We start from the raw sequence: 115,343 nt of genomic DNA on the forward strand, positions 1-115,343 counted from the left end.
AAAAACCAGAAATGTTTTAGCCTATATAGGAAATTCGCCTACAACTAAATCACATCAAAAAGATGTTGATATTATAGACAAACCCAGAAGTACTGGTAGCGTCCTAAAACCTATTTTATATAGCGCTTTGTTAGATGATGGGATGATTTTACCTAATACCATAGTGCCAGATATTCCTACACAATATGGCAATTATGAGCCACAAAATTATAATAAGACTTACGATGGTGCTGTTTCGGCAAAACAAGCTTTGGCAAGATCTTTAAATGTACCAAGTGTACGTTTATTAAAAAGTTACGGACTTGAGCGGTTTCATAGTGTTTTAAAACAAATACCTCTAACCAATGTAACATTTGATGCGCAACATTACGGGTTATCGCTTATTCTTGGCGGTGCGGAAAGTAATTTGTGGGATTTGTGTAAAACCTATGCGGCTTTTGCGGGCGCGGTTAATCATTATACCCAAACGTCTTCTGAATATTTTTCAAATGAATTTACGGAGCCTAATCTCTTTGCGAATTATAAAGTTGATTTTGGTAAAAAACAAAGAGAAAAACCGTTGTTTAATGCAGCGTCTATGTACTTAACTTTTGAAAGTTTAAAAGAGGTCAACCGTCCACAAGAAGACGAAAACTGGTCGTTTTATGACGATTCCAAGCAAATTGCTTGGAAAACAGGCACGAGTTATGGTTTTAAAGATGCTTGGGCAATAGGCACTACTAAAGATTATGTGGTTGGCGTTTGGGCGGGAAATGCAGATGGTGAAGGTAGACCAGGTTTGGTTGGAGTAGAAGCTGCAGCACCTTTACTTTTTAGTGTGTTCGATAAACTCCCAAAAAGTGAATGGTTTACGGCGCCATTAGACGATATGGTTGAGGTAGAAGTGTGTGCAAAAAGTGGATCTCGTGCAAGTGTGAATTGCGAAGATGTGATACAGGAATTAATTCCGCAAAGTGGTCTAAAAACGGAAGCTTGTAAGTATCATTATCAAATTCATTTAGATAAAAATTTACAGTATCGTGTTAATTTAAATTGTGAAGATAATAGCCAAATGGTACAACGTTCTTGGTTTCAATTACCACCATTAATGGCCTATTATTATAAGGCTAAAAACCCGTTTTATGCGGATATGCCTCCTTTTCGAGAAGACTGCGTATCTAAAAATGAACAATTATTTCAATTTATTTACCCTAAACCCAATGCCATTATTTATTTACCAAAGGATTTAGATGAAACGGTAAACGATGTTATTTTTAAAATAGCCCATAATAAGCCCGAAGAGACTTTATATTGGTATCTAAAAAGCAAGTATTTGGGAGAGACTAAAACCATACATGAAAAAGCCTTACAACCCGAAATAGGAGATTATTTTTTAACGGTTGTGGACGAAGCTGGAAATGAAATTTCAACCAAGTTTACCATTAGTAAATAATTTATTTCCAGGTCTTATAAGGATGCTTGCTTAGTTGAGAGTTATAATATTTTACAAGACCTGTAACCTCTTCGCCAAGCCAGTCAGGTTTTAAAAATGCTTCATCTTCATCTTGCAATTCTATCTCTGCAATTATCAACCCTTCATTTTCACCATAAAACTCATCAATTTCGTAGGTGTGTTTGTCTTGCTTTACTTCATACCTGGTTTTGCCAATAACACCTTCTTCACATAAAGCTATAAGTTGTTCTGCTTCAGCTAAAGGAATCTCTTTTTCCCATTCAAAACGAGTTGTTCCGCTTTGGTTAGATTTACCTTTTATAGTTAAAAAACCTTGTTCGCCTTTAATACGAACTCTAACTGTACGCTCTGGATGTGTATTTAAAAACCCTTGTGTAATACGGGTTTTAGAAAAAGCTTCAGTTTTAAAATTGAAGTTTTTTACTAAAAATTTACGCTCTATTTCTTGCATCTAAATTAAAGTGTTTAAGGGCTTTATCATGACTGTTTCTAAAAAATAATACGCCTATAATTGCACCAATGGTGGCAAAAAGCATGTCCGACTGTGTGTCCCAAACATAACCTTGCGTGCCTAAAAAAGCGTCGCCTCCTTCCGCAGTTAAAACCGACACCAACCATTCTATAAACTCATAACTTACGCTTATTGCCATAACAATACAAACGGCTATAAAAGACAGCCATTTTTTGCCATTAACCACATTTTTTCTAATAAACATTTCTCTCACTATGAAAAATGGAACAAAACCCTGTGCAAAATGACCCAATTTATCATAATTATTTCGCGACTGATTAAAAGTGTTTTGTATCCAGTCGAATAAAGGCACTTCGGCATAGGTATAATGTCCGCCAATAATTAAAATAACGCAGTGTATAAAAACAAGACTATACACAAAATTGGTAAATCTAAAATTCTTAAAAGTTACTATTAAAACCATAATGCCAAGAATAGCAGGTAAGACTTCTAAAAACCACGTAAACTGTTCTTTGGGCTTTATGCCAGACCAGACCAATAATGCTAATAAAATTACCAGATAGCCATATAAAAGTTTCATGTGCACAATTTATTTTGTGTTAAATTTACAAGATGCCAAACGATTTACCAATAAGAAAAATTATTCATGTGGATATGGATGCGTTTTACGCGTCTGTAGAGCAAATGGATTTTCCAGAGCTTAAAGGAAAACCATTGGCAGTTGGCGGTAGCGAAACCAGAGGAGTTGTAAGTGCAGCAAGTTACGAAGCTAGAAAATTTGGTGTAAAAAGTGCTATGAGTGGCGTTTTGGCTAAAAAATTATGTCCGGAACTTCTATTTGTGCGTACTCGGTTTGACAGGTATAAGGAAATTTCGGCTAAAATTCGTAAAATTTTTAATGAATATACCGATTTGGTCGAGCCACTATCTTTAGACGAGGCCTATTTAGATGTGACCGAAAATAAAAAAGGAAATCCCAGCGCATCGCTTATTGCAGAAGAAATTAGATCTCGTATTTATAAAGAAGTTGGATTAACGGCATCGGCAGGCATAAGCATCAATAAATTTATAGCTAAAGTGGCTAGCGACTATAATAAGCCTAACGGACAAAAAACCGTTAACCCAGAAGATGTTTTAGACTTTCTGGAAGCGTTAGACATTCGTAAATTTTACGGTATAGGCAAGGTCACTGCAGAGAAAATGTACCAAAAAGGCATTTATACAGGTTTAGACTTAAAAAGCAAATCTTTAGAGTATTTACAGCAGCATTTCGGCAAATCTGGCAGCTATTACTACCATGTGGTTAGAGGTATTCATAACAGCGAAGTAAAACCAAACAGAATTAGAAAAAGTCTGGCAGCAGAGCGGACGTTTAACGAGAATTTATCTTCCGAGATTTTTATGATGGAACGCTTAGAGCACATTGCCGAAGAAGTTTCCAGACGCCTTAAAAAAAGTAAAGTGGCAGGAAAAACAGTGACCTTAAAAATAAAGTATAGTGATTTTACACTCCAAACCAGAAGTAAAACCTTGCCCTATTTTGTAAATGATGCTGCCATAATTTTAGAAACCGCAAAAGAACTCTTGTATCAGGAAAAAATGACCAATTCCGTGAGGCTTTTAGGTATTTCTTTAAGCAATTTAAATACCGAAAAGAAAACGAAAACCAAAGTTGAAAAACCCATAGACGTACAGCTGGAGTTTAAATTTTAGTGAATTGATTTATGCGTTTCCTTTCAGGTCGTGCTTTTCGCTAAATCTTTTTTGCGAAGTAGTCCCAAATTTATTTGGGGATCTTTTAAACATTAAGTTTTAAGTTTATATAAAAAGTTGTTTTATAAACTTTCGCAAAAAAGGATACCGCTACAATCACTAACGCGGTGGTTTTACCTCAAGCAGTTTTTAAAAATGAGAAGTATTTTTATAGTTTAAAGAAAACTTATTTGCCTACTTTATTTATATTTAACCAAACAATAATATCAAACTTGGCATATCTTAAATTATTTGTGGGATATTGGTAATAAATGTTTTGATATAATAAGTTGTGCAACATTTGAAAAAAACTTCGAGAATTTAATTAATGGCAGGATTACAATTTATTTTTTACATACTTCCGATTTCAATAATCCTGTTTATAGTATGGATTATAACAAAGAAAAAGATTTTTGGAATTGCTTTAATCGGAATGTGGTGCGTTCTGTTAATAATGTGTATTTTATCTGTTATTCTTCAGCCATTTTACACAAAAAAGGTTCTTGACAAATCAGATTATTACGGTGAATATGTGATTGACCGAAATTACTTTTCTGGAAAACAAGCGGATTGGCAATACAATAACTTTCGATTTGAAATAAAAGAAAATGACTCGTTGTATTTTTACGTGACGGACGGAAAAGAAATTAACGAAACTTATAAAGGAACGATATCAACCATTTCGCCTTATGAATCTGCGAGAATTATGATTGAAATGGGAAAACCTACTCATCATATACTAGAAACTAATCCAACAATATATCGAGAAATTTGGAGCTTTTTTATGGTGTTTAATTCACCAAAATTTCATAATATGTACTTTCGAAAAGGCAAATGGGAAGAAATCGAATGAAAAAAAGAGCGCGAAAAAACGCACCACAAAAAAGTATAAAAAAATTGCTAGTTTTAGGCTTAACCTAAGTATGTTGCTCATTTTGCCAACTTCAGATTTTCCTGCTGAAAATCCTCGCTGACAATATCACAATTTTTCTAATACCAAACCGTTAGCAACAATATGATAAACAAAATCGATGAACAATAAAAATTTAATAATAATAGTAATAATTGCATTTGTAATTATTGTTGCAATGCTTTTTTTAAATCAAAAAACCGAAAACTATTCAAATGATGTTAAAGCGTTTAAAGAAACGGATTTAATTAAAATGACTAATAATAAAATAGTTATTGTTAAAAATCTCAAACAAGAATATCTTGAAAAAGCAATTGAACAATTTATTGATTTCAGCAAAGGAGAAAATACTATTAAACCTAAAATAACAATTTTTAATGATAAACTTGTTATAACATTTCCATATGACATCGAATTTGACACTCTTTGTTATTTTATAAATTATTTGGAATACGCACATGATTTAAGTTTGAAACCTGATTATAAACCTGAAGTTTATGGATGGTACAAAACCAAAAAAGGAGATGAATGGATGACTAAAGAAATCGTTAATAAAGAGGTTTTAATATTCATTCCTGAAACTGACGATGAATATGACAATGTATATGTTACGACAGAAGATAATTTAGGATTTAAAATGGGATTTGCTCTTGGGTATGAACATGAAAAATTAGCTAAACCTGTAATTCCATACATGAAAAGACCGATAAATAAGTCCGATTTAGAAAATTATAAATCTATTGATTATTAAAATAAATATTTTTGAACATTTTATTATAATTTGTTACAAGTTTAAGCTTATTTACTAAAATCCTCGCGGATTTTCTATTAGGTTTTTATTTGCTAAATTAAGTGCTTAAACCACGCAACATACCATATACAAAACCGTTGTGCAACATTTGAGATGACTGATAATTGGATTAAATATTTGGAACAAAAACTGAATCAGTTCAATCCAACCGATGTTGAAAATCGAGAAACTGAATATAAATTCTCACGAACTTATTATTTCCAAACATCTTATTTGAAAGTAGAGTTTTTGGACTCGACTACAATAAATAAAGTAGAACTCGGCACATACAAAAACGGATTATTCAGCGACTATATAATCTTGTTTACCAATAGTGCGCCTAACTGTACTAAAGTTGAACAAAGACTGTTTGTGATTGACGATAACGAAAACTATATTCTGACTTATGACAAAGCTAACGTAGAAAATTTGAACGGATTTTTGGACAATTTATTTACTAAAGGATGGAGAGAAGAAGCATTTAGTTATAAAGGGTTTGACTACCTTGTAATAGTGAAAGTTGACAACGCTACTCATAGAATTGAATTAAAATCAGGTGCTGAACAAGATATTCCAATGCCAATGGATAAATTGGCTAGAAAAATGGCTGTAATCTGGAATAATCTCAAAATAAACTCTGCCAATAGAAAGATTAGAAAATTAGAGATTAAACCTCTAATTAAAAACGTTGTTCAACAATGCGATATAAGTAATACAAAGTCACTAAAAATGGATTAATAGTTTAAATCTCAAATATTTATAATTATCCTTTTTAAATATAAAAAACCCCATAACAAAACTAAATTTTGTTATGGGGTTTGTTTTTGCGTTAGTGGTAGTAGCGGCATCCTTTTTTGCGGAATTTTATAAAACAACTTTTATATAAACTTAAAACTAAGTTTTAAAAGATCCCAAAATAAATTTGGGACTGCTTCGCAGAAAAGATATAGCGGATGACACGACCTGAAAGGTAACGCCCAAATTAGCTTTTAAATTTCGCTAACTCTTAAGGTGTTTACCATACCTTTTTCTTGTATTGGCATTGCGGCTAAACTTACTAGCATATCTCCTTTTTTAAGGTATCCCATTTCTTGAGCCATTTTGTTCACATCTTCTATCGTTTCGTCTGTACTTACAAATTTATCGTAAAAGAATGCTTTAACGCCCCAAAGTAAACTTAACTGGGTTAAGATACGTTTGTTAGAAGTAAATACTAATATATGAGATTTTGGTCTCCATGCTGATATCTGGAATGCGGTATAACCAGAATTGGTTAAGGTTGAAATCCCAGCAGCATCAATTTCGTTTGCCATATGCGCTGCATGATAACATATAGATTTAGTAATGTAACGCTTTGTACGTATGTGTGGTGGATTTTGTGGTACACTAATTAGAGTAGAGTCTTCTACACTTCTAATTATGTTTGCCATTTGTCTTATAACTTGCACTGGATATTTACCAACACTGGTTTCTCCAGAAAGCATTACAGCATCTGCACCATCCATTACAGAATTGGCAACGTCATTAACCTCGGCACGAGTTGGCGTTAAACTTGTAATCATGGTTTCCATCATTTGCGTGGCAATAATTACAGGTATTCTAGCTTTTTTAGCTTTTAATACCAGTTGCTTTTGTGCTAATGGCACTTCTTCAGCCGGAATTTCTACTCCAAGATCGCCTCGCGCTACCATTAAACCATCGCAATAGGCAACAATTTTATCGATATTGGTTAAAGCTTCTGGCTTTTCAATTTTAGCGATAATGGGAATTTTATGGTCGCTATGTTTTTTAATTAATTCTTGTAACTCTATTAAATCTTCAGCATGACGTACAAAAGACAATGCCATCCAGTCTACACCTAATTTACAAGCAAAAATAGCATCTTCAATATCTTTCTCTGTTAATGCAGGTTGAGAAATATTGGTATTTGGTAGGTTAACCCCTTTTTTAGATTTTAAGGGTCCGCCTTGTATAACTCTGGCAGTAACTTCGTCTTTTTTGTTAGAAGATTCTACCTCAAAAATTAACTTTCCATCATCTAAAAGAATACGTTCGCCCGGCTTAGCATCTTGTGGAAATTGTTTATAGGTCATATAAACACGTTCCTTTGTGCCTTCAAAGCGCTTACCTGTAGCAAAAATTATCTTATCACCTTCATTAACAATTACTTCGCTTTTCATCACACCTACACGAAGTTTTGGACCTTGTAAATCTCCTAAAATGGAAACGTTATAACCAAATTCTTCATTTAGCTCACGTATCATTTTTACGCGCTCTTCCACATCTTTATAATCGGCATGAGAGAAGTTAATTCTAAATACGTTTGCGCCTTCATCGCACATAGCTTTTAGAACTTTCTTATCGCTTGTTGCTGGTCCTAAGGTTGCAACTATTTTGGTTTTTTTCTGTTTTAACATTAATCGAATATTAAATTATTTTTTGACTTTAAAGTGGTTACATCTACAGTGTAGGCTGTAACTACTTGTGGTATTTCTAGTATTTTTTTTAACATAACCTGCTGTTTTGCAGCCGTGAATGTTTGGTTTATTTTAAAAAAAAAGTTTACTTTTTTTAATTCTGGAATTAGATAATAAGCTTTTAAGTTTGGACTTACATCTAAAGAAAATAAATCTAGAGCAGTTTTAGACTGGTCCTCTGTGACTTTACAAATATTGGTAACCAGATTGTAGGTAATATCCTGATAAACGTTTTCATATTCAAAATAATCAAAGCAGGTATTATGACCTAAATGGGTGATATCCTTTACATTTCTTTTTAAAGATAGTCCAAGTTGCTTATTAATTAAATAAGCTAATCGGTACTGCTCCAGCACACCATGAATTGCAAAAACAGTATATTCATCGTCTTCAAAAAAATCATTATAATTTAATTTTAGAATAGCCATATAACTGTTAATGAGCTGTAAATATACTATTTAAAAGCTATAAAAGGTAGTAAAATAAGCAATGTTAACGCATTTTTATTACGAAATCGTTATAGTTATAGCTTGGTATTTTACTAAAAATTTTAGGATTGTATTTGTGTTTGAAAAACAAAGTAAGCACGTTTTGAGGCTTTTTCTTCTGCTTTCTTTTTTGAAGTGGCTCTCGCTTTGGAAATGATTTTATCATTAACACTTAGCTTTACAGCAAAATGACGCAAGTCGTCATTCCCAGTATCATCATAAACTTCGTAGTTAAATGCCTTTTTTTCTTTCTGGCACCACTCAATAAATAAGCTCTTATAACTTATTACCTTACCTTCAAGTTTTTCTATGTCTACGTAAGGTAAAATAACGGTTTTGTAGATAAATTTTTCGCAATAACGGTATCCTCTGTCAAGATAGATCGCACCAATTAAAGCTTCAAATAAATTACCATGAATGTTTACACCAAATTGTGTGGTTGGAATATTGCTTTTTAAATGCTGAATGAGGTCTAATTTTTTCCCTAACTCATTAAGGTGCTCTCTACTTACTATTTTAGAACGCATTTTAGTAAGGTAACCTTCGTCGCCTTCCGGAACTTCAATAAATAAGTGGTGTGCAATTACAGAGCTTAACATGGCGTCTCCAAGAAACTCTAAGCGCTCATAATTTACAGCATTGCCTTCTTCGTTTTTTAAATTTAAAGAGCGATGTGTAAAAGCAATATGATATTGATCAATTTTTTTAGGTTTAAAACCTAGTAATTGTGTAAGATAAATAGCAAATTCCCCATCTTTATCAGATTGGGAATTAAATATTTTACGAATGAAAGACATTCGGGATTAATCTAATTTTTTGAAAACGACACAAGCATTATGGCCACCAAAACCAAATGTATTACTCATAGCAACTTTAATGTCTCTTTTTTGAGGCGTATTTAAAGTTAAATTAAGCTTTGGGTCTATGTTTTCGTCCACAACTTTATGGTTTATGGTTGGAGGTACAATACCATGCTCCATAGCCATAATTGAAGCAATTGCTTCGACAGCTCCAGCAGCACCAAGTAAATGACCAGTCATAGATTTGGTAGAATTAATATTGATGTTTTTAGCATGATCTCCAAAAACTTCACTAATTGCTTTAAGTTCTGCAACGTCTCCAAGTGGAGTAGACGTTCCGTGTGTGTTGATATGATCTACATCTTCAGGTTTTAAACCTGCATTTTCTAAACAATTTCTCATTACCGCCATAACCCCAATTCCTTCTGGATGTGGTGCAGTCATATGGTAAGCATCTGAAGATAAACCACCACCAACAAGCTCTGCATAAATTTTAGCACCTCTTGCTTTAGCATGTTCATATTCTTCAAGTACAATAGCTCCAGCACCTTCACCTAAAACAAAACCATCTCTGGTTGCGTCAAAAGGTTTGGAAGCCTCTTGTGGGTTGTCGTTATTAGTAGATAGTGCATGCATGGCATTAAATCCACCCATACCTGCTATAGTTACAGCAGCTTCGCTACCACCGGTAACAATTACGTCACAATGTCCTAACCTAATATAATTTAAGGCATCAATCATAGCATTTGCAGATGATGCACAAGCGGAAACTGTAGTGTAATTAGGTCCCATGAAACCATTTTTTATAGAAATGTTTCCAGGAGCAATATCGGCAATCATTTTAGGGATAAAGAACGGATTAAAACGCGGAGAACCATCACCATCACAGTAATTGATTACTTCGTTTTGAAAGGTTTCTAAACCACCAATTCCAGCACCCCAAATAACGCCAACTTTAAGTTTATTGACTTTGTCTAAATCAAGGTTTGAGTCCGCAATAGCCTCATCAGATGCGACCATTGCGTACTGTGTAAACCTATCCATTTTGCGAGCCTCTTTTCGATCAATAAAATCGGTCGCATTAAAATTTTTCAGTTCGCAAGCGAATTTTGTTTTGAACTTTTCAGTATCAAAATAGGTTATAGGTGCAGCACCGCTTTTACCCGATATTAGAGCATTCCAATATTCGTCTTTGGTGTTTCCAATAGGCGTAAGTGCGCCTAAGCCTGTAACTACAACTCGCTTTAGTTCCATAAATTTTTAATTATTTTGCAGCTTCAATATAAGAAATTGCTTGACCAACTGTAGCAATGTTTTCAGCTTGATCATCTGGAATTTGAATATCAAATTCTTTTTCGAATTCCATTATTAATTCAACAGTGTCTAATGAATCTGCTCCTAAGTCGTTTGTGAAGCTAGCTTCTGTTACAACTTCGTTTTCATCAACTCCTAATTTGTCTACGATTATCGCTTTTACTCTTGATGCAATGTCTGACATAATTTTTAATTTTTAGTTTTAATTAAGACGCAAAAATAAAAAACTTTAATTTAAAACACACATTTACTTTAAAAATGTGAGATTAAATTTAATATTTTTAATTTAAATTATCTGTGTTTTGCGTATTAATTGTTATTAATTATTCTTTTTTTTGTACTCTAAACCATAGATTTGGCTGTATATGAAACGAATTGTAATTTTTGCATCCGGAAGCGGATCTAACGCTGAAAATTTAATAAAGTTTTTTCAAAACAGTGAAAAAGGTCGTGTTACTTTAATTTTAACTAACAATCCACATGCCAAAGTATTAGACCGGGCCAAAACCCTTGGTGTACCTGCATTTTCATTTAACAAGAAAGCGTTTACAGAGACTAATTTGGTCCTAGATCTCTTAAAATCTGAAAAAGCAGACCTTATTATTTTGGCTGGTTTTTTATGGAAATTTCCCGAATACATATTAGAGCATTACCCTAATAAGGTTATAAATGTGCATCCTGCTTTATTGCCAAAATATGGCGGAAAAGGTATGTATGGAAAATATGTCCATGAAGCTGTAGTTGCCCATAAAGAAACCGAAACAGGTATCACTATTCATTATGTAAACGAACATTACGATGAAGGCGCCATTATACATCAAGCAAAATGTGAAGTGCTTCCTAGCGATAATGCAAATGATGTTGCGGCTAAAATTCATTTGTTAGAAATGAAAAATTTTCCTGAGGTTGTTTCAACATTATTAAATGAGTAAAACAAAAAAAAAATATTATGTCATTTGGCAAGGTCATAAAACGGGCGTTTTTGATTCTTGGAATACCTGTAAAAAACTTATAAAAGATTTCCCAGGAGCACAATACAAATCTTTTGTTTCAAAAGAACACGCCGAAGAAGCCTTTAAAGGCAATTATTTTGATTTTGTTGGTAAAAAAGAGGATTTAAAGTCGAGTCTTACTAAAGCACAATTGGAAAAGATTGGGCAGCCTAATTACAATTCTATTGCTGTAGATGCTGCCTCAAGTGGAAATCCTGGTATTATGGAATATCGTGGGGTTGATACAAAATCTAACAAGCAGCTCTTTATTCAAGGTCCTTTTGAAGAAGGCACAAATAATATAGGCGAATTTTTAGCCTTAGTACACGGCTTAAGTTTTTTAAAAAAACATAATAGCGACAGGATCATCTATACAGATTCTAAAACAGCGATGAGCTGGGTTAGAAAGAAGAAATGTAACACTAAACTGGAGCGAAATACAATAAATAAGCCTGTCTTTGACTTGGTAGATCGTGCAGAAGCTTGGTTAAAAGCCAATACCTATAAAACTACTATCGTAAAATGGGAAACCAAAGCCTGGGGAGAAATACCTGCCGATTTTGGAAGGAAATGATTCTTATTAGATGTTAATTTTATAAGGCATAAGCTAAATATTTTGTTTAAATTTGCACCTTATTTCAAAATGTAATTATGAGTAAATTAGTTATTGTTGGTACAGTCGCATTCGACGCTATAGAAACCCCTTTTGGTAAAACCGATAAAATTCTTGGAGGAGCAGCAACCTATATAGGTTTGTCGGCTTCAAACTTTGGAGTGGATGCAGCAGCAGTTTCTGTAGTTGGTGGCGATTTTCCACAAGAATATTTAGATTTATTATCGGACAGAAATGTGAATGTAGATGGTGTTGAAATTGTAAAAGATGGAAAAACTTTTTTCTGGAGTGGTAAATATCATAATGATATGAACTCTAGAGATACTCTTGTTACAGAACTAAACGTGCTGGAAACATTTAATCCAGTGGTACCAAATGCTTATAAAGATGCAGAAATTGTAATGTTAGGAAATTTACATCCTTTAGTACAACTAGGTGTTTTAGAACAAATGACCACAAAGCCAAAATTAGTAATTTTGGATACGATGGATTTTTGGATGAATATCGCTTTAGACGATTTAAAACATGTAATCTCTAAGGTAGATGTAATAACTATTAATGACGAAGAAGCAAGACAGTTGTCTGGAGAATATTCTCTGGTGAATGCTGCTAAGAAAATTCACAGTATGGGACCAAAATATGTAGTGATTAAGAAAGGAGAACATGGTGCGTTGTTATTTCATAACGACGATATGTTTTACGCACCAGCATTACCTTTAGCTGAAGTTTTTGATCCAACAGGAGCAGGAGATACGTTTGCTGGTGGTTTTGCAGGATATTTAGCAAAAACCGAAGACTTATCTTTTGAAAACATGAAAAATGCTGTTATATATGGATCAACCTTAGCCTCTTTTTGTGTCGAGAAATTTGGTACAGAACGCATGGTTAATTTAACCCAAGAGGATATTAAAAATAGATTGAAGCAATTTAAAGCCTTAACGCAGTTTAATATCCAATCATAATCTAACGCGCTCTATTAATTTAGAGCGTTTTTGTTTTTTAATAAAAAGTAAACAAATTAATTTTATTACGACTTAACCTACACACAACAGAATAAATAAAATGAGTGACGCTTTAAAACACGAATGTGGTATCGCACAAATTAGACTTTTAAAACCTTTAGAGTTTTATAAAGAAAAATATGGTAGCGCATTTTATGGAGTTAATAAAATGTATTTAATGATGGAAAAACAGCATAATCGTGGTCAGGACGGTGCTGGTTTTGCAAGTATAAAATTAAATACTCAACCTGGAGAACGCTATATAAGCCGTGTTAGATCTATAGCACAACAACCCATACAAGATATTTTTGCTCAAATTAATGAGCGTATTAATACTGAAATGACTGCACATCCAGAATATGCAGACGATGTTCAACTTCAAAAAAAGCATATCCCGTACATTGGAGAAGTTTTTTTAGGACACGTTCGTTATGGTACTTTTGGAAAAAACAGTGTAGAAAGTGTTCATCCCTTTTTAAGACAAAATAACTGGATGCACAGAAACCTTATTCTGGCAGGCAACTTTAACATGACTAATGTTAAAGATTTGTTTGGTAATCTGGTAGAGCTTGGTCAGCATCCTAAAGAATATACCGATACCATTACTATAATGGAGAAAATAGGTCATTTCTTAGATGCATCAGTAACTAAAATTTATAAAAAATTAAAAAAAGAAGGTTACACAAAAGTAGAATCTTCACCATTAATAGCTGAGCGTATCGACATCGCAAAAATACTTCGTAAAGCAGCTAAAAACTGGGATGGTGGTTATGCTATGGCTGGTTTGTTAGGTCACGGAGATTCATTTGTATTGAGAGATCCTGCTGGAATTAGACCAACTTATTACTATAAGGATGATGAAGTTGTGGTGATAGCTTCAGAAAGACCAGTTATTCAAACCGTATTTAATGTCAAATTTGAAGATGTTAAGGAGTTAGAACCTGGTCATGCTATTATTACTAAAAAATCTGGAGAAGTTTCTATAGAGCAAATCTTAGAACCTTTAGAACGTAAATCCTGTTCTTTTGAGCGTATCTATTTTTCACGTGGAAGTGATGCCGAAATTTACCAAGAGCGTAAGCAGTTAGGTAAATTGTTAATGCCGGAAGTTTTAAAGGCAATAGATAATGACACTAAAAACACCGTGTTTTCTTATATACCAAATACAGCAGAAACTTCATTTTTTGGAATGATTGAGTCTGTTGAAGAATTTATAAATGAAAGAAAAACTCAAGAAATTATTGCAGGTAATGGTGAATTAACAAAAGCACAGGTTACCGAAATTTTAAGTGAAAGATCTCGAGTTGAAAAAATTGCAATTAAAGATGTTAAACTAAGAACATTTATTACTGAAGACAGTAGTCGTGACGATTTAGTAGCTCACGTTTATGATGTGACCTATGGTGTTATAAAACCAGAAGATAATTTGGTTATTATAGACGACAGCATTGTTCGTGGAACTACTTTGAAAAAGAGTATCATTAAAATGATGGATCGTTTGCACCCAAAACGAATTGTTGTAGTGTCTTCGGCGCCTCAAATTAGGTATCCAGACTGTTATGGTATAGATATGGCTAACTTAGAAAGTTTAGTAGCGTTTCAAGCAGCTTTAGAACTGTTGAAGGAAAATAACAGTTATGACATCGTTGAAAAAGTATATAAAAAATGTTTGGAGCAGGTAGATTTAAAAGACTCCAAAGTGGTTAATTTTGTTAAAGAAATTTATGCGCCATTTACGGACGAACAAATTTCAGATAAAATATCAGAACTTTTAACTCACGAAAGTGTTAATGCAGAAGTTAAGATCATCTTCCAACCAGTTTCTAACTTACATAAAGCCTGTCCTAAAAATTTAGGAGATTGGTATTTTACGGGAGATTACCCAACCGATGGAGGAAATAGAGTGGTTAATAGAGCCTTTATTAATTTCTTCGAAGGAAATAAAGAAAGAGCTTATTAAAGTTATAATTATTAGATAAAAGAAGGCTTAATTTTAGGATTAGGCCTTTTTTTGTAGCTATTACTGTGTATTTATTTTTAATTCCAGATATTTATATAATTAAGGTATAGGTTCTAATAAAATTTAAAGCGTAAAAAAAAGCACTACGGTTTAAGTAGTGCTTTATATAAAAATTTATTATTTCTTTATTAATCCAAATAGTAAATATATCCAAAATTTAACCAAACTAACCAATCGTTGTTCTTGTTAGATTTGTAGTCGTGGTTGAGACCATCTACATCATCACTAAAATAGTATTGCCATCTTAAGTCAATCATTAAATCGGCTAATACATTTATCTTATATCTTGTTCCAACGCTGGCAACTATAGACCAAGTAGATCCAGAATCCTCAGACACAGGATCTTTATAGCCAGGCTGGGACCATGGATCATAAAAATTGTTGTTGTCGTCTATGTTTCCAATATCATTAGGGTTAAACGGATTGCTACTAACATAATCTGTAAAAGCCTTAGGGTTGTAAGAGACATAATGTGCTCCTAAACTAGCAAAAGGAGCAAATTTTGGTGTAAATGCCTGGAAAGAACGAATACTTAACGGGAACCACTCTAACTGCATACCTATATCAAAATTATTCGATTCACCAGAATGTCCTCTTAATTTTCTAGCATTTTCAGATGTTCTAGAATCTTTAACCCATTCTCCAAAATGATTTAATTTTGTTTTGTTGTAAGAAATTTCAGATCTTAATTTAAAGTGATCATTAAAGTAAGTGTCTGTACTGTAACAGTTACAGTCTGCTCTATAGGCAAAGTTGATATAGTGAACTAAACCAATCCCAAAACCAGTATTACCTTTGTTCGTATCAAAATCTTTACGTTCTCCAAAATCCGATTGAAAAGCTACTGGACCAGTGATAATACCAATCTCGTGAGAAAATCCTAGTTGCGCAAAGCCAAATTGTATAGTTGTAATACATACAATTAATGCTATGGATAATTTATTTTTAAGCATATTTTAAGGATTATAAAACCTATTTAAGTTAACAAATATATAAAAACGTGCTTAGCAAACAAATAATTATGCTACTATAACACAAATTTTAAAAAAATGTTAAAATTAGATTTCAAATTTCAGAAAAATAGACCTCTATTTTTAAAGATAATGTATATTTGTTTATCAAATTTCAACAAATATCAATTATTTCGTAATTAGTACTACATGGAAAATAAAATTAAAGCATTTATAGATTACGTAGAATCTAAAAACCCTAACGAACCAGAATTTATGCAAGCGGTTCATGAAGTTGCAGAAACTGTAATTCCATTTATCGAGTCAAATTCTAAGTATCAAAACAAAATGTTATTAGAGCGCATGGTAGAACCAGAACGCACTATAATTTTTAGAGTTCCTTGGATAGATGACAAAGGAAATACACAGGTAAACAGAGGTTTTAGAGTACAGTTCAATTCAGCTATTGGACCTTACAAAGGAGGATTACGATTTCATCCATCGGTAAACTTAAGTATTTTAAAATTTTTAGGTTTTGAACAGGTCTTTAAAAATTCTTTAACAACATTGCCTATGGGTGGTGGAAAAGGAGGAAGTGACTTTGACCCTAAAGGCAAGAGTGATAATGAAGTGATGCGTTTTTGCCAATCGTTTATGACAGAGCTTTCTCGACACATTGGAGGAAACACAGATGTTCCAGCAGGAGATATTGGTGTAGGTGGAAGAGAAATAGGTTTCATGTTTGGGCAATATAAACGTTTGCGTAACGAATTTGTTGGTGTGTTAACAGGAAAAGGCATTACTTATGGAGGTTCTTTAATTCGTCCAGAAGCTACAGGTTATGGTTGTGTATACTTTGCAAACAATATGCTTGCAACTAAAAACGACTCATTTAGTGGTAAAACAGTAGTCATTTCTGGATCTGGAAATGTAGCTCAATATGCTTGCGAAAAAGCAACACAATTAGGAGCTAAAGTTGTTACGATGTCAGATTCTGGAGGATATATTTTAGATGAAGACGGAATAAATGAAGAAAAGCTTGCGCACGTAATGGAAATTAAAAATGTGAAGCGAGGGAGAATTAGCGAGTATGTTGAAAAATATCCTTCAGCTAAATACTTTGAAGGTGAAAGACCTTGGAGTGTAAATTGCGACATTGCATTACCATGTGCTACACAGAATGAATTAAATGCAGATGAAGCTAAAGCTTTAGTTGCAAATAAGGTATTAGTAGTTGCAGAAGGAGCAAATATGCCTACTACACCAGAAGGTGTAGAAGTGTTCCAGAAAGCGAAAGTTTTATTTGCTCCTGGTAAAGCTTCTAATGCTGGTGGTGTTGCAACTTCTGGATTAGAGATGAGTCAGAACAGTTTAAGATACAATTGGACAAGAGAAGAAGTAGATGCCAAGTTACATCAAATCATGAACGATATTCACGCTTCTTGTGTAGAATATGGTAAAGATAGTAGTGGTAATGTAGACTATGTGAAAGGAGCAAATATTGCTGGTTTTGTTAAAGTTGCAGATGCTATGTTAGCACAAGGCGTTGTATAATAAAGCGTATTTATAGTTTAATAAAAAGCCTTTAGTATTAGTTTTCTAAAGGCTTTTTTAATGAAATTAACTCGCTAAGATTTCGTTCTACGAGTTCTAAAACAACAATATCTGGTTGGTATGCTTCAATTTTAGCACGATCTAATTGAATGGATTTAAGAAATCGTGTGTTTTTAAAAGTTTCATTCATAAAAGGTATCATAGCCAGCATAAATGAATCATGAAATAACAAAATATCTGTTTCTCTACTTTCATTAAAATAATGCCTTTCGTATTCATAGTCAAATATTTGTTTGAAGTTATAAATACTTTTATCTAAGTACGGTTTTATTATAGGGTCCTCTTCATAAACCAGTCTTGGAATATCACCTTGGTAAGACTCTTCATTTACAATACTGTAATTTTCTAGAAGTTCTGGTTTGATATTAAATTTATGCTGAATGTTTTCTAACAAACGTTTATAACCTGAAAAAGCACCTAAACTACTCCAATGCGTGTCATTTTTTAAATAAACTTGATTAGTTTGTTTTGCCTTTAAAATTGTAGAGGTTAGATTTATAAAATTTAAATCTTTGTCCTTTAAATATGATTCTAATTGATTTACCCTAGGGAATTTAGTAGTCATTTTAAAAGGTAAGTGCTCCTTATAAATTTTGTTTTTATCTGGAACAATAAGTATATAAAAAACAATATCTTTTGTTTTAAGATATGTATCCCAGCTTTCTAAGTATTTGGATATGTTATACAAATCATTTTCTGAAAATCTTTCAACTCCAAAAGCATCATTTAAACTGTTATTATAATGATTACCTAAAAACCACCAATCATTTTTACCTTTTATAATTCGATTTGGTAAAGCATTTTCTTTTAAAGTGTTTTTTTTAAAAGCTATGTAATTGGTTAGCAAAGTTTCTTTTGAACCATAGTGTTCCGCATAGTAAGATTTAAATTCTGAAACTAAAACTTTTGGATGAATTGAACTTGGTTGAAAAGAGTTTTTCCTACTAAAAAGCATCATTAGATTGGGGAGAATAAGTATTCCCAAAAAAAGTACAATAAGAATGTATTTAGGAGTCTTCATATTTTAAAATCTAAAATAAATAAACGGATTATAAGACCCTGAAGCAATGTAATATTGACAAATAAAAAACAGTCCTAAAACGTAAAAGACTTTTAGATATTTAAGTGTTGGACCCTGTATATGAAAAGATTTTAATATTTTTTTTATATAAATCTGAAATTTTGGAGTAGATAATAAAAATGCAATTAGCATTGCAAAAATGACTTCTTTGGTCATATAGAAATAAAGATAATTAAAATTGGTTTCTACCGAAAAATTAAAAAGTTGTTTAATGTATTGCCAGGCATCTGTTATTGTATTACTTCTAAATATAGCCCAAGAAAAAGTAATAATAAACATCAAGTAAACATGTAAAAACCAGTTTGGTAATTTATCAAAAAAAGATTTTTCAAACCTCTTTTCCATTAAAATAAAAAAACCATGAAATAATCCCCAAATAATGAATGTCCAATTGGCACCATGCCATAAACCAGTAATAAAAAAGACAAACAGTAAGTTAAGGTATGTTCTGTTAACACTTATCCTATTCCCACCTAAAGAAATATATAAATAATCCTTAAACCATTCAGATAGTGTAATGTGCCAACGTCTCCAAAATTCTTTTACCGATTTAGAAATATAGGGGTAATTAAAGTTTTCTGGAAAATTAAATCCAAACATTTTGCCTAAACCTATCGCCATATCTGAATATCCTGAGAAGTCAAAAAAGATCTGAAAACCATATGCAATTAAACCAATCCAAGCTAAAAGCATAGATTTTTCATCATTATGGAGCGCAAAAATACCATCGGCTAAAAAAGCACATTGATTGGCAACTATTAGTTTTTTTGCCAAGCCATAAACAAATCTTAGGATACCAGAATAAAACAAATCTACTGTAACTTTACGACTTGAGATTTCTTTTTCCACTTGGGCATATCTTACAATAGGACCGGCAATTAATTGCGGAAATAGAGAAACATAGGTTAGAAAATTTATTAGACTTTTAGTTGCTTTTATTTTACCACGATAGACGTCGATACTGTAAGACATAGTCTGGAAAGTGTAAAAACTTATACCTAAGGGAAGAATAATACTATTAAAGATTCTGTTATTTTCGTTAGAAATGAGATTAATCGAGTTAAAAATTTCCGATACAAAACCGGCATATTTAAAATACATAAGTAAACTTAAGTTAAAAGCAATAGATATCGTTAAACCTAATTTTTTATGATAACGTTCTATAACCAATCCACAGCAAAAATCTATTAAACCTGAAGCAATAATAAGTAATACAAGGTGTCTTTCTCCCCATGTATAAAAAAATAAACTAGCCAACAATAGAATACTGTTTTTAAACTTAGAAGGAGATAAAAAATAGCAAAATAGAGTAGCTGGCAAAAACAGATAGAGGAAAAACGGACTACTAAAAAGCATCTAACAATGTTGAAAATACAATCAAAAGTACAATAATTTATACTATTTTTGGTTATTTAGCTTTAACTTCAGTTTTTATAAACTTCATGAAATTTTATAAACCTTTTTTAATTATTTTTTTGTGTTTAAATTGTTTTTCAATTTGTGCACAAGATTTTTCTAAAACTTGGAACCAGTATTTCTCCTACTTGGATATTTCGGTACTTACACAATCTGAAAATAAAATTTATGCAGCTGCGGAGAATGCTATTTTTACTTACGACAAGCAAACATTTGAACTAACAACAATTAGTTCCGTACAAGGATTGTCTGGAGATACTATAAGTGCTTTAATTTATATTGAAAATTCTAATTTACTTGTTATTGGTTTTGAAAACGGGCTTATACAAGTTCTAAATGAAAACACAAAGGATGTCTTAAATGTTGTAGATATTTTAGATAAACAAACCATTCTTCCAGATAAAAAACGAATTAATGATTTTATATTATTTAACAATACTGTATATATTTCTGCAGATTTTGGTATTTCAGAATATAATATAAACCAGTTAGAGTTTGGAGATACTTTTTTTATAGGAGATAATGGTACACAGTTATCTATAAATGAAATAGCTGTTTTTGATGGTTTTTTTTATGCAGCTACAGACTCCGGAATTCGTAGAGCATTGACTTCTAATCCTAATTTAATAGATTTTCAAGAATGGCAAACTTTATCTAATGGGATTTGGGAAGGCATAGCTTCTGTAGGTGCACGTTTATATGCAGCAGCAAACAACCAAAGAGTTTTTGAGGTAATAGGATTAAATGTTTTTGAAAGAGAATTTTTTTCTAACCCAATTTTGGATTTGTACACTATAAATAATCAGCTAGCAGTTACCACTATAGATGTTTCTAATATCTATACTGAAACGTATCAGCCTATAATATCTATACCTTCTAGTAGTTATAACAACACTAATTTTAGTAGAACAATTTTTAACGACACAGACATTTATATAGGGACAAAAGGAATTTTAAACTTAGGAAAAGAAGGCTTTGGCGTTTTAAAAACGAATTTTTCAGATGCCGAATTTGAAGAGCTCCATCCAAGTAGTCCATTATTAAACCGAATTTTTCAAATAGATTTAAGTGCTAATCAAATTTGGGCTGTACATGGAAGTTTTGCTGCAAATTATGGGTTTAGTGGTGGTATTGAAAAATCAGGAATTAGTAGATTTAAAAATAATGAATGGCAAAATATACCTTATGACACTATTAGTCAGATTGTGCCAAGCCCCTATTATATCAATCATGTTATAATTAATAAATTTAATTCAAATAAAGCATATTTAAGTACCTATTGGACGCCAGGTCTTATTGAGCTAGAAAATGATAATTTATTAAATCTATATGATGAAAACAATAGTAGTTTAGATAGGTTTGTAGATGTTTTTTACTTATTAATGACTGCAAACTATGATGAAAATAACGCTTTATGGGTCACAAATGGAAGAGTCAATAATGCATTAAATAGATTTGCAGACGGTGCTTGGCAAGGCATAGACTTGTCACAAATTATAACCAATCCTACGGTAAATCTGGGATTTGCGGATGTGGATTTTGATGCCGATGGGAATGTATTTATGGCAACTTCTAACTTTGGTGTAATTAGCTATAATGTTTCTAACGGAGAATTAAATAATATTGTAAATGATGAAAATAACATGCCATCTAATGATGTTCGTGCTTTAAGAGTAGATAGAAGTAACCAAGTGTGGGTAGGAACCAAAGAAGGCTTAAGAATTATATACGACCCAAGTGGTTTTGCAAATGGAAATCCAGAAGTTGAAAGCATTATCTTTTTAGAAGATGGTATTGCAAGTGAATTGTTTTTCTTTCAGTATATAAATGATATCGAGGTAGATGGAACTAATAATAAATGGATTGGAACTTTAGACAATGGAGTTTTTTATATTACTGCAGACGGGCAAAGAACCATTTATCGTTTTACAAAGGACAATTCACCGCTACCAAGTAATGATATATTAGATATTAAAATAAATGAAACTACTGGAGAAGTTTTTTTTGCAACCGATAAAGGAATGGTTTCTTTTAAGGGTACTTCCTCGGTACCTCAAGACAATTTAGAAAATGCATATGTTTATCCAAATCCTGTTAGACCAGGATTTAATATGGAACAAGATAAAATCAAAATCACCGGTCTTTCTAAAAATGTTAATGTAAAAATTACTGATATAGAAGGTAATTTGGTCACTGAAGCAGAGACCCGATCAAATGGTAAGTTTAAAGGGTTTAATTTGGAAATTGATGGCGGAACAGCATTATGGAATGGTAGAAATCTTTCCAATAAAGTAGTAGCATCTGGAGTTTATGTTATTTTATTAAACGATCTAGATACTTTTGAAACCAAAGTTTTAAAGGTGATGCTTATTAGACAATAATTATGATTCTTTCCTTAAACGCAATTGTCTTATCAAAAATTAAGTATAACGATAATGACCTTATCGTTAAATGTTTTACCCAGCAAAAAGGAATTGTAAGTTATATTTTAAAAGGCGTTTTAAAATCTAAAAAAAATAAGAGAATTGCTTTTTTTCAACTTCTAACACAATTAGATATTGAAACAGATTTTAAGGCTAATAGAAGTTTACAGTACGTAAAAGATTTAAAAAATCATACACTTTATAGTTCCATACATCAAAATGTTTACAAGAGTGCTATAGCAATGTTTATTTCAGATGTTTTAGCAAATGCTCTAAAAGAAGAAGAACAAAATGAAGCTCTTTTTAGCTATATAGAAGCCGCATTAAATTGGCTAGACATAAGCCAAGACTACTCCAACTTTCATTTGCTTTTTCTGCTTAAACTCACAAAATATTTAGGATTTTATCCAGATACTACACACATGGATTTATCTTATTTCAATTTAGTAGAAGGCGCGTTCGATTTTAATAAAACGCATGAGCAATTTATTTTAGGCGAAGATTTAAACCTCTTTAAAACTCTTTTGGGCACAAATTTTGATGCTTTAGATGCAATAAAAATGTCGTCAAACCAGCGTCAGCGTTTTTTAATTATTTTGTTGAAGTATTATGAACTTCATTTAATAGGCTTTAAAAAACCAAAATCTTTACAAATTCTAAACGAAGTTTTTAATTAAATATGAAACAAGTTCTCTGCATCATTTTATTATTAGTTATAAATGTAAGTGTTGCGCAAAGCATTCAAATTTTAAATGCAGAAAATAATCAGCCCATTTCTGGTGTTGCTGTATTTAACGAAAGCATGTCTAAAAGCGTCGTGTCTAATAAATTAGGATTTGTAGATTTAGCTATATTTTCAACTAATGAACTTTTAGTTATAAAGCATATTTCATACTTAGAACAGTTGGTTTATAAGCAAGAACTTACAAATGGGATTATATTATTAGATTCTAATCTTCAGAATTTAGATGAAATTGTCCTTTCTGCCTCAAAATTTCAAGAGAATAAAAATGACATTCCTAAAACAATTACCCGCATAGACGCAAAAACGATTGGTTTAACACAACCTCAAACGAGCGCAGATGTTTTAGAGCGAACCGGTAAAGTATATATTCAAAAAAGTCAGTTAGGCGGTGGAAGTCCTATAATTAGAGGGTTTTCAACTAACAGATTATTAATTACTGTAGATGGTGTGAGAATGAATAACGCCATTTTTAGAAGTGGTAATTTGCAAAATGTAATATCCATAGATCCTTTTACAGTTAGTGATACCGAAGTAACTTTAGGTGCCGGTACTGTAATTTATGGAAGTGATGCTATTGGTGGTGTTATGAGTTTTAATACCAAAAAGCCAGAATTATCTTATCAGGACAGTTTAATTTTAAATAGTAATGCGACTGTTAGATATGCAACTGCAAGTAAAGAACAAACGGTTAATGCAAATGTAAATATTGGATTAAAAAAATGGGCTTTTTTAAGCAATTTCACATTTTCTTCTTTTGATGATTTACGTATGGGTTCTCACGGTCCAAAGGAATATTTAAGACCAGAATTTGTTATTACGTCTAGAAATGAGGATTTTATTGTTCAAAATCAGAATGATTTAATTCAAAAAGATACAGGTTACGATCAAGTTAACTATATGCAAAAAGTTCTTTTTGTTCCCAACAGAAATTTAGATGTGTCATTGGGTTTGTTCTATACCAAAACAACCGATGTGCCACGCTATGACCGGTTAATTCGTTATCGTGGAGATAATTTACGTTCTGCAGAGTGGTATTATGGTCCACAAAAATGGCTAATGGCTAATTTAGGTATCGATTATAGAAATTCTAATAATTCGTTTTACGATAATTTAAAAGCCAATGTAGCGTATCAAAAATTTAATGAAAGCAGAAATGATAGAGATTTTCAAGATGTTATTTTAAGTACTAGAGAAGAACAAGTCGATGCTTTTTCATTTAATTTAGATTTGGAAAAAGTTTTCAGTTCAAAATTAAATTTATTTTACGGGTTGGAATATGTTTATAATAAAGTTGGTTCGGATGCCTTTCAAAAAAATATTGAAACTTTGGAAGAAGAAGCTATCGTAACGCGTTATCCAAATGGTTCTAAATGGCAATCTGCTGCAGCTTATGTGAATTTAAAGTATAAACCTATCGAAACATTTACCCTTCAATCTGGACTGCGGTATAACAGTATTATTTTAAAGTCAAATTTTGAAGAAAATAACACCTTTTTAAATCTTCCATTTACAGAAGCAAATACAAATTTCGATGCTTTAACGGGTTCTTTAGGCTTTTCATGGTTGCCTACAGAAGTAATTAATTGGAAATTTAACCTTTCTACTGCTTTTAGAGCACCAAATATAGATGATATAGGCAAAGTATTCGACTCAGAACCAGGATCTGTTGTGGTGCCTAATAATGACCTTAAACCTGAATATGCTTATGGAGGTGAATTAGGTTTGACTTTAAATTTTAATAAAAAAGCAATATTAGATATCAATACCTTTTATACTTATTTAGATGATGCTTTGGTAAGACGAGCAACTACTCTTAATGGTGCAGATGAAATTATTTATGATGGCGAATTGAGTGAGGTGCAATCCATTCAAAATGCCAGTCAGGCTAAAATTTATGGTGTGGAGCTAGGAGCAAAATTTCAACTTACAGAGCATTTTTCTTCTAAAACACAATATAATGTGATTGGTGGAAAAGAAATTTATGAAACTGAAACCGTTCCAGCACGACATGTCTCTCCAAATTTTGGAAACTCTCATTTGATATGGAAAAACAGTAAACTTACCTTAGATGCTTTTGTTAATTTTAATGGAGAATTATCTAATAACCAACTAGCGCCATCCGAGCAGGAAAAAGATTATATCTACGCTTTAGATAGTAACGGCAATCCTTTTTCTCCTTCTTGGTACACGTTTAACTTGGCAACTCAATACCAATTAAACCCTAATACCATATTATCGGCCAGTCTAGAAAATATTACAGACCAGCGTTATAAAACTTATTCTTCTGGTATAGCAGCGCCAGGTAGAAATTTAATTGTGGCTTTAAAATATACTTTATAAAAAAAGCACTTTAAAAAATAAAGTGCTTTCCTAATAGCTTTATTTAAATCTATTTTTTAATGGCTTTCTTAACTATAGTTTGATTGTTATCTAATTCTATTTTAGCTATATACATCGCTTTACTAAATTTAGAACTATCCATTTCAAAGCTAGAATTATTAATCGCTGCATTTGAAAACACAACTTGACCTATAGTATTATAAATTGAAATAGATTTAATTTTAGATGTTGTATTTGTTTTAAAAACAAATGTACTTTCATTAGTTTCGTACATTACAAATGTACCTTCATTATTTGTAAAATCTGTTGTAGACAAACTTTCTGTTTTAAAAACAATTTCAAATCGATTAGAAAATTCACCTACATTAGATGTAAAAGTATAGTTGGTTTGTTTTAAATCGGTATAAGTTCCTAAATCTTTATCTTTAAGATAAATCGCATTGTTGTTTAAAAAGTCACCATCAATTTTATCTAGTGAAAATGTAAAAGTAGTTGGCGCATTAATTCCATTTTTAAACCCTAATGGAATTACTTCATCTAAATTTAAATCGTTGGTGTGCTTACCTTGTATTTGATATTTTTGAGATTCGTCTCCAATAGGAGTAGAGTATAAACCGATGCTAGACTTATATAAATTGATTTTTTTAGAATCATAAAAAGAACCGTCATATTGAGCTGATGCTCCATCTATATAACTTACTAAAACCTGATTGTACACTCCAAAATCACTAGATAAGTTTAACCATAATTTATTAGGAACAGTATTGGAAGCTGTTCTAAAAAACTGGTCATTATCTCCCGTAACTCTCATACTATTGTTAAAGATGGCTGTACCAGTTGTACTTGCAGGATTGTCTGAATATCGAATGAAAAAACTCTGACAAGAAGGAATAAATGAATTAGGAATATCTAATGCGTCTACCGTTCCGTCATTATTTAAATCGCCACCTGCGACACCTCCAGAACCATTTACAATAGCATAATCTGAGACATTAAAGTTGTAAATTTCATTTCCATTTGTAGTTGCCGATGGTGGAGTGCTATGCGTCCAGAAATATATTTCACCTTCTAACTTCCCGTTAACAGACATGCTTTCTAGATTCTCATTAAAAAAAGCATTTATATCTATTGCAGATGCATAAGGGTTACCGATTAAATTCCAGTTATTATCATTTAATTCGCTATCATTTCTGGCTATGTTTGCATTTATAACACCATTATTTAATGGGCCATTAAAATTATAAAGGTATTCGCTTTGTCCACCTACCATTGCAGCAGTAGAATGTGATGCAATGTATCCAGCACCAGGAATCATGATGTCTCCAGCACTTTGTAAGAACCATACATCATTATTATCATCTACGCCATCTACAGCAGGGCCAAAAGTTTGAGTATTATCGTTATTATTCTCATAAAAACTATCTACAAAGTTTGCAGCAATAAATGAAAAACGTCTGTTACCATTTGCTTGACTTAAAGCACCTCCAAAGGTTTCATTTTCTACTGGAGAACTCCAGTACGTATATTCGTACCAGTCATTTATTGGAGCTGTAAATTTACTTACAGTTGTTGTGCCGTTTTCAACATATTGTGCATTATCATTTATTTGAACCACACTACCTTTATCTGTAACCAAAACAGTTCCGTTATTAACAATGTCATTAGTAATTTGTATAAAGGATAAATCTCCAACGGTTAGTGTGTTGGAGGTATTTATAACCAAACTACAAGCAACAATGTTACCGTCTATGCTAGTGTCATAATTAGCGTCTAAAACAGCAAGTATGGTGTTAGTTGGTATACTATTGCTCCAGGTTGTTCCATTCCAAACAGTACTGTCGCTTCTTAAATGTGCTGCGTCAGATACGGTTGAACAAGAACCATTTTCGGTGACTAAACAATAAAACTGATACCCTGAATAAGAAGATACAGCGCCGCTTAATTGCAGATTATCTGTTGTTTCTCCACTAACGGTTACCAATGGTAGGTTTGCGCTATTTACTACAGTCCAGTCTGCAGCAGTACCATTATTGAAATACCATTGATAAGTTAAAGACCCAGAATTTCCTGCAGTTGCTGAAATTTGAAAATCTGCCACAGATGAACAAGAACCTATATCTGAAGGTTGAGTAGTAACAGTTGGGAATGTTGAGTTTACCGCATTGTAAGCCCCCAAATCGGAACAAGTTTCATTTAAGTTTAAATTCCAATCTGCTCCATCATACGTTGCAGACGGTCCGGTAGCACTATTAATTCTAGAAATAGAATAACCAATTTCATTTGGACAATACACCACATCGTATGGGTTGCCATTTTTAGTTAATCTAATTTCATCATTTTCGTTTATACCAGCTCCAAAATCATCATAATCTGTACTTAGACCAGGACAGTTTCCCTGACCTGAGCTACCAACTTCCATTAGATATGTGCTATTAGGTGGAACGATGCCGACAAGATCAATAGTTCTGTCTGGTGCTGCATTGCCTATGTCTCCATAACGTTCAATTTCAAAATCTGTTCCTGGAGCATCTAAGTCTATAGCGCTACTGGTAGGGTTATACAACTCCATATACCATCCATTTCCACCATCGGTATCATACACTTCAGATATAATAAGATCTGTAAAGGATGAAATTGAACAAGAGCCACTTTCGGAAATTAGAGTAAACATGGTTGTACTATCTAAATCGCAACCATTTTCATTTACAGTTATAGAACCAGTAGTTGCTCCACTTGGAATTTCTATAATTAACTCAGTAGTGGTTTGGCTTAAAATTGTAGCTAATACGCCATTAACTGAAACTGTAGATCCAGCTGTAAAACCAGAACCATTTATAGTAACTTCTGTGCCAACTGGTCCTGTGGTTGGAGTAAAAGATGTAATGCTATGTGTTGGCGTACAACTATTATCACAATATACTTCTACATCATCTAACCTCCAAGGTGATGTCGTTCCTGAAACTTTTTCAAATTGAATCCAAACATTAGATTCACTCGAATAAGCCGATAAATCTACTGTATACTGATTGTAAGAGCCAGAAGGAACGTTTGAATGATTAAATATTTGTATGGTTGTAAATGGTCCAGTTTGACTAGTTGTAGACACGTTAATATTTAAAGTCTTGGCTGATGTGTTTCCAGATCTACCTAAAAAGAAACTTAGACTTGATGGTTGACTAATCAAATCTGTGGTTAAAAAGCCATTAAAAGCATCAAAAGCCATAGCGGCAGGTGCTGAATTATAATCTGTTGCTGAAACGCTTCTAGAAACGTCAGAGGCTATCCAATTTGTTGGTGCTGGGCTATTTGTTGTAAAATCTTCGTCAACACAAGGCCCATCTAAAGTTGTTTCATTTCCAACAAGTGGAGTTGTAGTATTATACGCAGGTCCTCCAATGCAATTTGTAGTATTATAGCTAAAAATAAAATAGTAATAGGTAGTTGAATTATTTAATCCTGTTGCATTAAAGCTTGTACTTGTATCAGATTGAATTACGGTTCCTCCACCTAAAGCATCACCAGGATTATAGTTTGTTCCATTTACAGGTGTGGCACTCAATGTTGGTGATGTACTTTGTACGACTAAATAGCCATCTGAAGTGTTGGCAGTAAAACTACCAGAAATGCTGGAATTTGTTATGCCGCTAAAAACTAGATTTGTTGGCTGATTGATAGGGGCAACACATGGGGTTGTTCCATTTCCTTGTATGCTAAATGTATAAGGGTTTTCATCTGTATCGTTATTAGCAATACTAATTATAGCCGTTCTTAAACCTACTGCGCTTGGGTTAAAAGTTATTGTGAAAGACGTATTACTTCCACTTATTACTGGAGTTGTAGCATTTGAAGTTACTGTAAAATCGGCCGCATTTGCCCCAGTAATAGAAACAATAGGAGCACCAGAAAGCACTAATGGAGCAGTGCCTGTGTTTTGTATGACAAAAGCATTTGCTTGTGTACCCGAAGTCACATCTACATCACCAAAATCTGTAAAATCTCCTGTCTGTGGTGTATTATCGTTATTAGCAATATCTATAGCATTTCCAGTAATATTAATTTCTGGTTGTGGTGTGTTTAGATATACCGAGCCATTAACAATTATATCATTTCCTGGACCTTCAAAACCACCAGTTCCAGTACCTGCTTCTGCCCAAGCATAAAACCTAAATGTTATTGGCGAAGAATTATTATTTAAATTTATATTAAAAGTAAATGTTTGAACACTTGTATTATCAATTATGGTTTTTTCGCCATCTATATTTGTAGAAAATCCATCCGCAGAACTTCTTAAAGCAATACCTCTTGGTCCAGTACCAGATCTTTGAAAATTAATATCTATAGTTGATGCATTAAAAGCATAACCTGTATTTGGAGTAACAGTAAACTCCATATATTTATTATTAGTGACTGCATTATTAATTGAAACACTTCCCCAATTATTTGCATTAAACCTATCACCATTGTTACTTCCTGTTAATCCTGTACCCCTTGTAATAGTAGAGTTTGTTAAATTTGGATCATTAAAGTTAGATGTTGCACTAACTTCATTTCCAGTTAACCCATTAAAGTCGAATGTCAATATTTGGCTATTACCAATTGATATAAAACTAATTACAAGAATAAATAATAATTTAAATTTCATAGTCTTTAAAAAAAATAAGCCTACAAATATATGAAATACTTATTGTTCAATATTACGATAAGGTTAAGTAATGTCTTAAAATTGAAATAGTTATTAACAAAATTCACTAAAAAAAGATTAATTTTGGAATTCTATGATTATAAAAACATCTTATACAATTGAAGAAGCTAAGCGCAAATTGGAGCATTATTGTGCTTACCAAGAGCGCTGTCATAAGGAGGTAGTGTCTAAATTAAGAGAGTTACAGATGATTCCTCAAGCCATAGATGTCATTTTAGTTCATTTATTAGATCATAATTTTTTAAATGAAACACGTTTTGCAGAAACTTTTGCTCGTGGAAAATTTAGAGTTAAGAAATGGGGAAAAAGACGTATAGAAAACGAGCTTAAGTTGCGTCAAATTTCAGCCTATAATATTAAAAAAGGACTCGCTCAAATTTCAGAAAATGATTATTTTGAGACGTTCGACCTTTTGGCTTTAAAGCGATTAGAAGCCATTACTGAGACTAATAAATATAAAAAAAGAAAAAAATTGGCAGACTATCTGCTTTATCGAGGTTGGGATTCGTCAATGGTTTACAACAAGGTTAAAGAACTTATACCTTAGCATTAAATATGACCAGTGCATATAAAAGCATTAGTCATATTTAATAACTTATATTTATAGGTTAAATGCTGCGCCAATGTTAATAGTGAATTGATTATGTAATGCTTCTGGAGCAGAAATATCATTATCGTATTTTGCCAGAGTAGTATTAAATTCCGAGTAAAGACCGAAACCATCAGTAAAGAAATATCTTACCCCAAGATGACCACCAAAGTTTTTTGTGCTTAAACTTAATCCAGGATACACATCAAAGTTTTCACTGATATTTATAACATTTCCTAGATTAGCATTTATTCTGGCCTTTATATCGTATCGATCAATAAAATCTGCATCCAAACGTTCATTTGTATTTAGTGCATATGAGGTTGAAACACCAACAGAAATGTTATCGGCTAGACCATAGTCAAAACTAGCATTTATTCCAGAAGCAAATTCTTGAAAGTTTCCTCCAATTTGAAGTTTTTTATCGCCTTTACCACTAAAAGCTTGTGCATTCGATAAGTAAGTGCTTAGCAGAAGTGCTATAAATAATAATTTTTTCATAATTAATTAATTGTTAGTTAATGCCTTTTTGTTTTTCCAATCTATCCATTTTTGACCTTTTAGGCGTCTCATTACATTATCAATATTACGCATTATAAAGACATTGTAAACTGCTTTGCTTAAATTTTTTGGGTGTCTTGCAATTGCGCGTAAACTCATAGAAAATCCAGGGGTAATATACTTCATATAATGCCAGTATCCTTCAGGCATATAAAGAACTTCTCCATGATTAAGCTCTGTTTTCCAGCCTTTTGCGTGTTTTAAATTAGGCCACTTATTAAAATCTGGATTAGAAAAATCAATATCTTCTCTGGTAATTAAAGCATAAGGTACCTTGTATAAATGTTTATTCTGATTTTGGTCGAATAGAATTATTTCTTTTTTTCCATCAAAATGAAAATGAAAAATGTTAGCTAAGTCAATATCATAATGCATAAAAGTGTAAGAGTCTTTTCCGCCAAAAAATAACATTGGTAAGCCTTTCATTAATCGTAATCCAAAATCAGGAAATGTATAATCTTTTTGAAGTTGAGGTACTTCCTTTAAAATGTTCCAAAGAAAAATTCTAAATTTTGTAGGTTCACTTTTTAATAAATCTACATAATCTCTCATTTTCATTTTAGCATGAGGCTGATTAAATCCATCTTTATAATCCACAGGTCTATCATCATACAATGGTACAGTTTTGTCTCCTGCAACCGTTTTCATATAATCTAGATTCCATTTGGAATATGCTGGCCAATCATCAATAAAACGCTCTATAACCACAGGTTTCTGAGGCTTAAAGTAGTGTTCTAAAAAATCCGCTTTGGTAATATGTTTTACCCTTGGGATATGTTGAAGATTTAAACTCAAATGAATAAAATGTTTAGCTTACAAAAGTAGTAAAAACACAAAAAGCAGTTGTTAATCTTAGTATAAAATTAAAAACTGCTTTTTAGTAATTATGTTACTATTCTACTTAAGCATTTTGGCTTTTTGCTTTGCTTCTTCGTTACGTTCAATTTTATGATCGGGACGTGTCCATTTAGGTTTTTCACCTAAAGCTTGAAATTTTGATTCTGAAGCTTCAACCGATTGTGGTTGTACTTTTTTAGTAAATGGTTTTTGAGGAATCATACCTAACGCTTCGAACATTTTCATGTCTTCATTAACATCTGGATTAGGCGTAGTTAATAATTTATCACCTGCAAAAATGGAATTGGCTCCTGCGAAAAAACACATGGCTTGACCTTCACGACTCATTTGAGTCCTACCTGCACTTAAACGTACTTGCGTTTCAGGAAGTACAATTCGTGTTGTAGCTACCATACGTATCATATCCCAGATATCAACTGGTTTCTGGTCTTCTAATGGCGTTCCTTCTACAGCAACTAAGGCGTTAATTGGGGTCGATTCCGGCTGTGGATTTAAGGTAGAAAGTGCGACTAACATACCTGCCCGGTCTTCAATATTTTCTCCCATACCAATAATTCCTCCAGAACAAACAGTTACATTCGTTTTGCGAACATTATCGATAGTGTCCAAACGGTCCTGGTAACCTCTGGTAGAAATAACTTCTTTATAATACTCTTCAGAAGAATCTAAATTATGGTTGTAAGCATACAAACCAGCTTCAGCCAGACGCTGTGCTTGGTTTTCGGTAACCATACCTAAAGTACAGCATACCTCCATGTCTAGTTTATTTATGGTACGAACCATATCTAAGACTTGGTCAAATTCTGGTCCATCTTTTACATTTCGCCATGCAGCACCCATACAAACCCGAGAACTTCCTCCAGATTTGGCACGTAAAGCCTGTGCTTTAACCTGTTGCACAGTCATTAAATCATTACCTTCTACACCAGTATGATATCTTGCAGCTTGTGGACAATACCCGCAATCTTCAGAACAACCACCTGTTTTAATAGATAATAATGTAGAAACCTGAACCACATTAGGGTCATGTTGTTGTCTGTGAATTGTTGCAGCTTCATATAACAACTCCATCATAGGTTTGTTATAAATAGCAAGAATTTCTTCTTTAGTCCAATTATGTCTTACCTCACTCATTATGCTTGATTATTTAAAACAAAAATAGGAATATACATTTGTTTTTAAGTTGAAATATAGCCAAAATATCCTTTTTTTAAGGCTGAAAAATTTATTTTTTAATTATTATACTTACTGCATTTCCACCAAAACCCACTGCATTAATTAAAATGGAACGAATTTCTTTGGGTTTTTCTTGTTGAATATATGGAACCGGAAAAACGGTATTCTCCTGAAGCATTAAAATAGCCATTTCTAAACTTAATAGTCCGGAAGCTCCCAAACTATGACCTATTTTCCACTTATTATTAGTTAAATAAGGTGTGGTTTTAAAAACGCTTTGTATAGCGTTTAATTCGGCTTTGTCTCCTTTTATGGTTCCTGCAGAATGGGTTACAATAATATCCACTTGTTCCATTTCAGCTTCCTTTAATGCCATTTGCATCGATTTTATAAAACAGTCACCATCTGCAGATAAAGAGACATGATGGGTTAGAACTTCTGTAGCAAAACCTACTCCAGTAATTTGAGCCAATCGATGTTTTTTTAATCCAGATTCTAGACACATGCTTCCTGCGGCTTCACCCAAAATCATAGAATTTTGAGTCTTTTCAAAATCTAATGCTAAACAAGGATAGTTTTGTTGCTCTAGTTTAGCATAAATTTTTAACGCTTTCATTTGGGCAATGGTAAAAGCGGTTAGTGGGGCTTCGCTACCACCAACTAAAAACTGGTTGCATTTCCCAGATTGTAGCCAAACAACACCATTTAATACGGCATGTAAAGCAGTAGAGCAGGTAATAGAATGTGAGATATCTGGTCCAGAGGTTTGCAAATCGTGCGCAACCCATGAAGAGATATTTCCTAAAGTGGTGGTTGGAGAAGCTAAAGTTTGTGCCTTTTTATGTTTTAAAAAATACGCATGCTCCATTTCAAAAATAGCAGTTGCACCTCTAGAAGAACCAATATTAACTCCAAAATGTGCATTTGTATTCCAGCTCGCTTCTTTTATAGCATTTCTAGAACTTAGTATTGAAAATAGTACTGAATTATCTAAGTACTTATATTTGGAGTTTTCTAATTTAAGACTTTCAACATCATTTAATACATCTTCAGGTAATGTTGCCATCCAATCATTATCTTGTACTGAAAAATAATGATTTGTGTTTTTATAAGCTTCTAAAATCTCTTTACGTTTACTTCCTAAAGGAGAAACTGTTGCGATAGCTGTTATGGAGATTGATTGTTGTAACATACATTTTAACTTACTGCAAAAATAAGGCTTCGCTTATTTAACTCCTAAGTTTTTTGAACTTCAAAACTGGTTCTTTTTAAATGATTTCTAAAGCACTTTCAATAGTGCTATAAATTTTATCTAGTTGAGGTTTGGATATGGTATATGGAGCTAAAATATAAATGGTAGATCCTAATGGTCTTAAGAACACGCCGTGATTCATAAAAAACTTAAATAATTTATCTCTTAAATTCCCATAACGTTCCATTTTAATATTTAAATCTAAAGCAAAAATAATTCCTGTTTGTCTTACAGAACTTACTTTGTTATGGTTTTTAATGCGTTCTCCAAAAGCTTTATGATATGCTATTATAGTAGAAATATTATTTTGAATTTCTTTAGAAGTTAACAACTCTATACCTGCAATTGCGGCGGTACAAGCTAATGGGTTTGCAGAGTAGGTGTGGCCATGAAATAAACCTTTTGCGATATCGTCACTATAAAACGCATTGTAAATTTCCAGACTACAGCTTGTAATAGCCATAGGTAATAGACCTGCGGTTAAGGCTTTGCTTAAGCACATAATATCGGGCTTAATATCTAATTGGTCTGAGGCAAAATAGGTTCCGGTTTTTCCAAATCCTGTCATAACTTCATCTGCAACCGTAATAATTTGATGTTTTTTACAAAAAGAAAGAATAAGCTCTAAACCGTTTTTGTCATGCATTTTCATTGCAGCTGCTCCTTGAACTAAAGGTTCGTAAACAAATCCTGCGACCTTGTTATTGGCTATAATATGTTCTAATTGCGCTATAATATCGCCATTATTTTCTCCATTTGGAGTAGGAATACGTTTTACATCTAACAAAAGTTCTTCAAAAGGACCATTATAAACAGAAAGCCCAGAGACACTCATAGCTCCAAAGGTATCACCATGAAAGCCATCTTCAAAAGCTATTAAGGTTTGGCGGGTTTCACCTTTATTAAAATGGTATTGTAAAGCCATTTTAATTCCAATTTCAACACTTGACGAGCCATTGTCACTAAAAAATAATTTTTCTTGATTTTGGGGTAGAATTTCTATAAGTTTTTCGGATAATTCTACTGCAGGCTCGTGTGTAAAACCGCTAAAAACAACTTGATCTAACTGTTGCATTTGTTTATAAACGCGGTTTGTAATATAGTCATTACAATGTCCGTACATGCATGTGTACCATGAAGCAATTGCATCTATATACTCATGACCTTCTTCATCTATTAAAACACAGTCTTTTGCTTTTTTAATAGCAATAGCTTCGGGATGTAATTTGTGTTGGGTTAATGGATGCCAAAGGTGTTTTTTATCGCGTTCTTTTAAGGTCATTTTTTGAAACTTGGTATTTGTATGGTATGATTCTGAAACGAGTTCAGAATGACGAATATTGCTAATTTAGCATTATATTTTAACGTCAAGCTGAATTTATTTCAGCATCTTACAACTAGAGTTTGTCTTTAAATAATTGTGCGTATTCTTTTATGACATTTTTATCAAAGTAAGGCTCTTCGTTTATTCGCCCAATAAACTCCGTGTTGCTCATTTTTAAAATAATGTCTTCTGTGGTTGGATGTTTATCTCCGCTAAAAATAATTTTCGTTTTAAACCCTTTTTGTTCTAATAGGTTTAAGGTTAAAAGTGTGTGATTAATACTACCTAAATAATGACGTGAAACAACTATTACTTCAGCCTTTTTTGGGATAATGTCTAAAATGGTATTGCTATTGTTTAGAGGCACTAATAAACCTCCGGCGCCTTCAATAATTAAATGATTTTTAGTTTTTGGTGGTTTAATTTTTTTTAAATCTATAATAATACCATCAATTTCTGCAGCTGCATGAGGACTCATAGGTGTTTTGAGTGCGTAACTGTTGTTGTGAAATTGAGAAGTACTGTTGGAAATTAGTTTCTCTACTTTTTGAGCATCACCATAGTCTAACTCTCCAGATTGAATAGGTTTCCAATAGTCGGCTTGCAAGGCTTCAACTAAAATGGCAGATGCTATAGTTTTTCCTACTTCTGTAGAAATTCCGGTTACAAAATAGGTTTTCATTTGGTGTTAAATTCGGTTTTACAAGTTTCACATTGATATTGATAACGCGCATGGAAAGGTAATGTTCCAAATACAAATCCCAATATAAAGGCTAATAAAGATTTGATGCTATTTATGGTTGAAAATAATTCTACTTTTTCGCTTTTACAATTAGGGCAAGCGATAGGCTCTCCATTATTATCTAAGGAATATTTTGAAATACTTTCTAAGATTTGTTTGGCTTCAAAAACCTGAGAAGCTTCAACTTGAAGTTTCACGCCACCAATTGCATTACTAATTAATGGGTCGGTATCTATGGTGTGTTGGTCTGCTAGGTATACAGTAATGCCTTCTGCTTCAAGTCGGCCTTTTATAATTTGTGCTTCTGCAGAATAATTAAATCGCGCAATGGTTTTAAATTGATTAGCCATGTATTGAGGTTTTAAGTTGCTCTAAAACTTCTGTGATTTGCCCAATGGTATTGTAACTGTGCAAACAAAAGCGAAGTCGCTCTTCGTTTTTTGGTACTGTTGGACTTAAAATAGGTTTTACTTCAAAGCCATGTTTATTTAAAATTGAAGCCACTTGTTTTACATTTTCATTACCCGATATTAAAGCCGATTGTATGGCAGAGTTATTTATTATAAAATAACTAGTTAAACCAAGACGCTCTATTTCAGAATTAAAAAACAAAATATTAGCGCGTAAAGTAGATAGAGCTTTGGTACTTTTTAAAGTTTTATAAGCAGAAATAATTGTAGCTACTGCATGAGGCGCTAAAGCTGTTGTATATATTAGTGGTTTAGAAAAGTTAATAAGGTAAGTTTTTAATTGGTCTGACCCTAAAACTGCAGCACCATGACTACCTAATGCTTTACCAAAAGTTATAATTCTTGCAAAAATGGCGTCTGCTTTTTCTTTTGAATCTATTAATCCACAACCATTTTTACCAAAAACACCTAAAGCGTGCGCTTCATCTAAAATAATTTTACCGTTGTAGGTTTTAGATAATTTTAAAAGCTTATCTATATTTGGAGAATCGCCATCCATAGAAAATACAGACTCTGTTACAATATAAGTCGTGTCATAAGAACTAAATTTTTTCAATTTCAATTCTAAATCTTCTAAATTATTATGCTGAAATTTATAAGATTTAGCATGACTCATGTCTATACCTTCACGTATGGATGCATGGCAAAATTCATCATATAAAATAACATCATTACGCTGCGGTACACAAGATAACACACCAATGTTGGCATTATAACCAGAATTATATATAGTTGCACTTGTAGTTTGATGGAATTTTGAAATGGTAAGTTCTGCTAATTCATAAAGCGAATGATTACCTGTAAGCAATCTAGAACCGCCAGAGCCATTTAGCTCTACTTTAGAATTATGTAATAACTCTAAAGTAGAATTATAGATGTTTTTATTTTTAGCAAAACCTAAATAATCGTTAGAAGAAAAATCTACTAAATGAGAAGGCAATCCAAGTTGTCTTAAACTTTGATTGGCTAAACGTTGCTCTAGTTTTTGTATTAATTTAGGATTTAAATCTTGCATAATTTTCTACTCTTACAAATATAATTAAACAAGGACTTAAAAAGTAGGGTAAATAAAAAAGACTGCTGGAAACAGCAGTCTTTATATATAAGTATGTTAGTTGTATTATTCAATTTCTTTAATAAGATGAACGTAAACAGGGAAGTGATCACTAAAACCACCACTGAAGCCACCATCTGCAAAACTTCTAAAAGGATATCCTTTCCAGCGTCCTTTAGGATTTACTAAATATTGTTTATTAAAAATACCAGCTTTGTATAAATGAAATGTTTTGTAGTCTTCTTCAACAAAAGGTTTTGTTAACATAATTTGATCAAATAAACTCCAAGCATCTCTATATGCAGTGGTACCTAAACCTTCTTTTTTAAACATATCTATATAAGGATTGTAAATACCTTTAAACTTAACTTTATCTTTATTTCTTTCGGCCTCTAAAACATCTTTAACGCTAGCATTTGTTGGGTCATCATTCAAATCGCCCATTGTAATAATTTTAGCGTATGGATTTAAAGTTTGTAAAGAATCTATTATAGATTTATTAAGTTTTGCAGCAGCAACACGTTTTGCTCTACTTTTTGCTTCTCCACCACTTCTTGAAGGCCAATGGTTGACGATAAAATGCATCTCTTCACCATCTAAAAGACCAGAAACCAATAGTTGGTCTCTTGTGTAAATACGTTTTCTCGAGCCGTAATCAAATATTTTTAGTTCATGAGAACTTTTTGAAGTTGGTTGAAATGCTGTTTTTTTGTATAATAAGGCAACATCAATACTTCTAGCGTCTGGGCCATCAAAGTGTATAATGCTATAACCTTTATCAACTAATTGAGGGTCATTTATAACATCTTCAAGAACTTCTCTGTTTTCAATTTCACAAACTCCTATAATAGAAGCGCCGTTTGGATTTAAGTCTGTACCTATTTCAGATAAAACTCGTGCCATATTATGAACTTTCTTTTGATAAACTTCCGAACGATTTGCTCTAAGCTCCATCATCGGACTTGCTTCATCGTTTTTCTCAGGATCATTTATGGTATCGAATAAATTTTCTAAATTATAAAACGCTACCGTGTGTAATTTAAATTTTTTCTTTTCCTGTGCGTGCATAGTAAATAGTGCAGCAATAGTAAGGGTTAAGGTTAACTTAATTAATCTGTTCATTAAAACTTAGTGTTATGTTAATGTTATGTTATTTGCAAAATCTCTGCCAAAAGTAGATAATTATTATAAATAATGTAAATTTGCAGCCCTTTAGTAACGTAAATTTAATATTTAGGTTCTTTGTTAGGGAAATTTTAACAAACTATAAATTAATTTTAAAGAGAAAACATGAAAAAACTTTTATTGATTGTTTTGTTAGGCGTCTTTTCAACAATCAGTGCTTTAGCACAGGAAACTATTGTAAAAGGTAGTGTTGTTGATGGCGTAACAAACGAACCTCTTCCGGAAGTAACAGTAACTATTGAGGCCACTCAACAAGAAACTAAAACCGATGGTTTAGGATTTTTTAAATTTAGTACAACTCCAGAGTTAGGAGAGCAAGTTCTGGTAATTACAAAAGAAGGTTACACAACAAAAAGATTCCCAATAGTTATAAATGAAGGGGAAACTGTAGATTTAACTGGTATCTCAATGGATGTTGATATTACTGGTCAACAGGATTTGTTTACTATTACTTTAACAGATGATGAATTAAATGATGACGATAGTGGCTCTGATAATATTTCAGGTTTATTATCTTCTTCTTTAGATGTTTTTCAACGTACTGCAGCTTTTGAATTTAGTTCTTCATTTTTTAGAGTGAGAGGTTTAGATTCAGATAATGGGACTGTAATGATTAACGGTATCAAAATGAATAAATTTGATACTGGAAGACCACAATGGGGTAACTGGGGTGGCTTAAATGATGTGGTTAGAAACCAAGATTTAAGTATGGGATTACATCCAGCTTCTCATACTTTTGGAGGTATATTAGGATCTACTAATATTAACACTAGAGCTTCTAGCTACAGAGAAGGTGGTCAAATTACCTATTCATCTTCTAACAGAAGTTACACTAATAGATTAATGGCTAAATATTCGTCAGGCTTAATGCAAGATGGTTGGGCTTATACTATTATGGCAGGAAGACGTTGGGGAGACGAAGGTTTTCAAGACGCTACTTTATATGATGCTAATTCGTTTTTTGCTTCTGTAGAAAAAGTTATTAATGATAAACATAGTTTAAACTTCACCTCTATTTATGCACCTAACAGACGAGGGAGAACTTCTCCAAACACTCAAGAGGTTGTGGACCTAAAAGGTATTAAGTATAATGAATATTGGGGTTACTTAAATGGTGAAAAGAAAAATTCAAGAATAAGAGAGGTTGAGGAGCCTATTTTACAATTATCTCATTATTGGGATTTTAACGAAAAAACAAGTTTAAATACTACAGTAGCTTACCAATTTGGTAAAACTGGAAGTAGTCGTTTAGATTTTCCAGGTGGAAAAAATCCAAGTCCAGCCTATTATCAGAACTTACCGAGTTATCATTTGTCACAAATTGACGATGATGGACCAGATTTTACGTCGGCTTACTTGGCACAGCAAGAATTTTTAAATGATGGTCAAATAGATTGGAATGCTATATTTCAAGCAAATATTAATGATAATTCAGGACCATACAATACTAATTCTGCAGCTTATGTGTTGTATGAGGATAGAACAGACGACAAAACTTTATCTGTAAATTCAGTTTTTACTAAAGAAATTTCAGATAATATTTTAGTTAACGGAGGTGTAAACTATAGACGATTAAAATCTCAAAACTTTGCTGAAGTTATTGACTTATTAGGAAGTAATGTTGGGATTGCAAACGTAGATGCATTTAGTCAAGTAGATTTTAACTTACTTAACCCAGGTCAAGTTGCTAATGAAGGTGAGAAATACAGATATAACTACAATTTGTATGCAGACGAATTAGGAGGATTTGCGCAAGCACAGTTTAAATATAATAAAATTGACTTTTTTGTAGCGGGTAGTATAACAAAAACAGAATACCAAAGAGAAGGTTTGTATAAAAATGGAAACCAAGTATTTTATGAAGATGTTTTTAATACTGACGGTGAAAAAATTGGAGAAGTTGAAGTATTAGATAATTCTTCAGGGAAAGGCGATAAATTAGATTTTACAGGTTTTGGAGCTAAAGGAGGATTTACTTATAAAATCACTGGTAAACATTTAATAGACGTGAATGGCGCTTACGTACAGCAAGCACCAAACTTAAGAAACACTTATACCAATGCTAGAGAAAGTCAGGATTATGTAGGAGTGTCAAGAGGTCAAAATTTCCCGGGTGTTAAATTAACAGAAGAAAAAATTCAGTCTGTAGACGCAAGTTATATTTTTAGATCTCCTATCGTTAAGGCTCGTTTAACGGGGTTTTATACAAAAATAGAGGATGCAAATGAGGTGTCTTTCTTCTTTACTCAAGGTGAAGTTTCTGGGTTTATTCAAGAAACTCTAGCAGGGGTAGATAAAAGACATATTGGTGCAGAGTTGGGTATAGAGGCTCAGGTAACACCTACCATTAAATTAAAAGGAGCTGCTTCTGTAGGACAATATACTTACGATAATAATCCGTTTGTTTATTTAACTTCAACATCTGAAGACTTTAATACAAGATCTGAAGAAAATGATGGAAGTGTTGTAAATGACATTTACAAAACAGCTATAAAAGATTACAAAATTGCAGGTGGGCCACAACGTGCTTATTCTGTAGGGTTTGAATATAGAGATCCAGACTATTGGTGGTTTGGAGCAACAGCAAACTTTTTCTCTAATACTTACGTAGATATTAGTCCTTTAGCACGTTCTGCTTATTTTACACAAGATATTAGAGATGGAAATACCTTAAGCGATTATGATCCAAATGTAGCTAGAGAATTATTACGTCAGGAAGAAATTGAAGACTATATGGTTGTTAATTTAGTAGGAGGTAAATCTTGGAAAATTGGAGATAAATACATCGGGTTTTTTGCAAGTGTGGGTAACGTGTTAGATAAAGAATACAGAACTGGTGGTTTTGAGCAGGGAAGAAATGCTAACTACACCGATTTATTAGAAGATAGTTCAGGAAGCTCTAGAGTGTTTGCACCAAAGTATTTCTTTGGTAGAGGAGCTAACTACTTCTTAAATTGTTATGTAAGATTTTAAAAATTAAAAAGAAAAATATATATTTAATAAAAACGATTAGTATGAAAACAAATAAAATTTTAGCATTAGGTTTCAGTTTAGTAGCCCTGCTATTTATAAATTCTTGTGTTGAAGATGATGATTTTACAACACCAGACTTAACTGTAGCACCTGTAGATGTTGCTGCTTTGGGTCAATTTACATCATTTTCGAATATTGTTGCTCGTTATGATGCAGCAGTATTAGACGGTGAACAAATTGGTGTATTTTCTGTTGAAAATGATGCACCATTATATACTATAGGTTATGTAGTATCAGATGATGGAGCAGGTAATTTCTTTGAAGAAATTATCATTCAAAATTCTGTAGATGGAAATGATCCAGCTACTGATGTAAGAAGAGGTTTAAAAGTTGAAATTAATACAAGAGACTTAGGTGGAATCTATAACTTTGGTCGTAAAGTTTATATCAAGTTAAATGGATTAGCTATTGGCGAGGAAAATGGGGTATATACTTTAGGAAGATCTAATGGTAATAGTTTAGAGCAAATTTCGGAAGCTGAATTTACAAAATTCATTGTAAGAGATCCTGAAACAGCAACAATTACACCTAAATTAACTACAATTGCAGATTTAGGAGATTTAGACGAAAATACTTTCGTTAAATTAGATAACACTCAAATTATCAAAGCTCAGAAAAATTTAACCTATGCAGGTGAGGCTACCGATGAGTTTGATGGTTTTAGATCAATTTTAAGTTGCGATACAAATGCAACTATTTCTTTACAGACAAGTACATTTGCAGATTTTAAAGGTGCACAGTTGCCACAAGGTAAAGGGTCAGTTCAAGGCGTTTATTCAAGAGACTTTGGAGATGATTTTAGTGTGTTAATTTTAAATGGTACGGAAGATATTAATTTTACCGACCCTAACCGTTGTGATCCAGTAGTTTTAGACTGTGATGGCCCAAGTGGTGGTGGAGCTGCTATTTTCTCTGAAAATTTCTCAGGATTTGGTGGTTATGCAGCAGAAGGCTGGACAATGGTTAATGTAGATGGTGGAAATGTAGATTGGTTTATTAGCTCATTTAGTGGAAATTTCTATTCAAGAATTTCAGCTTTTAGTTCTAACGAATCAGAAGCAGAAGTTTGGTTAGTAACTCCAGGTATAGATTTAGATTCTACGACGGGTGAAGAATTTAGCTTTGACGTTGAAGCAGCCTTCTCAAATGGTATTATATTGTCTGTTTTAGTAACTGAAAACTTTACAGGAGACGTAACAACTACAGATTGGACAGAATTAGATGCAGATATTCAACAAGGTCCATCAAGTGGTTTTGGAGGTTTTGAAAGTAAAGGACCAATTAATGTATCTTGTTTAAATGGAACGGTTAATTTCGCATTCAAATATTCAGGTTCAGACCCTAGTGCAACAACAAGATATCATGTAGATAATGTTGTAGTAACCGGAAACTAAATTTTAATAACAAATTTGTTTTTAAAAGCCCGCTATGTATAGTGGGCTTTTTTATATATTTATTTGAATATTTTTTTGAGCTTTACCGTTTATAGGTAAAATATTACTGTTTATCTATTAACTTCACAAAATTATTTCACAGTGTTATTTAATTGTTACTTTAGGGTTAAAATTCTTTAATTCTATACATCAAATGAGAAAAATTACTTTACTAATCTTGCTCGTTTTTGGAATATATTCCATAAATGCACAAGTTTACCTTACTGAAAATTTTGATGCTTCAATTCCAGCAACCTGGACTATTACAGACGCAGGTGGTGCTACAGGGGACTCCTGGGTTTCTGGTCTACAAGGAGGTGCAAATTCCTTGAACGGATCTAATGTGGCTGTTGTTGATAGTGATGCGGACGGAAATGGTACACTTCTGTTAGAAACGTTGACATCTCCTGTGTTTGATACAACTGGTGCAACAAACCTATTTTTAGAATTCGATCAGTTTTATAGAAATGGCGGAGGAGATAGAGCGATTGTAGAAGTTTTTGACGGAACCAATTGGGTGGAGGTATTAAACCAGTCGGCAACTACGGGTGCATTTAATGCACCAAACGAACAAGCTATAAATATAACTGCTTTTAGCAATCCAAATATGCAAATTCGTTTTGTGTATAATGACAATAACGTTTGGGCATGGTACTGGTTAATAGATAATGTTGTGGTATCTAATTTATTGTGCGCAGAACCTACAGCGGTAACATTAACAAATATTACAAGTGATGGAGTACAGGTCAATTGGAGTCCAGGAGGAACAGAAACAGCTTGGAATGTAGTAGTTCAACCTGCAGGTACAGGTGTTCCAACAATGGGACCTAGTCAAACATCACCTTACATAGTAACAGGTTTAAATCCAAGTTCACCATACGAAGTTTATATTCAGTCGGCTTGTGGTGGAACAGACGGAAATAGTACTTGGGCTGGGCCATTCAATTTTAATACATTAAATGTACCACCACCACCACCAGTTGGTGTTACATGTGCTTCAGGAGCGTCTTCAACCGTTTTTACGGAGACATTTGGTACAGTTTCAGGTGCTGCGCCAGCAGGCTGGACAGGAACCGGTTTTGGAGGAGCTAATGGAAATTGGAGAATAACGAATCCAAGTGCAAACTCTGGAGGTACGGGACCAAATATTACTTATGATGGAAATCCAGGTGTTCATTTAGAATACGAAGCTTCAGGGAATTCAAGCGCAATTGCAAATGCAATATCTCCTGCTATAGATTTGTCTACGGCGGTTGACGGTGCTGAATTAGCCTTTTTTATGCATGCATTTGGTGACGATATGGGAACTTTAAATGTGGGTATTGGTACTTCTCCAACAGGACCATTTACAACTGAATATTCTTGGGTTGGTGACTTTCAAGCAACCGCAACGGAAGCTTGGGTGCCTATTGGTGTAGATTTATCAGCATATTTAGGTCAAGTCATTTATATACAATTTAGTTATGGAGGTGCAGGAACAGGTTTTGAAGGCGATATGTCTATCGACCAAATTACTGTAGAAACTTGTGGTACGTTTTGTATTGCACCATCAAATATTTTAGTGTCTAACATTACAGATACGACTGCTGATATTTCATGGGTTTCAAACGGAACTGAAACAGCTTGGGAAATTGTAATTCAACCTGCCGGTACAGGAGTGCCAACAGGAGCAGGTGTTCCAGGTGCATCAGTTTACCCAGCAACAGGATTAACTCCAACTACGCCATATGAAGTTTATGTAAGAGCTATATGTTCGCCTTCTGGCGAAAGTGTTTGGGCTGGACCGGTTAACTTTACAACAGAAAATGCACCACCACCACCACCAGTAGGAGTAACTTGTTCAACAGGTACATCTACAGCTATATTCACCGAAACTTTTGGAGCTGCATCTGGTGTAGCACCTGCAGGTTGGACAGGAACTGGTTTTGGAGGAGCAAATGGTAACTGGAGAATAACAAATCCAAATGCTAACTCCACAGGAACAGGGCCAAATGTTACTTACAATGGAAGTCCTGGAGTACATTTAGAATATGAAGCGTCAGGTAACGCTTCAGCGATAGCGAATGCCATTACACCAGCTATAGATTTAACAACTGCAGTAGACGGAGCAGAGTTATCCTTTTTTATGCATGCTTTTGGTGATGATATTGGGACACTTAATGTTGGTGTAGGTAATACTCCAACGGGACCATTTACAAACGTATATAGTTACATAGGTGCTTTACAAACTTTAGCAACAGACCCTTGGGTTCCAATAGGAATTGACTTATCAGCTTATTTAACTCAAACCATTTACATTCAGTTTAGTTATGGTGGTGCAGGTACAGGCTTTGAAGGAGATTTAGCTTTAGATCAAATTTCTGTAGAAACTTGTGGAGATTTTTGTATCGCTCCAACCAATTTAACAGTTACTAACATTGGAGGACAATCTGCAGATATTTCTTGGGTTGGAGTCAATGGAGAAACCTCTTGGAATTATGTCGTTCAACCGGCAGGTACAGGAGTACCAGCAAATGGTGCAGGTACCAATGTCATGGTGCCAAATGCTAATGTTACTGGATTAAATTTCTCAACACCATACGAAGTTTACGTACAAGCAAATTGTACTAATGGTATGACTAGTTTATGGGCTGGGCCAGTCAATTTTACAACTACTGTTCAAACTAATTTCACAGTAGATTGTAGTGCGGCAGCATTAGATTTTAATTATTGTTATACTAATAACGATGATAATGTATTTACATTTACAACAACAACTGGTTTCCCTGTAACCATTACTTTTAATCAAGGTACTTTGGAAGCATGTTGTGATGATTTTGATGTATTAGATACAGATGGAACACCTATAGAAGCCGATGTAACAGGAGATGTAACAGGACTTACTTATACATCTACAGGCGATACGCTTTCAATTGTGTTTGATGCAGATGGGAGTGTTAGTTGTGGATCAGGCTCACAAACGCCAATAAACGCAACTGTAATATGTCAAACTTGTATTGCTCCGGATGTGACCTTCACACCTATTGGAGATTGTAGTGCAAATCCAGACAATCCAGAATTTGTAATTGAAGTAAATATTATAGATTTTGGTTCTGTATCTTCAGTACAAGTAGCAGACGACCAAGGTAGTGCTGGGCAATTACCAGCAGGACCAGGTATTGTTACTATGGGGCCATATCCAGCAGGAACTGAAGTAATTATAGAAGTAAGTACAGATGACATTAATTGTATTGAGTTTAGTGACCCATTAACTATAGTGTGCCCAGCACCGCCAAATGAGTGTAGTATTATCTATGCAGGTCCAGACCAAGTATTTGATTGTACAGATAACACTATAGATTTAACAGCGAATTTCCAAGTGACTGGACAAGACTTTAATGTGTATGAAATTAATGCTCTTGGAGGATGTCCTACACCTATTTTATCAGGAGGTACACCTACAAGTTTAACAATAGACGACAGATGGTCTGATGTAGTTGATATGGGCTTTGATTTTTGTTTCTTTGGAGATACTTATAACCAGTTAGTTGTAGGTGCAAATGGTGCGATTTCTTTTGATCCTACCATAGCGGGAACAGGTTCAGGTTATTCATTTAATCAGCCAATTCCTAATAATACTTCAGCTACACTAAGAGATGTAAACATTTTTGTGGCTTATCATGATATTAATCCAAACACTTGTGGGGATATCAATTATACCATTTTAGGGTCAGCTCCAAATAGACAATTTGTATTAAATTACAATGCAGTATGTCAATTTAGCTGTACTACACAGCAGGCATCTATGCAGGCAATTTTATATGAAGGATCAAACAATATAGACATTAATGTTTTTGAAAAACCAGGCTGTGCATGGAATAGCGGAAGCTCTGTAATTGGTGTTCAAAATATGGCAGGAGATGTTGGTTTTGCTCCAGCGGGAAGAAACACAGGGAATTGGGTTGTAGATCCTTCTGCTCCTGAGTCTTATAGATTCTCTCCAGGTCAAAGTTCTACGCCAGATTATATATTTGAGTGGTATGAAGATGGTATCTTTATTGGTAATACAGAAACGATAACCGTTTTTCCAACTCAAACAACTACTTATGAGGCTACTATAACTTATACACAATGTGTTGGTCCTCCAGTGACTTTAACAGATTCTGTTACTGTAGAATTCAATGGTACTCCTGCAGACACAAGTTTCTCTGTAACACCAACATGTGACGGTGCGACAGTAACTATAGATGGGGATCCAGGCGGAACATTTGCATTTAACCCTTTACCTACTGATGGTGCTGTTATTGATGCATCTACAGGTACGGTAACTAATGGGACACCAAATGCAACATATACGATAGAATATAGTATTGACCCTACAAACATTTGTGGGTCAACTACGAGTGAGACTTTCACAGTATTGCCTCCAGTTGTAATTCAAACAGCTGCTAATATTGAAGTATGTGATGATAATAATGATGGGTTTTCAACTTTTGACCTAACCCCAGCAGGTGCTGAAATTATTGGAGGTCTTACAGGAGTTACTTTAACGTATCACGAAACTCAAGTTGGTGCAGATAATGGAACACCACTTATTGTAAATGAAACGGCTTATAATAACACTACTGCAACGAATCAAACTATATATGTAAGGGTTGAAGATAATTCTACTAATTGTTATTCAACTACTTCTTTCCAGATTGTAGTAAATGAGTTACCTGAATTAGAGTTTTATGATACAACTGGATATGAGGTTTGTCCTAATACGACAACGCCAATAACTATTGTAGCGTCATTAGATAACTTTAATGAAAGTGATGTAAATATTACATGGGAATATAATGGAGCCATAATTAACGGTGAGAGTAATTTAGATTTAAACACTGTTCTTTTAAGTGGAGATTACACTATTACAGCTACGAATATTTTAACAGGTTGTTCAGAATCAGAAACTGTTACAGTTGAAGAGTCAGCTAATTGTGTGATACCTCAAGGTATTTCGCCAAATAATGATGGATTAAATGATAGTTTTGACTTAAGTAGCTTTAACGTTCAGTCTATTGAAATATTTAATCGTAACGGTACAAAAGTATATGTGAAAAATGATGGTTATTCTAATGAATGGAGAGGTCAAAGCAATAGCGGAGATGAACTTCCAACAGGTACTTACTATTATATTATACGTTACCAAAATGGAAAACAAAAAGCCTCTTGGGTTTATATTAACAGATAATCTTTAAATCAACAATTTTAAAAAACAACAATGAGAAAAGTACATTTAATCATTTTATTGCTAGTTGGTTTCGCAGCTACCGCACAGCAAGATCCGCAGTATACGCAGTATATGTATAACATGAACATTATCAATCCCGCGTATGCAGGCTCATCTGGTACCACCTCAATTGGGGCGTTATACAGAAGTCAGTGGGTTGGTTTAGAAGGTTCCCCGAGTACAGGAACATTAACCATTCATTCGCCAGTGGGGAATCGTGTAGGTTTAGGATTATCATTAATTAGTGATGAAATAGGACCGGTAGAAGAGACTAATGCATATGCAGATTTTTCTTATACTATTCCAACAGGAGAAACCACTAAATTGGCTTTTGGTTTAAAAGCAGGAGCAACATTCCATAAAATAGGAACTGGCGAACTTGTAGTTACAGACCCGGGAGATGGTTTTTTTGCTCAAAATGTAGATGAGGTAACGCCTAACATCGGAGCTGGAGTTTATTTTTATAAACCTAATAAATACTATATCTCAGCATCTTTACCAAATATGTTAAATTCAGTTCATATTGATGTTAACGGAAATAAATTCGGATCTGAAACTAAGCACTTTTTTGGAGCAGCAGGTTATGTATTCGATTTATCTGAAAACTTCAAGTTAAAACCTCACACTTTTGTAAAGTATGCGGTTAATGCTCCAGTAAGTTTTGATGCCAATCTTAACTTGTTTATGTATGACTTAGTAGAGATTGGTGCTGGTTACCGATTAGATGATTCGTTTAGTGGCATGGTTAATTTTATGATTTCACCAAATTTAAGAATCGGATATGCTTATGATTCTATTCAATCAGATTTAAATGTCGTGACCAGTTCATCGCATGAAATCTTTATTAATTTCGATATTTTCGTTCCATCAAAAGTATCACGTTCACCACGTTACTTTTAATCAAGAACTATTTATCATAACCATATAAAGCAGACATAAAAATGAAAAATATACAAATAACCATCTTAACGCTTTTTATAGCTGTAGCAGGATTCTCTCAGAATAAATCTACAGAAAAGGCAGATAAATTATTTAAAAAACTACAGTTTGTAGATGCTATAGAGGCGTATAATAAATTAGTTGAAAAAGGAGAAGGCGACACATACGTTTATGGTCAATTAGCCGAAGCCAATTTCAATATCTATAATACGGCTGAAGCAGAACGTTGGTATGCAAAAGCACTTGTAAATAATGAAGAACCAGAAATGATTTACAACTATGCTCAAATGCTAAAAGCCAATGGAAAGTATGAGGAGTCTAATGCACAAATGCAAAAATTTGCCAGTCTAAAACCAAGAGACGATAGAGCTAAAGCTTTTAAGGCAGATTCGGATTATTTACCAAAGTTATTAGCTGCAAAACCAGGTTACGAATTAGAATCTTTAGGGTTTAATTCAGAGTATTCAGAGTTTGGAGGAACAGTAGAAAACAATATGTTATATTTTTCTACAGCAAGAAACACCTCAAGAAAAACATACGGGTGGAAAGAAGAGCCTTTTTTAGATGTTTATCGAGTAGCTTTAGGGGCAGATAACCAAGGAGCAGAAGCAGAGAAAGTAAAAAGTATTAATACAAAGTATCATGAAGGTTTAGTAACCTTTAGTCCAGATGGAAACACGATGTATTTTTCTAGAGAAAGCTTTTATGATGGAGTTTACGAAAAACTGGAAGACAACAAAACTAAAGTAAGTGTAATACACTTATATATGGCAACTAAGGATGGAGATGATTGGAAAAAAGAAAAGCCACTACCTTTTAACGCAGATACATACTCTGTAAAAAACCCAAGTTTAAGTAAAGACGGCAGTACCTTATACTTTGCCTCAGATATGCCAAACGGTTATGGTAAGTTTGACCTTTATAAAGTTATGGTTAATGCAGATGGTACCTTTGGAGAACCAGAAAACTTAGGAGATAAAATTAATACAGAAGGACAGGAAATGTTTCCTTTTATAAGTGACGATAATACCTTATACTTTTCGTCTACAGGACAATTAGGTATGGGAGGATTAGATGTTTTTGAATACAGAAACGGAGTTATTAAAAACTTAGCAGCACCGGTAAACTCTAGTGCAGATGATTTAGCTTTTACGATTAATGAAGATACAGGAGAAGGTTATGTGTCTTCAAACCGAGAAGGAGGAAAAGGTGGCGATGATATTTACAAAATCATGCGTATCAAGCCTTGCTATACAGATGTTGTTGCTACTGTTGTTAATGCAGAGACAAATGAAGTTTTAGTAGACGCTATGGTAGAGATTAAAGATGTAGATGGTAAAGTCGTTCTATTAGAGAAAACTGATGCTAATGGACAAGTGTCTTATAAGACATTATGTGAAACAGCTTTAAGTTTTACAACCAAAAAGCCAGATTTTGAGAGCTCATTAATAAGTTATATAGCTCCAAAAGCAGAAATGGACAATTTGGAAATTCCTCTTAAGCCAATAGATAAAATTATTGTTAAGGATGAAGTGGTGTTAAATCCAATTTTATTTGACTTTGATAAGTCTAACATTACACAGCAAGGCGCATTTGAGCTAGATAAATTAGTAGCTGTGATGAATAAATATCCTGAAATGGTCATCTTCGTAAGATCACATACAGATTATTTAGGTTCAGACAAGTATAATATGCAATTATCAGAGCGCAGAGCTCAAAGCACAGTGCAATATGTTGTATCTAAAGGTATAGATGCAAGCAGAATTACAGGTAAAGGATTTGGAGAGTCAGATCCTAAGATAGATTGTGCTAAGAAATGTACAGATGAAGAGAGACAAATAAACAGAAGATCTGAATTTAAAATTGTGAGCGGCAGACCACAATAGGTTTAAATAATTAACTTTTGAAAGGACTCCAAAAATTAAAAATTTGGAGTCTTTTTTTTGTTTTTATTTCTACAAGCTAAAGTTTTTGCTAAGTAGAAGAATTCAAAAAGCTATAAAAATCCAAAATTTGGACGTTTTAACTATTAAAATCTTAATCTAAAATTTTTAAAAACAGTCTATTTTATAGATAAATAGTTAATAAATCGGATGAATTTTTTTCGGTGTGTTAAATATTGCTTTTCGATTATAACAAACTATAAATCAGCTAATTGTGAGTCTTATTTTTTATATATTTATATTAAAATCAGCTACTTATGAAAATCATAATTACACTTTTAGTTTTATTTGTAACCACTACTGCTTTTTGTCAGGTTGGTATTGGAAAAACAAACCCTACTTTTATCTTAGATATCAATAGCCGTACTCTAAATTTAAATGGAATCAATCTTGAGCATACCAGTTTTAACAGTCAGTTTATGGCTGAAAACTCAACAAGAACTCTGGTTTTTAATAATTCTTTAACCACGGGTCTGTATAATTATAGGTTTGCTGGAACCACTAGATTTATAATGGATAATGTTTCACTTAGACCAGCAATTAACTCTAACGATAATTTAACTCTTGGCGGATTAGATATTGGGCGTTTTGATTTTCATTTTAGAAGAGTTTATACCCAAGGTATTCACACCAACGACGATAATGCAGCAGGAGGACTAAGAATTAATATTGGAGCCGGCGGAGGTACTTCTGCAGATTATGTGTTTAGTGATTTTGCACTTTATCCCGTTTTAAATAATAATAGAGATCTTGGAAGAAATGGTAATGCTTGGCGTACTTTGTATTATCAAAATGCTTCTCAAACGTCCGACAGAAGAATGAAAAAGAATATTTTGGAGAACAATAAAGGATTAAGTACTGTAAAGGCCATGAAAACATTTACTTACAATTATATTGATGATACTTCAGATAGAATGCATTATGGATTTATGGCTCAAGACTTCCAAGATTTATTACCTGCATTAGTCGATAATACAAATAAGGAAACAGGCATGCTTGCTGTAAACTATATAGAAGTAATACCTGTATTAGTTAAAGCAGTTCAAGAGCAAAATGAAATTATAGAAAGTCAGGCAACTAAAATTTTGGCTTTAGAAGACGAAATAAAATTAATTAAAGAGAAGTTAGGAATTTAATACCAACTATTAACATTAAGAAAAGTCTTCAATTCATTTTGAAGACTTTTTTTATGTTATGTACTCAGCTACAAAAACTTTATATTTGTAGGAGATGAAAAAGATAATAAAACCAGAAGAAGGCGATTATTACCTAACTCCAGAGGGCTATAGGTGTTTTACAGAGCAATACCATTTAAAAAGAGGTTATTGTTGTGAAAGTGGTTGCAGGCATTGTCCTTATGGATTTGATAAATCAAAACAAAAAACAAACTAAAGTTTGGATCTTATATTTAAAACATATAAAATTTTAATTGCTCACACACATCATCGTGTAGATATTCGTTATCCATAGACTTTCATTTTATTTTTAAATGAATTTACTCACCTTAAACGAATATAAAATGAACTTTAAAGAACAAATATTACAAGGAATTCCTTCAGAATTACCTCAAAAAAAACACTACGACACCTCAATAAATCACGCGCCAAAACGTAAAGCTATTCTTTCAGCCGAAGAAACAAAATTAGCTTTAAAAAATGCCTTACGATATTTTGATAAGAAGCATCATGCTGCATTACTTCCAGAATTTAAAGAAGAGCTGGAGTTATATGGAAGAATTTATATGTATAGATTCTTACCGGACTATAAAATGTATGCACGACCTATAAAAGAATATCCTGCGCAATCAAAACAAGCTGCAGCGATAATGCTCATGATACAGAATAATTTAGATCATGCGGTTGCACAACATCCACAAGAATTAATAACTTATGGTGGTAATGGTGGTGTGTTCTCTAATTGGGCGCAGTATTTATTAACCATGAAGTATCTCGCTGAGATGAATGATGAGCAAACCTTAGTGATGTATTCCGGTCATCCCATGGGATTATTTCCTAGTCATAAAGATGCTCCTAGAGTAGTTGTAACTAATGGTATGATGATTCCAAACTATTCTAAACCCGACGATTGGGAAAAATTTAATGCATTAGGTGTTACACAATATGGTCAAATGACTGCTGGTAGTTATATGTATATTGGTCCGCAAGGGATTGTTCATGGAACCACAATAACAGTTTTAAACGGCTTTAGAAAAATAGGAAAACAACCTAAAGGTAATTTATTTGTGACATCAGGATTAGGTGGTATGTCTGGCGCTCAACCAAAAGCAGGAAACATAGCTGGATGTATAACAGTTTGTGCAGAAGTGAATCCCAAAATAACACAAGTGCGTTTAGATCAGGGATGGATTGACGAAAAAATTACAGATTTAGAGGTTTTAGTAGCAAGAGTTCGAAAAGCAAAAGAACATAAAGAAACCGTATCCATAGCTTACCTTGGTAATGTTGTAGAAGTCTGGGAAAAATTTGATGCAGAGCACATTCATATAGATCTGGGAAGTGACCAAACGTCGCTTCACAATCCATGGGCTGGAGGTTATTATCCGGCCGATTTGTCTTTTGAAGCAGCTAATGAAATGATGGCGAATAATCCTGAAGAGTTTAAAACGCATGTTCAAAAGAGTCTTAGAAGACATGCTGAAGCAATAAATAAACATACAGCAAAAGGCACTTATTTTTTTGATTATGGAAATGCCTTTTTACTAGAAGCATCTCGTGCGGGAGCAGATATTATGGCTGAAAATAATATAGATTTTAAATATCCAAGTTACGTACAAGACATTATGGGACCTATGTGTTTCGATTATGGTTTTGGACCATTTCGTTGGGTTTGTGCTTCAGGAAAACCAGAAGATTTAGAAAAAACAGATGCTATAGCTTGTGAGGTACTTGAAGAAATTAAGAAAAATTCTCCCAAAGAAATACAGCAACAAATGGCCGATAACATTCAATGGATAAAAGGCGCACAAGAAAATAAATTAGTGGTAGGTTCTCAAGCTAGAATATTATATGCAGATGCTGAAGGACGTATGAAAATTGCTGAAGCCTTTAATAATGCTATAAAAAAAGGAGAAATTGAAACCGTTATTTTAGGAAGAGATCATCATGATGTTTCTGGAACCGACTCTCCTTATCGTGAAACTAGTAATATTTATGATGGGTCACGCTTTACAGCAGATATGGCCATCCATAATGTTATTGGCGATAGTTTTAGAGGTGCAACTTGGGTAAGCATTCATAATGGTGGTGGCGTTGGCTGGGGTGAAGTTATTAATGGTGGATTTGGTATGGTTCTTGATGGTAGTAGTGAAGCGTCAAGACGCTTAAAATCAATGCTTTTCTGGGATGTAAATAATGGTATTGCTAGAAGAAGTTGGGCAAGAAATAACGAAGCTGTTTTCGCAATAAAACGAGCTATGGAGGCCGAACCAAATTTAAAAGTAACATTACCTAATATTGTAGATGATGCGTTGTTAGACTAACATTAAATTATAAATGCTATGAAAAAACACATGTACTTTATTGTTGCCTTAGTTGGTGTATTATGCTTTACCTCTTGTAACTCGGTTAGAGTAGCGTCAGATTATGATACTAAAGCAAACTTTAATAATTATAAAACCTTTGCTTATTTTAAAACAGGTATTGACAAAGCAGAAATTAATGATATTGATAAGCGACGCATTTTAAGAGCAATTGAAAGTGAAATGTTAGCAAAAGGTTTCACAAAATCTGAGAATCCAGACTTGTTAATTAGTATTTTTACTAAATCAAGAGAAAACGTCAACATCAATAGAAATAATTGGGGCTGGGGATTTGGTTATGGCTTCTACGGAGCTTCTTTTGGCACCTCTGTATCAACTTCAACAGAAGGAACGTTATATGTTGATTTAATTGATGCCAATACAAAAGAATTAGTTTGGCAAGGTCAAGGTTCTGGATATTTAACACAAAATGTGAGAAAGAAACAAGAACGTATTAATGAGTTTGTTGAAGAAATTCTTGAAGCTTATCCACCAGAAATGGAAAAATAATAAACATTTACTATATAAAAAAAAGGAGCTTGTTATAAGCTCCTTTTTTTATATTCCATACCAACCCGTTTTAATCGATAAGTAAATCCTTGTTAGGGTTGTTAAACGTGTCTTGTTCATCCTTTCTTAACTTACGTCTTAACCACATTTTAAGGCGTACTGAAAGATAAAATAATGCTGGTACTACAATAAGAGTTAAAAACGTTGCTACAAATAATCCATAAATAACTGTCCATGCTAATGGTCCCCAAAAAATAACATTATCTCCTCCAAAATAAATATTAGGATTAAAATTACTAAACAGACCAAAGAAATCTATATTTAATCCTATGGCTAATGGTATTAAACCTAAAATAGTTGTAATAGCGGTTAATAACACAGGTCTTAAACGGGCTTTGCCAGACTGTATGACTTGTTTTAAAAGCTCTCCTTGTTCTAAATAGTCGTCTTCATCTAAATCTAATTCCTTCTTTTTTCGGTCTATTAAAAGTTGTGCGTAATCTAGAAGTACAACACCATTATTTACAACAATACCAGCAAGAGATATAATTCCCATCATGGTCATCATAATAACAAATGAAGATCCAGAAAGAACAATACCACCAAAAACTCCAATTAAACTTAAAAAGATAGCTATCATAATTATAGTTGGCTTAGAAACAGAGTTAAATTGAAAAATTAGAATTAAAAAGATTAAACCTAATCCTGTAAAAAACGCACCCATTAAGAAGGTCATTTGCTTATTCTGTTCTTCAATTTGACCTGTGTAATCTATTTTAACACCTTCTGGAAGTGCTTCAAAATTTTTCATTTCATTTTGAATCTGACTCACCACTGCACCAGCATCTGTAAATCCTGGAGCTAATGCAGAGTAAACGGTAACAACACGTTTGGTATCTCTATGTTTTATAGCGCTAAACCCTGAATTGTTACGTTGTTTAGCTACAGAAGATACTGGAATTTCCTTAATTTGCCCAGATGCCATATCTCTAAATGTTATTTTCTGATTAAAGATGGCGCTTTTATTATAGCGGTTTTCTTCATTAAAACGTACGTAAATATCAAAATCGTCCCCATCTTCTTTATAAATCCCTGCTTTTGCACCAAATAAAGAATTTCTTAACTGTTGGCCCACTTGTCCTGTGCTTACACCAAGTTCTCCTGCTTTTTCACGGTCTACGACTACTTGCATAGCAGGTTTATCTTTATTAACATCAATCTTTAACTCATCAATAGCTGCTATGTTTTTGCTATTAATAAATTCACGCATTTTTTCAGCTAGATTAATTAACTCATTATAATCATCGCCTTCAATTTCAATATTAATTGGCGCTCCAGCTGGTGGACCATTTTGGTCTTTTTCAACAGAAATTAATACACCTGGGTAAATACCTACTAAGGCTTCTTGAACTTTTTGTCTTAAAACTTCACTGTCTTTGCCTTTTCTATATTTATACTCACGCATAGAAGCGGTTATTTTTCCCTTATGAGGCATTTCTGCAGCAGAACCACCATCGGTTTGAGGGTTTCCTGCACCTTCACCAACCTGAGAAACTGCACTTTCCACTAAGAAATTTTCGCCATCTTCAATGTATTCAGAATCGTTAATAACGTTATATACTTTTGCTTCAATTTCTTTAGTAATGGCGTTGGTTTTTTCAATATCGGTACCTTGAGGATATTCGATATAGACAATAATCTGATTTGGTTTATTGTCTGGGAAAAATTCAATTTTTGTTCGCTGAGACGCAACAGATGCACCAAAACCTATAAAAGCAATAATTAAAAGAGCAAAAGTTGACCCAATAATAATTTGTGGTCTTTTGCCTTTTAGAGCGCCACTTAAGACACGTTCGTAAAAGTTTTCTAATTTAACTAAAGTTTTATCTTGGAAATTATTAGCCCATTTTCGAATAAAAAAGCGGTAAGCCCAAAGTAATATGGCGGTAAAAATCATTAAAGTTCCTAAACCGCGGTAAGTGCCACCAAAAATTAGAATTAAGAGTCCAATACCACCAATTATGGAAGTGACTTTAATTATTTGTTTTAAAGGCATTTCTTTATCCTGAATAGTCATAAACTCCGACACTAAAACCGAATTAAAAAATATTGCAACGAATAACGAAGATCCTAAAACTACAGATAATGTAATTGGAAAGTATACCATGAATTCTCCCATTACACCTGGCCATAAACCTAAAGGGATAAAAGCGGCTACTGTTGTTGCGGTAGAGATTATAATTGGAAAAGCAATTTCTCCAATCCCTTTTTTAGCAGCTTCTGTTCGGCTTAAACCTTCGTCTTCCATTAGTCGGTAGACATTTTCAACCACAACAATACCATTATCTACCAGCATTCCTAGTCCCATAATTAATCCGAAAAGAATCATGGTATTCATCGTATATCCTAAATACTCTAAAATCATTAAAGACATAAACATGGACATAGGTATTGCAAAACCTACAAAAAGTGCGTTTTTAAATCCTAAGAAAAACATTAGTACCGTGACTACCAGAATAATACCGAATATGATATTATTCACCAAGTCGTCCACTTGTCCAATGGTTTTTGATGACTGGTCGTTAGTAATAGTTACTTTAAGATTGCTTGGGAAAACGTCTTCAATTGCATTTTTTACAATCACCTCAATTTCTTCTGCTGCGGCTACCATGTTTTTTCCCGCACGTTTTTTCACATCTAACATAACCACTCGGTCTCCAAACTCACGAGCGTAAGTGGTGCGGTCTTTTTCTTTAAAAGCTACTTTTGCAACATCTTTAAGATAGATAGGGTTGTTGTTTTCAGATTTTACGACAAAGTCATTTAAGTCCTGAGGATTTTCAATTTCACCAATAATTCTAATGGTTCTTCTTTGTCCGCTATTAATAAAATTACCTGCAGACATGGTGGTGTTTCCTCTGTTTATGGCGTTTATAATATCATCAAAACTAACCTGAGAGGCCATCATTTTATAGATATCTACCGCAACTTCTACTTCTTTTTCTTGAGCACCACGAATATCTACTTTTTTAATTTGTTTTAAATCTTCAATTTCGTCCTGTAAATATTCGGCATATTCCTTTAATTTTTCAACAGGATAATCTCCAGATATATTAATGTTAAGAATCGGAATTTCTTCAGACATACTTAACTCAAACACATTGGGTTCTACTTTGGCACCGTTAAAAGTAGGCCAGTCTTCTCCCGAAGTTTCACTATCTATTTCGTCTTTAACTTTTTGCTTGGCTTGTTCTACTGTAATCTTTTCATCAAACTCCACAACCACCATAGAGTAGTCTTCTTGCGAGGTTGACGTGATTTCTACAACATTACTTACAGTTTTTAGCTTGTCTTCTAAAGGATCTGTAATTAGTTTTTCGATATCTTCTGCTGTGTTTCCTGGAAATAAAGAACTGATATAGATTTTAGTTTCTTTAATTTCAGGAAAACTCTCTCTAGGCATACTAAAGTAGGCAGATCCACCTAAAAACAAGATTAACGCTATAGCAATATAGATGGTAGTCTTGTTATTTATTGCCCAGGTGGACAGGAAGAAATCCTTATCGGTATTTTTTTGTTTTTTACTCATGCTCTTAGTTTATAATCTTAACCGTTTGACCTTCTTTTACACTTCTTGCACCTTCTTGAATAATTTCATCATTGTTTTTTAATCCCGATAAAATTTCTATGACATCACCCTGAGTTTCTCCAGTTTCAATAATCACTTGTTTTGCAACTGCTTTATTATTCTCTTTATCTTCAAGAATATAAATGTATTGCTCTCCATCTGCATTTTCAGAAATAATGTTTTGCGGTATAAGAATAGCCTCTTTATTTGTGTAATCGTTAATTTTTAAACGCGCTGTTAAGTTTGGTTTTATTTGTTTTTCAGTCTTTGGAACTTCAATTTCAATTTTGAAAGTTCTGTTAGATGGGTTAATGTAATTTCCAGTTTGTCTTACTTTAGCTTGTACAGTTTCATTTAACACAGGGAAATTAACTTCTACTTTAGAGTCGTTAGAGATATTTGCTAAATAACGCTCTGGAACTTCGGTTTCAATATACATATCGTTTAAATTTACAATACGCATAATAGGAGTTTGTCCTGCTCCAACCACACTTCCTTGTTCTGTAATAACATCGTCTATCTCTCCACTAAAAGGCGCTGTAATTCTGGTTTTAGCTAATTGCTGGTTAATTTGATTTAATGCAGCCATTTGTCCGTCGTAAGTCGACTTGGCTTGTAAAAATTGTATTTCACTTCCAATTTTCTGGTCCCATAAACGTTTTTGACGCTCATAAGTGGTTTTAGCTAAATCTGCCTGAATTTGTAATTGTGCTTTTTGTTGTGATAATCCACCATCGTCTACTAAAGCAAGTAATTGACCTTTTCTTACTTTATCGCCTTCTTTTACATAGACTGAAGTTAAAATGCCAGACATTTCTGGAGTTAAAACTAGGTTTTGTTTGGTGGTTACATTTCCTTGTAATTCTACATAATGATTAAACTCTTCTGTCTTGGCTTTAAAGGTTGTAATTAAAGGCACATTTTTATCTGGATTAATCTCAGCTAAAGCCTCATCAATTTGTTTTAATTGCTGCTGTATGTTTTGTTGCTGGTCTACTAATTCTTGACGTTTAGTAGCAATGTCTTTGGTGTTTTTAGAATTTAAAACTGCTTCTAGGGATGCTTCTTGTTTATCGCCACCACAAGACCATAAAATAAGACTTAAAGTTACTAGTGTTATAATTTTTTTCATAATTCTTGTATTAGTAAGTTGATGTTTGGTTAGTTAATGTCTCAAGTTTTGCTTTCGCATTTAAAACATTTAACATAGTTTGTAAATACTCTTGTTGGGTTGTGTATAATTGAATTTGTGCTTGTCTTAAATCGAAACTGGTAGCAACTCCTTCAAAAAATTTAGTTTGATTTTTAGACTCAATACGTTGTGCAAGAGCAAGATTTTCTTTTTTATTTTCATAATCCTCAACAGCAAATTCATAATCGTTTTTAGCAGAATTGATTTGAAGCTGAAGTTTTTGTTCGGTTTCTATTAATTGTAATTCGGCTTTATCCAAGTTAATTTCGGCGCGTTGTGTTGCTGCACTTCTTCCTAAAGAGCTAAAAATTGGAATTTTTAAATTAACACCTAAAAGAGAAGAGGCAAACCATTTGTTGTCTTTATCCAAAAACACAAATTCATCTCCAAATGAAGAATAACCACCATTTAAAAAAGCACTTAAAGTTGGTAAGGCTTTGCTTTTCTCAAGCTTTACTAACAATTCCTTAGCAGTTTTATCATTTTGTGCAATTAAATAATCTATGGTAGAAGTAACTTCATTACTTCCATTTGTATCAAATAAAATATTTCGTTGAGTTAATGTTTCTAAATTATCGGTTAAAGTTATGCTGTAATTGTAAGGAATCCCTAGAGTCAAATTAAGCATTTGATAGGCTATAGTTTCTAATCGTTTGGTTTTATTCAACTGGTTTTTTACACCAGATAGTGTAATTTTTAACTGTTCTACACTTTCTTCTTCTTCAAAACCATTTTCATAGATTTTAGTAATATCAAAAAGGTTTTTTTCTAAAACTTCAATATTACTTTCAAGAATACTAATACTTTCTTGAGCCAATAATACATTGCCAAATGCATTTATAACACCTTCACGTACTTGTAAATCGGTTTTAATTTTTGCATTTTTAGATATTTCTAAGAACACTTTGGCCGATTGTAAACCCACTAAATATGTACCGTCAAAAATTTTCTGACTTAAAGTAGCGGTACCCGTAGCGGTTTGCTTCGCTCCAAAAATAACTTCAGCAAGTTCTCCTGGTTGTCCGCCAAAAAATTCTGCAGGAACCACAGACACCTGTTGTTTTAAAAAGTTTTGGTAGTTTACTTCGGCATTAATTTGTGGTAACCCTGTAGCTGTAGTCTCCCATTTTTGTTTTTCGGCAGCTGTGATATCCTTATTTGCTAGAATTGCATTTCTGTTATTTTGCAAAGCATAATCTATAGCCTCCTGCAAAGTAAAAGTGTTTGGAATATCTTGTTGCGCCACTACTTGTAAGCTCAACAAAACCAGACCAATAAATAGTAATTTACGCATGTTGTTGTGTTTGGTTTTTAATAAATTTTGTTAGTATTTTCATTCCTTTATCGGTAACTATCGCTCTTAAGTGGTATTCTAAATAGTATTCCATCAAATCATTCATTTTAAATAAAGTTGAAGGAAAAATAGTTTCGTCTTTTATGCCTGTCATTCCATTAAAATACATTCGTGATATAAATTCTACATTGATATTTTCTCTAAATACACCTGTATCTATACCATGTAATAAACTTCGGGTAACAGACTCATGCATTTTTTCAAATTGTTTAAAACGAAGCATTTCATAAACATCAACGTAATATTTTTTTAGTTGAAATTGAGGCGAAGCTTTTTCGTCTTTTAAATGTTGCATAACAAACATTTTAACTTCGTAGAGTTCTTCTATTGGATTAGCAGATCTTTCAAAAATACAATCAATACCACCACAAATGGTGTCGAATAAATGGATTGCTACGGCTTCAACCAGTTTGGTTTTATTTTTAAAATACACATATATGGTTTTCTTGGAAATCCCTAGTGCATTAGCGATGTCGTCCATAGTGACGCTTTTAAACCCATAGGTTAAAAATAAATCGGCAGACTTTATAACTATTTTTTCTTTCATAATTTGGTGCAAATATACGCAGGAAACTTTAATTGTTTTTAAAGTTTCCATTCATTTAATCTTTTTTTAACATTATTTTAATACGTTACAACAAAAGCTAAAGTGTTATTTTTGCCTTATGCAAACAACTCAATATTATCAAGAAGCATTTATCAATTATTTGAATGCATTTACCGTTAAGAGAGAACCATTAAATCTATACGAACCTGTAAATTATATTTTGCAATTAGGAGGTAAGCGCTTAAGACCTGTATTAACGCTTATGACAGCAGAAGTTTTTAATGCAGACTATAAAAAGGCATTGCCTGCAGCTCTTAGTGTAGAGGTATTCCATAATTTTTCTTTAGTTCATGACGATATTATGGATGCCGCACCATTGCGAAGAGGAAAAGAAACAGTGCATATAAAATGGGATACAAATACTGGAATTTTATCTGGTGATGCAATGCTTATTATGGCATATCAGTTGTTTGAATGCTATGAGCCACAAACGTTTCAGCAATTAGCTAAACTTTTTAGTAAAACAGCATTAGAAGTTTGCGAAGGACAGCAATATGATGTCGATTTTGAAACGCGACAAGATGTTACCATACCAGAATACTTAAAAATGATTGAGTATAAAACAGCTGTGTTGGTTGGTGCGGCTATGAAAATGGGTGCTATTGTAGCTAATGCTTCTAAAAGTGATCAAGAGGATATCTACAGTTTTGGACGCTTACTTGGTATTGCTTTTCAACTTCAAGACGATTATTTGGACGCTTTTGGAGATCCTAAAACTTTTGGAAAACAAGTTGGTGGTGATATTATAGAAAATAAGAAAACCTATTTGTATCTAAAAGCGTTGGAAACTTTAAATGATAAAGAAAAGGCAGAATTAACCTCTTTATTTAGTTCAGTTTTAGAAGATAATACATTTAAAATTGATCGTGTAAAGCAACTTTTCAAGAGCTCGGGTTCTGCAGAAGCAACTCAAGAAGCCATAAAAAAATATACTAATGATGCTTATAAGGTTTTGGAAAATTTAAGTATTTCGGAAAATAAAAAAGAACAACTTAAGGATTTCGGTCATGCTTTAATGAAGCGAACAGTTTAGCAAGTATGAATTTACCACAGACCTACGAAGCGTTATTTCAGGAGGCTGAACAGCTTGATTTATATAAGAAATTAGTGCTTCAGTTAAACAAAGATTTTTTATATGCAAATATAGATCTAGACTTTAGTGGAGACATTTTACCTTCCTCTTTAAAGTTTATCTTACATGAAACTGTTTATAAGTTGATTCAGGAAAAATTCGCAGAATATTTAAATCTACTTTATATTATAGATGTTTCTGAAGACAAAATAAAAAAATTAAATGGCGATGACACACTTAAGTTATCTGAAGAAGTTTCCTTTCTTATATTGCAACGCGAATGGCAAAAAGTGTGGTACAAGCAGAAATTTTCTAAAAATAAACTCTAATAAATGGTGTTAAGGCACTAGCGTAAACACTGCGGTTATCGTTGTAGAGCAAATCATATCTCAAACCAAGCGTAATATTATTGGTGCGGTAACCCGCTCCAACAAATAAGGCAGGTGCCCAATAATTATCATCTTCAAGTCCGCTAAAATTTCCTTCAAAACTCCTATTAACTCTTAATTGTTCTAATTCTGCAGAAAGTTGAATCTCTGGAATAGGATGAAATAGACCTAAAATACTACCGCCGTAAATATTAGATTTATATTGATTTTTTAACTGGTTATAAGTGTAGTTTAAGCTAACTCCAAGCGCAAATTGTTGGTTAAATTCATATATAGCACTAGGAGCTACTCCAAGAGTAAAAAAGTCGTTAGAGGTGCTTAAGCCTAAGCTACCTCCAAATCGAACATGCTCCCAAAAACTACTTTCTTGAGCAGATGAATTTATTTGAGCACTTACATTTAGAACAGAAAATAAGCTAATTGTAATAAGTGTTATTTGAAGTTTAAAATAGTTCACAAGGATAGGTTTTATAAAAAATTAGTTATAAATATAATAAAATAGATGCTGTTTTTGGTAAATGTTGTATTTTTGATTAAATTTTGTAGAAGCGAACACGCCAAGCACATTCTAATGGATAAATACTCCTTTTTAAACGCAGCCCACACAGCATACTTTGCTGATTTATACGACCAATATTTAAAAAACCCAGATTCTGTAGAACCTAGCTGGAGAGCCTTTTTTCAAGGTTACGACTTCGGTAGTGAAAACTATGGTTTTGATACGGAAATTGTAGATGGTGTCACCACTCAAATTCCAGAACATGTTCAAAAAGAATTTCAAGTTATTAAACTTATAGATGGTTATAGAAACAGAGGTCATTTGTTTACAAAAACCAATCCCGTTAGAGAGCGTCGTAAATATGCGCCTACTTTAGAGCTAGAAAACTTTGGTTTATCACAATCGGATTTAACTACGGTATTTAATGCAGGAGAAATTTTAGGGATTGGGTCACAATCTTTACAAGAAATTATCAACCATTTAGAACGTATTTATTGTGATTCTATTGGTGTAGAGTATATGTATATTAGAAAGCCTGAAGAAATAAAATATATTCAGGATAAATTAAATATTAACGACAATCAACCCAAATTTTCTTCAGACCAGAAGAAACATATATTAAAAAAATTAAACGAAGCCGTTTCCTTTGAAAGCTTTTTGCATACTAAATATGTTGGGCAAAAACGATTTTCTTTAGAAGGTGGAGAATCTTTAATTCCAGGTTTAGATGCTTTAATTGAAAAAGCAGCCGAGGTAGGTGTTAAAGAATTTGTTATGGGTATGGCTCACCGTGGTCGTTTAAGTACCTTAACAAATATATTTGGAAAATCGGCTAAAGATATCTTTAGTGAATTTGATGGTAAAGATTACGAACAAGAAGTCTTTGATGGTGATGTAAAATATCACTTAGGCTGGACAAGTGAACGTAATACCGAATCGGGTAAAGCTATAAAATTAAGTATTGCACCCAATCCATCTCACTTAGAAACAGTTGGAGCCGTAGTAGAAGGTATTGTTAGAGCAAAACAAGATAAACTATACAGCGACAATTTCAGCCAAGTGCTTCCTATTGTTGTTCATGGTGATGCAGCTATCGCCGGACAAGGGTTAGTTTACGAAATTGTACAAATGGCACAATTAGATGGCTACAAAACAAACGGAACTATTCACATAGTTGTAAATAATCAGGTTGGTTTTACTACCAATTATTTAGATGCACGTTCAAGTACTTACTGTACGGATATTGCAAAAGTAACGCTTTCTCCTGTGTTACACGTTAATGCAGACGATGCAGAAGCTGTGGTTCATGCCATGCTATTTGCTTTAGACTTTAGAATGAAGTTTAAGCGTGATGTGTTTATTGATTTATTAGGTTATAGAAAATATGGGCATAATGAAGGTGACGAACCTCGTTTTACCCAGCCGAAATTATATAAAGCTATTTCTAAACACGATAACCCACGAGATATTTACGCTCAAAAGCTTTTAGCAGAAAAAGTAATAGACTCGGGTTATGTAAAGCAGCTAGAAAACGATTATAAGTCTAAGTTAGAAGAGAATTTAGAAGATTCTCGTAAAGAAGATAAAACTGTAATTACACCATTCATGCAAAGTGAATGGGAAAACTTTGTTAGGGTTGATGAAACCGAAATGATGAAGGATGTAGATACAACAACTTCTAAAGAGACTTTAGAGCAAATTACTAAAGTCATTTCAAACTTACCTAAAGACAAGAAGTTTATTCGTAAAATTGAAAGATTAATAGAGTCTAGACAAACCATGTTTGAAGAAAACAAACTGGATTGGGCTATGGCAGAGCATTTAGCTTATGGAACTTTATTAAAAGAAGGTTATGATGTTCGTATCTCTGGACAAGATGTTGAGCGTGGTACATTCTCTCATAGACATGCAGTCGTTAAGGTAGAAGATAGCGAAGAAGAAATTGTACTTTTAAACCAATTAGGTGGTGAACAGGGACGATTCAATATATTTAATTCACTACTATCCGAATATGGTGTAGTTGGTTTTGATTATGGTTATGCTATGGCAAATCCAAAAGCCTTAACCATTTGGGAAGCTCAATTTGGAGATTTCAGTAATGGTGCTCAGATCATGATAGACCAGTATATTTCGGCTGGTGAAGATAAGTGGAAAACACAAAATGGTTTAGTCATGTTATTGCCTCACGGGTATGAAGGTCAAGGTGCAGAGCACTCTTCTGCTCGTATGGAGCGTTATTTACAGTTGTGTGCTAAGGATAATATGTTTGTAGCTAATTGTACAAGCCCAGCAAATATGTTTCATTTGTTAAGAAGACAAATGTTAATTAATTACCGTAAGCCTCTAATTGTGTTTACACCAAAAAGTTTGTTACGTCACCCGAAATGTGTATCTACTATAGAAGAATTTGCAGGCGGAACATTCCAGACTTTAATTAATGAAACTGAAATAAAACCAGAAGACACTAAAACTTTAGTCTTTGTGTCTGGTAAGTTTTATTACGATTTGTTAGAGGAAAGAGAAAACTTAAATAGAACAGATGTTGCTTTAGTAAGAGTAGAGCAGTTGTTTCCATTACCTATAGATAAAATCAAAGAGGTCTTAGAGCAATATAAAAATGTAGAAGATGTGGTGTGGGCTCAAGAAGAACCAAGAAATATGGGTGCTTATGCACATATACTTATGCATTTAGAAGAAGCAAAACAATTTAGAGCTGTTAGCAGAAGACCTTATGGCGCTCCTGCGGCAGGAAGTTCAACAAGGTCCAAGAGACGTCATAAAGAAGTTATTGATTATGTATTTGATGCTTCTAAGAACAATCAACGATAATAAAATCATAGAATTATGAAAAAAATCATCTTAATCTTAGCATTTTTAAGTCTTACAATTGGGTTCGCTCAAAATAAAAATACTACAGACGCTAAAACTGTGAAAGCTTACACACAAGCTTTTAATGAACAGAATTTTGAATCTATTTTAAATTTATATTCTGAAACATCAAAAAAAGCAACCTCATTAAATCGTATTAAATCTTACAACGAAAGACTTTTTAATACAACAGGGAAAATAAATACCATAAAATATTTAGGTAAAGATGCTAATGAATATCAGATGTATGAAGTTTCATTAGAAAAGTCTAAAGCAGATGCACTTAATTTACATATTAAATTGAATGCAAAACATGAAATAGAGGATATATCCTTCAATAAAAAATAAACTAATACAACATAAAATTATAGAATAATGATTTTAGAAATGAAAGTGCCTTCTCCAGGCGAGTCTATTACAGAAGTAGAAATAGCAGAATGGTTAGTAAAAGATGGTGATTATGTAGAGAAAGACCAAGCTATTGCTGAAGTAGATAGTGATAAAGCGACTCTAGAACTACCTGCAGAAGCGAGTGGAACTATAACTCTTAAAGCTGAAGAAGGTGATGCTGTTGAGGTTGGGCAAGTAGTTTGTTTAATTGATACAAGTGCAGAAGCTCCAGCAAGCTCAACTTATGAAGGAGGCGATGAAGGTGGAAACGAAAATGCTGAAGCCGATATAGCTAAAGATCAAAAAGAAACAAAAAATACAGAGCCTAAAGCACCAAATCCAGATCAAAGTGTAAAATCTTCTGGAATTGCCAGTCCTGCAGCTAAGAAAATTTTAGCAGAAAAAGGAATTGAGGCTACAGCGGTATCTGGTACAGGTAAAGATGGACGTGTAACAAAAGACGATGCAGTTAATGCAGTGCCAAGCATGGGAACTCCAACAGGTGGAAACCGTGGGACGTCTAGAAGTAAAATGTCTATGTTACGTCGTAAAGTTGCAGAGCGTTTAGTAGAAGCTAAAAATACAACTGCAATGTTAACCACATTTAATGAGGTTAATATGACGCCAATATTTAATTTACGTAATCAATATAAAGAAGAATTTAAATCTAAACATGGCGTAGGTTTAGGCTTTATGTCATTTTTTACTTTAGCAGTCGTTAGAGCTTTAAAATTATATCCTGCTGTAAATTCTATGATAGATGGTAAGGAAATGTTGTCTTACGATTTTGTAGATGTATCTATTGCGGTATCTGGACCTAAAGGTTTAATGGTTCCTGTAATACGTAATGCAGAAAATTTAAGTTTTAGAGGTGTAGAGGCAGAAGTAAAACGTTTGGCTTTACGTGCTCGTGACGGGCAAATTACGGTAGATGAAATGACTGGTGGTACATTTACTATTTCTAATGGTGGTGTATTTGGTAGTATGTTATCTACTCCTATTATAAATCCTCCACAAAGTGGAATTTTAGGGATGCATAATATTATCGAGCGTCCAATCGCTGTAGATGGTAAAGTAGAAATTCACCCAATGATGTATGTGGCATTATCTTATGACCATAGAATTATTGACGGGAAAGAATCTGTAGGATTCTTGGTAGCAGTTAAAGAGGCTTTAGAAAGCCCAGAAGAATTGCTGATGGATGGAAATATTAAAAAAGCTTTAGAGCTTTAAAATTTATAAAAGTTTAAAAAAGGTCTAATGTAAGTTAGGCCTTTTTTGTTTTTAGTTTAAGGTATAAATACTTCTGACTATAATCTATAATTGCTTTAGATTTCTTTAAAACATCGGCACCAATTATACCATCTACAGGTTGAGAATCGTGATTAATAAGTGCATTGTTTACATGACTTAAATCAAATAAAACAAGGGATAAATTGTTAAACTGCCACTTGCCAATTTTTAAAACATTTTTATTGGCGCTCTGTGTAAGCATATCGCTTGCGCCGGCTCCAGCAGCTTTAATTTGAGAGTCTTCAGCTAAAAGTTTAAAATATTCAATGTTGTCAAACCCAACACAAGAGCTTGAGGCACCTGTGTCCAGAATAAAACTACCAACAACACCATTAATAGTAGCTTTAAATTCTAAATGATTGGTAATGGTTTCTTTTAACTTAACTCTGGTGTAATTTTTAGATTCTAATAAGTCTTTTAAATCGTGATTCATAGTCTATAAAATTCGATATAAAAATACATTAAAATTAAGAGCTGTTTAAGGTAATTAAAGGATTTAACGAATAAAATTATCAAGAGAATAGCTATACCAAACTATGATTTTATATTTTTACTTCATGATAATTACAGACACACATACACATTTATATAGCGAAGCATTTTCCGAAGATCAAGATGAAATGATTCAAAGAGCATTAGATGCCAATGTTAAGCGTTTTTTTATACCGGCAATAGACTCTACGTACACCAAATCTATGTTGGATTTACAAAAAAAATATCCAGAACATGTATACTTAATGATGGGATTTCACCCCACGCATGTTAAAGAGAATTATCTGGATGAATTAGCTCATGTAGAAGAAATGCTAGAAACTCATAAGTTTTATGCAGTAGGCGAAATTGGTATTGATTTATATTGGGATAAAACGACTTTAGAGATACAGCAGAAGGCATTTAAACATCAGATAAAACTGGCTAAAAAATATAAATTACCCATAGTCATTCATTGCCGTGATGCGTTTGATGAGGTCTTTGAAGTATTAGAATCTGAAAAAGGAGATGATTTATTTGGTATTTTTCATTGCTTTACGGGCAATTTAGAACAGGCTAAACAAGCAATATCTTATAATATGGCATTAGGTATTGGTGGTGTGGTAACATTTAAAAATGGTAAAATAGATCAGTTTTTAAATGAAATTGATTTAAAACATATTGTTTTGGAAACAGATTCGCCATATTTGGCACCAAAACCTTTCAGAGGGAAACGTAACGAAAGTGCTTACATTGCAAATGTATTAGATAAATTAGCAGACATTTATTCGATTTCAGCTGAAACTATTGCCGACCTAACTACAGAAAATTCAAAAGCTATCTTTAAAATATAATTTATGACTCAAACGTCTTCAAAAATTTTACTTATTTATACAGGTGGAACCATTGGTATGATAAAAGATGCCGATACAGGTGCTTTAAGAGCTTTTGACTTTAATAATTTACTTTTGCGAATTCCAGAGTTAAAATTATTAGAATGTGATATAGAAACACTTTCTTTTGAAGAGCCTATAGATTCTAGTAATATGAATCCAGATTGCTGGATAGAAATTGCAGAAGTTATAGAATTAAATTATCATAAGTTTGACGGCTTCGTTATTCTGCATGGAAGTGATACCATGAGTTATTCGGCATCTGCTTTGAGCTTTATGCTAGAAAACCTAGGTAAACCAGTTATTTTTACAGGTTCTCAATTACCTATAGGAGATTTACGAACCGATGCCAAGGAAAATTTAATAACCTCAATTCAATTGGCGGCTCTTAAGAAAAATGACGCGCCAGTTATTAAAGAAGTAGGTCTATATTTTGAATATAAACTCTACCGAGGTAATAGAACAACCAAAATAAATGCTGAACATTTTGAGGCATTTGCAAGTTTAAATTATCCTGAATTGGCCGAGTCTGGAGTGCATTTAAAAGTAAATAAAAAACAGTTGTTTAAACCAGTTACTCATGATGGACTCATAGTTCATAAAACTCTAGAAACAAATATCGCTCTTGTAAAGTTGTTTCCAGGAATAACTGCTGAAGTTTTAACGAGTATATTTAACACTAAAGGATTAAAAGGAGTTATTTTAGAGACTTACGGGTCTGGAAACTGCTCAACAGAAAAATGGTTTTTAAGACTGTTAAAAAATGCCATAGAAAAAGATATAGCAATTATAAATGTAACCCAATGTTCTGGAGGAAGTGTAGCTATGGGACAATATGAGACTAGTGAAAAACTAACAAAAATTGGTCTTATATCTGGAAAAGATATTACAACTGAAGCTGCTTTATGCAAATTAATGTATTTGCTACCAAAACAATTAGATAAAGTAGCCTTTAAAACGGCATTTCAGAATGATTTAAGAGGAGAAATGTCTTAAACGGCACTTTTATGAAGACTTTAGCGTAAAAAGCAAATTTTAGTAAATTTGCTAAACCGCTACCTTATAGCCTAATAAATACGAGTAAGTTTATTTTAAGTAGGATTTAACATCAAAAAAAGCTGTATTTTTATTTTTGAACACAAATTTTTATATCTTTAGCACTTTAAATCAATAAAATTAAGAACAATTTAAGAACGACAACAATGAAAAGATTTTTTTCAATTTTAGCTATAACCTTATTAATGGCTATAGGATCAACAGTTAACGCAACAACAACGACTAGTTTAGCTACAACGGTTGCAACAATTCAAGATGATGCTTCACAAGATGATGCACCAGAAGAAAAATTAGGATTTCACCAAGAGCTTAAAAAGCGTTTTATTGAAGGTGGACCAGGATTTATGGGGATTGTATTATTATGTTTAATTCTAGGTTTAGCTATTGCTATTGAAAGAATTATCTTTTTAAATTTATCTACAACAAACACTAAGAAATTAACTCAAGATGTAGAAGATGCATTAAATTCTGGTGGTATTGAAGCGGCTAAAGAAGTATGTCGTAATACAAAAGGACCAGTTGCCTCTATTTACTACCAAGGTTTAGATAGAGCTAACGAAAGTTTAGATTCTGCTGAGAAAGCTGTTGTTGCTTACGGCGGAGTTCAAATGGGACAGTTAGAGAAAAACGTTTCTTGGATCTCTTTATTTATCGCATTAGCTCCAATGTTAGGGTTCATGGGTACAGTAATTGGTATGATTCAAGCATTCGATAAAATTGAAGCAGCAGGAGATATGCAACCATCTTTAGTAGCTGGAGGTATTAAAGTCGCTTTATTAACAACAGTATTTGGTTTAATTGTTGCAATTATCCTACAAATATTTTACAATTATATTATTGCTAAAATTGACAGTATCGTTAACGATATGGAAGATGCTTCTATTACGTTAATTGACATGTTAACTAAGTACAAAAAATAATATAATTTAAATTTAAACTCACGTTATGAATTCACAAAAAATAATTACTCTGGTTGCAGCCATAGTAGGCGTTATATCTATCGTCTTCTTAGGTTCAATCATTGGTGCTGGCGATGAGGCAGTAAAAGCTGGCGAGGCTAGCACTTCGGTTAATACATTTATGTATATTGCTTATGCAGTTTTAGCCATCACATTGGTTTTAGTTGTATTATTTACTTTAAAAAATGTATTTACAAATACTTCAGGACTAAAAAATACGTTAATAGGAGTAGGAGCATTTATCGTAGTACTTGTTATTGCTTATGCAGTTTCAGGTGGAGATACAATGACCTACAAGTATAACGGATTAGTAGCTACAAGCGGAGAATCTACAATGGTTGGCGCAGGATTAGTTGCTTTTTACATATTAATAGTAGTTGCTGCTGTCGCAATGATGTTAGGTGGCGCACGAAAAATGTTTAAATAATTATGGCAAAAAGATCAGCACCAGAAGTTAATGCAGGCTCTATGGCTGACATTGCCTTCTTATTACTAATTTTCTTCTTAGTGACTACAACTATTGAGGTAGATTCTGGTATAAATTCTAAATTACCACCAGATATTCCACCACCAGATGTAAAAATTAAGCAGAAAAATATTTTCACAGTAGAGATTAGTAAAGACAATCAACTACTAGTTGAAGAGAATTTAATGAAGATGAAAGACCTTAAGGCTGCCGCTATCGCATTTATTGACAATGGTGGAGGACAAGGTGATGCTGCATGTAGTTATTGTAGAGGTGCTAAAGACCCAGCATCTTCAGATAACCCTACAAAAGCAATTGTTTCTATTCAAAATAAAAGAGGAACGAGTTACGAAACGTTTATTACAGCTTACGACCAATTAGCTAGTGCGTATTCTGAATTAAGAAACAGATTAGCACAACAGTTATATAATCGTAGTTTTGATGAGATGGATAAATCTTATAATGACACGAAATCTTCTGAGTTTAAGAGTGAAAAGCTTAAAGCTAAAATAGATAACATTAAGGATAAATATCCTCGAATCATCTCTAAAGCAGAACCTAAATAAAAAACAGATTATGTCAAAATTTAAAAAGAAAGGTAACAATGAGTTACCAGCTATTTCTACAGCATCTTTACCAGATATTGTATTTATGCTTTTATTCTTCTTTATGGTGGCAACTGTAATGAGAGATAACAGCTTAAAAATTAAAAATAACTTACCTTCTGCTAAAGAAGTTGAAAAACTTGACAAAAAGAATTTGGTAATGTTTATTTATGCTGGAGCTCCAAGTGATGCTTATAAAAATGCAGGTGATGAGCCACGTATTCAGTTAAATGATAAATTTGCAGACGTTAAAGATATCGCTGCTTTTATTGCTGCTGAAAGAGCCACAAAACGTGAAGAGGAAATACCTCTTTTAACTACTGCATTAAAAGTCGATAAAGAAACCAATATGGGATTAGTATCAGACATTGAGCAGGAATTACGTAAAGTCAATGCATTAAAATTAAATTACACTACAAAAAAAGGTAGTGCTTTAAAATAATTTAATTTATCTTAATTTTATAAAAAGACGTTTTGTGTATGCAAAGCGTCTTTTGTTTTTAAAATAGTACTCCTATGCTTAAACCACTTTTTTTAAGTTTTTGTTTTTCTTTTTTATCATTACATCTTTTAAAAGCTCAAGATGAGATTGTCAAGGATAGTGTTATTGATACTAAATATAGGGAAGATCAATTTTATTTGGGAGCTACGTACAACGTCCTTATTAATAAGCCAGATGGTGTTACACAAAGTGGTTTTTCAATTGGTTTACATTTGGGGTTTATAAGGGATTTCCCTATTAATAATGCACGTACAAAAGCTATTGGTGTAGGCTTAGGCTTGTCTACTAATTCATATAACCAAAACTTACTTATTAGTGATAATAATGAGGAGATTGAATTTTCAGTTTTAGATGGCTCACAAGTCGATTTTAGTAAAAATAAATTTTTCACTCATTTAATCGAAATGCCTATTGAATTTAGATGGCGTAATTCATCTGCTACAAACTACAAGTTTTGGAGAATTTATGGCGGTTTTAAGTTTGGTTATATGTTTAGAAACGGAACTAATTTTAAAGGCGATTTAGGCACTATTAAAATTATTAATAGTGATGTATTCAATAAGCTGCAATATGGTTTAACGCTTAGTACAGGCTATAATACGTGGAACTTCCATGTGTATTATGGTTTAAACACTTTGTTTAAAGATCAAGTGATAGCTAAACAAACAAGTTTGGATATGTCCGAGATTAGAGTAGGTTTAATGTTTTACTTGCTTTAACTAAAACCAATAATTTATCACAATAATCTGTGGTATAATTCCAATAAAACAGCCAACTATCAGTTCTAAGTTGCTATGTGCCTTTAGATGTATTCTTGAGGTGGCTATTGCTCCGGTTATAATAAACATTAAGGCAATAGTGCCATTAATATTTATACTGTATTCTATAGCTATCATTAAAAAAAACGTGAATATGCCAGTGATAGCTGTCATATGTAAGCTTGCTCTAAATTTTAGAAGAGCTAAAATGAAACAGGTAATGGTAGACATTAGTATGGCTACAAAGAAAAAGTGTAACTCAATAATTTGATGGTTAGGAAAGATTCGAAACAGTATAATTATAAGAATCCCACAATTAATAGCTAAAGGCAAACTCCTTTCCTTAACATCTTTTAAATAAATGCTCTGTGCTTTTCCTAAAGTTTTTAGTAAGAAAAAGACTAAAATGGGTAAGGCTATAGTTAAAATACTTAAAGCTATAAGTTTATTAAAAATAAGCTCTTGAGGTAAATGTCTTGGCGATTTTGAAAAATAGAATACAACGCCAATTAAAGGCATAAATAAAGGATGGAAAATAAAGGAAATACTTTTTAAAAGGAAATTCATTAAATTTTCTTTCTTAATCGTGCAACTGGTAAGTCTAATTGTTCTCTATATTTAGCAACAGTTCTTCGAGCAATTGGATAACCTTTTTCTTTTAATATTTTAGCCAAAGCTTCATCGGTTAAAGGTTTTTTCTTGTTTTCATTTTCAACTACAGTTTCCAGAATTTTTTTAATTTCTCGTGTAGATACTTCTTCACCTTTATCATTTGTCATAGACTCACTAAAAAACTCTTTAATTAGTTTAGTGCCATAAGGTGTATCAACATATTTACTATTAGCTACCCGAGATACCGTAGAAACGTCCATATCAATTTCGTCTGCAATATCTTTTAGAATCATTGGTCTAAGCTTTCGCTCATCGCCTGTAAGGAAGTATTCTTTCTGATAATGCATAATTGCACTCATTGTAACAAAAAGTGTCTGCTGGCGTTGTCTAATGGCTTCTATAAACCATTTTGCAGCATCTAATTTTTGTTTTATAAATTGAACAGCGTCTTTTTGAGCTTTAGATTTCTCTTTACTTTCCTTATAACCCTTCATCATGTTACTGTATTCTCGGGATACATGAAGTTCTGGCGCATTACGTCCGTTTAGTGTTAACTCTAACTCACCATCTACAATTTTTATAGCAAAATCTGGTACTACATGCTCCACCATACGGTTATTTCCCGCATACGAACCACCAGGTTTTGGGTTTAAGCGCTCAATTTCATGAATAGCATCTCTAAGTTGCTCTTCGTTTATATTGAATTTGGCTATTAATTTTTTGTAATGCTTTTTAGTAAACTGATCAAAAGTTTCATCTATAATCCGAATAGCAAGTTCTATTTCAGGTGTTTTTTCTTTTCTGTGAAGCTGAATACTTAAACATTCCTGTAAGTTTCTTGCTCCAACACCAGCAGGATCTAGCTGATGAACAATTTTTAAAATATTATTAACCGTTGAAGAATCTGTATAAACACTTTGGGTAAAAGCTAAATCATCTACAATATCTTCTAAATCCCGACGAATGTATCCGCTATCATCCACACTTCCCACTAAAAATTCAGCAATTTGATATGCTTCTTCACCAAGTGTAAACGTATTTAACTGGTTAATTAAATGTTGTGTAAATGAAGTTCCTGCAGCATAAGGCATTGTTTTTTCCTCATCGTCGCTGCTATAGTTATTAACGCTTGTTTTATAATCTGGAATATCGTCGTCACTTAAATAATCGTCTACATTAATATCATCTGCTTCGATGGTTTCATTATCGTTATAGTCGTCTTGCGTGTTATCAAAGTCATCAAACTCGTCTACAATTTCTTCTTTGCCACTATCTAAAGCAGGATTTTCTTCTAATTCTTGTTTTAAACGTTGTTCAAACTCTTGCGTTGGTAACTGTATCAGTTTCATTAACTGAATTTGTTGTGGCGAGAGCTTTTGCGAAAGTTTAAATTGTAAAAATTGTTTTAACATAGGGGTTTTAGTAAAAGACTAAAATAAAAAAAACAATCTACATAACAGGAGTTGTGTAGATTGTTTTAAGAGTAATTTATGTATTATTTACTATTAATCTAAATAGACCAATAATTTAAAATTCCGCATTTTGAGGCGTTCTTGGATAAGGGATTACATCTCTAATATTAGTCATTCCAGTTACGAACATAACCAAACGTTCAAAACCTAAACCAAATCCAGAGTGTACTGCAGTACCATACTTACGTAAATCTAGGTACCACCATAACTCTTCTTCAGAAATATCCAAAACTGCCATTTTTTCTTTTAAAACATCTAAGCGTTCTTCACGTTGAGAGCCACCTACAATTTCTCCAATACCAGGAAACAAAATATCCATAGCTCTAACGGTTTTTCCATCTTCATTTAAACGCATATAAAACGCTTTAATGTTAGCAGGATAATCGAATAAAATGACAGGACACTTAAAGTGTTTTTCTACTAAGAAACGTTCGTGTTCCGATTGTAAATCGGCTCCCCATTCTTCAATTAAATAATTAAATTTCTTTTTCTTATTAGGTTTAGAATTTCTTAAAATATCAATTGCTTCGGTATAACTTACACGTTTAAAGTTATTTTCGACTACAAAATTTAATTTTTCAATTAAACTTAATTCGTTACGTTCTGCTTGAGGTTTTGTTTTGTCTTCATCTAAAAGACGATTATTTAAAAACTCGATATCGTCTTTGTTATGTTCTAAAACATAGTTAATAACAGATTTCATAAAATCTTCAGCCAAATCCATATTTCCAGCTAAATCCATAAAAGCAACTTCAGGTTCAATCATCCAGAATTCAGATAAGTGACGTGACGTGTTTGAATTTTCTGCTCTAAACGTTGGACCAAAAGTGTATACTTTTCCTAAAGACATGGCATAAGTTTCAGCTTCTAACTGACCAGAAACGGTTAAGTTAGTGTCTTTTCCAAAGAAATTTTTAGAATGATCAACCTCACCAGATTCTGTTAATGGTGGGTTTTTCTGGTCTAATGTACTTACACGAAACATTTCACCAGCACCTTCAGCATCACTACCCGTAATAATTGGTGTGTGCATGTAGTTAAAACCATTATCGTTAAAATATTTGTGTACCGCAAAAGATAATGATGAACGTAAGCGCATTACAGCACTAAATGTATTTGTTCTTGTGCGTAAATGTGCATTTTCTCTTAAAAACTCAAAAGAGTGTTTTTTAGGTTGAATAGGATAGGTTTCCGGATCTGAATCTCCTAAAATCTCCAGTTTTTTTACATTTATTTCAACATTTTGTCCTTTCCCTTGACTTTCGATTAACTCACCAGTTATACTTACCGCAGCTCCTGTAGTTATTCGTTTTAAAATGGATTCATCGGTGTTTTCAAAATCGACCACACATTGAATGTTGTGTAATGAAGATCCATCATTTAAGGCAATAAATCTGTTAGCTCTAAATGTTCTTACCCAACCTTTAATTTCAACATGTTCTAAAGGTTGACTTTTTAATAATTGTGAGATATTTAGTGTTTTCATAAATGTGTTAAAAATATAATTATTTTAATATATCGTTTTCCTCTGCGTCATCATCTTCAGCAGGAATGATATTTATAGAAGGTTCTTTAAAGACTTCTTTATTAGCTATACTACGTTCTAAAGATAATAGTAAAGATGGTAATAGTAATAAATTGGATAGCATGGCAAACAGTAGGGTTACCGATACTAATGCGCCTAAAGCTACTGTGCCACCAAAACTAGAAATGGTAAATACAGAGAAGCCGAAAAATAAGACAATAGAAGTATAAAACATACTTACGCCAGTTTCTCTTAAAGCGGCGTACACCGAACGTTTGATACGCCAGTTATTAGCTAGTAATTCTTGACGGTATTTTGCTAAAAAGTGAATGGTATCATCAACCGAAATTCCAAAAGCAATACTAAACACTAATATGGTTGATGGTTTTATTGGTACTCCTAAATAGCCCATTAACCCTGCTGTAACTACTAATGGCAATAAGTTTGGGATTAGAGATACAATAATCATTCTGGCTGACCTAAACATAAATGCCATAAACAAAGCAATTAAAACGACTGCTAAGCTTAAAGATAATGCAAGGTTTTTAACCAAGTAAGTTGTTCCTTTCTGGAAAACGAGCGCTTTACCTGTCATGATTACATCGTAGCGTTCTTCAGGAAAAAGCTTATATATTTCGGTTTGGATGTTTTCTTCGATTGTTTTCATTTTATCCGTACCAATATCTTTCATGAAGGTTGTAATACGGGCATATTGTCCTGTACTATCCACAAAATTACTTAAAAGATTAGCATCTGTAGCTCCAGAATTTTTTACGTATTGTAAGATAAAAGTATTCTCTTGGCTAGAAGGTAAATCGTAATATTCAGGATTTCCGTTATAATAAGCTTGTTTGGCATATTTAACCAGGCTAACTACAGAAACAGGTTTAGATAACTCAGGAATTTCATTTATAAATTCCTCGAGCTCATTCATGCGTTTAAGCGTAGCTAGTTTCATAACCCCTTTTTTACGCTTGGTATCAATCATAATTTCTACAGGCATTACCCCATCAAACTCTTCTTCAAAGAAGCGAATATCTTCAAAAAACTCGGTTTTTTTAGGCATGTCTTCTATAAGACTTCCTGATATTTTTATTTGAAAAATACCAATAATTGACGTCACAATTAATACAAAAGCGATACTGTAAATGGCAATACGTCGTTCTTTGACCATACGTTCCATCCAGTCCACAAATGCCCCAATCCATCGTTTATTTAAATGGTTTAAGTGTCTTGGTTTTGGATACGGTAAAAAGGTATAAAGTATAGGTATTATTAATAAGCATAAAATAAAAATAGCTATAATACTTAAAGACGCTACAACACCAAATTCCTTTAAAAGTTTGCTTTCTGTAATTATAAACGTAGCAAAACCAGATGCGGTTGTTACATTAGTCATTAACGTAGCGTTACCCACTTTTGTAATAACACGTTGTAAAGACTTTACTTTATTACCATGAAGCTTTACTTCATGTTGGTATTTATTTATTAAAAAGATACAATTAGGAATACCAATTACGATGATTAATGGTGGAATAAGTGCTGTTAAAACAGTAATTTCGTAGTGAAGTAAGCCAAGGAAGCCTAATGTCCACATCACACCAATACATACTACAATTAGCGATATAATGGTTGCTCTAAATGATCTAAAAAAGAAAAAGAAAATTAGTGATGTAACAAAAAGTGCAGCAGCAACAAATAAACCAATTTCATCTACAATATTTTGAGCATTTAGGGTACGGATATACGGCATCCCCGAGATACGCACGTTAACCTTATAAGTTTCTTCAAACGCCTTTATTTTTGGTAAAAGATCATCTATAATAAAATCTTTTCTGGCTTGAGTATTAACAATATCTTTCTTTAAATAAATAGCCGATCTAATGGTTTTAACTTCGGCGTTATTGAATAAAAAATTATCGTAAAATGGATATTTCTCAAATAAATCGCCTTTAAGCCGATTTAATTCCTGCTGTGTTTTAACCGAATCTTTTATAAAAGGTTGAACGTCAAACTTTTTTAATTCGTTATTTTTTATAAGTTTTTGAAGGTCTTTTATGGAGACTACAGAAGCAACACTTGGGTTGTTTTTAAAGTTTTGAGCTAAATTGTTCCAAGCATTTAAGGTTTCTACTGTATACAGTTTATTATCTTTTATACCAAGAATAACCAAGTTTCCTTCTTCTCCAAAAACATCTAAGAAATTATTGTAAGTTAAATTAACTTCATGTTCGTCTGGTAAAAGGTTGGCTTCAGTATAGGTAAAGCGCATGTGTTTCCATTGCGTGCTTAATAACAAAGTTATTAATACAACAAAAATAAGGATGCCAATTTTATTTCTTAAGATAAGTCTAGCAAGAACATCCCAGAAATTTTTCGAAAAAAGTTTTAACATATCGCTTTAAAAAACAGCGCAAAGGTAGTTAAATCCTTATAAATTTAAAGACTAAATTGGAGATTATAATGTAATGTTAAATGTAAATTTTATGGCAATATTATCTTCTTCTAAAGGTAAGTGGTAAGCTCCATAACGATAGGTGGTACTTAAGCCAAAGCCAAAAAGTAATTTGTTTAACTCGAAACCCGCTTCAGTATAACCATGCTCTAAGGTACCAAAGTCTATACCATCATGTCTATTAATGTTTTTCATGTTACCAATTGCTAAACGATTAATAAGAACCAATTGAGGATTAAATTTTTTTCCAAAATGAAAAGGCTCAAAATAATGTTTAAAGATTAATGTAGAAAAGCGGTCTGAGAAAAACTCATTAAAATACATGGTTTCAAAACTATTAATCCCAGCAACAGAAAAACGTTGCCCTATAGTTTCTTTGTTTATGTTATTTGGGTAAGCATGATACATATCTGTAATTGGAGTATCTCCATGAGCATATCCTGCAGTAAATGTTAGTATAGAGAAAGATTCTGGTTCGTTGTAATCAAACTTTTGGACAACTCTTAAATCGGTTTTAGAGAAATTAAAATCGGCATCAAATACATTTTTAAAACTCTTTGTGTATTGCAGAGTGAATTTTGGAAATCCATCTTTTGTAATTTTTTTGGTTTCAGGGTCAATCTCCGTAAATGGCATCCATTGTAGTGCTAATTTACCAATAGATGTTCCAAAATCACGATAATCTTTGCCGTCTAACACATAAGTATAGCCATATTTTGGTTCAATATTATTTACAGAAACCTGAAATTCAGAAAGTAATTTGGGTAAAATTTCATGCTCAACAGTAACTTTATTAGATACATGTCTATGAAATAGGCTAATGTTTAAAAGTCTAGGTTCAAAAAATTGAAAGAAGCGTTTATCTAAGATAAATTGAGTGCTTCCTGTTTCGGTTAAATCGTCTGTGTAGGAATAGTTAATCCAAGTGTTAGTGTCTTCGGCAACTTTATAACCGCCACCAACACTATACTTAATAGTTTTATCTACAAAACCGTAAACAATATAGCTATTAATTCTAAATTTTTTTGAAAACTCATCATTTGTGATTCCACCAATTCCACTTCTAAACCCTTCGTACTGATTGTATTTTACTAAATATCTTAAATCGAATTTAAATAATTTAGAAGGTAAAAATCCTTGACCTATTTCTTTTAATAAATTTACACGTTTTATAGAATCATTAATAGGCGTTTCCGTCTGGGCTTGAAGCGATAAACCAAACAAAACAAAAACAACAAATATTAATTTTCTAATCATGTAATATATAAGTGCTAAAAAAGTAAAAAGTTAAAAAAAAGCGACTTTCAAGTCGCTTCTAATTATACGGTCATAATTTCTTTTTCTTTTACGCCAAGCGTATCATCGATGAGTTTTATATAACTATCTGTTAACTTTTGAACATCATCTTCGGCGTTTTTTTGTAAGTCTTCAGAAATATCGTCTAAATTTTTAATTTCGTTGTTGGCATCTTTACGTGCATTACGTACACCAACTTTAGCATCTTCTGCTTCTGCTTTAGCCTGTTTAGCTAAATCACGACGTCTTTCTTCAGTTAAAGGTGGAACGCTAATAATAATCATGTCTCCATTATTCATTGGATTGAAGCCTAAATTAGCTATCATGATAGCTTTTTCAATAGGCTGCATCATGTTTTTTTCCCAAGGTTGTACGGTAATGGTTCTTCCATCTGGGGTGTTTACATTCGCTACCTGAGATAATGGGGTTTGAGACCCATAATAATCGACCATCACACTTCCTAACATGGCAGGACTTGCTTTACCAGCTCTAATATTAACAAATTGTTTTTCTAAATGCTTTATGGCAGCAATCATAGATTCTTTGGTAGAATCAAGTATAAATTTAATATCGTCGTTCATTTTTTATAATCTTTAATTAGCTAGATTTATCCAAAAATTAAGCCAAAGCTTAAAAGTTAACTTCTGTACCAATAGTTTCTCCAGAAACAACCTTTAACAAGTTCCCTGGTGTATTCATATCAAAAACAATAATAGGCAGGTTGTTTTCCTGACTTAGTGTAAATGCAGTAGTGTCCATAACTTTTAAGCCTTTACGTAAGACATCGTCAAAAGTAATATGGTCAAATTTAACTGCTGTAGTGTCTTTTTCTGGATCTACATTATAGATTCCATCAACTCTTGTTCCTTTTAATATCACATCAGCTTCAATTTCTATAGCTCTTAATACTGCTGCAGAATCTGTTGTGAAGTAAGGGTTTCCTGTGCCGCCACCAAATATAACTACACGACCTTTACTTAAGTGATTCATTGCTTTACGTCTAATAAAAGGCTCTGCAACTTCATCTATTTTAATAGCAGTTTGCAGTCTGGTTTGTATACCAGCATCTTCCAGTGCACTTTGTAATGCCAAACCATTAATAACGGTTGCTAGCATCCCCATATGGTCGCCCTGTACACGATCCATACCATTACTGGCACCAGCTACACCTCTAAATATGTTTCCGCCTCCAATAACTATAGCAACTTCAACACCTTGATCGGTAATGGTTTTTATGTCTTGAGCGTATTCCGATAAACGTTCTGGATCTATACCATATTGGCGTTTTCCCATTAAAGCCTCTCCAGATAATTTTAAAAGAATTCTCTTATATTTCATAATGTGAGTTATTGTGTTGCAAAACTACATATTTTTTTAATAATTGAATTTAATATTTTGCTAACTTTTTAAATGAAAAAAGCCACCAACTCCAAAAAGAGTGGTGGCTTTATATAAAAAGGTGTATTATATTATCCTAAAGAAACACGTTTGAAGTCTAAAACTTCAACACCTTCACCAGCTACATATTCTGCAACGGTTTTCTTTTCGTCTTTAATAAATTTCTGATCTAATAAACACTGCTCTTGGTCTAAAGTAGTGTTGTCAGACACGAAACGCTCCATTTTTCCTGGTAAAATATTACCCCAGATTTTTTCTGGTTTACCTTCTGCAGCTAATTGCGCTTTAGCATCTTCTTCTGCTTTAGCCATAACTTCAGGAGTTAATTGAGACATAGAGATGTATTGAGGTACATTTTTTAATGGTTTCCCTAAACGACCTAATTCTTCATTGTCTTTTTCAATCACTGCAATACGAGCTTCAGTTTCAGAAGCTACATAAGCAGGATCAAAACCTTTATAAGATAAAGACGTTGCACCCATAGAAGCAACTTGCATCGCTACATCTTTAGCAACACCTTCGTTCTCTTTGTTTAATCCAACTAATGCACCAATTTTATTGATGTGTACGTAAGATCCAACGTATGGAGCATTTAATTTTTCAAAAGCATTAATTTCTAATTTTTCACCTACTACACCAGTTTGTTCAACTAGTTTTTCAGCTACGGTCATACCACCGAAATCTGCTTTTAAGAAGTCCTCTTTAGTATCGTAATTGATAGCGATATCTGCAAATTGACTAGCTAATTCTAAGAAAGATTCATTTTTACCAACGAAATCTGTTTCACAACCTAATACAATTGCAACACCAGAAGTGTTATCGTCGTTAATCTTAATAGCAGCAGCTCCTTCAGAAGAATCTCTGTCTGCTCTTTTTTCAGCAACTTTTTGACCTTTTTTACGTAAAACGTCAATTGCTTTATCAAAATCACCTCCAGCTTCAACTAAAGCTTTTTTACAGTCCATCATACCTGCACCAGTTGCTTGTCTAAGCTTATTTACTTCTGCTGCTGAAATTTTTACTTCACTCATTATGCGTATAATTTAAAAAAAGTCGTTTAAAATGTTTCTGCAAAGAAAAAGATTAAACGACTTTATAAGGTTTCGTAATTGTTAATTATTCTTCTTCGTTTGCTGCTACTGCTTTCGCTTTTTTAGCAGGCTTATCTGCTTTAGCAGCATCTTTGTCTGCTTTAGCCGCTTTACGCTCATTTAATCCGCTTGTTACAGCTTCAGTTACATGAGTTAAAACTTTATCTATTGATTTAGAAGCATCATCATTTGATGGTATTACGTAATCCACTTCACGAGGATCTGAATTAGTATCTACCATTGCAAAAATAGGAATGTTTAATTTCTGAGCTTCTTTAATTGCAATATGTTCACGTTTAATATCGATAACAAACAAAGCACCTGGTAAACGAGTCATATCTGCTATAGAACCTAAGTTTTTCTCTAACTTAGCTCTAAGACGATCTACTTGTAAACGTTCTTTTTTAGAAAGTGTGTTAAACGTTCCGTCTTTCTTCATTCTATCAATTGTAGACATTTTTTTAATTGCCTTACGAATTGTAACGAAGTTAGTTAACATACCACCTGGCCATCTTTCTGTGATGTAAGGCATGTTGATGTTACCTGCTTTTTCAGCAACGATATCTTTTGCTTGTTTCTTAGTTGCAACAAATAAAATTTTACGACCTGAAGCTGCTATTTTAGCTAATGCTTCTCCAGCTTCGTCAATTTTAGCTGCGGTTTTATATAGGTTAATGATATGGATACCATTACGCTCCATATAAATGTAAGGAGCCATGTTTGGATCCCATTTACGAGTCAAGTGACCAAAATGTACACCTGCTTCTAATAATTCTTTTACTTCTACTGCCATTTTGTAATAGTTTACGTTCTGTTGAATTAGCAATGTTCCATTGGGCTTTAAGCAATTAGCTTAGGCTTTTGGCTGCATTTAGATGCTAAACTAGATCCTGCGATTAAGCTAGGACAACAATAACTGTTTAATGTTTTAAATGTTTTGGATAGAATATATCCAATAATAATATTAACGTTTCGAGAATTGAAATTTCTTACGAGCTTTCTTCTGACCGAATTTCTTACGTTCAACCATTCTTGGGTCTCTTGTTAATAAACCTTCTGGCTTTAAGATTAATCTGTTTTCAGCATCTAACTCACACATTGCGCGAGAAATTGCTAAACGGATTGCTTCTGCCTGTCCAGTAATACCACCACCAAAAACATTTACTTTAATATCAAAGTTACCATCGTTGCTAGTAAGCATTAACGGCTGGTTTACTTTGTACTGTAAAGTTGCTGTTGGAAAGTAAGTATTTAATTCTTTTTTGTTTATCGTGATTTTTCCTGTTCCTTGAGAAACATAAGCACGAGCCACAGCCGTTTTACGACGACCAATTTTGTGAATTACCTCCATTACTTGAATTCGTTTAAGTTAATTGTTTTTGGCTTTTGTGCACCGTGAGCATGCTCTGTACCAGAAACAACGTTTAAATTACGGAATATTGCAGCTCCTAATTTGTTTTTAGGTAACATTCCTTTTACTGATTTTTCTACTAATCTTGCTGGATCTTTTCCAAACAATTCAGTAGCTGTTAAGCTTCTTTGTCCACCTGGGTAACCAGTATGTCGAATGTACGTTTTGTCATTCCACTTGTTTCCAGTTAAGTTGACTTTTTCTGCATTGATAACAATCACGTTATCTCCACAATCAACATGCGGTGTAAAGCTTGGCTTGTGTTTTCCTCTTAATAGTTTTGCAACTTTAGAAGACAAACGCCCTAATGATTGACCTTCAGCATCTACTAAAACCCACTGCTTGTCTGCAGTCGCTTTGTTAGCTGAAATCGTTTTGTAGCTTAATGTGTCCACACTTTTAATTTTTAATTATTAAACATTCCTCTCTCAAAAAGAGTTTGCAAATTTACGATTATATATTTGATTACCAAATAGTGTGCTCTGTTATTTTTAATAACTCTGTTAATATCTTTAAGTTACTGGTTAATTTCATCCTTTTTTCAGATACACTAGGTTAATATCTCTTACTTATTTGTTAATTTCGCGCTTTTAAAACAGAAGTTATGATTTCAGTTGATGCTTTAGCGGTAGAATTTAGTGGAGAAACTTTATTTAAGGATGTGTCTTTTACTATTAATGAGAATGATAAAATAGCCTTAATGGGTAAAAATGGTGCCGGTAAATCGACCATGATGAAAATAATTGCAGGCAAGCAAAAAGCTACACGTGGTGGTGTTAGTTGTCCAAAAGACACCAAGATAGCTTATTTACCACAACACTTATTAACACAGGATGATGCTACTGTTTTTGAAGAAGCTTCTAAAGCCTTTTCTCATGTCTTTATAATGAAGGCAGAAATGGATGAATTAAATAAGCAGTTAGAAACACGGACCGATTATGAAAGTGACGACTATATGAAAATTATAGAACGTGTGTCGGACCTAGGTGAAAAGTATTATGCTTTGGAAGATGTGAATTATGATGCTGAAGTTGAAAAAGCTTTAAAAGGTCTAGGTTTTAAACAAGAAGATTTTACAAGAGCCACTAGCGAATTTTCTGGAGGTTGGCGTATGCGAATTGAATTGGCAAAAATATTATTACAAAAGCCAGACCTTATTTTATTAGATGAGCCTACTAACCATATCGATATAGAATCTGTGATTTGGCTAGAGGACTTTTTAGTAAATAAAGCTAATGCAGTCGTGGTTATTTCCCATGACCGTGCCTTTATAGATAATATTACCAACAGGACTATAGAGGTAACTATGGGTCGCATTTACGACTATAAAGCAAAGTATACACATTACTTACAGCTTCGTGAAGAGCGCAGACAAAATCAAATTAAAGCTTACCAAGAGCAACAAAAATTTATTGCCGATAATATGGCATTTATTGAGCGTTTTAAAGGAACTTACTCTAAAACCAATCAAGTAAATTCTCGAGAACGTATGTTGGAAAAACTGGAAATTATTGAAGTGGATGAAGTAGATAACTCGGCTCTTAAATTAAAATTTCCACCTGCGCAACGTTCAGGCGATTATCCGGTAACAGTAAAAGACGTGTCAAAATCTTATGGAGATCATACGGTTTTTAATGATGCAAGTATGTCTATAGCCAGAGGAGAAAAGGTATGTTTTGTAGGACGAAACGGCGAAGGAAAGTCGACCATGATTAAAGCTATTCTTGGCGAAATTGATGTAGAAGGGGAATGTACCTTAGGACATAATGTACAGGTAGGTTATTTTGCTCAAAACCAGGCAGCACTTTTGGATAACGACTTAACAGTTTTCCAGACGATTGATGATGTGGCTAAAGGCGATATTAGAACTCAGGTAAAAAATGTCTTGGGACGCTTTATGTTTAAAGGCGATGATATAGATAAAAAAGTAGGGGTCCTGTCTGGTGGTGAAAAAACCAGACTGGCAATGGTAAAATTATTACTGGAGCCTGTTAACGTATTGATTCTCGATGAACCTACCAATCACTTAGATTTAAAGTCTAAAGATGTATTGAAGGAAGCGCTTTTAGAATTTGATGGAACTCTAATTCTTGTTTCTCACGATAGAGATTTCTTACAAGGTTTAGCTAATAAGGTTTTTGAGTTTAAAAATCAACGTGTTATAGAGCATTTTGAAACGATTGATGCTTTCTTAGAGCGAAATAAAATTGAAACGATTAAGGATTTAGATCTATAGTGGAGTTTGGATTGTTGGGATTTCTCCTATTGTCGAAATGACTATTCTTTAAACCTAGTCCGAAGGTTTAAGATAAACTTGGTAAAAATTAGGTCTCGACTGCGCTCGACCAGACAAAAGTATATTTATTTTTAAACGATTATAAATTGTCTCCTCGAGCGCAGTCGAGAGGTTTGTGTTGGATTTAATTGTTACTCAAATCTCGCGTTAGTGATGGAGCGTTTGTTTGAGCTCTTTAAATGTGGCAGCGTATAAGCCACATTTTAAAGCGAGTCGCGAGAGCACGACCTGAAAGGGAACGCCCAAAAAAGACTAATAACTAAGGGTTTACGTTAAATGTCTTAATTAAGATTAGTTTTTTGCTTAATTTTGCAGCGCTATGCAAGAATTACAATTATCAGATTGGTTACCTACCACAAACAAAGAGGTTAAAATACGCGGTTGGCAGGAGCTGGACGTTATACTTTTTAGTGGCGATGCCTATGTAGATCATCCATCTTTTGGACCTGCAGTTATTGGTCGTATTTTAGAAAGTTATGGCTTGCGAGTGGCAATTGTACCGCAACCAAATGTTAACGATAATTTACAGGATTTTGTAAAGTTAGGACGTCCTAAATTATTTTTTGGGATTACGGCTGGTTGTATGGACTCTATGTTGAGCAATTACAACGCTAATAAAAAGCGTAGAGATAAAGATGCTTATACGCCAAATGGCGATATTGGTTTTAGACCCGATTATGCTACAACCGTTTACAGTAAAATTTTAAAGGAGAAATTTCCTGATGTACCCATTTTAATTGGTGGGATTGAGGCGTCTTTACGTCGAGTAACTCATTACGATTATTGGAGTGACCAGTTAATGCCAAGTATTCTGGAAACTAGTGGTGCCGATATGTTGGTGTATGGTATGGGCGAGCAGCCACTACGTGAAGTGGTGCGTTTGTTACAAAAAGGCGTGCCTTTTTCGAGTATAAATACCATTAACCAGACTGCTGTTTTATTAGATGAAGGAGAAAAAATTCCGAAAAACAGTAATTGGGAAGATGTAGAAATAGCTTCTCATACCGTTTGTTTAAACGATAAGAAAGCTTACGCAAGTAACTTTAAAGTAATTGAACAGGAAAGTAATAAACTGGCTGCAAGACGAATTTTTCAGAAAATTGGCAATAAAACATTGATGATTAATCCGCCATATCCAACTATGACGGAAAGTGAGATTGATGCGTCTTTCGACTTACCTTATACACGCTTACCACATCCAAAATATAACAAGCGCGGACCTATACCTGCGTTTGAGATGATTAAGTTTTCTATTAATATTCACCGTGGTTGTTTTGGAGGTTGTAGTTTTTGTACTATTTCTGCACACCAAGGTAAATTTATAGCGTCCCGTAGTCAAGAATCTATTTTAAAAGAAGTAGATACCGTTGCAAATATGCCCGATTTTAAAGGCTATTTAAGTGATATTGGTGGCCCAAGTGCGAATATGTACCAGATGAAAGGAAAAGTACAAGCGATATGCGATAAGTGCGTGGCGCCAAGTTGTATTTCGCCCGTAATTTGTAGTAATCTGGATACCTCACACAAACCGTTAACCGATTTATACCAAGCGGTGGATAAACATCCTAAGGTTAAAAAATCGTTTATTGGTTCTGGAATACGCCATGATATGTTGGTGCCAGAATTTAATAAAAATGCCGATCCTAAAGAATTAGATGCGTACACAGAAGAAGTGATGACCAACCATGTTTCTGGACGATTAAAAGTAGCGCCAGAGCATACTAGTGATCCTGTTTTAAAGTTAATGCGTAAACCATCATTTTCATACTTTCATAAATTCAAGGAGCGTTTTGACAAGATAAACATTAAGAATAAGTTGAATCTTCAGTTAATTCCTTATTTTATTTCAAATCATCCGGCATGTGAAGTAGAAGATATGGCAAATCTAGCTGCCGAAACTAAAGATTTAGGATTTCAGTTAGAACAAGTGCAAGGTTTTACTCCAACACCAATGACTGTGGCTACCGTAATTTACTACAGTGGTTACCATCCATATACTCTTAAAAAGGTAAATACACCAAAAACCAGAAAGGAAAAAGATGAACAACACCGTTTTTTCTTTTGGTATAAAGATGAAAATAAAGCCTGGATTACTAAAACACTAAATCGTTTAGGTAAAACCGATTTGTTACAACGCTTACTTCCAGAAGGCGATAAGCCTAGTGCTAAAAATTGGCGTAAAAATAAGCCAGGAAAAACAAAAGATACTTATAACGATGCGGTTCCGTTTAATAAACGCAAAACTAAAGCGACTTTTAAGCCTAAAGGCGAAAGTGAAGCTGCTACAAACGTGAGGTCTAAAAAGAAATTTAAGAAGAAAAAGCGCTAATTTTTATCTGTTTTATAAATGAAAAAAACACTACAGTTAGGAAGTGCTTTTTTATTTGTAAGCATGGTAATAGTTAATAATTTCTCTATATTTAAAATTAAACCTAATGTTAACTCCAAAAAAAAGGAGTAATACAAGAATAATAAAAAGAACTATTATTATCTAATTTACTTTTTTCTCATCGGTTTTCTATTTTGAAAATATAGTTCTTTTCACCAAGCACCTTTGTTTCAATTAAACACTTTAATTTTAACTTGTTTTTTGAAGCAATAGATTTAATTTTTGAAATTTCACAGTCTTGAGATAAAATCATTATTATCTCTTGTTTTAAAGAAATATTTAATTGAGAAAAAAGAGATTCAAAATATTCAAAATTTTCACCACAAAACCAAGCACGTTCTTTATCGTTTTTTGGTGTCATGGGATAATAAGGAGGATTTATTATAATATAATCGAAATTTTTTGACTCTATTTTTTCAAATAAATTAGAGTGAATAATTTTTAAGTTAATATTATTTTTTTTTGATGCTTTTTTTAAAGCTTCAAGAGCAATAAGGTTAATGTCTGAAGCTACTACATTTGCGCCTTTAGATGCTGCAAACAGAGAAATAATCCCTGAACCACAACCTAATTCTAATACGTTCTTATGGTTTAGGTTAAGAGGTTTTATGTAATTTAAAAGTAGCTTAGTTGATATGGTGAATTTTGGTGAAAACACTTCTGGATGAACCAAAATAGTTATGTTCTGGTAAGAAAATTTACGTGGTTTTCTATAGTAGTAATCAAAACAAAACTTCAAAAAAGGATTAGATATTTTTTTTAATAGTTTACGCATTATTTATTCCGAATAAAATCCTTCTAATTCTGGCTGGCGATATTTCCAAATCTTATGAAGTGCTTTAATTTCGTAAGGGTATTTATACCAACCGTTTTTAAAACGATAACCAGATAGTAATTTAAGTAATTGTTTTTTATAGCCTTTTATTCTAAAGTCTGATGCGGTTGGATAATATCCATTTAAAACAGTTTCGAAATTTTGAATTTTATCTATCATATAGGGTTTTAACCAAGGCGTCAAAGGATTCTTTCTTAAATCAAATTTTTCCCAGCTAGGAGCAATCCATTCTTCTAATGTTTCGGGAAAACTAAAACCCGCATCTAAAATTTGTTGATAAAGTTCAGAACCTTCTGTTGGAACAGGACTGTATAAATAGATGATAACTTCAGCATCTGGATTTAAGGCTTTTATTTCTTTTATAAAATTAATGTCCCATAGAATATTATTGTATACTTCATTTTCAGTTTCTGCGGGCATACCTAATACAAACGAAAGTTCAGGAATTATATCTGCTTTTTTCATGCGCAATACAAAGTCTTTAATCATTTGTCCAGACTGTGTTCCGCCTTTATTCATTTGCTTTAAAACCTTGTCGTTTCCAGTTTCGGCACCTAAAAAAATCATACGACAACCTGCATTACGCATCAATTTTAAATCGTTGTCACTATATTTATTTAAAGTGTCAATTCGTCCTTCACCCCACCATTCTATATTATCATTTAAAACAAGCTCTGAAAATTCTAAGACACGTTTTTTAGACGTAAAAAAATTATTGTCGTGAAACTCTATAGCATCTACATTATATTTTTCTTTAAAAAAACGTAAATCATTATAAATGGTGTTTGCAGATTTTGCTTTCCATTTAGCATTGTAAATGGGTACAACTGCGCAAAAAGAGCAAGAAAAAGGGCATCCCATACTGCTATGGTAAGCAAATGTTTTTTGCCCCATAAATGTTTTAGCCAAATAGTTTTCTAAGGGATAAAATGTATTAAAATAGGTGTAGGGATAAGATGGTAAAGTGTCTTGGTCTAATAAAGCTTCTTTTACGGTTTGTGTTATTTCGCCTTTATTGTTCTTATAAATTAGATTTCTAATAAGTGATATGTTTTCGGTATTTTTACCTTCTAAATGATCTATTAATTTAGGGAATGTGACATCTCCTGGACCATTTACAATATAGTCTATATAACCAGACTCTAAACAAGCTTTGTATTGATTAGAAGCAAAGTAGCCACCCCAAATAGTGACGCTTTCTGGATATAAAGATTTTATGTTTTTAGCATAAGGAATAGCCTGTTTTAATTGCGGTCCAGGCATTACGGTTGAACAAAAGTATTTAAACTCTCCAGTTTTAAAATAATTGTTTATGGTTTCCCAGGGGTTAGATTCCATATTGCCATCTACAAAAACATAATTATACTTCCCATGTATAGAAGCGCCGACTTGCAGAATACTATTTGGTAAACGATGTTTACCATTGGCGCTTTTAGGGTTAAAAATAATTATTTTGTTAGCCATTATTTTTGGATTGTTTTTGTTTTTTTGCGGTAAAAATATACGTTTCTAACTCACCTGAATTTATTTTAATAGCCTTGTTTTTAAACTTAAAATAAAAATACAAAAATAGATATCTCAAATTTAAAGACTTTAAGTATTTACTTTTTTTAGAATAGTTTAAGCTACGTGCTTCTAGTGTGTCTATTTTGATACTTGTATTATCACAATTATTTTTAGTAATCTGATTAGTATTTATATGATTAAAGCCATTTTTTTTTAGGGCATAAATCCATTTGTTGAGAGTTGCAGATGGTTCAGCTTGAATTATTCCAAAGTGTTTTGAAGCTAAGCTATTAGTTTTCTTTATGGTTTCTTTTTTTGTGCGTTCGTTCCATAATGTTTCATTAAAAATAAAAACACCTTCATGTTTTAGAATTCTAAAACATTCTTTTAAAATACGATGAAAAGAATCAAAGTCTTGAATGGCTAAAACAGATTCACAAATAATAACATCGAAGTAATTATTTTTGAAATGAGCGTTGTAAATAGTTGTGTGTTTAAAGTTACAGTTAGTTAGATTAAGTTTTTCTTTTCTTTTATTAGAAAAATTAATCATGTCTAAAGACGTATCAACTCCTGTGTAAAATAAATTATCGTACTTGGAAAGTATGGCTGCAGTATGTCCTGTACCACAACCTACTTCTAAAATAGTTTTATTTGTTAAGTTTTTTGGAAGCTTTTCTAATAGTAAGTAGGTGCCTTTTTGACCATAAGGATGTTGATGAGTTCTACCTGTTTTTGCTATATATTTTAAATAGTCCATTAAATTTGTTATAACGCACTGCAACATCTGCTACAGGCAGGAAATAACCCGTTAGATGTTTTTAAATCAGTTCTTAATTTTTTTAAAATAGAACCATTCCATATAGATTTCAAATTTTCTGTATACAAGTTTCCAAGGGTTAAATTATAACATCTACCATGGGAAGGAATTACAGACCCATCAGATTTTACCATTATATTGGTAAAAACATCATTACAGCTTTTTCCAATTATTTGTTGTGGTTTATTATAAAATTCATTTAATTTTTCTTTTGAAGTAATTTCTGGTGAAAACGTTACAGGAAATTGATAAGATAATTGATTAATTAAATCAATTTCATTCCAAAGTTTATCTAGATTAAAATTGTTTATATTAATCTCATCCATATTTGAAGCGGTCGCATGGTAATGCTTTCCCCATAAAATATTATGAAAATCTGCCACATGTTGAGGTGTAAAATTGGTATGCATAAACCCAACTTGTTGTAAAGGATAATTTTTAAAAAAATTTAAAAAATCCTGTAAATACCCAATATTCCACTCTGTTATAACACAAAAAATAGAGATTTTAGCGTTTGGTTTGATTTCTAATAACTGCTCAATGCCTTCTACAGCTTTCTGAAAAGATTTTTTATGACCTCTAATGTCATTGTGTATATCTTGCGGGCCATCCAAAGAAATAAATACTTCAGTATTATTTTTAGCAAGAAATGACGCCTTTTGTTTTAATGTTAGTGCATTAGTGGTTATTGATGTAGAGATTCCTTTTTGTTTTGCGTATGTTAAAGATTCTTCTAAATGAGGATAAACTAATGGCTCTGTAAAAGCATAACCTAATTTTGCATTTGGATAAAATTCTGCAGTTTGATCTATAATTTTTTTTATAAGCTCTAAAGGCATATTAATAGGATGACTACCTACTAAATTTTGCGCAAAATTACTTTCTAAGTTTTTTGTTCCAACATCGCACATTTTGCAGTGTAAATTGCAAACGTTATTAACACCTAAAACGATCCATTCTGGTGAGAAAAAGTATTTGTTAGGGAGTGTTTTTTTGTTAAGCTTTTTAAGTAATTGAGCAATCATGTAAAAATGAATTTCTTTTCAATAATACTAAAATTAGCAACTGCGCAGTTGTTCCGCCTACTAATGCACCAATAATATCAAAATTATTATTAAGTAATAGAATACTTGTTATTGTATTTATAACAACACCATAAAACAAATATAGTACAACTGTTTTTTCTTTTCCCTTTTTGAATAACATTAAAATATCAATACCATAAGCAAAACATGGTAAAATATAAAAGAAAGCGATTAAGTAAAAATAAAGTGAATAGCTAGTGTTTAAAAAATAAGTTGCCACATAATAAACAATAACAATGCAAAATATAGAAACAATAAGTCCGCAAAGAAAAAGTAGTTTTTTAATTTTTAGAATGGTTTTCCGCTTGATTCTATATATGTTTTTTACAAAAGGGATAAAAATATATGCAGATAAAGACATAGTGAATACTAACAAACTGTTTATTATTTGGTAGTTAGACAACGTTTTTTTGTTTAAAAACATATCCACGATATAGAGATCTATTTTATTGGTTAAAAACCCAAGAATGGATAGTAGAAAAAACCAAAAACTAATTTTAAAATACTTAAAATTAATACTAATCTTTTTAAGATTTATATACTTGTAAAATATGGAGAAATAACTTAGGCCTTTACATAATTGATAAATACTATAACTAACAATTAAAATATAAATATTGAAATTCGATCTATATAAAATAAAAGCTAAAACTAATAACGTAAAAAAGAGAACTTCTATAATAATCGAATAAGAGAACTTCTTCTCATAAATTAAAATCGTTTCAAAAGAATGACTTAAAAATTGCCCCAAGCTCCAGATAAAAATATAACCAATAAGCCAAGCGTCAAAAAACAAAAAGCCAATAGCAGATAAAATTAGTGTAAGCGGCAGTCGCGTAAAAAAAACAGAACTAAAGGTGTTAATTATTTTATTGGGTTTTTTACTAAATGTTCTTAATAAGTACTCTTTATTTCCAAAATTAATTAGTTGACTTATTATTAATACAAACAATAAATAAGTAACAAATTCTCCCCAAACCTCTTTTTTTGAATAATAAATTACTATAAATGGTATTGTAATTGAAAAAACGGAGGTTAATACTTGCCTTACTGTGTTTAAGCCAATCGCTTTTATTTTTCTTAAAACACTTAGGTTTAGCTTCAATTAATTTTACTTTTAAATATAAAATATGAGGTTTACAAAATATTCTTTATCAAAAGTAAAATATTATTACCTTAGTTTGCTACTAATGAGCTTTAAAGTTGAATTAACTTATAAATGAAAACTGTTTTTTTAGATAGAGATGGCGTTATTAATAAGGATAATGGTTACGTTTTTGAAATAGACAATTTTGAATTTATAGATGGCGTATTTGACAGTTTTAGGTATTTACAAAGAAAAGGCTACAACTTAATAATAGTAACCAACCAGTCTGGCATAGGAAGAGGTCGTTATACACTTGAAGATTTTAATATTTTAAATAATTGGATGTTGCAGGAGTTTCAAAAGAAAGGCGTTACAAATATAGACGTGTTTTTTTGCCCTCATAAACCTGAAGATAACTGTAAGTGTAGAAAACCAAATACAGGAATGTTTGAAGCTGCTAGTCTTAAATACAAAATAGATAACAACTCTTCTTGGATGATTGGTGATAAAGACATTGATATAGAAGCTGCGCTAAATTTTGGCATAAAAAACACTATTTTGGTAAAAAGTATTCATAAAGCAGAAAACTCTGAAAATTCTGCAAAATTTGTAATTCCATCAATAAAAACCATTAGCAACTATATAAAATAATGGAAGAATCCTTTAATAATAAAACCATATTAATTACTGGAGGCGCTGGCTTTATTGGCTCTAATTTGGCGTTTTATTTTCAAAACAATTATCCGTCTTCTATAATTGTAGTTTTTGATATTTTTAGAAACGGACAAACTTTTGCAAATGGGAATTTAAAATCTTTTGGACATTACAAAAATTTAATAGGCTTTAAAGGGGTCATATTATGTGGTGACATTACTAACGATGAAGATTTAAAGCAATTAGACGCTTTTAAATTTGATTATATTTTTCATAAAGCAGCCATTTCAGACACACGTATTTACGACCAAGAAATGATCTTTAGAACTAACGTAAATAGTTTTCATAAGCTTTTAAAAATGGCTAGACTTAATAATGCTAAAGTTGTCTACGCTAGTTCTGCATCTACATATGGTTCAAGTCTTGCTCCTCAAAAAATTGGAGACGACCAACCAGAAAGTCCTTATGGTTTTTCTAAATATAATATGGATATTATTGCAAAAAACCACATGAAGGCATTTCCAAATATTCATATTGTAGGACTAAAGTATTTTAACGTTTACGGACCTAAAGAATTCTTTAAAAACAAAACGGCATCTATGGTTATGCAGTTAGGGCACCAAATACTAGCAAATAAAAACCCACAACTTTTTAAAGGTTCTCAAAATATAAAAAGAGATTTTGTTTATATTAAAGATGTAATTTGGTCTAACGTATTAGCAGCTAAAACACATAAAAGTGGTATTTTTAATATTGGTTTTGGAGATAGCAGAAGCTTTTTAGATATAGCCAATATTTTATGTAAAGAATTAAATAGTAACTTAAGTATTGCGTATTTTGATAATCCATATTTAAACTATCAACTACATACAAAAGCCGATATTAGTTTGAGTGCAAAACACTTAAGTTATTTTCCTAAATATTCATTAGAACAAGGCATAAAAGATTTTATCCCGTATATTGAAAAATCATTTAATTGGAATAATGAGTAACCAGATATTAGTTGTTGGAGATATTATTATAGATAGTTACTTGGTAGGAAGTGCAGAACGTATTTCTCCAGAAGCACCAGTGCCTATTATTAATATAAACAATGAAAAATTAGCTCTTGGAGGCGCAGGTAACGTTGTTAATAACCTATTGGCATTTGGTGCTAAAGTAGATTTGGTAAGTGTAATAGGTAATTGTATTAATGCTTCAGTATTATTGAATTTGCTTAAAGAAAAAAATATAAGCACAAAATTTTTAATTGAAGAAAAAGAACGAATTGCTTCAAAAAAAACAAGAATATTATCTTCAAACCAACAAATCTTGCGTTACGACCAAGAGATTATAAAAGATATATCAACAGATTCTTCAAATAAACTATTAGAGTTATTAGAAAAAAATTTAAGTGATTATAAAATTGTAGTGATTTCCGATTATGGTAAAGGTATCATGACAAAGAATTTAACAAGCCAACTAATAAAACTAGCGAACCATAAAGGCGTTAAAGTATTAGTAGACCCAAAAGGAATAGACTACTCCAAGTACACTGGGGCCTATTTATTAACTCCTAATAAAAAAGAAGCGAGTTTAGCTATCAATTTAAAAATAGACGATAATAACTTGTTAGACGCTAGTCGTAAACTAAAAAATGATTATCAGTTAACGTATTCTATAATCACATTAAGCCACAAAGGGATTGCTGTTTTTAAAAACAATTTAAAAATTTTACCCACTAGTGCTAAAGAAGTTTACGATGTAACAGGTGCAGGAGACACTGTAATTGCGGCTTTAGCATATATGTTATCTCTAAATAAAACAGTTGAAGAGGCCGTTAAATTTGCAAACATTGCGGCTAGTATTGTAGTAGCAAAAATTGGAGTAGCAACTGCTTCATTAGAGGAAATATATCCTAAGGAACATAATATTAAATCATTAGAAGACATTAAAGACATTATTAATAGTCTGAAAAAAAAACATCAAAAAATTGTTTTTACCAATGGTTGTTTTGATATTCTTCATTTAGGTCATATCAAATATTTAGAAGAAGCTAAACGCTTAGGAGATGTGTTAATAGTAGGTGTAAATACCGATATGTCGGTAAAAAAACTTAAAGGATCTAATCGTCCTATAAATTCTGAATTAGACAGAGTTTATCTTATTAACGCCTTAAAAGCTGTAGATTACGCTATTTTGTTTAATGAAGAAACCCCTTATGAGTTAATAAAATGTATTGAGCCAGATGTTTTAGTTAAAGGAGCAGATTATAAAACTGAAGACGTCATAGGAAGTGACTTGGTTAAATCGGTTCACTTAATTGATTTAGTTGAAGGTAAGAGTACCACAAAACTAATTAGCAAAATAAACAATGATTACTAAAAATTTAGAAGCACATATTCAAACACTTGAGCAAACCATAAATGCTAATAAGAGTAATATGGAACTAATTGCAAATACTTGTATTAAACGTTTAGAAATTGGAGGTAAAATTATTATTTTAGGAAATGGTGGTAGTGCTGCAGATGCACAACACATGGCAGCGGAATTAGTTGGTAATTTTAGTAATAAAAAGAGGCAACCTTTAGCAGCTATTGCTCTAACAACAGACACTTCTGTATTAACGTCAATTTGTAATGATTATTCTTTTGAAGATGTTTTCTCTCGTCAAATTAATGCGTTAGCATCACCAAAAGATGTCGTTATTGGTATAACTACAAGCGGTAAAAGTGCAAACGTTTTAAAAGCACTTAAATTAGCTAAAGAAAAAAAATGCTTTGTAGTAGGGCTAAGTGGTAAATCGGTAGATGAAATTAGTTCTGTTTGCGATATAAATATTGCTGTTAGCTCTTTTCAAACATCAAGAATACAAGAGGTACATTTATTTATAGAACATAGTATTTGTGAGTTAATAGACAACCATTTTGTAAGTAAGCTTTAAGCTAAATTTTTAAATTATACTCATATATTTACGACTAAACTATCTAAAATTTGAATTACAAGGCTTTAATATTTGTAGATGGTTTGTTTTTACCTATATACAAGGTTTGTAATGCATTAAAACCAATTAAAACGTCTTCAGCCAAAACAAATCATTTTGTTGTGATTAAGTTATTTGGTATTGGTAGCATAACTAGGATAGCTCATGTTACAAAATCTATAAATATTCCTAATAAAAAAATAACGTTTATAACGCTACACCAAAATAAAGCAATTATCGATTTATTAGATTTAAATGCGGTCTACATAAAATCTAATAATCCATTTGCTATTATTGGGACGCTATTAGCAACTATATTAAATGTTTGGAGGCGTAAAAATACCTCAATATTAGATATGGAACGCGTGTCTAACTTATCTGGGTTATTTAGACTACTAATTGGTATAGGGAAACCTTGTAGTTCCTTTTGTTTTGAAACTAAAGTTAATACGACATCTCGGCAAAATTCTGTATCGTTACTTAATAAACCAGCCACACATGCTATTGCAGAATTGTTTGGTAAAACCTATACGTACAAACCCAATGAAGCGTTACTTACAAATAAATCTAATAAAATAGCAGTAAATATAAATGCGGGTAACTATCTTGAAGAACGTAAATTTCCTGTCCATAAATTTACGTCATTAATAACATCTTTATATGATAAACATCCAAGCTGGCATTTTTATTTAACAGGCGCAAATTCAGAACTTACTTACGTTAGATATTTTGAACAAGAATTAATAAAAAAAGGGATACCAAAACAACAACTTACAATTTTAGCGGGGCAACATAATTTAAAAGACTTTGTAAATCATTTAAGACAAGTAAAATTATTTATTACAAACGATTCTGGACCTTTGCATATCTCTTATTTTTTTAATGTAAAAACTATTGGTATTTGGGGACCAACTTCAGCTAAATTAGTTGGTTATAAAGACAGTGAATTAATGCTTAATTTAAATCCAGACTTATGGTGTTCTCCTTGTTTTGTTCACCCCAAATCTAAGGTTGCAGTAGTTTGTAATCATAACATAGACTGTTTAAGTAAAAGAAATACAGATGGTATGGCTACTAAAATTAGTAAATTTGCTCATACTTAAATTTGAAACTTCAATTAATGCATCAATCCAAACGTATTTTATTTTTAAACCCACCAGGTCAAAAAATTTATATTAGGGATTATTATTGTTCAAAAGTATCTAAAGCTTACTATTTACCTCAGCCTGTAGATTTATTAATGCAAACCTCTTTTTTTAATGCTCCAGAATATAACCTATTAGTTATAGACTGTATTGCAGAAAAACTCTCTGTTGAAAAGTCTTTAGAACGTATTATAAATTTTAAGCCAGATTATATAATAGGTTTAATGGGATCTGTTTCTTTAACCGAAGATGTTTCGTTTTATAAATTAGTAAAAAAACAACTAAAGCATGCTGTTATTGCGTGTTCTGGCGATGCACTATTAGACAAATATGATAAAAAATTAGCCGATAATTTATGGTTAGATGCAATTATTACCAACTTTTATAAAGATGGTTTTAAGCAATTTATAGAAAAAAGTACTGCTATTGAAGGTCTTGTTTATCGAGATCGTTTTAATAAAACAATAACACATCAAAGTAAACGCTCAAAACCTTTAGATGTAAAGCCTCCAAAACAAAACTTATTTAAAGGTAATTATAGAATGCCATTTGCAAACGCTTTTCCTATGGCAACGGTTTTAACTAATTATGCCTGTCCTTATCCCTGCACATTCTGTATAATGTCTACCTTGCCTTATGCAACTAGAACGTCACATTCAATAATAGAAGAACTAAAAACTTTAAAAGCGCAAGGTTATAAATTTATATATTTTTCCGATCAAACTTTTTTCCAGTCAAAAGCCATAACAAATGATGTGTTAAATTGGATGATAAAAAGTAATTATGGACTAACTTGGATGTGTTTTTCTCGCGTAGATGTTTTAAAAGAAAAGGAATTGTTGTTAATGAAAAAAGCGGGTTGTAGTTTAATTATGTTTGGGGTGGAATGGGCAGAAGATAATATGCTTGTTCATTACAAAAAAAATTATACCACACAACACGTTATAGACACTTTTGCTTTGTCAAAAAAAATAGGGATTAAACGTTTAGGGACATTTTTAATTGGTGTGCCAGGACAATCTAAAGCTTCCATTTTAAACACTATAGCATTTGCTAAAAAAATAGATGCAGATTATGCGTCTTTTAATGTTGCTGTTCCTAGAAGTAATACGTCGTTTAGGGAAGAGGCTTTAAACAAAGGATTAATAGATGACGCTCTGCAAGTAATGGATCAATCTGGGAACCAAGTTACTATGGGTACAGGCGTTTTGAGCAGAGAAGAATTACAACATCTAAAAAATAACGCTTATATCTCATTTTACTTACGACCTAAATACCTTTGGAATAGAATAAAATCTTTAAATAATTGGATGGAGTTTAAAATTCATGTAAAAGAAGGGTTTTATATGTTTAAATCATTTTTAAATTAATGTATGGGCACAAATAGTTATTCATTTTTAAGCTATAAATCAGCAGTTTGGATAATTGTTTTTTTGATGATGCTATTAATTTTTACAATCATACTTTATCTAAATTTTCCATCGGGATTTAATCAAGGCATTTATCATTATCAAGGTTTAGTTTTAAAAAATGGTGGTTTGCCATATATAGATTTTGTTGAAAAAAAAGGGCCAATGGGCTTATTAACCTATTCGCTCGCGTCCCTTTTTTTTGGGGAAACTATAATGGCGTACCGTTTTTTTGATTTAATTATTTTATCACTAACAGCATTTTCTTTGTTTCGTTTATCAAGATTAAATCACTCCAAAATAATAAGTTTTTTAATAGGTGTGGTTTGGTTACGCCATGTGATAATTGATGGGCCAGGTAATACGGGAGATGTAACCAATATTATTACATTATGTTATGTGTTTTTGTCTTACCACTTACTTAAAACTAAAAAGACAGGTTATTTCTTAATAGCAGGTATTACAATTGCTATAGCTTGCTGGGTAAAACCTACAGCATTACTTATTGGATTGCCTCTTATTTTATTTTTTTACTTTAAAAAGGTTAAGAGCATAAATACAATTGAATGGCATTATGTGCTTGAATTTTTGTTAGGAATGCTTATTCCTTCAATTATTTTTTTAATTTATTTACTTTTAACTAAAACTTTTTATGGTTTTTGGGAGTCTGTTGTTTTAGATACACTTTTTAATTACTCTGGATATGTATCTCGCTTTAGCACCAGAACATTATTTAAGACATTTTGGACGTTTTTAAATGACCCAATTTTAAGATTTGGCGGGATTTTAAGTCTATTTGTTTTTTCTAAAAACTTAGTAATTAAATTAATCGTTATTGGAGTTGGGTTAATGCTGTTTGTAGAAGGACGATTTTATCCCTATCAATACAGTATTTTATGGCCATTTTTAACATTAGGCTTTGTGGAAGGAATTATAATTTTAATTAAGAAATTATCTAAAAAAAAGGCATCTGTTTTAATCATTTTATGTTCTATTATAATTGTTTTTCCAATATTTAAAACGGGAACAGTTTTTATTAGATCAGGGTTTTTGACCAATAATTTTGATGCAGGACAAACATTTTTATTACCAGATTTTAAAGAAATGTACTATCAAAGAAAGGCTGTAGTTTCTTATTTAGAACATAAAATAAGTGTTGATGATGAGATATTTGTATTGGGTCAAGATCCTAATATTTATTTGGAGTTAGGCGTAATTACTACATGTAGATTAGCAAGAGAAGGTTTTATACTTACGGGAGAACTTACAAATAGTACACCTAAACATCTAATTTCTTGGCAAGAAGAGCTATTAGAATATATGGAAGATCAAAAGGCAGACAGAGTTATTGTACTAAAAAAACTTACCGGTTTATGGATTGATGTTTATAGCCACAGAATAAATAGTATCTTGTACGATAACTATCAATTTGAACATGAAACCGAAGGACATTTAATTTTTAAAAGAAAATAGATAAAATGAATAGGCCTTCACCAATAGTAATTTTGGCTCCTTGCTTTAATGAACAAGAAAACATTATCAATTTTCTAAATTCACTAAAAGAGGTATGTCATGTTTTAAATGGTTTATTTGAAATTGTTATAGTAAACGATGGTTCTACAGATAAGACTTCAAGTCTGTTACGTTCATTTTCTCTTAAGTCAGAAAAAATAAAGCTTACAATTATAGAGTTAGACTTCAATATTGGTCATCAACAAGCTATTTTTCAAGGACTAACTTATGCTAAATCTACAAAGGCTAATCAGTTTATTGTGTTGGATAGTGATGGACAAGATGATGTGAATTTAATTCCAAAAATGATTAAACTTAAAAACTATGATATAATACATGTTGTAAGAAAAAAAAGAAAAGAATCTTACTTTTTTAGATTTTCTTATGCTATTTATAAAATAATCTTTAAAATTATAACAGGGCAATCTATTGCTTTTGGAAATTATTGCTTAATTAATAGAACTGTTTTAAATCGAGCAACAAATGTGGGATTTGTTCATTTTCCAGCATTTCTTTCTAAATTTCCATTAAGTAAATATTATATAGAAGTCGATAGACACAAAAGAAGTCATGGAAAGTCTAAAATGAGTATGGCAGATTTATTAAATCATGCTATAAAATCTTTTATTGAGTATGCCGAACAATTACTAGTTGTTTGCTTATGGATATTTATTACGCTGCTTTTAATATTAGTCATTTTTGCCATATTTATATTATACGAAAAACTATTTACTAATAATGCTATTTCGGGTTGGGCAAGTACTGTTATTATAGGCTTGTTTAATGGGGTTTTAATTACATTAAGTTCATTTGTAATCGGGACTCAATTATTAAAGAATTCGTATAATCAAAATTTAAAAAACAAGATTTCTATTGTAAAAAATAGTGAAGACGTAACAACAAATAATTAGTGAAAAAAACGTTTAAAACGAACCTAGTAATAAAAGAATACCTAATTAAACTATGGATAGCTGTTGTTTTAGTTATAGTCGTTCTTAAAGGTATTTTGCCAGGATGGAATACTACAAATAGCGATTTTAATAATTATTATGTGGCGTCTAAGCTAGTACTTAATAAAAAACCTATTCATAAATTTTATAATAATCAATGGTTTAAAAAAGAAGCACAGGAATTAGGTATCGTTTCGGGTGCAAAGTTTTCCCCCTTTCCTCCAATAACCGCTTATGCATATGTACCACTAGCTTTTTTTGATGTCCTAACAGCTAAACGTATTTGGTTGGTAATTAATTGTATCATATTATTAATATTACCTTTTAGGATACGTCAAATAACCTCATGGAATTTTAATAGCTGCTTATTATTTATAACACTTTTTTGTACACCTATAGCTAGTTGTATAAATTCTGGGCAAATTTATTTTTTACTTGGCTTTGTTTTATTAGAAATTTTAGCTCAAAAAAATGTCGTTTCTAAACCAAAACTTGTTGGTGTGTTGTTAGGTGTTATGGCGTCTTTAAAGTACCTACCAATACTTTTTCTTGCATACAGCTTAAAACAAAAAAAGAGGGTTGTTTTTTTTCTGTTTACGCTTTTAAGTCTATTAGGTATTGTCGTTTTCTTATATTTAATAGATAATCAAATCTATACTACTTTTTTTAATCATTTTAAATCCCATTTACAAGGCGATTTATCTGGACAAGGTAAGTATGCTATTGGTTTTCAATCTTTAGATTCTCTTTTAAATAACTTATTTATTTTTCATTCTAAAGATAATTTAATTCCGCTCATAAATAGTCCAATTCTTAAAGATGTACTTAAGTTAATGTTCTACTTGTTACTGTTTATTCCGTTTCTATTTATTATTAGACAAAATAATTACAAATTAAATAACGTAGAGATTTCTATAGGATTAGTTGGTGTTTTTGTGGTTCTTCCCGCTACTGCATCATATCATTTTTTATTGCTATTACTTCCCTTAGTGTATATTTTTAAATGGTTATTAGCTTTAAAGTCTACTTTACAAATAGTTGTAATTTCACTTTTTGTTTTTATAGCTTTTAATTTACAGATGCATCATATACCAAATTTTAAAACGGCTCCAATATTTAATTTATTAATACATTATCCAAGACTATGGAGTTTATTAGTGTTATTTTTAACCTTAATTTATTTTTACTCTAAAAGCATAAATATTAAGTATGGCTAAACTTCTATTCTTACAAAATATGGACTACGAATTTGTTGGTCCAATGTATATTTCTGCAATGGTTAAATCTCATGGTCATCAATGTGAATTAGAAGTAGGTCATCATTTAAAAGATTTTCAACAGATTATTGAAACATTTCAGCCAGATATTATAGGCTTTTCAGTAATGAGTGGTAGCCATAATTGGGGGAAAAGACTGGCAAAAGAAATTAAAGAAAAATATAATATCATCACTTTATTTGGTGGTGCTCATCCAACTTTTTTTCCAGATTTTATTAGAGAAGATGGTATCGATTTTATGATTAGAGGTGAAGGTGAAGAATCTATGTTGGATATTTTAAATGCTATAGATCATAACCAAACCTTCTATGATGTGCCTAACCTGTCTTATATTGATGTTGAAGGAAAAGTGAAGCATAATTCTCTAAGAAACTTACGTAAAGATATGGATGAGTATCCTTATCCAGATCGAAAACTTTATAAAACATTAGATAAAAGTCAACAACGACAAGTAAGAAATGTTATTACTTCTAGAGGTTGCCCATTTCACTGTTCTTTTTGTTTTGAAGATGCTATGCGAGAACTTTATAAAGGTAAAGGTAAATATGTTAGAATTCGAGAAATAGATAAAGTGATTGAAGAATGTATCCAACTAAAAAACAATACGCCTGTTGAGGTTATATATTTTGCAGATGACGTTTTTGGGATGAATCGTTCTTGGTTATATGAGTTTTTAGAACGATTTAAAAAAGAAGTAAACCTGCCTTTTATTTGTTTGGTTAGAGCAGATTTGGTTGCGGCAGATAGAGCATATGCTTTTAATTTAGCAAAAGGTGGCTGCCAATCCGTATTTTTCGGAGTAGAATCTGGTAATGAAGATTTAAGAAATCAAGTATTAAAAAAACAATTAACCGATAAACAAATAGTTGAAGCAGCAAATCTTCTTCACGAAGCAGGCATAACATTTAGAACCTATAATATTTTAGGTTTGCCAGATGAAACCTTAGAAGATGCTTTTTCTACCGTAGAACTGAATATAAAAATAAAAGCCGATTACCCTTGGTGCTCTATATTTTCGCCTTTTCCAGGAACAGAATTATCGGATTATGCATTGCAAAAAGGCTATTTAAGCCCTACATTTTCGGTAGAAGAATTAGATAAATCTTTCTTTTTATCTTCTCAATTAGAATTGCCACATAAGCGAGAATTACAAAATTTACAGAAATTTTTTCAAACAGCTGTACTTTGGCCTAGAACCTTTCCAATAATTAAAAAATTAATTAAATTACCTCCAAATATTTTATTTCGTGCCTGGTTTGGTTTTATATATTTTAGAGTTTATATCCGTTCAGAAAAACGTAATTTTTGGGAAACATTAAAATTTGCAATTAAAAATTACAAACATGTTTTAGTAAAAGAGTAAGTCGTTATTCTCTTACAGGTGCTGGAGTAGAAAGCCATTTGCTTGGCTCAAACGTTTCTATTTCTTTGCGGTTATAAACAGCTCCTAAAAAAGGAAATTCGTCGTGTTTTGTTGTTTTTATAGATTTTAAAAATTCTTTTACTTTAGCTTCACTCATATTCCATTCACTACTTAAGCGTTTGGCATTTGGTTGCAAAAAAGAGATATAAAGTAATTCGGCTAAGGTATGTTGTTGTTTATTATTAAAGTCTACGGTGCCATTTAATAACGATCTGTCTTTAGTAAATTGTAAATTAGATTCTTTTATTTTCTTTTGAAATGCTTCAGGAGAAAGAAATGCTTCAAAAGACTTTTGTTCTCTAAATAATGGGTTAAGTTTAGACTCATGACACCAAATACATTTTGCTGGCTTACCAGCCTTACTAAATTTAGGATTTGCTTTGCTTTTTAAATTGCCTTCAAAATCATAAATACCAAAACGAAGTTGCCCATTAGGTAACAATTCAATAGTTTCAAATTCATAAACTTGTTTTGTTATAGAATCTACCTCTTCCGAAATAAAAACTTGATTAAATTTTTCTTGTTCAGAAAATGAAATTACGCGGTCTTGTATCGCTACACTTGAGTTGTTAATGTAGACTTTTTCATTACTCAAATTGTATTTTTGTTTGAGGTCTTTAAGTGTTTTTGGGGTTTGCGATAAAGCATAATAGTAATTAGGATTTCCTAAAATTAAGGTTACAAATCTTCCAATATCTATATATTTATTTTTTCTATAACCTTCTGTGTGTTTTACTTTCTCAGTTATATTTAACAATGCAAGGTGGCCTTTTGTATTATAGCTCAGTTTTTTTAAATCTATTGTAATTAAGTCGTTCTTTACAGTCATGACACCTAAGTTGCAAGGCGTGTAAGCACCTGTATAGGATAATGCCCATTGTAAGCCAATCATAGACTTGTCTAAAGAATCTTCATCATAAGCCTTATGCCATTTTAAAGTTATTGTATCTGTAAGATTTGCGTTTTCATAACTTTGTTTACAAGCCGTAAATAGTATAAATAAATAAATGTAAAAATGTGTTTTCATTTATAAAATTGCATAACACTTTTAGCTAAAATAGATTTTGTTTTAAGTTTAGTAGCAGTTACTAAATTTTTATGTTTTCCTTTTAATAGTTCTTTATTAAAATTAACTTCATTAACAATATGTCTAATAGCTAAATCATAAAATTTTGTAGTGTAAGTACGTTTAAAATCTATGTCTCTATCTGTACTGGTTTCCCAATTGGGTTGTATGGTAATGTCTTTTTCTATCTCATTGTAAAGCGATGTGCCTTTTATAGGATAGGCTTTTGTAATGGTAAAATGTGTTGGATTAGCTTCTTTTAAATAGGTAGTTGTAGCGGTAATATCTTCAACAGTTTCGCCAGGATAACCCACCATAATAAATGTGCCTGTTTCCATACCAAGTGCATTGGTTTTTTGTATAACTTCTTTTACAAGGTTAACATCGACACGCCTATCCATAGCGTCTATAATTTTTTGAGAACCAGATTCTGCACCAATCCATATTCTATAACAACCCGCTTCTTTTAAAAGCTTTAATATATGATCATTTAGGCGCTCAGCTCTTGTAATACATTCAAAAGGAATAATAGCATCTTGTTTTATAACTTCTTCATGAAACGCTTCAATCCACTTAAAACTTACGGTAAACACGTCATCTACAAACCAAATCGTATCTGGATTATAGGTATTTTTAAGCATTTTTAATTCACTAGCAACCAAATTTGCAGGTCTTCGTCTATAACTTTGTCCATAAACAGCAGTACTACACCACTTACAAGTATAAGGGCAGCCGCGTTGTGTACTTACTGTCATAGAGCTTTTGCCATGATGAGTTTTCCAAGTGTCTAAGTATTTTTGTACGGGAATAGCCTTTCGGTTTGGAAGAGGTAAATCTTCTAAACTTTTCATTTTAACTCTTGGTGGTGTTTTGTAAACACTTTGGTCTTTTAAATAGGCAATCCCTGTAATTCCTGAAACCTCTTCGTTATTTAAAATAGCATTATAAAGTTCTAAAGTTGTTTGTTCTCCTTCGCCTATAATAATATAATCTGCACCAGTGTTTAAGTAATTTTCTAAGTTATAAGTCACATCTGGACCACCTAAAATAATTGTAGGAAAACCATAATTGGCTTCAGTTTTTAAGATTTTTATTAATTTAATAACATTAATTTTCGTCATTAAATTGGTATAAATAGCAATTGCTTTTGGTTGCTTTTCTTTTATAAAGTTTAGCTGCTCTGTTTTACTATAAAAAGTAGAATCGTAAACATGGTTTTCTATGTTATATTTATTTAAATAACCAGAAATATATAACAAACCTAAAGGGGCATAGGGACGCATAATACTTTTTTCCTTAGCATCTTCAAATAAAAAATAGGTATGTGTTAATAGTAAACTCATTTTAGCTCCAGCTCCATTAAAAAATGATCGGCGTATGTTGCAAATCGCTTATGTGTAAAGATACTATCTAGAAACTTAAAAAGTGATAGGCAAAATTTAGAGCTTAAGAAAGACTGTTCTAAATAAGATGGAGGAACTGTTAAACCAATGGGTTTTAAAGTATTTATATTATAAGTAGAATGGCTTAACGCTATTAAGTCTTGCGGATTATAATACCACGTTTTTACCTTTACACCATTTACATTTGCTTGAATAAAATCATTAGTTTGTCGTCTTTTTGCTTTTTTAAATTCATTTTTTAAACTGAAATAAAGACGTTCCCAAATGCAAAGTTTAGGCATAATTACTAAAATTAGTTTTCCTTTATCAGAAAGCAATTGTGATGCATTTTTAAAAAATTGATGTATTTCAGCTGAAGATAAGCAGTTTAAACCTCCAAAATTTGAAAATATAATATCAAATTTATTTGAGAAATCTGTTTGAGAAATAGCATTAATATCTAAAGTTTTAAACTCTAAATTTTTAAGCTTGTTTTTATTTTGACAAACAGAAATCATTCTGCTGGAAATATCGGTTGCCAAAACGTGGTGTCCTTTTTTTGCGAATTGAAGAGCATCGTAACCAGTGCCGCAATTAAGTTCAAGGATTTTTAAAGTTTTATTTGTTTTAAAAACAACATCTAAGTGTTTATAAACAATTTGGCGTTGTGCCATACCAACTTTAGAATAAGTGAATGTAATATCGTATGTGTTTGAAGCAACATCAAAAGAGTTAGTCATGATGTTGTAATTTTTTTAATTGTAATTGGTCCACAAACGAAGCAATTGCGTAATAAGGTAATAAGCCAATAAGTCGCCAATTGGTTTTTATATTAGAGTTGGTTACCGATTTTAAATAGAAAACACCTTGACTTCTTCTATAAATTTTATGTACGTAGCGCTGTAATTTTCTATAATAGTTAGAATTAAAAGAGCCTTTAAACATCATAGCTAAATCATCACTGTCGGTCCAATTGGCTTTTAATTTTAGATCGTCTTTAACTTTGTCATAAAATTTTGTTCCAGGTAATGGATACGATACCGAAACACCAATATTATCGGGTAATAACTCTCTTATCATTTTAATAGTAAGCTCAATATCTGCACTCGTTTCATTTAAATAACCAAACTGTATAAAGAAAGCTACTCTAATATTTTTTTCTTTTAGAAGCCTAGTGGCTTCGTAAATTTGAGACACTTTTGTGTCCTTGTCCATAGCATCTAAAACTGCTTGGGAGCCGCTTTCAGCACCAACCCAAACTTCTTCTAAGCCACTTTTTGATAACGCTTCTATAGTGTCTTCTTTTAGCAATAGGTCTACCCGACTTTGTATAAAATATTTAATTTTTAAATCTACTTTTTGTAATTGTCCATTAAATTCTTGTACCCAATTTGGTTTAAGTCCAAAAATATCATCACACATCCAAAAGCGAGATACATCAAAAGTTTCATTTAAATATTTGAGGTGCTTGGTAATATATTCGGGAGAGTGCGAATTATATCGGTTGCCATAAATAGGTTTTGCACACCAATTGCATTTAAATGGGCAGCCTCTCGTGGTGGCTATATTTAAGGTAAAAGGGTTGCCGCCAGCTTCCCATATCTTTTTATAAGAATCCAAAGAGATTAAATCCCAAGCAGGCATTGGTAAGACATCTAAATCTCTTAATACAACGCGTGGCTTGTTTGTGATAATTTCACTATTTTTTTTATAAATTAGACCATCAATAGTGCTAAAGTCACTGTTTTTTATAACAGCTGTTGTTAATTCTCCTAGCGTTAATTCGCCTTCACCTTTTATAATCACATCTGCACCAGCGTTTAAATATTTTTCAGCATGATCTGTCGCATCGGAGCTAGAAATAGCTATAAAACACCCTAATTGCTTGGCTATTTTTATTTTGTCAAAAGCCGCTTCACGCATAACGGTTAAGCACATTTTGGTTAAGTAATTAAAACCATCATCATAAATAACGAAAAGCTTAGGTGTGTTAGCCTTTAAAAAAGCTGCTATATCTTGTGGACTATTTATTAAATTGGTGTCAAAAACTTTAACCTTATAATTTTTACTACGTAAATAAGCAGCAGCATAAAGTGTTCCTAATGGCGGAAAAGGCTGCTGGTTTGCCCATTGTTTGGCATCAAATCTATAATAATAGCTATTAGATAAAACAACATCACACATCTTCTTTGCTTAGGTTTAAGTTAAAAGTGGTGTTTATATGGTCGTATTTTTCGTTTAAAAGATTTATGACTTTTTTTTGAAAATGTCTTGGGTGATGTTTAGACACATCATCGGTAGATTTTAATGCGATTTGAAAATCTTCAGGATGCAATTTTTTAAACTTACTTTCCCATTTTTTTAAAGTGATTTTTTTAAAGAAAGGCTCGAATGCATGACTTACAAAAGAAATATTAAAAAAGTTTTCTAAACAAGTCGACCAAAATGGTTTTTTAAAATCTTTAAAACGCGTTTGGCTTTCCATTGGTTTATTAGGGAAATAACTTTTAACCCAATAATTTTTATTTACAAAATCTTGATAAGCTTCAGTACCATAAACAGGAATAAGCGTTACCATTTCTGTTGCTGTAAATTTATTTTTTTCATCTATTTCTAAATGATTAGTACTTACAAAATAATTAACACAAAAGTATTTTTTAGAATTTAATAAGAATATCTTTTTGTATAAAATTAAAAGTGTTCTTGCAATCCAAAGTTTATTTGGTGTTGTAATAATAAAGTAGTCGATATCGCCGTCATCATCTATAAAGTTTTTAGATAATGCTCCAGAAATAGTTACAGCTTCAATAAAAGGAAAACTCATAATTCGTTTAGACATTTTATAGGCTTTGGGCATTAAATCTTTCGCCTTTTTATTCCCAGCTAAACGTCTTTCAATGTGTTTTAAGTTGTTTTCGATATTATAAAAACCATCTTTTAAAAAAATAATATTTTTATCAATAAGTGTTTTTAATTCTTCATCTACATTATCTAAATGTTGTGCATATTGCTTTATTTCCTCTTTGCATAATGGATAATCAAAAATTGAAAAATAAAGTATAGTTTTAAGAGAATTCACTTATAGATTTGAAGTTTATCAAATATACTAAACTTTATTTCATTTATGTTTTTTTTAAGACGCTCATCCGTTTTAATTAATTATTATTAAATTAATTTTATTAAAATGAAAAAAACACTACAATTAGGAAATGCTTTTTTATTTGTAAGCATGGTTATAGTTAATTATTTGTCTAATACAGGCCTATTAAATAATACAACTATTGGTGAAGTTTCTGGCGGCTTAAAAACCTTATTTACACCTGCTGGATATGCGTTTTCTATTTGGGGAGTTATTTATTTACTCGTTTTAGGTTTTGTAATATATCAAGGACGCAGTTTATTTAACTCCAAAAAACAAGACGATTTTGTGGAAACAATAGGGCTCTGGTTTATAGTATCATGCTTGGCTAATATAAGCTGGGTATTTAGCTGGATTTATGAATATACTGGTTTGTCTTGCTTGTTTATCTTTATACTTCTAGGGTCTTTGCTTAAAATAGTATGGAATAACCGTATGGAATTATATGATGCGCCTTTACCAACTATAGTATTTTTATGGTGGCCATTTGTAATTTATAGTGGTTGGGTTACTGTAGCTAGTGTTGCAAATGTGTCGGCTTATTTGGTAAAAATAAATTGGGATGGTTTTGGTATTTCTCCCGTGGTTTGGACTATTGTGATGATTACAATTGCGCTTATTATAAATTTATGGATTACTTGGACCCGAAACATGAGAGAATTTGCTTTGGTAGGCGCATGGGCTTTAATAGCTATTGCTTACGCAAATCTAGATGTTGAAGATTTTGTAGTTTATGCTGCAGCAGTTTCGGCAGGGATTTTAACTGTGAGTAGTGCTGTTCACGGATATTTAAACCGACACACCAACCCATTTATTAAATATCTAGAATATAAAGACTCTAAAAATTAAAGTCCTAATTTTCTATAAATTCCATCGACAGCATCTTCCAAAAATCGTGGCGCATCAAAACGGTAAGTGAAATATAAATTCACGTAATTTCGGTCTATTTCTAGATTACGATTTGAACTTTTATTAATACTATTAGCTTCAAAATTAAAAACAGCACCAGTGCTTATACGTTCTGAAGTATATCCGTATTGAATTCCTAAATTAAGTCCTTTTGTAACAAAGGTGTCACTTTCTTCTAGGTCTAAAAATCGTTCTTTAGAAAAACGTAAACCTATAGACGGCGTTACATTTGGAGCTATAAACCAGTTGTTTTTTAAACACCAAGTGTAATAGTAAGAAGGAGCCAGTTTAATATCGTAATTATTTTGGACAAATTTATTTTCAAAAACATAGTCCGATATACGATTATAACCATATCGAATAGCTGGTATAAAACTTCCTGCACTTTCGTGTTGCCACTCATTCTGGTCGGTTAAGTGTTTTAGCGAAAAATCGTCATTAAAGACATAAGACGTTTCACCAATATAACTGGTAGTTTTTAAATGAGGAAATTGCTGGTCTATCGCATCGGTACTTACATTCTCTAAATAAAACCCTTGTACACGTCTGTATTCAATACTTTGTATCCATTTTTTTATAAAAAAGCGGATTTTGGTTTCAATAAATTTAGATTTAAAATCTGAACTTTTATCTAAAGGTGAAAACGATAAACTTAAGCCTAAAAATCTATAGTTGGCTGCCAATTGAAGTTTAAATGCATTTAAAGCTTCAATAGAATACTTTTCTTCACCATCAAATACCGAAAACGATTCATTTTGTGTGCTAATATTGGTTTTAAAAACTAGATAGTTTTTAAAAGTCGTAATATTATCAGATCTTGATTCATCAGAACTTTGGGCATTTAGATTTAAAAATGTAAAGCCAATTATAAAAGCAATTATTAATTTATTCATTTCGAAAATACTGCTAATTTTTAATGCGCCTCCAACCAATTCAATCCAGTATCCACTTCCACATCTAAAGGCACTTCTAGTTTAAAGGCGTTTTCCATTTCGGTTTTAATAAGCGTTTTTAATTCGTCTAA

97 protein-coding genes (2 of these 97 only partly in view) are annotated in these 115,343 nt (G+C 32.4%); 48 read left to right on the plus strand and 49 right to left on the minus strand.

Annotated features, from left to right (window positions below; translation table 11 throughout):
- Window positions 1-1,432: the 3' portion of a penicillin-binding protein 1C gene (gene pbpC / locus C7H52_RS04380; protein ID WP_106462665.1), read on the plus strand. The gene continues 920 nt to the left of window position 1, outside the view; 1,432 of the gene's 2,352 nt are visible here — the last part of the coding sequence; its start codon lies off the left edge, out of view; its stop codon occupies window positions 1,430-1,432.
- A 1-nt stretch (window position 1,433) separates the two neighbouring features.
- Here the strand turns inward: pbpC and C7H52_RS04385 are convergent, their stop codons facing one another.
- Window positions 1,434-1,904 carry a CYTH domain-containing protein gene (locus C7H52_RS04385; protein ID WP_106462666.1) on the minus strand — a complete coding sequence of 157 codons (471 nt, stop codon included), beginning with the start codon at window positions 1,902-1,904 and terminating at the stop codon, window positions 1,434-1,436.
- Window positions 1,885-2,505: a DUF2238 domain-containing protein gene (locus C7H52_RS04390; protein WP_106462667.1), complete on the minus strand. Its 621-nt coding sequence runs from the start codon at window positions 2,503-2,505 to the stop codon at window positions 1,885-1,887. The genes C7H52_RS04385 and C7H52_RS04390 overlap by 20 nt, the downstream gene beginning before the upstream one ends.
- A gap of 32 nt (window positions 2,506-2,537) precedes the next feature.
- On the opposite strand from C7H52_RS04390, the gene dinB reads away from it, so the two are divergent.
- The 4 genes from dinB to C7H52_RS04410 all read left to right on the plus strand — a co-directional run bounded on the left by dinB (window position 2,538) and on the right by C7H52_RS04410 (window position 6,115).
- Complete coding sequence (gene dinB / locus C7H52_RS04395; RefSeq protein ID WP_106462668.1) at window positions 2,538-3,638, plus strand: DNA polymerase IV; 1,101 nt, start codon at window positions 2,538-2,540, stop codon at window positions 3,636-3,638.
- 493 nt (window positions 3,639-4,131) lie between these two features.
- The gene (locus tag C7H52_RS04400) at window positions 4,132-4,530 is read left to right on the plus strand and encodes a hypothetical protein (protein WP_245918532.1); all 399 of its coding nucleotides are present in this window, start codon (window positions 4,132-4,134) and stop codon (window positions 4,528-4,530) included.
- Between the two features lie 178 nt (window positions 4,531-4,708).
- A complete protein-coding gene (locus C7H52_RS04405) occupies window positions 4,709-5,338 on the plus strand; it encodes a hypothetical protein (protein WP_106462670.1) in 630 nt (209 codons plus the stop codon).
- A 177-nt stretch (window positions 5,339-5,515) separates the two neighbouring features.
- The gene (locus C7H52_RS04410) at window positions 5,516-6,115 is read left to right on the plus strand and encodes a hypothetical protein (RefSeq protein WP_146130004.1); all 600 of its coding nucleotides are present in this window, start codon (window positions 5,516-5,518) and stop codon (window positions 6,113-6,115) included.
- A 251-nt stretch (window positions 6,116-6,366) separates the two neighbouring features.
- On the opposite strand, the gene pyk is transcribed toward C7H52_RS04410, so the two are convergent.
- The 5 genes from pyk to C7H52_RS04435 form a co-directional block, all read right to left on the minus strand.
- Entirely contained in the window at window positions 6,367-7,794 is a 1,428-nt protein-coding gene (gene pyk, locus C7H52_RS04415; protein ID WP_106462672.1) for a pyruvate kinase, read from the minus strand.
- Window positions 7,794-8,282 carry an IPExxxVDY family protein gene (locus C7H52_RS04420; protein ID WP_106462673.1) on the minus strand — a complete coding sequence of 163 codons (489 nt, stop codon included), beginning with the start codon at window positions 8,280-8,282 and terminating at the stop codon, window positions 7,794-7,796. Before C7H52_RS04420 ends, pyk begins: the two co-directional genes overlap by 1 nt.
- A 122-nt stretch (window positions 8,283-8,404) precedes the next feature.
- Window positions 8,405-9,139, minus strand: a complete 735-nt coding sequence (gene rnc / locus C7H52_RS04425; protein ID WP_106462674.1) for a ribonuclease III — start codon at window positions 9,137-9,139, stop codon at window positions 8,405-8,407.
- Between the two features lie 6 nt (window positions 9,140-9,145).
- On the minus strand, window positions 9,146-10,396 hold the full coding sequence (gene fabF, locus C7H52_RS04430) for a beta-ketoacyl-ACP synthase II (RefSeq protein WP_106462675.1): 1,251 nt from the start codon (window positions 10,394-10,396) through the stop codon (window positions 9,146-9,148).
- A gap of 10 nt (window positions 10,397-10,406) precedes the next feature.
- Window positions 10,407-10,640 (minus strand): acyl carrier protein, encoded by a 234-nt coding sequence (locus C7H52_RS04435; protein WP_007647141.1) that lies wholly within the window; start codon window positions 10,638-10,640, stop codon window positions 10,407-10,409.
- 181 nt (window positions 10,641-10,821) lie between these two features.
- Here C7H52_RS04435 and purN point away from each other — a divergent pair, with 181 nt between their 5' ends.
- From purN to C7H52_RS04455, 4 genes are all read left to right on the plus strand, one after another.
- Complete coding sequence (gene purN, locus C7H52_RS04440) at window positions 10,822-11,388, plus strand: phosphoribosylglycinamide formyltransferase (protein ID WP_106462676.1); 567 nt, start codon at window positions 10,822-10,824, stop codon at window positions 11,386-11,388.
- Window positions 11,381-12,022 carry a ribonuclease H1 domain-containing protein gene (locus C7H52_RS04445; protein ID WP_106462677.1) on the plus strand — a complete coding sequence of 214 codons (642 nt, stop codon included), beginning with the start codon at window positions 11,381-11,383 and terminating at the stop codon, window positions 12,020-12,022. The genes purN and C7H52_RS04445 overlap by 8 nt, the downstream gene beginning before the upstream one ends.
- Before the next feature lie 77 nt (window positions 12,023-12,099).
- Window positions 12,100-13,023, plus strand: coding sequence for a PfkB family carbohydrate kinase (locus tag C7H52_RS04450; RefSeq protein WP_106462678.1), 924 nt, complete (start codon window positions 12,100-12,102; stop codon window positions 13,021-13,023).
- A 100-nt stretch (window positions 13,024-13,123) separates the two neighbouring features.
- The gene (locus C7H52_RS04455; RefSeq protein ID WP_106462679.1) at window positions 13,124-15,022 is read left to right on the plus strand and encodes an amidophosphoribosyltransferase; all 1,899 of its coding nucleotides are present in this window, start codon (window positions 13,124-13,126) and stop codon (window positions 15,020-15,022) included.
- Window positions 15,023-15,210: 188 nt separating this feature from the next.
- Here the strand turns inward: C7H52_RS04455 and C7H52_RS04460 are convergent, their stop codons facing one another.
- Window positions 15,211-16,035, minus strand: coding sequence for a THC0290_0291 family protein (locus C7H52_RS04460; RefSeq protein ID WP_106462680.1), 825 nt, complete (start codon window positions 16,033-16,035; stop codon window positions 15,211-15,213).
- Between the two features lie 207 nt (window positions 16,036-16,242).
- Between C7H52_RS04460 and gdhA the strand changes: the two genes are divergently transcribed.
- A complete protein-coding gene (gene gdhA / locus C7H52_RS04465; RefSeq protein WP_106462681.1) occupies window positions 16,243-17,586 on the plus strand; it encodes an NADP-specific glutamate dehydrogenase in 1,344 nt (447 codons plus the stop codon).
- Window positions 17,587-17,623: 37 nt separating this feature from the next.
- Here gdhA and C7H52_RS04470 read toward each other — a convergent pair whose 3' ends face one another.
- Window positions 17,624-18,667 carry an alginate O-acetyltransferase AlgX-related protein gene (locus C7H52_RS04470; protein WP_106462682.1) on the minus strand — a complete coding sequence of 348 codons (1,044 nt, stop codon included), beginning with the start codon at window positions 18,665-18,667 and terminating at the stop codon, window positions 17,624-17,626.
- A gap of 3 nt (window positions 18,668-18,670) precedes the next feature.
- Window positions 18,671-19,984, minus strand: a complete 1,314-nt coding sequence (locus C7H52_RS04475) for an MBOAT family O-acyltransferase (protein WP_245918533.1) — start codon at window positions 19,982-19,984, stop codon at window positions 18,671-18,673.
- A gap of 185 nt (window positions 19,985-20,169) precedes the next feature.
- On the opposite strand from C7H52_RS04475, the gene porZ reads away from it, so the two are divergent.
- From porZ to C7H52_RS04490, 3 genes are read left to right on the plus strand one after another with little or no spacing between them, the layout of a single operon-like run.
- Window positions 20,170-22,524, plus strand: a complete 2,355-nt coding sequence (gene porZ / locus C7H52_RS04480) for a type IX secretion system anionic LPS delivery protein PorZ (protein WP_106462684.1) — start codon at window positions 20,170-20,172, stop codon at window positions 22,522-22,524.
- 2 nt (window positions 22,525-22,526) lie between these two features.
- Window positions 22,527-23,243, plus strand: coding sequence for a DNA repair protein RecO (gene recO / locus C7H52_RS04485; RefSeq protein WP_106462685.1), 717 nt, complete (start codon window positions 22,527-22,529; stop codon window positions 23,241-23,243).
- Window positions 23,244-23,245: 2 nt separating this feature from the next.
- Window positions 23,246-25,651, plus strand: a complete 2,406-nt coding sequence (locus tag C7H52_RS04490) for a TonB-dependent receptor plug domain-containing protein (RefSeq protein WP_106462686.1) — start codon at window positions 23,246-23,248, stop codon at window positions 25,649-25,651.
- 49 nt (window positions 25,652-25,700) lie between these two features.
- Here the strand turns inward: C7H52_RS04490 and C7H52_RS04495 are convergent, their stop codons facing one another.
- Window positions 25,701-30,293, minus strand: coding sequence for a choice-of-anchor D domain-containing protein (locus C7H52_RS04495; protein ID WP_106462687.1), 4,593 nt, complete (start codon window positions 30,291-30,293; stop codon window positions 25,701-25,703).
- A 133-nt stretch (window positions 30,294-30,426) separates the two neighbouring features.
- On the opposite strand from C7H52_RS04495, the gene C7H52_RS04500 reads away from it, so the two are divergent.
- Window positions 30,427-30,900: a regulatory protein RecX gene (locus C7H52_RS04500; RefSeq protein ID WP_106462688.1), complete on the plus strand. Its 474-nt coding sequence runs from the start codon at window positions 30,427-30,429 to the stop codon at window positions 30,898-30,900.
- A gap of 54 nt (window positions 30,901-30,954) precedes the next feature.
- Here C7H52_RS04500 and C7H52_RS04505 read toward each other — a convergent pair whose 3' ends face one another.
- From C7H52_RS04505 to C7H52_RS04545, 9 genes are all read right to left on the minus strand, one after another.
- Entirely contained in the window at window positions 30,955-31,443 is a 489-nt protein-coding gene (locus tag C7H52_RS04505) for a DUF6646 family protein (protein ID WP_106462689.1), read from the minus strand.
- A 6-nt stretch (window positions 31,444-31,449) separates the two neighbouring features.
- The gene (locus tag C7H52_RS04510) at window positions 31,450-32,298 is read right to left on the minus strand and encodes a cupin-like domain-containing protein (RefSeq protein WP_106462690.1); all 849 of its coding nucleotides are present in this window, start codon (window positions 32,296-32,298) and stop codon (window positions 31,450-31,452) included.
- 102 nt (window positions 32,299-32,400) lie between these two features.
- The gene (gene bioB / locus C7H52_RS04515; RefSeq protein ID WP_106462691.1) at window positions 32,401-33,495 is read right to left on the minus strand and encodes a biotin synthase BioB; all 1,095 of its coding nucleotides are present in this window, start codon (window positions 33,493-33,495) and stop codon (window positions 32,401-32,403) included.
- 91 nt (window positions 33,496-33,586) lie between these two features.
- A complete protein-coding gene (locus C7H52_RS04520) occupies window positions 33,587-34,729 on the minus strand; it encodes a beta-ketoacyl synthase N-terminal-like domain-containing protein (protein ID WP_106462692.1) in 1,143 nt (380 codons plus the stop codon).
- 76 nt (window positions 34,730-34,805) lie between these two features.
- The gene (gene bioA / locus C7H52_RS04525) at window positions 34,806-36,071 is read right to left on the minus strand and encodes an adenosylmethionine--8-amino-7-oxononanoate transaminase (protein WP_106462693.1); all 1,266 of its coding nucleotides are present in this window, start codon (window positions 36,069-36,071) and stop codon (window positions 34,806-34,808) included.
- Window positions 36,072-36,186: 115 nt separating this feature from the next.
- The gene (gene bioD / locus C7H52_RS04530; protein ID WP_106462694.1) at window positions 36,187-36,795 is read right to left on the minus strand and encodes a dethiobiotin synthase; all 609 of its coding nucleotides are present in this window, start codon (window positions 36,793-36,795) and stop codon (window positions 36,187-36,189) included.
- Complete coding sequence (locus C7H52_RS04535) at window positions 36,792-37,205, minus strand: putative signal transducing protein (protein ID WP_106462695.1); 414 nt, start codon at window positions 37,203-37,205, stop codon at window positions 36,792-36,794. The genes bioD and C7H52_RS04535 overlap by 4 nt, the downstream gene beginning before the upstream one ends.
- Complete coding sequence (locus C7H52_RS04540; protein ID WP_106462696.1) at window positions 37,198-38,340, minus strand: aminotransferase class I/II-fold pyridoxal phosphate-dependent enzyme; 1,143 nt, start codon at window positions 38,338-38,340, stop codon at window positions 37,198-37,200. The genes C7H52_RS04535 and C7H52_RS04540 overlap by 8 nt, the downstream gene beginning before the upstream one ends.
- 105 nt (window positions 38,341-38,445) lie before the next feature.
- Window positions 38,446-39,501, minus strand: coding sequence for an endonuclease/exonuclease/phosphatase family protein (locus C7H52_RS04545; RefSeq protein WP_106462697.1), 1,056 nt, complete (start codon window positions 39,499-39,501; stop codon window positions 38,446-38,448).
- 168 nt (window positions 39,502-39,669) lie between these two features.
- On the opposite strand from C7H52_RS04545, the gene C7H52_RS04550 reads away from it, so the two are divergent.
- The 9 genes from C7H52_RS04550 to C7H52_RS04585 all read left to right on the plus strand — a co-directional run bounded on the left by C7H52_RS04550 (window position 39,670) and on the right by C7H52_RS04585 (window position 56,211).
- On the plus strand, window positions 39,670-42,537 hold the full coding sequence (locus C7H52_RS04550) for a TonB-dependent receptor (RefSeq protein WP_106462698.1): 2,868 nt from the start codon (window positions 39,670-39,672) through the stop codon (window positions 42,535-42,537).
- 41 nt (window positions 42,538-42,578) lie between these two features.
- Entirely contained in the window at window positions 42,579-43,991 is a 1,413-nt protein-coding gene (locus tag C7H52_RS04555; protein ID WP_146130005.1) for a DUF5689 domain-containing protein, read from the plus strand.
- A gap of 193 nt (window positions 43,992-44,184) precedes the next feature.
- Window positions 44,185-49,242, plus strand: a complete 5,058-nt coding sequence (locus C7H52_RS04560) for a fibronectin type III domain-containing protein (RefSeq protein ID WP_106462700.1) — start codon at window positions 44,185-44,187, stop codon at window positions 49,240-49,242.
- Window positions 49,243-49,272: 30 nt separating this feature from the next.
- On the plus strand, window positions 49,273-50,181 hold the full coding sequence (locus tag C7H52_RS04565) for a PorP/SprF family type IX secretion system membrane protein (RefSeq protein ID WP_106462701.1): 909 nt from the start codon (window positions 49,273-49,275) through the stop codon (window positions 50,179-50,181).
- A gap of 41 nt (window positions 50,182-50,222) precedes the next feature.
- The gene (locus C7H52_RS04570; RefSeq protein ID WP_106462702.1) at window positions 50,223-52,106 is read left to right on the plus strand and encodes an OmpA family protein; all 1,884 of its coding nucleotides are present in this window, start codon (window positions 50,223-50,225) and stop codon (window positions 52,104-52,106) included.
- 314 nt (window positions 52,107-52,420) lie between these two features.
- On the plus strand, window positions 52,421-53,299 hold the full coding sequence (locus C7H52_RS04575) for a tail fiber domain-containing protein (RefSeq protein ID WP_106462703.1): 879 nt from the start codon (window positions 52,421-52,423) through the stop codon (window positions 53,297-53,299).
- A gap of 94 nt (window positions 53,300-53,393) precedes the next feature.
- A complete protein-coding gene (locus tag C7H52_RS13410; RefSeq protein ID WP_181256203.1) occupies window positions 53,394-53,555 on the plus strand; it encodes a DUF5522 domain-containing protein in 162 nt (53 codons plus the stop codon).
- A gap of 127 nt (window positions 53,556-53,682) precedes the next feature.
- A complete protein-coding gene (locus C7H52_RS04580) occupies window positions 53,683-55,662 on the plus strand; it encodes a urocanate hydratase (RefSeq protein WP_106462704.1) in 1,980 nt (659 codons plus the stop codon).
- An 18-nt stretch (window positions 55,663-55,680) separates the two neighbouring features.
- Entirely contained in the window at window positions 55,681-56,211 is a 531-nt protein-coding gene (locus C7H52_RS04585; protein WP_106462705.1) for a DUF4136 domain-containing protein, read from the plus strand.
- Window positions 56,212-56,281: 70 nt separating this feature from the next.
- Here the strand turns inward: C7H52_RS04585 and C7H52_RS04590 are convergent, their stop codons facing one another.
- The 4 genes from C7H52_RS04590 to C7H52_RS04605 are packed head-to-tail and all read right to left on the minus strand — an operon-like array spanning window position 56,282 to window position 62,932.
- On the minus strand, window positions 56,282-59,800 hold the full coding sequence (locus tag C7H52_RS04590) for an efflux RND transporter permease subunit (protein WP_106462706.1): 3,519 nt from the start codon (window positions 59,798-59,800) through the stop codon (window positions 56,282-56,284).
- Between the two features lie 4 nt (window positions 59,801-59,804).
- The gene (locus C7H52_RS04595; protein ID WP_106462707.1) at window positions 59,805-60,971 is read right to left on the minus strand and encodes an efflux RND transporter periplasmic adaptor subunit; all 1,167 of its coding nucleotides are present in this window, start codon (window positions 60,969-60,971) and stop codon (window positions 59,805-59,807) included.
- Window positions 60,972-60,981: 10 nt separating this feature from the next.
- On the minus strand, window positions 60,982-62,325 hold the full coding sequence (locus C7H52_RS04600; protein WP_106462708.1) for a TolC family protein: 1,344 nt from the start codon (window positions 62,323-62,325) through the stop codon (window positions 60,982-60,984).
- Window positions 62,318-62,932 carry a TetR/AcrR family transcriptional regulator gene (locus C7H52_RS04605; protein ID WP_106462709.1) on the minus strand — a complete coding sequence of 205 codons (615 nt, stop codon included), beginning with the start codon at window positions 62,930-62,932 and terminating at the stop codon, window positions 62,318-62,320. Before C7H52_RS04605 ends, C7H52_RS04600 begins: the two co-directional genes overlap by 8 nt.
- Before the next feature lie 118 nt (window positions 62,933-63,050).
- Between C7H52_RS04605 and C7H52_RS04610 the strand changes: the two genes are divergently transcribed.
- On the plus strand, window positions 63,051-64,025 hold the full coding sequence (locus tag C7H52_RS04610; protein ID WP_106462710.1) for a polyprenyl synthetase family protein: 975 nt from the start codon (window positions 63,051-63,053) through the stop codon (window positions 64,023-64,025).
- Window positions 64,026-64,030: 5 nt separating this feature from the next.
- Entirely contained in the window at window positions 64,031-64,393 is a 363-nt protein-coding gene (locus tag C7H52_RS04615) for a hypothetical protein (protein ID WP_106462711.1), read from the plus strand.
- On the opposite strand, the gene C7H52_RS04620 is transcribed toward C7H52_RS04615, so the two are convergent.
- Window positions 64,377-64,910, minus strand: coding sequence for an alpha-ketoglutarate decarboxylase (locus tag C7H52_RS04620; RefSeq protein WP_245918535.1), 534 nt, complete (start codon window positions 64,908-64,910; stop codon window positions 64,377-64,379). The two genes, C7H52_RS04615 and C7H52_RS04620, sit on opposite strands and share 17 nt — an antisense overlap.
- A gap of 114 nt (window positions 64,911-65,024) precedes the next feature.
- On the opposite strand from C7H52_RS04620, the gene C7H52_RS04625 reads away from it, so the two are divergent.
- Genes C7H52_RS04625 through odhB form a run of 3 tightly spaced genes read left to right on the plus strand, consistent with a single transcriptional unit; the run spans window position 65,025 to window position 69,443 of the window.
- Window positions 65,025-67,781: a 2-oxoglutarate dehydrogenase E1 component gene (locus tag C7H52_RS04625; protein WP_106462712.1), complete on the plus strand. Its 2,757-nt coding sequence runs from the start codon at window positions 65,025-65,027 to the stop codon at window positions 67,779-67,781.
- Window positions 67,782-67,796: 15 nt separating this feature from the next.
- Window positions 67,797-68,168, plus strand: a complete 372-nt coding sequence (locus C7H52_RS04630; RefSeq protein WP_106462713.1) for a hypothetical protein — start codon at window positions 67,797-67,799, stop codon at window positions 68,166-68,168.
- 27 nt (window positions 68,169-68,195) lie between these two features.
- Window positions 68,196-69,443 (plus strand): 2-oxoglutarate dehydrogenase complex dihydrolipoyllysine-residue succinyltransferase, encoded by a 1,248-nt coding sequence (gene odhB / locus C7H52_RS04635; protein ID WP_106462714.1) that lies wholly within the window; start codon window positions 68,196-68,198, stop codon window positions 69,441-69,443.
- Window positions 69,444-69,477: 34 nt separating this feature from the next.
- Here the strand turns inward: odhB and C7H52_RS04640 are convergent, their stop codons facing one another.
- Entirely contained in the window at window positions 69,478-69,936 is a 459-nt protein-coding gene (locus C7H52_RS04640; protein ID WP_106462715.1) for a retropepsin-like aspartic protease, read from the minus strand.
- A gap of 124 nt (window positions 69,937-70,060) precedes the next feature.
- On the opposite strand from C7H52_RS04640, the gene C7H52_RS04645 reads away from it, so the two are divergent.
- From C7H52_RS04645 to C7H52_RS04675, 7 genes are all read left to right on the plus strand, one after another.
- A complete protein-coding gene (locus C7H52_RS04645) occupies window positions 70,061-70,828 on the plus strand; it encodes a TatD family hydrolase (protein WP_106462716.1) in 768 nt (255 codons plus the stop codon).
- A gap of 3 nt (window positions 70,829-70,831) precedes the next feature.
- Window positions 70,832-71,863, plus strand: coding sequence for an asparaginase (locus C7H52_RS04650; RefSeq protein ID WP_106462717.1), 1,032 nt, complete (start codon window positions 70,832-70,834; stop codon window positions 71,861-71,863).
- Between the two features lie 206 nt (window positions 71,864-72,069).
- A complete protein-coding gene (locus C7H52_RS04655) occupies window positions 72,070-72,843 on the plus strand; it encodes a MotA/TolQ/ExbB proton channel family protein (RefSeq protein WP_106462718.1) in 774 nt (257 codons plus the stop codon).
- A 25-nt stretch (window positions 72,844-72,868) separates the two neighbouring features.
- Window positions 72,869-73,309 carry a hypothetical protein gene (locus C7H52_RS04660; protein ID WP_106462719.1) on the plus strand — a complete coding sequence of 147 codons (441 nt, stop codon included), beginning with the start codon at window positions 72,869-72,871 and terminating at the stop codon, window positions 73,307-73,309.
- A 2-nt stretch (window positions 73,310-73,311) separates the two neighbouring features.
- On the plus strand, window positions 73,312-73,914 hold the full coding sequence (locus C7H52_RS04665) for an ExbD/TolR family protein (RefSeq protein ID WP_106462720.1): 603 nt from the start codon (window positions 73,312-73,314) through the stop codon (window positions 73,912-73,914).
- A 10-nt stretch (window positions 73,915-73,924) separates the two neighbouring features.
- The gene (locus C7H52_RS04670; protein WP_106462721.1) at window positions 73,925-74,395 is read left to right on the plus strand and encodes an ExbD/TolR family protein; all 471 of its coding nucleotides are present in this window, start codon (window positions 73,925-73,927) and stop codon (window positions 74,393-74,395) included.
- A 74-nt stretch (window positions 74,396-74,469) separates the two neighbouring features.
- Entirely contained in the window at window positions 74,470-75,174 is a 705-nt protein-coding gene (locus C7H52_RS04675; protein ID WP_106462722.1) for a porin family protein, read from the plus strand.
- On the opposite strand, the gene C7H52_RS04680 is transcribed toward C7H52_RS04675, so the two are convergent.
- From C7H52_RS04680 to rplM, 11 genes are all read right to left on the minus strand, one after another.
- The gene (locus C7H52_RS04680) at window positions 75,175-75,780 is read right to left on the minus strand and encodes a hypothetical protein (RefSeq protein ID WP_106462723.1); all 606 of its coding nucleotides are present in this window, start codon (window positions 75,778-75,780) and stop codon (window positions 75,175-75,177) included. It lies immediately after the preceding gene.
- Entirely contained in the window at window positions 75,780-77,237 is a 1,458-nt protein-coding gene (gene rpoN, locus C7H52_RS04685) for an RNA polymerase factor sigma-54 (protein WP_106462724.1), read from the minus strand. The genes C7H52_RS04680 and rpoN overlap by 1 nt, the downstream gene beginning before the upstream one ends.
- Before the next feature lie 115 nt (window positions 77,238-77,352).
- The gene (gene asnS / locus C7H52_RS04690) at window positions 77,353-78,783 is read right to left on the minus strand and encodes an asparagine--tRNA ligase (protein ID WP_106462725.1); all 1,431 of its coding nucleotides are present in this window, start codon (window positions 78,781-78,783) and stop codon (window positions 77,353-77,355) included.
- Window positions 78,784-78,802: 19 nt separating this feature from the next.
- Window positions 78,803-81,217 carry an efflux RND transporter permease subunit gene (locus C7H52_RS04695; RefSeq protein ID WP_106462726.1) on the minus strand — a complete coding sequence of 805 codons (2,415 nt, stop codon included), beginning with the start codon at window positions 81,215-81,217 and terminating at the stop codon, window positions 78,803-78,805.
- Between the two features lie 63 nt (window positions 81,218-81,280).
- Window positions 81,281-82,534, minus strand: coding sequence for a hypothetical protein (locus C7H52_RS04700; RefSeq protein ID WP_106462727.1), 1,254 nt, complete (start codon window positions 82,532-82,534; stop codon window positions 81,281-81,283).
- Window positions 82,535-82,596: 62 nt separating this feature from the next.
- Entirely contained in the window at window positions 82,597-83,154 is a 558-nt protein-coding gene (gene frr, locus C7H52_RS04705; protein ID WP_106462728.1) for a ribosome recycling factor, read from the minus strand.
- Between the two features lie 49 nt (window positions 83,155-83,203).
- Window positions 83,204-83,911: a UMP kinase gene (pyrH, locus tag C7H52_RS04710; RefSeq protein ID WP_106462729.1), complete on the minus strand. Its 708-nt coding sequence runs from the start codon at window positions 83,909-83,911 to the stop codon at window positions 83,204-83,206.
- 131 nt (window positions 83,912-84,042) lie between these two features.
- On the minus strand, window positions 84,043-85,002 hold the full coding sequence (gene tsf, locus C7H52_RS04715; protein ID WP_106462730.1) for a translation elongation factor Ts: 960 nt from the start codon (window positions 85,000-85,002) through the stop codon (window positions 84,043-84,045).
- 85 nt (window positions 85,003-85,087) lie between these two features.
- The gene (gene rpsB / locus C7H52_RS04720; RefSeq protein WP_106462731.1) at window positions 85,088-85,855 is read right to left on the minus strand and encodes a 30S ribosomal protein S2; all 768 of its coding nucleotides are present in this window, start codon (window positions 85,853-85,855) and stop codon (window positions 85,088-85,090) included.
- A 171-nt stretch (window positions 85,856-86,026) separates the two neighbouring features.
- Window positions 86,027-86,413, minus strand: a complete 387-nt coding sequence (gene rpsI / locus C7H52_RS04725) for a 30S ribosomal protein S9 (protein WP_106462732.1) — start codon at window positions 86,411-86,413, stop codon at window positions 86,027-86,029.
- Complete coding sequence (rplM, locus tag C7H52_RS04730) at window positions 86,413-86,868, minus strand: 50S ribosomal protein L13 (protein WP_106462733.1); 456 nt, start codon at window positions 86,866-86,868, stop codon at window positions 86,413-86,415. The genes rpsI and rplM overlap by 1 nt, the downstream gene beginning before the upstream one ends.
- Window positions 86,869-87,077: 209 nt before the next feature.
- On the opposite strand from rplM, the gene C7H52_RS04735 reads away from it, so the two are divergent.
- Together C7H52_RS04735 and C7H52_RS04740 are read left to right on the plus strand one after the other, a co-directional pair.
- On the plus strand, window positions 87,078-88,709 hold the full coding sequence (locus C7H52_RS04735) for an ABC-F family ATP-binding cassette domain-containing protein (RefSeq protein WP_106462734.1): 1,632 nt from the start codon (window positions 87,078-87,080) through the stop codon (window positions 88,707-88,709).
- A 379-nt stretch (window positions 88,710-89,088) separates the two neighbouring features.
- Window positions 89,089-91,098: a YgiQ family radical SAM protein gene (locus C7H52_RS04740; protein WP_106462735.1), complete on the plus strand. Its 2,010-nt coding sequence runs from the start codon at window positions 89,089-89,091 to the stop codon at window positions 91,096-91,098.
- 178 nt (window positions 91,099-91,276) lie between these two features.
- Here the strand turns inward: C7H52_RS04740 and C7H52_RS04745 are convergent, their stop codons facing one another.
- The 5 genes from C7H52_RS04745 to C7H52_RS13345 are packed head-to-tail and all read right to left on the minus strand — an operon-like array spanning window position 91,277 to window position 95,765.
- Window positions 91,277-91,933: a methyltransferase gene (locus C7H52_RS04745; RefSeq protein ID WP_106462736.1), complete on the minus strand. Its 657-nt coding sequence runs from the start codon at window positions 91,931-91,933 to the stop codon at window positions 91,277-91,279.
- Between the two features lie 3 nt (window positions 91,934-91,936).
- Complete coding sequence (locus C7H52_RS04750; RefSeq protein ID WP_106462737.1) at window positions 91,937-93,457, minus strand: B12-binding domain-containing radical SAM protein; 1,521 nt, start codon at window positions 93,455-93,457, stop codon at window positions 91,937-91,939.
- A complete protein-coding gene (locus tag C7H52_RS04755) occupies window positions 93,450-94,259 on the minus strand; it encodes a class I SAM-dependent methyltransferase (RefSeq protein WP_181256204.1) in 810 nt (269 codons plus the stop codon). Before C7H52_RS04755 ends, C7H52_RS04750 begins: the two co-directional genes overlap by 8 nt.
- A gap of 8 nt (window positions 94,260-94,267) precedes the next feature.
- Complete coding sequence (locus C7H52_RS04760) at window positions 94,268-95,344, minus strand: radical SAM protein (protein WP_106462739.1); 1,077 nt, start codon at window positions 95,342-95,344, stop codon at window positions 94,268-94,270.
- A complete protein-coding gene (locus C7H52_RS13345; protein WP_146130006.1) occupies window positions 95,325-95,765 on the minus strand; it encodes a hypothetical protein in 441 nt (146 codons plus the stop codon). Before C7H52_RS13345 ends, C7H52_RS04760 begins: the two co-directional genes overlap by 20 nt.
- 858 nt (window positions 95,766-96,623) lie before the next feature.
- Here C7H52_RS13345 and gmhB point away from each other — a divergent pair.
- The 10 genes from gmhB to C7H52_RS04815 all read left to right on the plus strand — a co-directional run bounded on the left by gmhB (window position 96,624) and on the right by C7H52_RS04815 (window position 107,763).
- Window positions 96,624-97,142, plus strand: coding sequence for a D-glycero-beta-D-manno-heptose 1,7-bisphosphate 7-phosphatase (gene gmhB / locus C7H52_RS04770; RefSeq protein ID WP_106462741.1), 519 nt, complete (start codon window positions 96,624-96,626; stop codon window positions 97,140-97,142).
- The gene (gene rfaD / locus C7H52_RS04775) at window positions 97,142-98,137 is read left to right on the plus strand and encodes an ADP-glyceromanno-heptose 6-epimerase (RefSeq protein WP_106462742.1); all 996 of its coding nucleotides are present in this window, start codon (window positions 97,142-97,144) and stop codon (window positions 98,135-98,137) included. Before gmhB ends, rfaD begins: the two co-directional genes overlap by 1 nt.
- Entirely contained in the window at window positions 98,130-99,509 is a 1,380-nt protein-coding gene (gene rfaE1, locus C7H52_RS04780; RefSeq protein WP_106463075.1) for a D-glycero-beta-D-manno-heptose-7-phosphate kinase, read from the plus strand. Before rfaD ends, rfaE1 begins: the two co-directional genes overlap by 8 nt.
- Window positions 99,499-100,068 carry a D-sedoheptulose-7-phosphate isomerase gene (locus tag C7H52_RS04785; protein WP_106462743.1) on the plus strand — a complete coding sequence of 190 codons (570 nt, stop codon included), beginning with the start codon at window positions 99,499-99,501 and terminating at the stop codon, window positions 100,066-100,068. Before rfaE1 ends, C7H52_RS04785 begins: the two co-directional genes overlap by 11 nt.
- Before the next feature lie 50 nt (window positions 100,069-100,118).
- The gene (locus C7H52_RS04790; protein ID WP_106462744.1) at window positions 100,119-101,210 is read left to right on the plus strand and encodes a glycosyltransferase family 9 protein; all 1,092 of its coding nucleotides are present in this window, start codon (window positions 100,119-100,121) and stop codon (window positions 101,208-101,210) included.
- A 17-nt stretch (window positions 101,211-101,227) separates the two neighbouring features.
- The gene (locus tag C7H52_RS04795) at window positions 101,228-102,622 is read left to right on the plus strand and encodes a B12-binding domain-containing radical SAM protein (protein ID WP_106462745.1); all 1,395 of its coding nucleotides are present in this window, start codon (window positions 101,228-101,230) and stop codon (window positions 102,620-102,622) included.
- A gap of 66 nt (window positions 102,623-102,688) precedes the next feature.
- Complete coding sequence (locus C7H52_RS04800) at window positions 102,689-104,134, plus strand: ArnT family glycosyltransferase (RefSeq protein WP_181256205.1); 1,446 nt, start codon at window positions 102,689-102,691, stop codon at window positions 104,132-104,134.
- A 5-nt stretch (window positions 104,135-104,139) separates the two neighbouring features.
- A complete protein-coding gene (locus tag C7H52_RS04805; protein ID WP_106462747.1) occupies window positions 104,140-105,084 on the plus strand; it encodes a glycosyltransferase in 945 nt (314 codons plus the stop codon).
- On the plus strand, window positions 105,084-106,340 hold the full coding sequence (locus C7H52_RS04810; RefSeq protein ID WP_106462748.1) for a glycosyltransferase family 87 protein: 1,257 nt from the start codon (window positions 105,084-105,086) through the stop codon (window positions 106,338-106,340). Before C7H52_RS04805 ends, C7H52_RS04810 begins: the two co-directional genes overlap by 1 nt.
- On the plus strand, window positions 106,333-107,763 hold the full coding sequence (locus tag C7H52_RS04815; RefSeq protein ID WP_106462749.1) for a B12-binding domain-containing radical SAM protein: 1,431 nt from the start codon (window positions 106,333-106,335) through the stop codon (window positions 107,761-107,763). The genes C7H52_RS04810 and C7H52_RS04815 overlap by 8 nt, the downstream gene beginning before the upstream one ends.
- Window positions 107,764-107,767: 4 nt before the next feature.
- Here the strand turns inward: C7H52_RS04815 and C7H52_RS04820 are convergent, their stop codons facing one another.
- Genes C7H52_RS04820 through C7H52_RS04840 form a run of 5 tightly spaced genes read right to left on the minus strand, consistent with a single transcriptional unit; the run spans window position 107,768 to window position 113,350 of the window.
- A complete protein-coding gene (locus tag C7H52_RS04820; RefSeq protein WP_106462750.1) occupies window positions 107,768-108,850 on the minus strand; it encodes a hypothetical protein in 1,083 nt (360 codons plus the stop codon).
- Entirely contained in the window at window positions 108,847-110,232 is a 1,386-nt protein-coding gene (locus C7H52_RS04825; RefSeq protein WP_106462751.1) for a B12-binding domain-containing radical SAM protein, read from the minus strand. The genes C7H52_RS04820 and C7H52_RS04825 overlap by 4 nt, the downstream gene beginning before the upstream one ends.
- Window positions 110,229-111,011, minus strand: a complete 783-nt coding sequence (locus tag C7H52_RS04830; RefSeq protein ID WP_106462752.1) for a class I SAM-dependent methyltransferase — start codon at window positions 111,009-111,011, stop codon at window positions 110,229-110,231. Before C7H52_RS04830 ends, C7H52_RS04825 begins: the two co-directional genes overlap by 4 nt.
- Window positions 111,004-112,455 carry a B12-binding domain-containing radical SAM protein gene (locus tag C7H52_RS04835; protein ID WP_106462753.1) on the minus strand — a complete coding sequence of 484 codons (1,452 nt, stop codon included), beginning with the start codon at window positions 112,453-112,455 and terminating at the stop codon, window positions 111,004-111,006. The genes C7H52_RS04830 and C7H52_RS04835 overlap by 8 nt, the downstream gene beginning before the upstream one ends.
- A complete protein-coding gene (locus C7H52_RS04840) occupies window positions 112,448-113,350 on the minus strand; it encodes a nucleotidyltransferase (protein ID WP_106462754.1) in 903 nt (300 codons plus the stop codon). Before C7H52_RS04840 ends, C7H52_RS04835 begins: the two co-directional genes overlap by 8 nt.
- 105 nt (window positions 113,351-113,455) lie before the next feature.
- Between C7H52_RS04840 and C7H52_RS04845 the strand changes: the two genes are divergently transcribed.
- The gene (locus tag C7H52_RS04845; RefSeq protein ID WP_106462755.1) at window positions 113,456-114,259 is read left to right on the plus strand and encodes a hypothetical protein; all 804 of its coding nucleotides are present in this window, start codon (window positions 113,456-113,458) and stop codon (window positions 114,257-114,259) included.
- Here C7H52_RS04845 and C7H52_RS04850 read toward each other — a convergent pair.
- Both C7H52_RS04850 and polA read right to left on the minus strand, forming a co-directional pair.
- A complete protein-coding gene (locus C7H52_RS04850) occupies window positions 114,256-115,212 on the minus strand; it encodes a DUF4421 family protein (protein WP_106462756.1) in 957 nt (318 codons plus the stop codon). The genes C7H52_RS04845 and C7H52_RS04850 overlap by 4 nt on opposite strands.
- Window positions 115,213-115,232: 20 nt before the next feature.
- Window positions 115,233-115,343, minus strand: partial view of a DNA polymerase I gene (gene polA, locus C7H52_RS04855; protein WP_106462757.1) — the end only. Its footprint extends 2,727 nt past the window's final position; only the last 111 of its 2,838 coding nucleotides appear in the window; the start codon falls outside the window, past its right edge; the stop codon is at window positions 115,233-115,235.

The sequence above is a fragment of the Aurantibacter aestuarii genome, from assembly GCF_003008425.1.
In the GTDB taxonomy this organism is placed as follows: Bacteria; Bacteroidota; Bacteroidia; order Flavobacteriales; family Flavobacteriaceae; genus Aurantibacter; species Aurantibacter aestuarii.

What these genes read in the sequence shown, in the direction of transcription:
- C7H52_RS04630 (WP_106462713.1), top strand. Translation starts at nt 67,797, where the DNA reads ATGAAAAAAATCATCTTAATCTTAGCATTTTTAAGTCTTACAATTGGG.
- C7H52_RS04655 (WP_106462718.1), top strand. Translation starts at nt 72,070, where the DNA reads ATGAAAAGATTTTTTTCAATTTTAGCTATAACCTTATTAATGGCTATA.
- gdhA (WP_106462681.1), top strand. Translation starts at nt 16,243, where the DNA reads ATGGAAAATAAAATTAAAGCATTTATAGATTACGTAGAATCTAAAAAC.
- rpoN (WP_106462724.1), bottom strand. Translation starts at nt 77,237, where the DNA reads ATGTTAAAACAATTTTTACAATTTAAACTTTCGCAAAAGCTCTCGCCA.
- C7H52_RS04505 (WP_106462689.1), bottom strand. Translation starts at nt 31,443, where the DNA reads ATGAAAAAATTATTATTTATAGCACTTCTGCTAAGCACTTACTTATCG.
- rpsI (WP_106462732.1), bottom strand. Translation starts at nt 86,413, where the DNA reads ATGGAGGTAATTCACAAAATTGGTCGTCGTAAAACGGCTGTGGCTCGT.
- C7H52_RS04585 (WP_106462705.1), top strand. Translation starts at nt 55,681, where the DNA reads ATGAAAAAACACATGTACTTTATTGTTGCCTTAGTTGGTGTATTATGC.
- C7H52_RS04460 (WP_106462680.1), bottom strand. Translation starts at nt 16,035, where the DNA reads ATGCTTAAAAATAAATTATCCATAGCATTAATTGTATGTATTACAACT.
- C7H52_RS04385 (WP_106462666.1), bottom strand. Translation starts at nt 1,904, where the DNA reads ATGCAAGAAATAGAGCGTAAATTTTTAGTAAAAAACTTCAATTTTAAA.
- C7H52_RS04390 (WP_106462667.1), bottom strand. Translation starts at nt 2,505, where the DNA reads ATGAAACTTTTATATGGCTATCTGGTAATTTTATTAGCATTATTGGTC.
- C7H52_RS04815 (WP_106462749.1), top strand. Translation starts at nt 106,333, where the DNA reads ATGGCTAAACTTCTATTCTTACAAAATATGGACTACGAATTTGTTGGT.
- C7H52_RS04820 (WP_106462750.1), bottom strand. Translation starts at nt 108,850, where the DNA reads ATGAAAACACATTTTTACATTTATTTATTTATACTATTTACGGCTTGT.
- recO (WP_106462685.1), top strand. Translation starts at nt 22,527, where the DNA reads ATGATTCTTTCCTTAAACGCAATTGTCTTATCAAAAATTAAGTATAAC.
- C7H52_RS04675 (WP_106462722.1), top strand. Translation starts at nt 74,470, where the DNA reads ATGCTTAAACCACTTTTTTTAAGTTTTTGTTTTTCTTTTTTATCATTA.
- porZ (WP_106462684.1), top strand. Translation starts at nt 20,170, where the DNA reads ATGAAATTTTATAAACCTTTTTTAATTATTTTTTTGTGTTTAAATTGT.
- C7H52_RS04550 (WP_106462698.1), top strand. Translation starts at nt 39,670, where the DNA reads ATGAAAAAACTTTTATTGATTGTTTTGTTAGGCGTCTTTTCAACAATC.
- C7H52_RS04405 (WP_106462670.1), top strand. Translation starts at nt 4,709, where the DNA reads ATGAACAATAAAAATTTAATAATAATAGTAATAATTGCATTTGTAATT.
- C7H52_RS04785 (WP_106462743.1), top strand. Translation starts at nt 99,499, where the DNA reads ATGATTACTAAAAATTTAGAAGCACATATTCAAACACTTGAGCAAACC.
- C7H52_RS04445 (WP_106462677.1), top strand. Translation starts at nt 11,381, where the DNA reads ATGAGTAAAACAAAAAAAAAATATTATGTCATTTGGCAAGGTCATAAA.
- bioA (WP_106462693.1), bottom strand. Translation starts at nt 36,071, where the DNA reads ATGACCTTAAAAGAACGCGATAAAAAACACCTTTGGCATCCATTAACC.
- C7H52_RS04760 (WP_106462739.1), bottom strand. Translation starts at nt 95,344, where the DNA reads ATGATTGCTCAATTACTTAAAAAGCTTAACAAAAAAACACTCCCTAAC.
- C7H52_RS04400 (WP_245918532.1), top strand. Translation starts at nt 4,132, where the DNA reads ATGTGTATTTTATCTGTTATTCTTCAGCCATTTTACACAAAAAAGGTT.
- C7H52_RS04575 (WP_106462703.1), top strand. Translation starts at nt 52,421, where the DNA reads ATGAAAATCATAATTACACTTTTAGTTTTATTTGTAACCACTACTGCT.
- C7H52_RS04830 (WP_106462752.1), bottom strand. Translation starts at nt 111,011, where the DNA reads ATGACTAACTCTTTTGATGTTGCTTCAAACACATACGATATTACATTC.
- C7H52_RS04835 (WP_106462753.1), bottom strand. Translation starts at nt 112,455, where the DNA reads ATGTGTGATGTTGTTTTATCTAATAGCTATTATTATAGATTTGATGCC.
- odhB (WP_106462714.1), top strand. Translation starts at nt 68,196, where the DNA reads ATGATTTTAGAAATGAAAGTGCCTTCTCCAGGCGAGTCTATTACAGAA.
- C7H52_RS04560 (WP_106462700.1), top strand. Translation starts at nt 44,185, where the DNA reads ATGAGAAAAATTACTTTACTAATCTTGCTCGTTTTTGGAATATATTCC.
- C7H52_RS04570 (WP_106462702.1), top strand. Translation starts at nt 50,223, where the DNA reads ATGAAAAATATACAAATAACCATCTTAACGCTTTTTATAGCTGTAGCA.
- C7H52_RS04595 (WP_106462707.1), bottom strand. Translation starts at nt 60,971, where the DNA reads ATGAAAAAAATTATAACACTAGTAACTTTAAGTCTTATTTTATGGTCT.
- C7H52_RS04825 (WP_106462751.1), bottom strand. Translation starts at nt 110,232, where the DNA reads ATGAGTTTACTATTAACACATACCTATTTTTTATTTGAAGATGCTAAG.
- C7H52_RS04800 (WP_181256205.1), top strand. Translation starts at nt 102,689, where the DNA reads ATGATGCTATTAATTTTTACAATCATACTTTATCTAAATTTTCCATCG.
- C7H52_RS04645 (WP_106462716.1), top strand. Translation starts at nt 70,061, where the DNA reads ATGATAATTACAGACACACATACACATTTATATAGCGAAGCATTTTCC.
- fabF (WP_106462675.1), bottom strand. Translation starts at nt 10,396, where the DNA reads ATGGAACTAAAGCGAGTTGTAGTTACAGGCTTAGGCGCACTTACGCCT.
- C7H52_RS04495 (WP_106462687.1), bottom strand. Translation starts at nt 30,293, where the DNA reads ATGAAATTTAAATTATTATTTATTCTTGTAATTAGTTTTATATCAATT.
- C7H52_RS04670 (WP_106462721.1), top strand. Translation starts at nt 73,925, where the DNA reads ATGTCAAAATTTAAAAAGAAAGGTAACAATGAGTTACCAGCTATTTCT.
- gmhB (WP_106462741.1), top strand. Translation starts at nt 96,624, where the DNA reads ATGAAAACTGTTTTTTTAGATAGAGATGGCGTTATTAATAAGGATAAT.
- C7H52_RS04490 (WP_106462686.1), top strand. Translation starts at nt 23,246, where the DNA reads ATGAAACAAGTTCTCTGCATCATTTTATTATTAGTTATAAATGTAAGT.
- C7H52_RS04615 (WP_106462711.1), top strand. Translation starts at nt 64,031, where the DNA reads ATGAATTTACCACAGACCTACGAAGCGTTATTTCAGGAGGCTGAACAG.
- C7H52_RS04500 (WP_106462688.1), top strand. Translation starts at nt 30,427, where the DNA reads ATGATTATAAAAACATCTTATACAATTGAAGAAGCTAAGCGCAAATTG.
- C7H52_RS04700 (WP_106462727.1), bottom strand. Translation starts at nt 82,534, where the DNA reads ATGATTAGAAAATTAATATTTGTTGTTTTTGTTTTGTTTGGTTTATCG.
- C7H52_RS04590 (WP_106462706.1), bottom strand. Translation starts at nt 59,800, where the DNA reads ATGAGTAAAAAACAAAAAAATACCGATAAGGATTTCTTCCTGTCCACC.
- C7H52_RS04695 (WP_106462726.1), bottom strand. Translation starts at nt 81,217, where the DNA reads ATGTTAAAACTTTTTTCGAAAAATTTCTGGGATGTTCTTGCTAGACTT.
- pyk (WP_106462672.1), bottom strand. Translation starts at nt 7,794, where the DNA reads ATGTTAAAACAGAAAAAAACCAAAATAGTTGCAACCTTAGGACCAGCA.
- C7H52_RS04625 (WP_106462712.1), top strand. Translation starts at nt 65,025, where the DNA reads ATGGATAAATACTCCTTTTTAAACGCAGCCCACACAGCATACTTTGCT.
- C7H52_RS04455 (WP_106462679.1), top strand. Translation starts at nt 13,124, where the DNA reads ATGAGTGACGCTTTAAAACACGAATGTGGTATCGCACAAATTAGACTT.
- C7H52_RS04650 (WP_106462717.1), top strand. Translation starts at nt 70,832, where the DNA reads ATGACTCAAACGTCTTCAAAAATTTTACTTATTTATACAGGTGGAACC.
- C7H52_RS04545 (WP_106462697.1), bottom strand. Translation starts at nt 39,501, where the DNA reads ATGAACAGATTAATTAAGTTAACCTTAACCCTTACTATTGCTGCACTA.
- pyrH (WP_106462729.1), bottom strand. Translation starts at nt 83,911, where the DNA reads ATGAAATATAAGAGAATTCTTTTAAAATTATCTGGAGAGGCTTTAATG.
- C7H52_RS04755 (WP_181256204.1), bottom strand. Translation starts at nt 94,259, where the DNA reads ATGGACTATTTAAAATATATAGCAAAAACAGGTAGAACTCATCAACAT.
- C7H52_RS04735 (WP_106462734.1), top strand. Translation starts at nt 87,078, where the DNA reads ATGATTTCAGTTGATGCTTTAGCGGTAGAATTTAGTGGAGAAACTTTA.
- C7H52_RS04535 (WP_106462695.1), bottom strand. Translation starts at nt 37,205, where the DNA reads ATGGCTAATCAATTTAAAACCATTGCGCGATTTAATTATTCTGCAGAA.
- C7H52_RS04435 (WP_007647141.1), bottom strand. Translation starts at nt 10,640, where the DNA reads ATGTCAGACATTGCATCAAGAGTAAAAGCGATAATCGTAGACAAATTA.
- C7H52_RS04750 (WP_106462737.1), bottom strand. Translation starts at nt 93,457, where the DNA reads ATGGCTAACAAAATAATTATTTTTAACCCTAAAAGCGCCAATGGTAAA.
- C7H52_RS04470 (WP_106462682.1), bottom strand. Translation starts at nt 18,667, where the DNA reads ATGAAGACTCCTAAATACATTCTTATTGTACTTTTTTTGGGAATACTT.
- asnS (WP_106462725.1), bottom strand. Translation starts at nt 78,783, where the DNA reads ATGAAAACACTAAATATCTCACAATTATTAAAAAGTCAACCTTTAGAA.
- bioD (WP_106462694.1), bottom strand. Translation starts at nt 36,795, where the DNA reads ATGAAAACCTATTTTGTAACCGGAATTTCTACAGAAGTAGGAAAAACT.
- C7H52_RS04845 (WP_106462755.1), top strand. Translation starts at nt 113,456, where the DNA reads ATGAAAAAAACACTACAATTAGGAAATGCTTTTTTATTTGTAAGCATG.
- C7H52_RS04745 (WP_106462736.1), bottom strand. Translation starts at nt 91,933, where the DNA reads ATGCGTAAACTATTAAAAAAAATATCTAATCCTTTTTTGAAGTTTTGT.
- rpsB (WP_106462731.1), bottom strand. Translation starts at nt 85,855, where the DNA reads ATGGCAGTAGAAGTAAAAGAATTATTAGAAGCAGGTGTACATTTTGGT.
- rfaE1 (WP_106463075.1), top strand. Translation starts at nt 98,130, where the DNA reads ATGAGTAACCAGATATTAGTTGTTGGAGATATTATTATAGATAGTTAC.
- C7H52_RS04605 (WP_106462709.1), bottom strand. Translation starts at nt 62,932, where the DNA reads ATGAAAGAAAAAATAGTTATAAAGTCTGCCGATTTATTTTTAACCTAT.
- C7H52_RS04540 (WP_106462696.1), bottom strand. Translation starts at nt 38,340, where the DNA reads ATGCAAGATTTAAATCCTAAATTAATACAAAAACTAGAGCAACGTTTA.
- C7H52_RS04450 (WP_106462678.1), top strand. Translation starts at nt 12,100, where the DNA reads ATGAGTAAATTAGTTATTGTTGGTACAGTCGCATTCGACGCTATAGAA.
- purN (WP_106462676.1), top strand. Translation starts at nt 10,822, where the DNA reads ATGAAACGAATTGTAATTTTTGCATCCGGAAGCGGATCTAACGCTGAA.
- C7H52_RS13410 (WP_181256203.1), top strand. Translation starts at nt 53,394, where the DNA reads ATGAAAAAGATAATAAAACCAGAAGAAGGCGATTATTACCTAACTCCA.
- C7H52_RS04795 (WP_106462745.1), top strand. Translation starts at nt 101,228, where the DNA reads ATGCATCAATCCAAACGTATTTTATTTTTAAACCCACCAGGTCAAAAA.
- tsf (WP_106462730.1), bottom strand. Translation starts at nt 85,002, where the DNA reads ATGAGTGAAGTAAAAATTTCAGCAGCAGAAGTAAATAAGCTTAGACAA.
- C7H52_RS04565 (WP_106462701.1), top strand. Translation starts at nt 49,273, where the DNA reads ATGAGAAAAGTACATTTAATCATTTTATTGCTAGTTGGTTTCGCAGCT.
- bioB (WP_106462691.1), bottom strand. Translation starts at nt 33,495, where the DNA reads ATGAGTGAGGTAAGACATAATTGGACTAAAGAAGAAATTCTTGCTATT.
- dinB (WP_106462668.1), top strand. Translation starts at nt 2,538, where the DNA reads ATGCCAAACGATTTACCAATAAGAAAAATTATTCATGTGGATATGGAT.
- C7H52_RS04740 (WP_106462735.1), top strand. Translation starts at nt 89,089, where the DNA reads ATGCAAGAATTACAATTATCAGATTGGTTACCTACCACAAACAAAGAG.
- C7H52_RS04660 (WP_106462719.1), top strand. Translation starts at nt 72,869, where the DNA reads ATGAATTCACAAAAAATAATTACTCTGGTTGCAGCCATAGTAGGCGTT.
- C7H52_RS04600 (WP_106462708.1), bottom strand. Translation starts at nt 62,325, where the DNA reads ATGCGTAAATTACTATTTATTGGTCTGGTTTTGTTGAGCTTACAAGTA.
- C7H52_RS04805 (WP_106462747.1), top strand. Translation starts at nt 104,140, where the DNA reads ATGAATAGGCCTTCACCAATAGTAATTTTGGCTCCTTGCTTTAATGAA.
- C7H52_RS04610 (WP_106462710.1), top strand. Translation starts at nt 63,051, where the DNA reads ATGCAAACAACTCAATATTATCAAGAAGCATTTATCAATTATTTGAAT.
- C7H52_RS13345 (WP_146130006.1), bottom strand. Translation starts at nt 95,765, where the DNA reads ATGTCTTTATCTGCATATATTTTTATCCCTTTTGTAAAAAACATATAT.
- C7H52_RS04640 (WP_106462715.1), bottom strand. Translation starts at nt 69,936, where the DNA reads ATGAATCACGATTTAAAAGACTTATTAGAATCTAAAAATTACACCAGA.
- C7H52_RS04850 (WP_106462756.1), bottom strand. Translation starts at nt 115,212, where the DNA reads ATGAATAAATTAATAATTGCTTTTATAATTGGCTTTACATTTTTAAAT.
- rnc (WP_106462674.1), bottom strand. Translation starts at nt 9,139, where the DNA reads ATGTCTTTCATTCGTAAAATATTTAATTCCCAATCTGATAAAGATGGG.
- C7H52_RS04520 (WP_106462692.1), bottom strand. Translation starts at nt 34,729, where the DNA reads ATGTTACAACAATCAATCTCCATAACAGCTATCGCAACAGTTTCTCCT.
- C7H52_RS04680 (WP_106462723.1), bottom strand. Translation starts at nt 75,780, where the DNA reads ATGAATTTCCTTTTAAAAAGTATTTCCTTTATTTTCCATCCTTTATTT.
- rfaD (WP_106462742.1), top strand. Translation starts at nt 97,142, where the DNA reads ATGGAAGAATCCTTTAATAATAAAACCATATTAATTACTGGAGGCGCT.
- C7H52_RS04555 (WP_146130005.1), top strand. Translation starts at nt 42,579, where the DNA reads ATGAAAACAAATAAAATTTTAGCATTAGGTTTCAGTTTAGTAGCCCTG.
- C7H52_RS04580 (WP_106462704.1), top strand. Translation starts at nt 53,683, where the DNA reads ATGAACTTTAAAGAACAAATATTACAAGGAATTCCTTCAGAATTACCT.
- frr (WP_106462728.1), bottom strand. Translation starts at nt 83,154, where the DNA reads ATGAACGACGATATTAAATTTATACTTGATTCTACCAAAGAATCTATG.
- C7H52_RS04665 (WP_106462720.1), top strand. Translation starts at nt 73,312, where the DNA reads ATGGCAAAAAGATCAGCACCAGAAGTTAATGCAGGCTCTATGGCTGAC.
- C7H52_RS04420 (WP_106462673.1), bottom strand. Translation starts at nt 8,282, where the DNA reads ATGGCTATTCTAAAATTAAATTATAATGATTTTTTTGAAGACGATGAA.